96 protein-coding genes and 1 tRNA gene (1 of these 97 running past the window's edge) are annotated in these 115,343 nt (G+C 63.6%); 27 read left to right on the forward strand and 70 right to left on the reverse strand.

Annotated features, from left to right (window positions below):
* The 5 genes from HWE17_RS07530 to fabF all read left to right on the forward strand — a co-directional run.
* The coding region (locus HWE17_RS07530; protein WP_176388348.1) for an acyl carrier protein at positions 1-415 on the forward strand (415 nt) is incomplete at its 5' end.
* Between the two features lie 8 nt (positions 416-423).
* A complete protein-coding gene (locus HWE17_RS07535; protein WP_158299995.1) occupies positions 424-1,935 on the forward strand; it encodes an FAD-dependent oxidoreductase in 1,512 nt (503 codons plus the stop codon).
* On the forward strand, positions 1,922-11,485 hold the full coding sequence (locus HWE17_RS07540; protein ID WP_176388349.1) for a non-ribosomal peptide synthetase/type I polyketide synthase: 9,564 nt from the start codon (positions 1,922-1,924) through the stop codon (positions 11,483-11,485). Before HWE17_RS07535 ends, HWE17_RS07540 begins: the two co-directional genes overlap by 14 nt.
* Before the next feature lie 51 nt (positions 11,486-11,536).
* Complete coding sequence (locus HWE17_RS07545; RefSeq protein WP_081922513.1) at positions 11,537-12,754, forward strand: MFS transporter; 1,218 nt, start codon at positions 11,537-11,539, stop codon at positions 12,752-12,754.
* A 95-nt stretch (positions 12,755-12,849) separates the two neighbouring features.
* Positions 12,850-14,166, forward strand: coding sequence for a beta-ketoacyl-ACP synthase II (fabF, locus tag HWE17_RS07550; protein WP_217916721.1), 1,317 nt, complete (start codon positions 12,850-12,852; stop codon positions 14,164-14,166).
* 12 nt (positions 14,167-14,178) lie between these two features.
* Here fabF and HWE17_RS07555 read toward each other — a convergent pair whose 3' ends face one another.
* Positions 14,179-14,868: a LuxR family transcriptional regulator gene (locus tag HWE17_RS07555; protein WP_176388350.1), complete on the reverse strand. Its 690-nt coding sequence runs from the start codon at positions 14,866-14,868 to the stop codon at positions 14,179-14,181.
* A gap of 319 nt (positions 14,869-15,187) precedes the next feature.
* Between HWE17_RS07555 and HWE17_RS07560 the strand changes: the two genes are divergently transcribed.
* Positions 15,188-15,781 carry an acyl-homoserine-lactone synthase gene (locus tag HWE17_RS07560; protein ID WP_225241929.1) on the forward strand — a complete coding sequence of 198 codons (594 nt, stop codon included), beginning with the start codon at positions 15,188-15,190 and terminating at the stop codon, positions 15,779-15,781.
* 65 nt (positions 15,782-15,846) lie between these two features.
* Here HWE17_RS07560 and HWE17_RS07565 read toward each other — a convergent pair whose 3' ends face one another.
* From HWE17_RS07565 to HWE17_RS07640, 16 genes are all read right to left on the reverse strand, one after another.
* Positions 15,847-16,389: a DUF4303 domain-containing protein gene (locus HWE17_RS07565; protein WP_176388351.1), complete on the reverse strand. Its 543-nt coding sequence runs from the start codon at positions 16,387-16,389 to the stop codon at positions 15,847-15,849.
* 41 nt (positions 16,390-16,430) lie between these two features.
* Positions 16,431-18,092, reverse strand: a complete 1,662-nt coding sequence (locus HWE17_RS07570; protein ID WP_176388352.1) for a tetratricopeptide repeat protein — start codon at positions 18,090-18,092, stop codon at positions 16,431-16,433.
* Between the two features lie 2 nt (positions 18,093-18,094).
* Entirely contained in the window at positions 18,095-20,152 is a 2,058-nt protein-coding gene (locus HWE17_RS07575) for a phosphatidylserine/phosphatidylglycerophosphate/cardiolipin synthase family protein (RefSeq protein ID WP_176388353.1), read from the reverse strand.
* A 25-nt stretch (positions 20,153-20,177) separates the two neighbouring features.
* A complete protein-coding gene (locus tag HWE17_RS07580; RefSeq protein WP_176388354.1) occupies positions 20,178-22,955 on the reverse strand; it encodes a type VI secretion system Vgr family protein in 2,778 nt (925 codons plus the stop codon).
* Between the two features lie 143 nt (positions 22,956-23,098).
* A complete protein-coding gene (locus HWE17_RS07585) occupies positions 23,099-25,246 on the reverse strand; it encodes a S46 family peptidase (protein ID WP_369681714.1) in 2,148 nt (715 codons plus the stop codon).
* 87 nt (positions 25,247-25,333) lie between these two features.
* Positions 25,334-27,457, reverse strand: coding sequence for a PAS domain S-box protein (locus HWE17_RS07590; RefSeq protein WP_255206153.1), 2,124 nt, complete (start codon positions 27,455-27,457; stop codon positions 25,334-25,336).
* Positions 27,454-30,048: a chemotaxis protein CheB gene (locus HWE17_RS07595; RefSeq protein ID WP_176388356.1), complete on the reverse strand. Its 2,595-nt coding sequence runs from the start codon at positions 30,046-30,048 to the stop codon at positions 27,454-27,456. Before HWE17_RS07595 ends, HWE17_RS07590 begins: the two co-directional genes overlap by 4 nt.
* Positions 30,049-30,174: 126 nt before the next feature.
* Positions 30,175-31,605, reverse strand: coding sequence for an efflux transporter outer membrane subunit (locus HWE17_RS07600; protein WP_176388357.1), 1,431 nt, complete (start codon positions 31,603-31,605; stop codon positions 30,175-30,177).
* On the reverse strand, positions 31,602-34,847 hold the full coding sequence (locus HWE17_RS07605; RefSeq protein WP_176388358.1) for an efflux RND transporter permease subunit: 3,246 nt from the start codon (positions 34,845-34,847) through the stop codon (positions 31,602-31,604). Before HWE17_RS07605 ends, HWE17_RS07600 begins: the two co-directional genes overlap by 4 nt.
* Positions 34,844-37,963 carry an efflux RND transporter permease subunit gene (locus tag HWE17_RS07610; RefSeq protein WP_176388359.1) on the reverse strand — a complete coding sequence of 1,040 codons (3,120 nt, stop codon included), beginning with the start codon at positions 37,961-37,963 and terminating at the stop codon, positions 34,844-34,846. The genes HWE17_RS07605 and HWE17_RS07610 overlap by 4 nt, the downstream gene beginning before the upstream one ends.
* Complete coding sequence (locus HWE17_RS07615) at positions 37,960-39,321, reverse strand: efflux RND transporter periplasmic adaptor subunit (protein ID WP_176388360.1); 1,362 nt, start codon at positions 39,319-39,321, stop codon at positions 37,960-37,962. The genes HWE17_RS07610 and HWE17_RS07615 overlap by 4 nt, the downstream gene beginning before the upstream one ends.
* 407 nt (positions 39,322-39,728) lie before the next feature.
* Positions 39,729-40,268, reverse strand: a complete 540-nt coding sequence (locus tag HWE17_RS07620) for a GNAT family N-acetyltransferase (protein ID WP_176388361.1) — start codon at positions 40,266-40,268, stop codon at positions 39,729-39,731.
* Positions 40,269-40,342: 74 nt separating this feature from the next.
* Entirely contained in the window at positions 40,343-42,217 is a 1,875-nt protein-coding gene (gene sppA, locus HWE17_RS07625; RefSeq protein ID WP_176388362.1) for a signal peptide peptidase SppA, read from the reverse strand.
* A 75-nt stretch (positions 42,218-42,292) separates the two neighbouring features.
* On the reverse strand, positions 42,293-43,771 hold the full coding sequence (locus tag HWE17_RS07630; RefSeq protein WP_176388363.1) for a sodium:solute symporter: 1,479 nt from the start codon (positions 43,769-43,771) through the stop codon (positions 42,293-42,295).
* A gap of 69 nt (positions 43,772-43,840) precedes the next feature.
* Positions 43,841-45,058: a YeeE/YedE family protein gene (locus HWE17_RS07635; RefSeq protein ID WP_176388364.1), complete on the reverse strand. Its 1,218-nt coding sequence runs from the start codon at positions 45,056-45,058 to the stop codon at positions 43,841-43,843.
* A gap of 85 nt (positions 45,059-45,143) precedes the next feature.
* Complete coding sequence (locus tag HWE17_RS07640) at positions 45,144-46,355, reverse strand: MFS transporter (RefSeq protein ID WP_176388365.1); 1,212 nt, start codon at positions 46,353-46,355, stop codon at positions 45,144-45,146.
* 144 nt (positions 46,356-46,499) lie between these two features.
* On the opposite strand from HWE17_RS07640, the gene HWE17_RS07645 reads away from it, so the two are divergent.
* On the forward strand, positions 46,500-46,736 hold the full coding sequence (locus HWE17_RS07645) for a DUF3820 family protein (protein ID WP_034749909.1): 237 nt from the start codon (positions 46,500-46,502) through the stop codon (positions 46,734-46,736).
* Between the two features lie 19 nt (positions 46,737-46,755).
* On the opposite strand, the gene HWE17_RS07650 is transcribed toward HWE17_RS07645, so the two are convergent.
* Positions 46,756-47,139, reverse strand: coding sequence for a glutaredoxin (locus HWE17_RS07650; protein WP_035820452.1), 384 nt, complete (start codon positions 47,137-47,139; stop codon positions 46,756-46,758).
* A 124-nt stretch (positions 47,140-47,263) separates the two neighbouring features.
* Here HWE17_RS07650 and HWE17_RS07655 point away from each other — a divergent pair, with 124 nt between their 5' ends.
* Positions 47,264-47,785, forward strand: coding sequence for a hypothetical protein (locus HWE17_RS07655; RefSeq protein WP_176388366.1), 522 nt, complete (start codon positions 47,264-47,266; stop codon positions 47,783-47,785).
* A 3-nt stretch (positions 47,786-47,788) separates the two neighbouring features.
* On the opposite strand, the gene HWE17_RS07660 is transcribed toward HWE17_RS07655, so the two are convergent.
* A complete protein-coding gene (locus HWE17_RS07660; protein WP_176388367.1) occupies positions 47,789-48,277 on the reverse strand; it encodes an Lrp/AsnC family transcriptional regulator in 489 nt (162 codons plus the stop codon).
* A 77-nt stretch (positions 48,278-48,354) separates the two neighbouring features.
* On the opposite strand from HWE17_RS07660, the gene HWE17_RS07665 reads away from it, so the two are divergent.
* Complete coding sequence (locus HWE17_RS07665; protein WP_176388368.1) at positions 48,355-49,251, forward strand: DMT family transporter; 897 nt, start codon at positions 48,355-48,357, stop codon at positions 49,249-49,251.
* Here the strand turns inward: HWE17_RS07665 and HWE17_RS07670 are convergent.
* Both HWE17_RS07670 and HWE17_RS07675 read right to left on the reverse strand, forming a co-directional pair.
* The gene (locus HWE17_RS07670) at positions 49,229-50,530 is read right to left on the reverse strand and encodes an ATP-binding protein (protein ID WP_035820457.1); all 1,302 of its coding nucleotides are present in this window, start codon (positions 50,528-50,530) and stop codon (positions 49,229-49,231) included. The genes HWE17_RS07665 and HWE17_RS07670 overlap by 23 nt on opposite strands.
* Entirely contained in the window at positions 50,527-51,204 is a 678-nt protein-coding gene (locus HWE17_RS07675) for a response regulator transcription factor (protein WP_035820458.1), read from the reverse strand. The genes HWE17_RS07670 and HWE17_RS07675 overlap by 4 nt, the downstream gene beginning before the upstream one ends.
* Before the next feature lie 202 nt (positions 51,205-51,406).
* Between HWE17_RS07675 and HWE17_RS07680 the strand changes: the two genes are divergently transcribed.
* From HWE17_RS07680 to HWE17_RS07690, 3 genes are read left to right on the forward strand one after another with little or no spacing between them, the layout of a single operon-like run.
* On the forward strand, positions 51,407-51,985 hold the full coding sequence (locus HWE17_RS07680; protein ID WP_035820461.1) for a porin family protein: 579 nt from the start codon (positions 51,407-51,409) through the stop codon (positions 51,983-51,985).
* A 9-nt stretch (positions 51,986-51,994) separates the two neighbouring features.
* Entirely contained in the window at positions 51,995-52,795 is an 801-nt protein-coding gene (locus HWE17_RS07685; protein WP_099400394.1) for a MipA/OmpV family protein, read from the forward strand.
* A 5-nt stretch (positions 52,796-52,800) separates the two neighbouring features.
* Complete coding sequence (locus HWE17_RS07690; protein ID WP_035820463.1) at positions 52,801-53,481, forward strand: hypothetical protein; 681 nt, start codon at positions 52,801-52,803, stop codon at positions 53,479-53,481.
* 2 nt (positions 53,482-53,483) lie between these two features.
* Here HWE17_RS07690 and HWE17_RS07695 read toward each other — a convergent pair whose 3' ends face one another.
* Together HWE17_RS07695 and HWE17_RS07700 are read right to left on the reverse strand one after the other, a co-directional pair.
* Positions 53,484-54,656 carry an MFS transporter gene (locus tag HWE17_RS07695; RefSeq protein ID WP_035820465.1) on the reverse strand — a complete coding sequence of 391 codons (1,173 nt, stop codon included), beginning with the start codon at positions 54,654-54,656 and terminating at the stop codon, positions 53,484-53,486.
* Positions 54,653-55,759, reverse strand: a complete 1,107-nt coding sequence (locus HWE17_RS07700) for an alpha/beta hydrolase (protein ID WP_255206154.1) — start codon at positions 55,757-55,759, stop codon at positions 54,653-54,655. Before HWE17_RS07700 ends, HWE17_RS07695 begins: the two co-directional genes overlap by 4 nt.
* 98 nt (positions 55,760-55,857) lie before the next feature.
* On the opposite strand from HWE17_RS07700, the gene HWE17_RS07705 reads away from it, so the two are divergent.
* Positions 55,858-56,751, forward strand: coding sequence for a LysR family transcriptional regulator (locus HWE17_RS07705; protein WP_176388369.1), 894 nt, complete (start codon positions 55,858-55,860; stop codon positions 56,749-56,751).
* Here HWE17_RS07705 and HWE17_RS07710 read toward each other — a convergent pair.
* A complete protein-coding gene (locus HWE17_RS07710) occupies positions 56,716-57,948 on the reverse strand; it encodes an MFS transporter (protein WP_176388370.1) in 1,233 nt (410 codons plus the stop codon). The two genes, HWE17_RS07705 and HWE17_RS07710, sit on opposite strands and share 36 nt — an antisense overlap.
* Positions 57,949-58,046: 98 nt before the next feature.
* On the opposite strand from HWE17_RS07710, the gene HWE17_RS07715 reads away from it, so the two are divergent.
* Together HWE17_RS07715 and HWE17_RS07720 are read left to right on the forward strand one after the other, a co-directional pair.
* Entirely contained in the window at positions 58,047-58,955 is a 909-nt protein-coding gene (locus tag HWE17_RS07715; RefSeq protein ID WP_176388371.1) for a LysR family transcriptional regulator, read from the forward strand.
* A 64-nt stretch (positions 58,956-59,019) separates the two neighbouring features.
* Positions 59,020-59,553: a DUF4256 domain-containing protein gene (locus HWE17_RS07720; protein WP_176388372.1), complete on the forward strand. Its 534-nt coding sequence runs from the start codon at positions 59,020-59,022 to the stop codon at positions 59,551-59,553.
* A gap of 11 nt (positions 59,554-59,564) precedes the next feature.
* Here HWE17_RS07720 and HWE17_RS07725 read toward each other — a convergent pair whose 3' ends face one another.
* Both HWE17_RS07725 and HWE17_RS07730 read right to left on the reverse strand, forming a co-directional pair.
* Complete coding sequence (locus HWE17_RS07725; RefSeq protein ID WP_035820474.1) at positions 59,565-61,721, reverse strand: bifunctional diguanylate cyclase/phosphodiesterase; 2,157 nt, start codon at positions 61,719-61,721, stop codon at positions 59,565-59,567.
* Positions 61,722-61,886: 165 nt separating this feature from the next.
* Positions 61,887-62,813: a LysR family transcriptional regulator gene (locus HWE17_RS07730; RefSeq protein WP_035820476.1), complete on the reverse strand. Its 927-nt coding sequence runs from the start codon at positions 62,811-62,813 to the stop codon at positions 61,887-61,889.
* 168 nt (positions 62,814-62,981) lie between these two features.
* On the opposite strand from HWE17_RS07730, the gene HWE17_RS07735 reads away from it, so the two are divergent.
* The 6 genes from HWE17_RS07735 to HWE17_RS07760 all read left to right on the forward strand — a co-directional run bounded on the left by HWE17_RS07735 (position 62,982) and on the right by HWE17_RS07760 (position 69,832).
* A complete protein-coding gene (locus HWE17_RS07735; RefSeq protein ID WP_176388373.1) occupies positions 62,982-63,683 on the forward strand; it encodes a pirin family protein in 702 nt (233 codons plus the stop codon).
* Between the two features lie 29 nt (positions 63,684-63,712).
* Entirely contained in the window at positions 63,713-64,099 is a 387-nt protein-coding gene (locus HWE17_RS07740) for a DoxX family protein (RefSeq protein ID WP_176388374.1), read from the forward strand.
* Positions 64,100-64,255: 156 nt separating this feature from the next.
* Complete coding sequence (locus HWE17_RS07745; RefSeq protein ID WP_176388375.1) at positions 64,256-66,505, forward strand: PhoX family phosphatase; 2,250 nt, start codon at positions 64,256-64,258, stop codon at positions 66,503-66,505.
* A 220-nt stretch (positions 66,506-66,725) separates the two neighbouring features.
* Positions 66,726-67,379 carry a GTP cyclohydrolase II gene (gene ribA, locus HWE17_RS07750; protein ID WP_035820484.1) on the forward strand — a complete coding sequence of 218 codons (654 nt, stop codon included), beginning with the start codon at positions 66,726-66,728 and terminating at the stop codon, positions 67,377-67,379.
* Positions 67,380-67,451: 72 nt separating this feature from the next.
* Positions 67,452-68,855: a serine protease gene (locus HWE17_RS07755; protein ID WP_176388376.1), complete on the forward strand. Its 1,404-nt coding sequence runs from the start codon at positions 67,452-67,454 to the stop codon at positions 68,853-68,855.
* Positions 68,852-69,832: an FHA domain-containing protein gene (locus HWE17_RS07760; RefSeq protein ID WP_176388377.1), complete on the forward strand. Its 981-nt coding sequence runs from the start codon at positions 68,852-68,854 to the stop codon at positions 69,830-69,832. The genes HWE17_RS07755 and HWE17_RS07760 overlap by 4 nt, the downstream gene beginning before the upstream one ends.
* Before the next feature lie 98 nt (positions 69,833-69,930).
* On the opposite strand, the gene HWE17_RS07765 is transcribed toward HWE17_RS07760, so the two are convergent.
* Positions 69,931-70,314: a PEP-CTERM sorting domain-containing protein gene (locus HWE17_RS07765; RefSeq protein WP_176388378.1), complete on the reverse strand. Its 384-nt coding sequence runs from the start codon at positions 70,312-70,314 to the stop codon at positions 69,931-69,933.
* Positions 70,315-70,827: 513 nt separating this feature from the next.
* Here HWE17_RS07765 and HWE17_RS07770 point away from each other — a divergent pair.
* On the forward strand, positions 70,828-71,166 hold the full coding sequence (locus HWE17_RS07770) for an MmcQ/YjbR family DNA-binding protein (protein ID WP_034779482.1): 339 nt from the start codon (positions 70,828-70,830) through the stop codon (positions 71,164-71,166).
* Here HWE17_RS07770 and HWE17_RS07775 read toward each other — a convergent pair whose 3' ends face one another.
* On the reverse strand, positions 71,167-71,787 hold the full coding sequence (locus HWE17_RS07775) for a TetR/AcrR family transcriptional regulator (protein WP_035820491.1): 621 nt from the start codon (positions 71,785-71,787) through the stop codon (positions 71,167-71,169).
* Positions 71,788-71,879: 92 nt separating this feature from the next.
* Between HWE17_RS07775 and HWE17_RS07780 the strand changes: the two genes are divergently transcribed.
* Positions 71,880-73,094, forward strand: coding sequence for an MFS transporter (locus HWE17_RS07780; RefSeq protein ID WP_176388379.1), 1,215 nt, complete (start codon positions 71,880-71,882; stop codon positions 73,092-73,094).
* A gap of 3 nt (positions 73,095-73,097) precedes the next feature.
* Here the strand turns inward: HWE17_RS07780 and HWE17_RS07785 are convergent, their stop codons facing one another.
* From HWE17_RS07785 to rpsO, 33 genes are all read right to left on the reverse strand, one after another.
* A complete protein-coding gene (locus tag HWE17_RS07785) occupies positions 73,098-73,400 on the reverse strand; it encodes a hypothetical protein (protein WP_176388380.1) in 303 nt (100 codons plus the stop codon).
* A gap of 57 nt (positions 73,401-73,457) precedes the next feature.
* Positions 73,458-74,621 (reverse strand): PQQ-dependent sugar dehydrogenase, encoded by a 1,164-nt coding sequence (locus HWE17_RS07790; RefSeq protein ID WP_176388381.1) that lies wholly within the window; start codon positions 74,619-74,621, stop codon positions 73,458-73,460.
* Between the two features lie 36 nt (positions 74,622-74,657).
* Positions 74,658-75,161: a 2-C-methyl-D-erythritol 2,4-cyclodiphosphate synthase gene (ispF, locus tag HWE17_RS07795; RefSeq protein WP_035820499.1), complete on the reverse strand. Its 504-nt coding sequence runs from the start codon at positions 75,159-75,161 to the stop codon at positions 74,658-74,660.
* 20 nt (positions 75,162-75,181) lie between these two features.
* On the reverse strand, positions 75,182-75,883 hold the full coding sequence (gene ispD, locus HWE17_RS07800) for a 2-C-methyl-D-erythritol 4-phosphate cytidylyltransferase (protein WP_176388382.1): 702 nt from the start codon (positions 75,881-75,883) through the stop codon (positions 75,182-75,184).
* A gap of 12 nt (positions 75,884-75,895) precedes the next feature.
* Positions 75,896-76,591, reverse strand: a complete 696-nt coding sequence (locus tag HWE17_RS07805; RefSeq protein WP_176388383.1) for a hypothetical protein — start codon at positions 76,589-76,591, stop codon at positions 75,896-75,898.
* Positions 76,592-76,599: 8 nt separating this feature from the next.
* Complete coding sequence (locus HWE17_RS07810; RefSeq protein WP_035820504.1) at positions 76,600-77,172, reverse strand: NUDIX domain-containing protein; 573 nt, start codon at positions 77,170-77,172, stop codon at positions 76,600-76,602.
* Positions 77,173-77,346: 174 nt separating this feature from the next.
* A complete protein-coding gene (locus HWE17_RS07815; RefSeq protein ID WP_070288753.1) occupies positions 77,347-77,670 on the reverse strand; it encodes a DUF2818 family protein in 324 nt (107 codons plus the stop codon).
* Positions 77,671-77,673: 3 nt separating this feature from the next.
* Complete coding sequence (gene nuoN / locus HWE17_RS07820) at positions 77,674-79,176, reverse strand: NADH-quinone oxidoreductase subunit NuoN (protein ID WP_176388384.1); 1,503 nt, start codon at positions 79,174-79,176, stop codon at positions 77,674-77,676.
* Positions 79,177-79,192: 16 nt separating this feature from the next.
* Complete coding sequence (locus HWE17_RS07825; RefSeq protein ID WP_035820511.1) at positions 79,193-80,692, reverse strand: NADH-quinone oxidoreductase subunit M; 1,500 nt, start codon at positions 80,690-80,692, stop codon at positions 79,193-79,195.
* Between the two features lie 29 nt (positions 80,693-80,721).
* The gene (gene nuoL / locus HWE17_RS07830) at positions 80,722-82,815 is read right to left on the reverse strand and encodes an NADH-quinone oxidoreductase subunit L (RefSeq protein WP_176388385.1); all 2,094 of its coding nucleotides are present in this window, start codon (positions 82,813-82,815) and stop codon (positions 80,722-80,724) included.
* Positions 82,816-82,861: 46 nt separating this feature from the next.
* Entirely contained in the window at positions 82,862-83,170 is a 309-nt protein-coding gene (gene nuoK / locus HWE17_RS07835; protein ID WP_010399724.1) for an NADH-quinone oxidoreductase subunit NuoK, read from the reverse strand.
* Positions 83,167-83,799 (reverse strand): NADH-quinone oxidoreductase subunit J, encoded by a 633-nt coding sequence (locus tag HWE17_RS07840; RefSeq protein WP_034749981.1) that lies wholly within the window; start codon positions 83,797-83,799, stop codon positions 83,167-83,169. Before HWE17_RS07840 ends, nuoK begins: the two co-directional genes overlap by 4 nt.
* A gap of 65 nt (positions 83,800-83,864) precedes the next feature.
* Positions 83,865-84,353 carry an NADH-quinone oxidoreductase subunit NuoI gene (nuoI, locus tag HWE17_RS07845; RefSeq protein WP_010399726.1) on the reverse strand — a complete coding sequence of 163 codons (489 nt, stop codon included), beginning with the start codon at positions 84,351-84,353 and terminating at the stop codon, positions 83,865-83,867.
* A gap of 14 nt (positions 84,354-84,367) precedes the next feature.
* On the reverse strand, positions 84,368-85,450 hold the full coding sequence (nuoH, locus tag HWE17_RS07850; RefSeq protein WP_176388386.1) for an NADH-quinone oxidoreductase subunit NuoH: 1,083 nt from the start codon (positions 85,448-85,450) through the stop codon (positions 84,368-84,370).
* A complete protein-coding gene (nuoG, locus tag HWE17_RS07855; protein ID WP_176388387.1) occupies positions 85,450-87,783 on the reverse strand; it encodes an NADH-quinone oxidoreductase subunit NuoG in 2,334 nt (777 codons plus the stop codon). Before nuoG ends, nuoH begins: the two co-directional genes overlap by 1 nt.
* Before the next feature lie 22 nt (positions 87,784-87,805).
* Positions 87,806-89,101 (reverse strand): NADH-quinone oxidoreductase subunit NuoF, encoded by a 1,296-nt coding sequence (gene nuoF, locus HWE17_RS07860; RefSeq protein WP_010399729.1) that lies wholly within the window; start codon positions 89,099-89,101, stop codon positions 87,806-87,808.
* Positions 89,098-89,577, reverse strand: coding sequence for an NADH-quinone oxidoreductase subunit NuoE (gene nuoE, locus HWE17_RS07865; protein WP_035820520.1), 480 nt, complete (start codon positions 89,575-89,577; stop codon positions 89,098-89,100). The genes nuoF and nuoE overlap by 4 nt, the downstream gene beginning before the upstream one ends.
* 12 nt (positions 89,578-89,589) lie before the next feature.
* Positions 89,590-90,843: an NADH-quinone oxidoreductase subunit D gene (locus HWE17_RS07870; RefSeq protein ID WP_034749992.1), complete on the reverse strand. Its 1,254-nt coding sequence runs from the start codon at positions 90,841-90,843 to the stop codon at positions 89,590-89,592.
* The gene (locus HWE17_RS07875) at positions 90,843-91,436 is read right to left on the reverse strand and encodes an NADH-quinone oxidoreductase subunit C (protein WP_176388388.1); all 594 of its coding nucleotides are present in this window, start codon (positions 91,434-91,436) and stop codon (positions 90,843-90,845) included. Before HWE17_RS07875 ends, HWE17_RS07870 begins: the two co-directional genes overlap by 1 nt.
* A 17-nt stretch (positions 91,437-91,453) precedes the next feature.
* The gene (locus HWE17_RS07880; RefSeq protein ID WP_010399733.1) at positions 91,454-91,930 is read right to left on the reverse strand and encodes an NADH-quinone oxidoreductase subunit B family protein; all 477 of its coding nucleotides are present in this window, start codon (positions 91,928-91,930) and stop codon (positions 91,454-91,456) included.
* A 3-nt stretch (positions 91,931-91,933) separates the two neighbouring features.
* Positions 91,934-92,293 (reverse strand): NADH-quinone oxidoreductase subunit A, encoded by a 360-nt coding sequence (locus HWE17_RS07885; RefSeq protein WP_010399734.1) that lies wholly within the window; start codon positions 92,291-92,293, stop codon positions 91,934-91,936.
* A 177-nt stretch (positions 92,294-92,470) separates the two neighbouring features.
* Positions 92,471-92,555 (reverse strand) — tRNA-Leu (locus HWE17_RS07890).
* Positions 92,556-92,747: 192 nt separating this feature from the next.
* Positions 92,748-93,149, reverse strand: coding sequence for a preprotein translocase subunit SecG (gene secG / locus HWE17_RS07895; RefSeq protein ID WP_035820525.1), 402 nt, complete (start codon positions 93,147-93,149; stop codon positions 92,748-92,750).
* Between the two features lie 28 nt (positions 93,150-93,177).
* The gene (gene tpiA / locus HWE17_RS07900) at positions 93,178-93,927 is read right to left on the reverse strand and encodes a triose-phosphate isomerase (RefSeq protein ID WP_176388389.1); all 750 of its coding nucleotides are present in this window, start codon (positions 93,925-93,927) and stop codon (positions 93,178-93,180) included.
* Between the two features lie 72 nt (positions 93,928-93,999).
* The gene (locus HWE17_RS07905; protein ID WP_176388390.1) at positions 94,000-94,980 is read right to left on the reverse strand and encodes an NAD(P)H-quinone oxidoreductase; all 981 of its coding nucleotides are present in this window, start codon (positions 94,978-94,980) and stop codon (positions 94,000-94,002) included.
* A gap of 70 nt (positions 94,981-95,050) precedes the next feature.
* Positions 95,051-95,659, reverse strand: coding sequence for a tetratricopeptide repeat protein (locus tag HWE17_RS07910; RefSeq protein WP_035820533.1), 609 nt, complete (start codon positions 95,657-95,659; stop codon positions 95,051-95,053).
* 62 nt (positions 95,660-95,721) lie between these two features.
* A complete protein-coding gene (locus tag HWE17_RS07915; RefSeq protein ID WP_176388391.1) occupies positions 95,722-96,483 on the reverse strand; it encodes a DUF2807 domain-containing protein in 762 nt (253 codons plus the stop codon).
* 109 nt (positions 96,484-96,592) lie between these two features.
* A complete protein-coding gene (locus tag HWE17_RS07920; protein WP_176388392.1) occupies positions 96,593-96,802 on the reverse strand; it encodes a hypothetical protein in 210 nt (69 codons plus the stop codon).
* A 153-nt stretch (positions 96,803-96,955) separates the two neighbouring features.
* Positions 96,956-98,908, reverse strand: a complete 1,953-nt coding sequence (locus HWE17_RS07925; protein ID WP_176388393.1) for a methyl-accepting chemotaxis protein — start codon at positions 98,906-98,908, stop codon at positions 96,956-96,958.
* A gap of 122 nt (positions 98,909-99,030) precedes the next feature.
* Positions 99,031-99,327 carry a hypothetical protein gene (locus HWE17_RS07930; RefSeq protein ID WP_176388394.1) on the reverse strand — a complete coding sequence of 99 codons (297 nt, stop codon included), beginning with the start codon at positions 99,325-99,327 and terminating at the stop codon, positions 99,031-99,033.
* Positions 99,328-99,336: 9 nt separating this feature from the next.
* A complete protein-coding gene (locus HWE17_RS07935) occupies positions 99,337-100,032 on the reverse strand; it encodes a hypothetical protein (RefSeq protein ID WP_176388395.1) in 696 nt (231 codons plus the stop codon).
* A 214-nt stretch (positions 100,033-100,246) separates the two neighbouring features.
* A complete protein-coding gene (pnp, locus tag HWE17_RS07940; RefSeq protein WP_010399742.1) occupies positions 100,247-102,364 on the reverse strand; it encodes a polyribonucleotide nucleotidyltransferase in 2,118 nt (705 codons plus the stop codon).
* A gap of 219 nt (positions 102,365-102,583) precedes the next feature.
* Entirely contained in the window at positions 102,584-102,853 is a 270-nt protein-coding gene (gene rpsO, locus HWE17_RS07945; RefSeq protein WP_010399743.1) for a 30S ribosomal protein S15, read from the reverse strand.
* A gap of 185 nt (positions 102,854-103,038) precedes the next feature.
* Between rpsO and bamE the strand changes: the two genes are divergently transcribed.
* A complete protein-coding gene (bamE, locus tag HWE17_RS07950) occupies positions 103,039-103,536 on the forward strand; it encodes an outer membrane protein assembly factor BamE (RefSeq protein WP_035820545.1) in 498 nt (165 codons plus the stop codon).
* 11 nt (positions 103,537-103,547) lie between these two features.
* Here bamE and HWE17_RS07955 read toward each other — a convergent pair whose 3' ends face one another.
* The 9 genes from HWE17_RS07955 to HWE17_RS07995 all read right to left on the reverse strand — a co-directional run bounded on the left by HWE17_RS07955 (position 103,548) and on the right by HWE17_RS07995 (position 113,285).
* Positions 103,548-105,092 carry a 2-isopropylmalate synthase gene (locus HWE17_RS07955; RefSeq protein WP_176388396.1) on the reverse strand — a complete coding sequence of 515 codons (1,545 nt, stop codon included), beginning with the start codon at positions 105,090-105,092 and terminating at the stop codon, positions 103,548-103,550.
* 48 nt (positions 105,093-105,140) lie between these two features.
* Positions 105,141-105,992 (reverse strand): CDP-diacylglycerol--serine O-phosphatidyltransferase, encoded by an 852-nt coding sequence (gene pssA, locus HWE17_RS07960; RefSeq protein WP_176388397.1) that lies wholly within the window; start codon positions 105,990-105,992, stop codon positions 105,141-105,143.
* A gap of 157 nt (positions 105,993-106,149) precedes the next feature.
* Positions 106,150-106,905 (reverse strand): SIMPL domain-containing protein, encoded by a 756-nt coding sequence (locus HWE17_RS07965; protein ID WP_176388398.1) that lies wholly within the window; start codon positions 106,903-106,905, stop codon positions 106,150-106,152.
* Between the two features lie 101 nt (positions 106,906-107,006).
* Complete coding sequence (locus HWE17_RS07970) at positions 107,007-107,762, reverse strand: SIMPL domain-containing protein (protein WP_152249903.1); 756 nt, start codon at positions 107,760-107,762, stop codon at positions 107,007-107,009.
* 205 nt (positions 107,763-107,967) lie between these two features.
* Positions 107,968-109,206: an MFS transporter gene (locus tag HWE17_RS07975; protein WP_081922520.1), complete on the reverse strand. Its 1,239-nt coding sequence runs from the start codon at positions 109,204-109,206 to the stop codon at positions 107,968-107,970.
* A gap of 203 nt (positions 109,207-109,409) precedes the next feature.
* Positions 109,410-109,820 (reverse strand): hypothetical protein, encoded by a 411-nt coding sequence (locus HWE17_RS07980; protein ID WP_035820558.1) that lies wholly within the window; start codon positions 109,818-109,820, stop codon positions 109,410-109,412.
* A gap of 149 nt (positions 109,821-109,969) precedes the next feature.
* Positions 109,970-110,986, reverse strand: a complete 1,017-nt coding sequence (gene ilvC / locus HWE17_RS07985) for a ketol-acid reductoisomerase (RefSeq protein WP_034750044.1) — start codon at positions 110,984-110,986, stop codon at positions 109,970-109,972.
* A 74-nt stretch (positions 110,987-111,060) separates the two neighbouring features.
* Positions 111,061-111,552, reverse strand: coding sequence for an acetolactate synthase small subunit (gene ilvN / locus HWE17_RS07990; RefSeq protein ID WP_010399754.1), 492 nt, complete (start codon positions 111,550-111,552; stop codon positions 111,061-111,063).
* 2 nt (positions 111,553-111,554) lie between these two features.
* Positions 111,555-113,285, reverse strand: coding sequence for an acetolactate synthase 3 catalytic subunit (locus HWE17_RS07995; protein ID WP_051958867.1), 1,731 nt, complete (start codon positions 113,283-113,285; stop codon positions 111,555-111,557).
* A 495-nt stretch (positions 113,286-113,780) separates the two neighbouring features.
* On the opposite strand from HWE17_RS07995, the gene HWE17_RS08000 reads away from it, so the two are divergent.
* The 3 genes in view from HWE17_RS08000 to HWE17_RS08010 are tightly spaced (each overlapping or abutting the next) and all read left to right on the forward strand, a layout consistent with a single transcriptional unit that may run on beyond the window.
* Positions 113,781-114,350 carry an RNA polymerase sigma factor gene (locus HWE17_RS08000; RefSeq protein ID WP_034750048.1) on the forward strand — a complete coding sequence of 190 codons (570 nt, stop codon included), beginning with the start codon at positions 113,781-113,783 and terminating at the stop codon, positions 114,348-114,350.
* Positions 114,347-114,751, forward strand: coding sequence for a DUF3619 family protein (locus tag HWE17_RS08005; RefSeq protein WP_035820561.1), 405 nt, complete (start codon positions 114,347-114,349; stop codon positions 114,749-114,751). Before HWE17_RS08000 ends, HWE17_RS08005 begins: the two co-directional genes overlap by 4 nt.
* Positions 114,752-115,343 carry the 5' portion of a DUF3106 domain-containing protein gene (locus HWE17_RS08010; RefSeq protein ID WP_176388399.1) on the forward strand. The gene runs 176 nt beyond the window's last position, so 592 of the gene's 768 nt are visible here — the first part of the coding sequence; it begins with the start codon at positions 114,752-114,754; its stop codon lies off the right edge, out of view.

Below are 115,343 nucleotides of genomic sequence, written 5' to 3' on the forward strand. Positions count from 1 at the left end.
CGCCTGGTTGCCCAGGCAATACCTCCCGCTACGCGAAATCCCGCGCCAGGCACTGAGCGGCAAGGCGGACCGCAAAGCCTTGCAGGCGATGTTCGCCAGCGACAACGTGGCGGCGCCCCTGCCGCACGCCGCGCGCGACACCGCGCAGGCGGGCGCCTGCATAGAGCGGCTGGCGGCGGCCCTGGCCGACACCCTGGGCATGCCTGGCGCCGCGCTGGAGCACGACCTGCCGTTTGCCGAACTGGGACTCGATTCGCTCGGCGTGCAAGTGTATGCGCTGCGCGTGAGCACGGACTTCGGCGTGCGCCTGCGTGCCGAGGAGCTGTTTGAATTTTTCACGCTGGAACTGCTGGCGCAAGCCATCGCCGCGCGGCAGGACAGCAGCGCCGCCTCCCTGGCCCACGCCGGGGCATAAGGATGAGCATGCAAACCAGCAGCGATATCTGCATCATCGGCGGCGGCATCAGCGGCCTGTATCTGGCGCTGCGGCTCAAGCGCAGCGCGCCGCAATTGCGCATCCAGCTGTTCGAGGCGCTGGAGGCGGTCGGTGGCCGCGTGCAGACCGAACCCATGTTGAGCGGCCAGTTCCGCGCCGAATTCGGCGCCGTGCGCATCGAACCGGACCTGCAGCCCTTGATGGACCAGTTTGTGCAGCAACTGGGCATCGCCACCAGCGCCATCACCTCGCATGAAGCCTGCTCGGCGATCCGGCCCGACCTGACGCGCCTGACGCCGGCCGAACGGGCCGTGGCCGAGCAGGCCGCCGGCGGCGACGTCGCCTGGGCGCTGCTGTGGCATGGCATCGCGCAGGTCATCGGCGCACAATGGCCGCTCGCCAGCGACCATCTGGAACGTCCGGCCCGCGCTGAGGAAAAGGCCAGCTTCCGGCGCCTGGCGCAGTTTGGCGGACGCCCGCTGTACCAGCAGGGCATGTGGAACGTGCTGAGCGAGGTGCTGAGCCATGAAGCCGTCGAATTCACCCGCGAAAAAGGCGCGTTCTACAATTTCAAGAACCAGAATCCCAACGCCGCCGACTGGATCTGCCAGCTGCTCGACATGCGCCTGATGCAGCGCCCCTCGTACATTCCGCAGGGCGGCATGCAGGCGCTGATCGACGCCGCCGAACAGGCCGTGCGCGCGGCCGGCGTCGATATCCATGTGCGCCACCAGTTGCTGGCCTTTGGCGAACGCGCCGATGGCGCACTCGATCTGCAGTTGCTGCATGACGGCGAACGCGTGACGCTGCGCACGCGGCGCCTGATCCTGGCCCTGCCGCGCAGCGCCCTGGAAGCGCTGGCGCCGTCGCTGCCCGCGCCGGTGCAGGCCAGCCTGGACGCCGTGCTGTGCTTCCCCATCGTCTGGGCCTCGTGCGTGATGGCCGATCCCTGGTGGTCGCCCGGTACCCCGCCCGGCAGCGGCGAAGGCGCCACCACCCGCGCCGCCCATTTCGAATCGCATCCCGAGCAGCCCGAAGCCTACGGCCTGGCGATGTTCTACAACGACGACCCCTGGTGCCACTACTGGGCCAACCTGACCGATACGCCAGGCGCGCGCTTCCCGCACAAGGGCCGGCCGGTGCACAGCAGCGACGAACGCCTGCGGCAGGCCCTGGTGCGCACCTTGCAGCAGACCTTTGGCCGCGACGACGAGCCGCAGCTGCTCGAATGGGGCTTGTGCGACTGGAGCGCGGCGCCGTTCGGCGCCGGTGTGCATTTCTGGAAACCCGGACGCGATTCGGAACAGGTGATGCGCACCCTGGCCGCATTCGCCCTCGGCGACGACGGCCGCGCGCCGCAGGTGCATATCTGCGGCGAGGCCTATTCCGACTTCCAGGGCTTTTTCGAAGGCGCGCTGCGCTCGGCCCAGCGCGTGCTGCAGGCGCTGCCGGCATACGCGACTTCCTCCCATCAAGGATCAGACCATGAATGCCACTAATCTCCCCTCCCCGAGCGACATCGCCATCGTCGGCATGGCTTGCGAACTGCCCGGCCAGGCCGATACCCTGGCCGGTTTCGAACATGTGCTGATGCACGGCATCGACGCCACCAGCGCCTTGCCGGCCGAGCGCTTCGACAGCGCCACCCGCGACGGCCTGGCCGCCGCCGCCCGCCATGGCGGCTATCTGCAACGCTCGCCATGGATGTTCGACGCCGGCTGCTTCGGCATCGCGCCCAAGGAAGCCGCCTACATGGATCCGCAGCACCGCCTGCTGCTCGAATGCGCCTACCACGCGCTCGAGGATGCCGGCCTCGATCCGGCGGCGTTGCGCGGCAACCCGTGCGGGGTGTTTGTCGGCGTCAGCACCAGCGATTTCGGCCGGCGCATGGCTGCCAGCGGCGACTACAACGGCTACCTCAGCCGCGGTGCGCTGGGCAGCATGGCGGCCGGCCGGCTGTCCTACCATTTCGGCCTGGAAGGCCCCAGCCTGGTGGTCGACACGGCCTGCTCATCGTCGCTGGTGGCGCTGCACCAGGCCATTTCAGCGCTGCGCGAAGGGCGCTGCGGCATGGCCATCGTGGCGGGCGTGTCGCTGATCCTGGCGCACGACTACAGCGCCGACCTCGCCGCCGCCGGCATGCTGGCGGCAGACGGCCGCTGCAAGCCCTTCACCCGCCATGCCGACGGTTTCTCGCGCGGCGAAGGCGTCGGCGCCATCGTGCTGCTGCCGGCCGCCGACGCGGCGGCGCGCGGCATGCGCGCGTACGCCCACGTGCTCGGCAGCGCCATCAACAGCGATGGCCGCAGCAACGGCATCACCGCGCCATCGAAAAGCGCCCAGCGCCGCCTGATGGAACAGGCGCTGCACAGCGCCGGCCTGACGCCGGCACAGGTGTCGCACATTGAAACCCACGGCACCGGCACCGCGCTGGGCGACCGTATCGAACTGGACGCGCTGGGCGAGGTATTCGGCCGGCGCGACACGCCGCTGTTCCTCGGCGCCGCCAAGGCCAACATCGCCCACTGCGAGGGGGCCGCCGGCATTGCCGGCATCATCAAGATGGCGCTGAGCCTGCATCGGCGCCGCATCGCGCCGCACTGCTTTGCGCACGATATCGATGCGGCCGTCGCCAGCGCACTGCCGCAGGCGGTGCTGCCCGCGCAAGCGCTGGCCTGGCCCGGCGACAGCCGCCGCATCGGCGGCGTCAGCTCCTTCGGCATGAGCGGCAGCAATGCCCACGTGCTGCTGGGCGAAGCGGCCGACGCGCCGCTGGCGGCGCCGGAGGTCGCGGCCGACGGCCCGCAGCTGCTGCAGCTGTCGGCCCGCAGCACCGGGGCACTGCAGGCCCTGGCGCAAGACTATGCTGGCTGGCTGGCGCAGCCGGACGCTCCCGCCGCCGCGGCCGTCTGCCACGCTGCGCTGTTCCAGCGGCAACAGTGGAACCAGGCCCGGCTGTCAGTCGCGGGCAACAATGCATCCGAACTGGCAGCGCAACTGCTCCGGCGCCTGGACACGCCCTTGCGCCCCCGCCCGGCCTCGGCGCGGGTCGCACTGGTATTTACCGGCCAGGGCAGCCAGTACACCAACATGGCGCGCCAGCTGTACCAGCAAAATACCCTGTTCCGCTCACTGCTGGAGCCGCTGGCCGCCCGCCTCGACCATCTGGCGGGCGAGGATACGCACATCCTCGACGCACTGTTTGCCGGCGACGCCGAGCTGCGCCAGCCGAGCGGACGCGAGCGTCAACGCAGCGCCCAGCTGTCGCTCTTCCTGATCGAATATACGCTGGCCGAATTCTGGCGCGCGCTGGGCTTGCGGCCGGTGGCGGTGCTGGGCCACAGCGTTGGCGAATACGCCGCTGCCTGCGTGGCCGGCGTGATGGACTTCGACGTGGCCGTGCGCATGCTGCTGGCCAGGGCCGACGCCATGGAAGCGGCCTGCGCCGCCAGCGACTCGGCCATGCTGGCCGTGTCCGCCACGCCGCAGCAGCTGGCGCCGCTGCTGGCGCGCATCTGCGCCGACGAACCGGCGCTCTGGATCGCCGTGCGCAATAGCGCGCAATCGGTGGTGGTGGCGGGCCGCGCCACGGCGCTCGCGCAACTGTCCCAAGCCGCCGCGGACGCCGGCCTGGTTTGCACGCCGCTGGCCACGCGGGGCGCCTTCCACACGCCGCTGATGGCGCCGGCCGCCGCGCAATTCGCCGCCGCCTGCGCGGCGATCGCGCCGGCGCTGCGCGCGCCGGCCGCCGCCGTGCGCTTTTATAGCTCGGTCGACAGCGACGACCCGGCCGCGCTGGAGCAAGGCGTCGATCAGCTGCGCTACTGGAGCGAGCAGATTCAGACGCCCGTCAATTTTGCCGACGCCATTGCCCGCCTGCTGGCGGACGGGCCGGACCTGGTGCTGGAAATCGGCCCGCGCGCCGTGCTGACCCCATTGACGGCCAGCGCCGCGCGCCTGGCCGGCCGCGCCATCGTCTGCCTGCCCAGCCTGGACATGCGCCACGACGACGTGCCCACCGTGCTGCGCGCGCTGGGCAGCCTGAGCGAACATGGCGCGCTCGATCCACGCCAGGCGATGCGGCAATTCGCCGTCCAGGCAGAACGCCCCGTGCCAGCCGGACTGCCGCTGTACCCGTTCCAGCGCGAGCACGTCCAGCCGGCGTCGTGGCAAGCCAGCCTGCCGGCCCGGGGCGGCGCCGCCATGGCGCCAGTGCCGCCGGTCGCGGCGCTGGCGATACGCCATGAACTGAGCCTCGACCCGCAGGCCGGCGACAGCTGGCTGCAGCAGCACGTCATCGATGGCGCCGCCGTCCTGCCCGGCATGTACTACCTGTCCAGCGCCTTCAGCCTGGCGCAGCGCTGGCTGCCGCAGGCGGCGGATGCCGCTGCGCAGCAATTGACACTGCGGGACCTGCTGATCCATCAGCCGCTGGCGCTGGCGGCCGACGCTCCTGCCGCGCTGACGGTGGACATCGGCGGCCCGGATACACGGCAGTCGTATCAGCTGCGCTACAGCGCGCCCGGCCATGCGCGGGCGCTGCACGCCGAAGTGCGCGCCGGCTGGAACGCAATGCCACAGCCCGACAACGCGGACGCCCCGGGAACGGCGGCGCAGTGGGACGATGCCGCGCCCTTCTATGACCATTACCGTGCCCGCGGCGTCAGCTATGGCCCCCTGTTCCAGCGGGTGCAGGCCAGCCACCGGGTATCGGATAGCGAACTGTGGGGACGCATCCTGCCGCCGGAGGCGCCCACGGCCAGCCTGCCGCTGTGGCATGCGGCCCTGCTCGACAACTGCCTGCATACCCTGGGCATCTGCGCCGGCGACCCGCAGCAGGCCTACGTGCCGGTGTCGGTGGGCAGCGCCTGGTTCGACGCCAGCGCCGCCTGGAACGCCAGCATCCTTTGCCAGGCCGTGCTGCGGCCGGCGCCCGCCGGTTTCCTTGATGGCGAACTGCGGCTGTATTCCGGACAGGGGCGCTGCATCGGCGTCTTGAGCGAAGTGAGCTGCGCGGCCCTGGGCGCCGCGGCCATGCCTGCCGCCCTGCCGCTGCACGCGGTCGACTGGGTGGCGTACACGGCGCCCGCAGGCTTGCCGGCCCGGCCCGCCGCCGGCGAGCAATGGCTGCTGGCAGCGGCCGCCAACAGCAGCTTGCCGGCGGCATGCGTGCAATGGCTGGCGGAGGCCGACGTGCATACCCGCCACGCGCAGTGGGACGCCGACGGCAAGCTGCATGGCGCGGAATCGGCCACGGCACCGCTGCGCACCATCCTGGTATTGCTCGACCCGGCCCACCCGCAGCCGGCGGATGCGGCTGCACTGGCGCACTGGGTACGCGGCTGGCGCGAAACGCTGCAAGTGCTGCTGGACCGGCAGCCCGGCCAGCCTTTGCAGCTATGCCTGGCCGACGTGGCCGCGCACGCCGATGGCGAGGCCGCGCACACCCGCCGCGCCCTGGCGCAAGCGCTGGCAACGAATTTGCGCAGCGAACTGCCGGCGCTCGACGTGAGTTGGCTGGACAGCGACGCCGATGGCGCAGCCATCGCCGCCGCGGCCTGCGCCGTGCGGGCGCAGCCGGCGGGACTGGCCGACGGCGGCATCGCCGCCAGCCTGTGGCGGCTGCGCGCCGGCATCCTGGCGCAACGGCGCACGCTGCGCGTGGCACAGCCCACGGCGCCGGATCAGCCTTGCTGCCGCGCCGACGGCACCTACTGGATCAGCGGCGTTTTCGGCGGCATAGGCCGCCACCTGGCCGAGCACCTGGTGCGCCATGCAGGCTGCCGCAGCCTCGTCCTCATTACCCGCGCGGCGCCAACGGAAGAACAACAGGCCTGGCTCGCGCAACTGGCCACGCAGGGCGTGGCGCTGCAACTGCTGCTGGCGGACCTGAACGATACGGCGTCGGCCAGCGCCGCGCTGGACGCGTGCGGCGCGCCCATGCACGGCCTGTTCCACCTGGCCGGCAGCCTGGATGACCGCCCCATCGGCGACATCGACGCGGCGCAATTGCAGCAGGTACTCGGCGCCAAGCTGGGCGGCGCATGGCTGCTGCACCGGCACGCCGCGCGGCATGCGGAACTCGACTATTTTGTCCTGTTCTCGTCGCTGGCCGCGCTGCTGGAATCGCCAGGCCAGCTCGCTTATACGGCCGCGAATGCGGGATTGCAGCTGCTGGCGGCGCAACGCCGGCACGATGGCCTGCCCGCCACCGTGATCGACTGGGGACCGTGGGACGGCGCGGGCATGATGCGCGGCCTGGCGCAGGGCAAACGTTCGCGCGCGCTGCGCCAGCTGGCACCGATGGCGCCGGCACGCGGCTGCGCCACGCTCGCCGCGCTGCTGGCCGGCCCGGAACGCGACGGCCATTACGCCGTGTACGCGCTGGCGCCCGCCGCCGCGGCAGGCCAGGAGCAGCCATGCGCCAGCGCCGGCGCGAACGCGGACGGCGACCTGCTGGCCCAGCTGATCGCCAGCGAAACAGGACATGCCGCCAGCACGCTCGACGAGCAGGCGACGCTGGAACAGCTGGGCCTTGATTCGGTGGGCCTGATCCGCATTCGCAGCGAACTGCAAAGCCAGCTGGGCCACAGCATCCCCGTGGCGCTGCTGCTGGCGGGCGGCACGCTGGCGGAACTGCGGCAACGCCTGGCCGGCCTGCAGCCGGCGGCAGCCGCGCAGGCCCCCGAGACCGTCCCGGACGCCGGGCCGGCCACGCCGCGCATTCCCCTGTCGCCCGGGCAGTTTTCGCTGTGGTACGAACAGCAGCGCCAGGATGCGGGCAACGCCTATCAATGCGCCATCGGCTGGCGCATCGACGGCACCGGCCTGGACATGGCGGCCCTGCAGGCCCGCTGGGAGGCACTGATCGCCGCGCACGAATTGCTGCGCGCGACCGTCGATGGCGACGACCAGGAGACGGGTCCCGCCTATGTGGTGCATGCGCCCGCCACGGTCCAGGCGGCCAACGCCATCCGGCAGCAGCCGGTGCAGGATGAGGCGGCGGCGCTGGCGCACATCGCCGACATGCTGGCCATGGCCCCTTCGCTGCACGACAGCTTTGCCACGCGCGTGACGCTACTGCGCGCGCACGACGGCACCGGCTACCTGGTACTGAGTTCCAACCATGTGCTGATGGACGCCAGCGCCATGTTTTACGTCGGCCAGCAACTCGCCGGCGCCTTGTGCGGACTGGCGCCGGCCGACAGCCCCGGACCGGTGGCGCAGTACCGCGACTTTGCCGCCAGCCAGCGCCAGCTCGGCGCCGACGCCGTGGCACGGGCGGCAGACCACATCGCGCCACAGCTGCTGGCGCAAGACGGCAGCCTGCTGCGTCTCGATTTGCCGTATGAGCGCACGCCGGCGCCGTCCGCCGCCGGCGACAGCGTGGCGATCCCCCTGTCCGCCGAAGCGATGCAGCGGCTGCGCGCCCTGCCCGCCAGCCGCCGCGCCAGCGTCTGCCTGGCGGCCTGGCTGCTGCTGCTGGCGCGCTACAGCGGCCAACAGCGCGTGCTCACCGGCGTGGCGTTCAACGGCCGCACCCAGCAACGCTGGCGCCACACGGTCGGCCACTTCGTCAATGTGCTGCCGCTGGTGCTCGACATCGACGAAAACGGCAACAGCACGGCGCTGGAACGCAGCGTCTCGGGCGCCCTGTTCGACCTGCTCGACTTCCAGGATATCCCGCTGGCCCAGCTGATGCGCGACGAGCGGCTGAAGGCGGCCGTGCAGGGCCACGATCCCCTGCAAAGCTATTTCAATTTCTTCGACGCCACGGAAATGCATCTGGAGGCAGGCGCCGCCAGACTGACGCCGCTGACGATCCCGCAACAGCTGGCGCAGTTCGACCTGAGCCTCTGGATCACGCAATACCAGGGGCATTGGGACATGCTGCTGAAGTTCCGCTGCAGCGCCTTCAGCCAGCCCGCCATGGCGCGCATGGCGGCACACTATGCGGCGCTGCTGGCGCAGCTGGCGGCCGGCAGCGACGACGCCGTGGCGCACCTGTCGATGCTGTCGGCTGCCGAGCAGCACTGCCTGCTGGGCGGCCAGGGCCCAGGCACGGCGCCGCTCGCCGCCGCCACGCCGGCCGGTGCGCAAGCATTGCCGGTATACCAGCAATTCCTGCTGCAGGCCGAACGCCATCCCACGGCCGTGGCGCTGGAATGGGACGCGCATAGCCTCAGCTATGCGCAATTGCGGCACCATGTCCAGCAGCTGGCCTCGCAACTGGCGGCGCTGGGCATCGGCAAGGAGCACACGGTCGGCCTGATGATGCCGCGCGCGGCCTGCCCGGAATCGGTGATCGCGATTCTGGCGCTGTGGCAATGCGGTGCCGCCTATGTCGCGCTGGACCTGCAGCATCCGCCGCAACGCTCGCTGTACATGCTGCAGACGGCGCGCTGCGCCTTGCTGCTAACGGCTGGCGAACGCCCCGGCACGGAGATGCAGGCGCTGCTGCGGGCGCAGGCGCAACTGGGCGTGCTGGAAATCGTCCTCGGGCAAGCGCTGTCGGTGCAGGTGCGGCAGGCGGTCGTGGTGCCGCCGGCCGAACGGCTGGAGCCGAACAGCCCGTATGCGGACGGCGGCGGCGACCTGGCGTATGTGCTGTACACCTCCGGCAGTACCGGCATGCCCAAGGGCGTGCTGGTCGAGCATGCGGGCCTGAGCGAGCGCCTGGCGTGGATGGCGGAATATTTCAGCTTTGGCCCCGGCGACAAGTTCCTGCAAGGCACGGTGCTGACGTTCGACATTTCCGTCCCGGAGTACTGCCTGCCGCTGATCTGCGGCGGCACCGTGGTGCTGCTGCCGCATGGCGCCGCTGGCAGCGCGCACGTGGCCGCCTGCCAGGCGCACGGCGTGACGATGATGAGCACGGTACCGTCGCTGCTCAACCTGCTGGTCACCGAGCTGGCCGCCTGCCACAGCCTGCGCCACGTCATCTCCGTGGGCGAGGCGCTGATGCGGCCCGTGGTGCAACAATGGCTGGCCTCGGGCACGGCAACGGTGCTGCACAACCTGTATGGCCCGACCGAAGCCACCATCTACGCCACCTTCCATGCCTGCCGCGCCTTGCCGCACGGCAGCGGCGCACTCATCGGCAAACCCTGTCCCGGTGTCAATTGCTGGGTGCTGGACAAGCTGGGACGGCCGGTGCCGGCTGGCGTGGCAGGTGAACTGTACCTGGGCGACAGCGGGGTCGCGCGCGGCTACATCGGCACGGTGCGCCAGCCCGATCCGTTCTACGGCAATCCGCAGCAGACGCCGCAGCGGCGCATCTACCGCACGGGCGACATCGTCAGATGGACCGCCGAGGGAGAACTGGACTACATCGGCCGCAATGATTTCCGCGTCAAGCTGCGCGGCCAGCTGATCGAACTGGGCGAGATCGAGCACGCGCTGCTAGCGCAGCCCGGCGTCCAGCATGCGTGCGCGCTGGTGATGGAAATCGGCCAGCCCGGTGCGACGACACGCCAGATCATGGCGGCCGTGATCGCCCGCACGCAAGCCGATGCGGCGCTGCTGCAACGGCTGCGCCAGCGGCTGCCCGAGTACATGCTGCCATCGCAGCTGTTCCAGTTCGACGCCTTCCCGCTCAACAGCAGCGGCAAGGTCGACCGCGCGGCACTGAGCGCCCTGTTGACGCAGCGGCTGGCACAGCAGCGCGAGCAGCGCCTGCCCGCCACGGCGGCGGCCCTGACGCCGCTGCAGCAGCGCATCTGTGCGCTGTGGCAGGAATTGCTGCAAGTGCCGGTGGTGGACGTCGACGAGAACTTTTTCCAGCTGGGCGGCGATTCGCTGGTGCTCACGCGCATGGTGCTGGCCGTGGAACGCACGCTGGGACTGCGCATCCAGTTCGGCCGTTTCGTCAGCAATCCCACCATCAACGGCTTGCTGGCGGCCGATGCGGCCGAGGGCACGGCACCGCCCCGGCGCGCCTACGAGGCCGACCTGGAACGCATGGGCGATCTGCCGCCGTTCCCCGCCGGCGCGACGCCGGGCAAGGCCGTGATGCTGACCGGCGCCAGCGGCCACCTCGGCATGCATCTGCTGCACGCGCTGCTGAACGAAAGTTCGGCCAGCATCGTCCTGCCGCTGCGTGGTGACGACGGCATGGCGCGCCTGGCGGCCCGCTATCGCCGCCTGTTCCATGCGGACTTGCCGTCGCAACGGCTGAGCGTTCTGCAGGCCGACCTGGCCTTGCCGTCCCTGGGCATGTCGGCCGCCGACTATGCCGCCTGCCGCGCCAGCGTCGGCCAGGTGATCCACGCGGCGGCGCACGTGAATCACGCCGCCGACTATGGTTCCATGCGCGACGGCAACGTCGGCGCCACCCGCAATGTGCTGCTGTTCGCGGCGCAGGTCGGCGCCGCGCACGTGCATCATATGTCGACCCAGTTCACCGAGCTGGCCGACTTGCCGGAAGCGCCGCTGGCCGCCTCCAGCCTGGAAGCAATCGCTTCCGGCTACGAGCAGTCCAAGCTGGCGGCCGAGCTGCAAGTGACGCAGGCGATGGCACTGGGCTATCCGGCCACGGTGTACCGCCTGCCCCTGATGTTCGACGACAGCGACACGCGCCTGTACACGCAAAACCACTTTGTCGCGCTGGCCGTCAAATGCCTGCAGATGGACGCCTACCCGGATCTGCCGATGCCCGTCACGCTGCTGCCCACGGCGCTGGTGGCCAGTTACGTGGCAAGGCGCAGCAAGTTGTGCACGGCGTCGGGGGTACGCAACCTCAGCCTCGGGCCCTTGGCGTTCGACGCGCTCGCCGCGGCCCTGCGCCCCACGCTGCAGGCCACGCCTGCCGCGCGCTGGGTCGAGCGCAGCAGGCAGGAGACGGCGGAAGACGATCCCTTCTTCCGCTTGCTGCCGCTGTATGCCGACCTGGGCGAGCCGCAGCCCGCGCAGGCGCCTTCGCGGCAGGTCGCCAATGACGAGTTCCTGCGCGAACTGGCGCAACTCGAACTGCGCGAGGTACGCGACGCCGCCACGCTGCACAACTTTGCCGTCAGCAGCCTGCGCCGCCTGGCCCAGGCAACCGATTAACGCCTTGCCGGCCGGGGTGCAGCCGCGCCCCGGCCCATTTTTGATGAGTTCATGATGAAATCCAGACTGGTTTATCTCGCCCTGTTCAGTACCATTTTCGCCGATGCCGCCGGCATCGGCATCGTCTATCCGACCCTGACCCCGCTGCTGCTGGGCGATGCGTCGCCGCTGTTCGACGCCAGCCAGGGGCCGGCCTTCCGCTCGGCCGTCTACGGCCTGCTGCTGGCCATCTATCCGCTGATGATGTGCCTCGGCTCGCCGTGGCTGGGCGCCCTGTCGGACCGCAAGGGCCGCAAGCCCGTACTTCTGCTGTGCTTGCTCGGCAATGCCGGCGGCATGGCGCTGACCGCCTTTGGCGTCTGGCAAGGCAGCCTGGTACTGATCTGCTGCGGGCGGGCGCTGGCCGGCATCACGGCCGCCAGCCTGCCGGTGGCGCAAGCGGCCATCATCGACCTGAGCACGACCGACAGCAAGGCCGCCAACCTCGCGCTGGTGACGGCCGCCAACGGCATCGGCTTCGTTGCCGGCCCGCTGCTGGGCGGCATCATGCACCAGCAGGGCGCGGCGCTCTGGCTGCCCTATCTCTGGGCGGCGCTGCTGCCGCTGGCCAGCGCCGTGCTTGTCCTGCTGTGCTACACGGATACCCGCGCATTGTCGACCGACAACACCCATCCGTGGCGCAATCTGTGGCAGATGCTGTGCCGTCCCGAGCTGCGCCATCCCTTGCTGCTGCTGGCCATCTTTCTACTCGGCTACTACATGTATTTCAACTACATGGCCGCGTTTGCGCTGCTGCATTACAGCTTTGATGCCTGGCAGGAAGCCCAGCTGCTGGCGTATTACTCCACCTGCTTTGCCCTTGCCATGCTGTTTATCGTGCCCTGGGCCACCCGCCGCTTTGCGCTGGAGCGCATCCTGCCCATCAGCCTGTCCATCCAGCCGCCGCTGGTCGCTGCCGTGGCCCTAGGCGATGCGCCTGCCGTGCTATGGCTGCTGACCGGCCCGCTGGCGATCGCCGTCGCCACGACCTATGTCTGCCTGCTCAGCATTGCTTCCAACCGCACGCTGACGGAACGCCAGGGACAGCTGATGGGCTTGATCTCTTCGATCAATGCCCTGGCCTGGGGTGTCGCGCCGCTGATCACGGCGGCCCTGCAGCCCCTGTCGACCTTGCTGCCGATCATGGTGGCCGCGCTGGTCTTGCTCGCTGGCGTGGCGTGCATGCTGCTCGCGCGCCAGCGCCAGCTGCAAGCGGGCGGCGCCAAGTGAACGGCGCGCCACCTGTCATTTCCTACAGGGGTGGCGGGCTGGCGATTGCTGATACATTGCGGCTTTGTCCGAATTAACCTGCTGAAAGGACTGCGATGTCTTCGTCCCCCTACGTCCTCCCCCATCCACTCGGCCTGCGCCGCGTGGTCGTTACAGGCATCGGCATGCTGACCCCGCTGGCGGTGGGCGCCGAGCGCACCTGGCAACGGCTGCTGGCCGGCCACAGCGGCATCGGCGTGCTGGACCGCTTTCCCGCCGCCCACCTGCCGGCGCGCATCGCGGGCCAGCTGCCGGCGGCCGGGGAAGAAGGCGGTTTTCGGCCCGAGGACTGGGTCGAACGCAAGGAACTGAAGAAAATGGATCCGTTCATCGTCTACGCCATCGCCGCGGCCACCGAAGCGCTGCGCGATGCCGGCTGGGCGCCGGCCGAGCTGGCGGAACAGGAACGCAGCGGCGTCATGATCGGTTCCGGCATCGGCGGCCTGCCCGGCATCGAAGGCGCGGCCAGGGCGCTGGAAAATGGCAGCCAGCGGCGCCTGTCGCCATTTTTCATCCCGTCCAACCTGATCAACCTGGCAACTGGACACATCGCCATCCAGCACCATCTGCGCGGCCCGGCGCACGCCACCGTCACCGCCTGCGCCTCGGGCGCGCACGCCATCGGCGATGCGGCGCGCATGATTGCGCTCGACGATGCCGATGTCATGGTTGCCGGCGGCACCGAAGGCACGATCTGCGAACTCGGCGTGGCGGGTTTTTGCGCCGCCCGTGCCCTTTCCACGGCGTTCAACGATGCACCGGAGCGCGCCTCCCGGCCCTGGGACCGTGACCGCGACGGCTTCGTGATGGGCGAAGGCAGCGGCGTCATGGTGCTGGAAGAGTACGAACACGCGCGTGCGCGCGGCGCGCGGATGTACGCCGAAGTGATCGGTTACGGCATGTCGGGCGACGCCTACCATGCCGTGGCTCCGCCGGAAGACGGCAACGGCGCGGCACGCGCCATGCAGGCGGCGCTGCGGCGCGCCCGCCTGGCGCCCGAGTCCATCGATTACATCAATGCGCACGCGACGTCGACCCCTGCCGGCGACCTGGCGGAAATCGCCGCCTTGCGGCACGTGTTCGGCGCCCATCTGCACGGCGGCGTCTCGGTATCCTCGACCAAGTCGGCCATGGGCCACCTGCTGGGCGCTTCCGGCAGCGTGGAAGCCATCCTGTCGGTGCTGGCCTTGCGCGACCAGATCGTGCCGCCCACCTTGAATCTGGACAACCGCGCCGCCGAATGCGAAGGCATCGATCTGGTGGCCGGCAAGGCATACGCCAGGCCGATCCGCCATGTACTGTCGAATTCATTCGGTTTTGGCGGCACCAATGCCGCGCTGATTTTTGCCGCGCCGCCGGATGCCGCCCGGTGAAGCCAGCGTCAGCTACAGCAGGCGCAAGGCCATCGCCTTGATGACGGCGGCCGTCTTGTTGACGGTATCGAGCTTCTGCAGGGAGTTGCTGATGTGAAAGGTCACGGTGCGTTCGGTAATGTTCAGGATTTCGCTGATGTCGGCCGAGGTCTTGCCATCGGCGCACCAGCGCAGCACTTCCGCCTCGCGCTCGGTCAGCTGGATTTTGGGCGCATCCTTGGCCGGCACGGCGATGGCGTCGGCAAAATGTTCATGCACGACATTGGCAAGCCAGGCCACGCGCAAGGAGAGCACGTCGATTTCCCGCTCCGTCAAGGGTTTGCAGGAGCGGGAAAAACTCAGCAGGCCAACCTGGCCGCTCATGTCGCAGGACGATTGCCCCCAGCCGTAGCGCAAGCCGTGGGCGTGGGCGTCCTCCCAGAACTCGCGATTCTCGTCCAGCATTTCGCCGCCCCACAGGATGGGCATCAAGGAGCGGTTGGCGCGGCTGACCGTCGGGTCGGAACGCATGTACGACTGCTCGGAATAACGGCGCTGCCACGAACTCGGGTAATTATTCACCGTAAACACCTTGGGCCTGGACATCGGCAGACGGCCTTGCAGGCCATAGGCGCAATAATCGAATCCCAGGTCGCCGGCCACACCCACCAGCACTTCGAATATGTCATCCGGCGTGCGGGTAGCAGCCAGATTTTCGATCACACCTTGTTTCCATTCTGCTGCCGGAAGACGCGTTTTTGGGGCGTTGTAAGCGAACATAGAAGTCCTTAGTCAGGGGGGAGAATTTGCCGCGGACTCATCGCGCATGATAAAAAGGCACGTCGGCAAGTCGGCGTATGGTATAGCAAAGTCTGCTTCAAATTCTCACCAAAACGCACTGCCAGCAACATAAATCAGCCCCGCTACCTGTGGTTCCCTACAGTTTTGTATCGGCCGCAATTACACTGTAATAGCCATCCCGTCACAGCCGTCAATAATCATGAAACTCCTTTCAGCCAAATCCGATACGCTTTGCAGTATTTTGAAGTCCGAATTGGAGCACTACCGCTACAAAGTGTTTGTGGAAACCCTGGGATGGGATTTGCCATCGCAGGATGGCAGGGAGACGGACCAGTTCGACCATGACGATACCTACTATGTCATCGCGCGCGATGGCGAGGGCCGCATTAACGGCTGCGCCCGGCTCTTGCCCACCGACCGCCAATATTTGCTGGGGGAAATATTTCCCCAGCTAATGGCCGGCCAGGCACCGCCGCGCCATCACGAGATCTGGGAATTGTCCCGCTTCACGTCGATGGACCTGCACGACAACCGCAATACCCTCGAAGACACCTTCCGCCTGCTGCGCAAGGCCATCGCCACGGCGGCGACCTTGGGCGCGCGCCGGATTATTTCCGTCTCCCCAGTCGGCATCGAGCGCCTGCTGCGGCAAGGCGGCTTTTCAACGGAGCGCGCCGGACCGCCGATGCGCGTGAACGGCCACCTGCTGTACGCGTGCTGGATCGATGTGCCGGCCCAGCTCGAGCCGATCAGCGCACTGCCGGCGCGCCTGTGGCGCATGCTCGGCGTGCGCGGCACGGCAGCGCTGCGGGGACAAATCGCCGGCGCCGCTTAGCCGGCTGGCCAGCAGGGTGCGGGACGGAGGCTACCCTGCCTTTGTCCCTGTCCGCAATTGCCGCGTCATGCCGGATTCGTCACGGCCGCCAGCCGCACCTGCTCAAGCAGCCGCTCCTCTTCATCGGTATCGGCGTCGACTTGCGTGACCACGGTCCAGAATCGCGCGCAGGTCCTGATCTGCCCGAAAGCGCCGTGCGTTTCAAGACGCACCATGGTTTTCCTGAGGCTGTGCAGATAGCCTTCCTCGATGGCATCGAGCTGCCCGTCATCGGCCGCGTCGACCAGTTCGAGCAGCGCAGCTTCGATCCTTGCATGCCCCTCCTCCCATAATCGCCCGATTTCCGGCACGTCGACTTCCATGCACTCGTTCGACCAGTCCGGCGGGTAATCACCACGCTTTCTGTTATCGGGATCGGTGTCAAAGCTCAGCGAAAGGGACGGGAACGATACGGCGTTGAAGGCAAAGGCTGAAAATGCCTGATCCTTGAAAGCAGAGGCGCCAAGCACTGCCAGCGAGGCGCTGGCCAGCTTGAACCAGGTTGCTTCGACGTCGTAGGTAGTTTCAAACGTTTGCCAATCCGGCTGCAAATCGGGAGTCTGGGGCATGGGGGCCTGTCGAAAAGAATAGCGGTGGATAGTGCGAGGAATTATACGTGCTTAGCCTGGCCTACCGGCTGATGTTCGAGCACCAGGAGGTGCGCCAGTTCCCCGCCCCGCAGGACACGGGGGAACGCATCCATCAAATGCCACGTCACATCGTCGTCTGGCAAATCGAGCAGCCAGTCGCGGCGCGGTCGCGGGAACGGTGCGCCCTGGGTCAGCCACGCCTGGCGCCAGTACTGGTTGACGATGGCCTGCAGCGGATGGTCGGCCGCTACCCACGGTTGCCAGACGCCGCTGACCGGACAGGCCTGGTCGCAAGCACAGCTCAACCATGGCTCGGGCCGCGCCACCTCGCGCAGCAAGCCGCGCACCGCGCGCGGCTCCACTGCCCCATGGTTGTGCCGTATCGTCAGGCACTGTTCCCATGTCACTGGGCCGTAACGGCTCTTGCCAGCGGCATCGAGCACGCTGAAATGGCGGAACTCTTCACCTTTACGCAGCAACCGGGCCGGCTCCGTCAAACCCTGCTCTTGGGCCGGTTGCCAGTATGCGGAAAATGGCGCGGTCGGCGCGTCGCTGTGCAAGCCGGTGGGATGCAGCGCATAGTCGGCTGCCAGGAAATACGGTTCTTTTGAAAGCGAGGCGGCGCTTGGCTTCGGGATGGCTGGCGGTGGGCGCACACCCATGGCGGCGTCGAGCAGGCTCTTTCGTTGACCATCCCACGGCGGCAGATCGGCCGGCGGCAATGGCAAGATTTTATCGAGGTTGGGGAAGCGGCGATTGGGGTTGAAACCGAGGGCGTTACTAAGCATACGATATCGCGCTCCACGGGCTTTGTCCACATATGGCGCCAGCATATCGGCAAGATCAAAAGGAGCACCAAATTCAATTGCCAAGGCATTTGCACAATCCTCACAACCAAACTTTACACCTTCATGCAATACCTTTAATGCACGATTTTTTGTTTCAGCGTTACGCGAGCCATTTATTTTCCCATTGGAAGCCCGTGGAGACACATACAAATAATGCAAATCAAATGCTGCGGGACCATATCCTTGCCCAAATGCACATTCCAGCATTTTTGTCGCTACCGGAATATTGGACCAATAGCCTGCCCCTTCACTGGCGGGTCCAACATTTAACTTTTCCGCCAAAAATGCCATCGCCTGAGGATTTCCCATGACAGCAGCCTTTTGCCAGAATGCATAGGCGCGAGTGATGTCGCCGTCAACGCCAGTGCTATTAGCATAAAACGTCCCCATCCGGTCATAAGCTGCGGGTATGCCGAGCCGCATCCCCTTTTCCACCAGTTGCACCGCTTCCTCCTCCCCATGCAAGGGATCGCGCCCTTCCACATACAAGCTGGCCAGATTGAGCATCGCCTTCCAGTGCAATCGCTCTGCCGCTTGACGCGTCAGATCGACGATTTTTTTGTAATCGCGGTCTTCCACGAAAATTTCAGGGTCTTCCATGGCGCGCGCTTCGAGGAACCAGTCCTCGGCTTGCGCATCGATGGGTGGCACTTTGCTCGCCTCGGCTTCACAGATAAAATCCGCGACATGCGGATTGAAAAGTGGCAGGCTTTGGTTGCGCGGCAGGACTTCTTTCGTGTCGTTTGACATTTTGCAGGCGCCTAAAGTGAAAAACAGGAAAACTGCCAAGATAAAAAAAGGCAGGGGAAGTGGGAAATTTTTATACTTTGTCATGCTCATCCCAAACGTATCGTGGAGCTGCGTTTATCTTCCAATGGCAGCAAAAAGCCAGTCATTTTTTTATCTGCAGAATTTTCAGAATACGAATTTTTTTTCCCGCGATTATCTTTCATTAATTTCACCCAGTTCCCGTAAGCATCCACAATCTCCGCCTTCGTCCCGCCCCCGCCATCGACCAATCCCCCGCTATGCATGCGCCACACCCGCTTGCGCAAATCGCGGGCCACGCGGCGGTCGATGGTGGCGATATTGATTTCGCTGTCGACGGCCATGCTGCGCTGGTTCAGGTTGGCGCTGCCCAAGGTCATGAACACATCGTCGACCAGCATCAATTTGGAATGGATGTAGATTTCACGGTAGCGCCAGCGGTCGTTGTCGAACGCGCTGACATTGAGCATCGCCACCGATACCTTCAGTCCGAATTCGCTTTCGAGCGTCATCACGCCGGGTTTGTTGATACCGTTGGAATGCCGCACCACATCGGGCAACTTGACTTCCACCTCGGTGGAGATGCCGAATCCGCCTCTGACACGCCGGGTTTTCGGCTGCTTGTTGTAGTCGTCGATCATGGTGTTTTGCCCCGTCATGCCAGCGTGCTGCCCCAGCGCCGCCAGCGTATCGTGGGTGCGCGGCACCATCTGCGCGCGTTCTGGCACGGGGATGACGATGAACACGTGCATGACCGGCATATCTTCAAGACTCTTGCCCGCCTTGACACTGCCGGCCTTCCAGGCGGCGACCACCTTCTTGCGCTCGGCCAGCAAGTGCCGGGCCCATTCTTCATACTGAAAATACTGATTTTTCACATACAGGTAGCCGGCCGCCAGGCTGGCCTGGGTCACGGCGCGAAAGTAGGTTTCCTTGATCGTCTTGTCCTGCTCCTCGGGCTGGGTCAGGACGATCTGCACGATGGAGTCGTCCGGCCCGGCCTCGCGCAACAGCTGGGCCGGCGGGTTTTTACATGACGAATACCAACTCACGCATTCCCCGGCGGCCTGATGCGTGCGGTCGTCGATCGCGCGGTCCCATGCCTTCACGAAATTGTTGTACAGCGCGATCAATGCCTTGCCACCGTCGATGCGGCAGGCATAATCCTGATACGGTTTCAGCGTGGCGAACCCGCCGTCCGCGGCCATTCCCTGCAAACACTCGCGCCGCTCGTTGGCACCGCCCTGTTCGCGGCGCGTGTCGTCGAGCAGATGGGCCGTCGTATCCCAATAATCGGTCACCGAGTTCAGGCCCATCACGTAACCGACGGCCTTCGCCCCCTCTTCGTGGGAGAAATCGATCAGGATCGTCTTCTGGTGATGCGTGCCCAAGTAGCTCATGCCAGGCTTTTCAATTTCCCCCATCGTCAAGCCGCGCGGCTGGTTGATTTCGGTCGCGATACTCTTGCCTATCGCGGCGCTGTTGCCGTGCCGCAGGTGAATCGTCAGGCGCCCCAACAAGCCATGGAACGCGGCCGCATACCAGCTGTGGCAATATTCTTCACGCGCCAGCATCGGGATATCCTCAGGCCGGACGATATCGCCCCTGAAAGCACTGCTTAAAACAAGTTTTTTTCTGACTGCCTCCTGCAACATCGCCAGGCTGGCTCTGGCGCTGATGTCGTCGGCGCGCTGTCCGCCGGTTTTCCACGGCGAGGTGCCGTGCGAATACCCCGGCATATTGTGCACCATCGGTGAACCGATCCGGTCATGCCAGATCAGCAGGCGCACCCTGAGGTGACGCCGCGTGGTGGCGTCGATCAGCAAGTCGCCAAACGTGTCGCCACGCGGCCAGGTGACGCTGTTGCCGCGCACCAGCTCCATCCCCGGGTCGAAGCCCCAGCAGCACAGGTCGATGGAATTTTTAGCCCTGGCGATCTCGGCGGCGATGTCGGCGAACCCCTCCTGTCCGCAAATGAACAGCGTCAGCTTGTTGTTGTGCGTGATCGGGTGGCTGGCCTTGCCCTTCAGGTTGCGGTTTTCCAGCAGCCACTGGAGCGAACTCGTCGCAGTGCGTCCGACTTCGTCGATATGGGTGGTTTCGATGCGGCTGGTCGATTCCGGCATGGTGCTCTCCCGTCAGTGTCGTGAATCATTGAACCCCGCGGCCATCGGCGGTGTCGTCGAACGCGCGCAAGCCGCGGTTCGACAGCTTGTGTTCGCCGTCGGGCGCCGCATTCGGGTCGAAGCGTGCGCTCGCCTGCAATGAAAACTCTTCGCCATTGCCAAGGACGACACGGTAGCGCGGCGTGCCGTCCTGGTGCGCGATCAGGATGCGGCCGTATTCGTCGGTCAGGCCTTGCTCGACTTCGGCTTCCCCGTTGTACAGCGTGTACGGCACATTGGCGTACTGACCGCCATCCGCATGGGCCTGTATCGTATGCTGCAATTGCCCCGCTACCGGCGCGATGGGCGGTTCCAGCTCCGGTTGCGGCCGGTTCTTGGGCGCCAGCGTTTCCAGGTTTCCATGGAACAGCGTCGGCGACGCGGTAAAAAACTGTACCTTGTCGCTAATTTCAAGCATGCAATCGGCGCCATGCAGGCGCACGCCTTTGCGGCCGCGAATATTCACCCAATCGGCCTGGCTGATCAATTCCAGCACCTTGTTGGCGACGATATCGACCGCATCGGTTTGCGCCGCGATCTGCACCGGGCCAGCTGCGGCGATCAGTTTCATGCCCGCCTTGTGGACGAACAGGCGCAGCGCTGCGCCGATGCTGGCGAACAGGCCGCCGCCGGCCGCCAGCGACAGGTCGCACCCGGCCGTCAGCGCGGTGTGCTCGGCGCTGGCGATGTGCGTCGATTGCGCGGTCGTCGTTTCGATACCGGCCGGACTGGCCAGCACCAGATGCGGCTTTGACAATTCGGGAAATGCGCTTTCGCCACTGCCGCCACCGCCCTTGATCCCGGCATGCTGGGCTTTCAGCACATCGGCGGCGGCGCCCTGCTGGGCGGCGCTTTCTTGCGCGCCGTAATGCTGCGCCAGGGCGGCAAGCGCCTTGTGCCGCTCAGCAGCCTCGGCCAACCGGCGCAAGGTTTCATCCATGCTCTTGATATGCGAGGCGGCGCCAGGGCGCGCTTCGGTGGTCAGCAACATGCCGCGGCCGGCGCGCGCCACGCCCCAGGCGTCTGACGCCAGTTCCCAGCCCTCGCCACGACCATCCTTGCGCCCGCTGGCGTCTTCGATGCGGCTGATGCAGCCGAGCGACAATTGGCTGTGCTGGTGATCGCTTTTCAGTTGCGCCTGGATGCGCTGGTGCGTGTCGTCGAGCACCAGCTGGTTGCCGCGCACGCCGTAGCCGCCGCCAGGCATCAGCTCGGCGCTGCGCCAGCCGCCCAGTACGCATTGCCCCGGCAAATTCCACGGCGGCGCATGGTTGCCGTTGTACACCGCGCCGACAATGACGGGACGGTCGATATTGCCGTCGAGAAACTGGATCAGTACTTCCTGGCCGATGCGCGGCAACGCGATCTGGCCGAACGCCTGGCCCGCCCATGGCGTCATGACCCTGATCCATGGCGAACTGCCCGCGTCGAACTTGCCCAGCCGGTCCCAGTGGAATTGCACCTTCACCCGGCCCAGCGCGTCGGTATGGATGGTTTCGCCTGCCGGCCCGGTGACGATCGCCGTCTGCACGCCGGGCAAGGCACAAGGCGTGCTGTTGAACTGCCGCCCCGGATACCAGCGGATGCTCTTGCGGATGCAGCTAAAACGGTTTTCATACTGCGACTTCGCGCCCGTCCCAGTCTGGTAATTGTTGCTGGCGATATGATCGACCGACAGGATCAGGTATTCGCGCGAGCGGACGTCCGGGCGCGCCGCTTCCCCTCTGGCGGCCATGGCTTGCTCGCCGCTGAAGTGTCCGCCCAGCGTGAAACTGCGCCCGGCCTGGGCGCAGCGGTGATTGCCGCCCGCTTCGAAGTATTGCGCCTGGCAGTTATGCTCCTCCAGGCGGCGTTGCGCCAGCGCTTCGCCGTCACCCATGTCGGCATAGCCATAGCCGGTATTTTGATACAGTTCATGCGCAAACACGTCGCCCTGCTGGTGCAGCGCATGGCCGCTGGCGCGGCTGGCATACGGCTGCTTGTAGTTGAAGCTGGCCAGCGTGAGCGAGCCTGAAGCGATCTTCCGTATTGCCTGCCAATCGCGTATGCCGTCGCCCTCCAGCGAGCCCGTGCCGCTGCGAAACACCATCTCATCGGCGACACTGGCATCGCCGTCGCCTGGATCGATGCTGTCGCTGAGCCAGGTATTGTCGCCCAGACACAGCGTATGACCGTCGGCGCGATGTTCATACCAGTAATGAAGTCCCTGGTCTTCCCAGCGCCGGTGCAGATGGTTGTAATCGGTTTCATTATGCTGGTTGGCGCAGCTTAATATCGCTTTTTCCTCATGCAGCCGGTTTTGCCAGTCGCGCTGCACATAATGATCGAAGGTCGTTTCGCTGATGTCGATGACCGTACGTTCGTGGAACGAAACGTTGTCCATGCGCAGCCTGGACAACGCCAGCCAGGGTTGCAGCACCATCTGGTAGAACGCGAAACCGCCATCGCTGCGCAACAAGCGAAATTCGCCGACATAACCATTAAAATGGCGCAAGCTGCCGTCATCGCGCACCATCGAAATCGTGACCATGCGTCCCATCATCGCTGTCAGGGGAACGTGGAGATTGTCGGACAGCAGTTCGACGTCGAAGCGAAAGTCGCGTGACATTTCCTCGTGTGCGCGCAAACTGTTGACCAGCAACGCGGTATCGGGCGGACCATCGTCGCGCGGAAAATCCATGCGCAGCAAGCGGCTGTCCTGGTCTCGCCAGTTCGCTCCGAAAAGGCGCGCCAGATCGGCTGCCAGCCCGCCATCATCCTCCATATCGCCTCCTTCGGATAGTTCCCCTGAGCCATGCTAACCATGGTGAACGCTGGCATCTTGATGGAACTCAAACTAGTTGCCCAAACGTAAAAAAGCCGCATCGGCCCTGCGGCGGATGCGGCTTTTATCCCAGCTGGGAAAAATTACTTCTTGGAAGCTTTCGGATACTTGATCGTCATTTCCTTGAGCAAGTTATCGGCATGGTCCACTTCCTTCATCACCCACAGCATGTAGCGGATGTCGAGGTGGATGGCGCGCGTGATGGCGGTGTCGAAGTACCAGTCCTTGGTGATCGATTCATACGTCGAATCGAAATTCAGGCCGATCAGCTCGCCGCGCTTGTTCATCACGGCCGAGCCGGAATTGCCGCCCGTGGTGTCGGCGCTGGTGAGGAAGTTGACGGGAACCGTACCCAAGGCCGGGTCGCGGAACTGGCCGTAGCGTTTTTGCTTGACGGCGTCGATCAGCGCTTGCGGGGCTTCGAACGGGGCCTTGCCCGTGACTTTCTCGACGATGCCTTCCACGGTCGTGAACGGACCCTTGCTCAGGCCGTCGCGCGGCGAGTACGGCGAGACCGTACCGTAGGTCACACGCAGGGTCGAGTTCGCGTCAGGATACACAGGCTTGCCTTGCGACTTCTTCCACGCGATCACGGCTTGCATGTATTGCGGAATCACACGCTCGAGGTTGCCGTCGATTTCCTTGCGGCGCTCTTCCAGCGCCGCTTCGACCGGCTGCAGCTTGATGGCCAGCGCCATGAAAGCGTCGTCGGACTGGGCAACGGCGGCCTGGTCCTTTTCCAGCCAGGCCAGGCGCTTGGCCGTGTCAGCCAGTTGCGTCTGCTGGTACAGGGCCGCCACGGCGCCTGGGGCCGGCAGCAGCGCGTCCAGGCCTTGCGGATGGCTCTTCGCCGCCAGTTGCGCGTAACGCTTCAGGCCGGCTTCAAAACGCGCCTGGTCGACCTTGTTGACGTACGACTGTTCCAGGCGGGTCAGGCGGGCCTTGATGAAGGCCAGGTCGCGCTGCTGGAAGCCCGATTCGCGCTCGGCGTCCGCTTTCTGGCGCTCCAGCGACAAACGGTAGAGGGTGCGCGCGCTTTTCAGCAAGTCGCTGTTGGTGGCCACGCTCCAGGCGAACTCTTCTTCGCTCAAGGCCATGTCGCTGGCGATGGCCGCGTCCAGTTCCGCCAGCAGGGTAGTCGACACGTTCGGCTGTTTCGCGTACCAGGCGCGGAACTCGGCATCCTGCACGTCCTTGATGGCGGCGATGTCCTTGCGCGCAAAACCGTCGAGCAAGCCCTGGGTTTTCTTCAGCACGTTGTTGATGCTTTTCACCACGCTCGCATAGCGCACGGCAGCGGCCGCGTCGCCATTCGTGGCGTCGGCCATCACGGCCAGGTCGGCTTGCAGTTCGGACACTTTCAGAGGGAAAGCCGTATCGCGTGCAAAACGGATTTCCGCCGGCAGCTTATAGCGGCTGGTGCGGCCGGGGTAGCCCGCCAGCAAGATGCCGTCACCGGCTTTCAAGCCTTCGGCCGAAACCACCAGGAAATCCTTCGATTTGTACGGCACGTTGTCGGGCGACGGATCGGCCGGACGGCCATCCTTGCCCACGTAGGCGCGCAGGAACGAGTAATCGCCCGTGTGGCGCGGCCATTCGTAGTTGTCGATGTCGCCGCCGAAGTTGCCGATCTTGTCCGATGGCGCGTAGACCAGGCGCACGTCGCGTATCATCATCTGGCGAATGCGGTAGTACTCGAGGCCGCGGTGGAAGGCGGGCACGGAGCAGCGGTACATCTTGTCCGTTTCGCATTCGGCGATCAGGTCCTTGACGCGCTTTTCCACGGCTTCGTGGCGCGCGCGGCCGCTCATGTCGGCCGTCAAGCCTTTCAGCACGCGGTCGCTGACGTTTTCCACCTTGTCCGTCACATACACGAGGCTGTTCGGACCGCCCGGCAGCTCGCTAGCGCGCGTCTTGGCCAGGAAGCCGTTGGTGATGTAATTGTGTTCCGGCGTGGAATTGCGCTGCACGGCGCCATACGCGCAGTGGTGGTTCGTCACCACCAGGCCGGCGTCGGAAACGAAAGCAGCCGAGCAGCCGCCCAGCGACACGATGGCGCTCATCGGGTGTTTGCTCAGGTCGGCCAGTTTTTCCGCAGGAATTTCAATGCCGACCCGTTTCAGTTCGGCTTTCAGCTGTGGCAGCTGGTGTGGTTGCCACTGCCCTTCGTCAGCGTGTGCGCCGGCGAACGCGCCCATCAAGGCGACTGGTAATACGATTGTCTTGAACAAGATTTGCTCCTCCATAAAAAGCAGGCGAAAGTATAGCCTGTCCAGGCGGCATGAGCCGGCAAAAATTATCCCGATGCAATTTCTGTATCAGCCGGCCGGCCGCCCCGTGCCCTGCAAGGGGATCTGCAGGGACAGCCGGCAACCGGCGCCCGAGGCCGGCAAGCCCACCTCGAACTGGCCGCCCAGCGCCGTCACCCGCTCGGCGATGCCGATCAGGCCAAAGCACTGTTTTTTACGCTGCTGCTGCGGCGTGATGCCGATGCCGTTGTCGCTGATGGCCACGTACACGGCGCAGGCATCCGAACTGAGCTCGATCTCGACCAGGCTGGCCTGGGCATGGCGCATGACGTTGCTGAGCGCTTCTTGCACGATGCGGAACAGCACGATCTCGACCTGGCTGCCGATGGCGGAAAACAGCGCCTCGTCGCGTATCAGCAACTGGCAAGCGACGCCGCTGCGCTTGCGGAAGTCGCCCACCTGCCACTCGATGGCGGCCTGCAAGCCCAGGTCCAGCGCCATCGGGCGCAGCTCGTTCATGATGCCGCGCACGCTCTTGATGGTGGTGTCGACGTTGCTGAGCACGGCGCCGACCCGGCGGTGCAGGCGCGGATGGGAACCTTCCGTGCGGGCGCTGAGCATGGAAATATCGATGCGCAGCGCCAACAGGTTTTGCCCCAGTTCATCGTGGATATCGCGCGAGATGCGCTTGCGCTCGTCTTCCTTGGCCGTTTCCAGGTGCAGCGCCAGCTGGCGCAGCTGCGCATGCGACTGGCGCAGGGCGCCGTCCATCAGCTTGCGTTCGGTAATGTCCGTGTGCGCCACCACCACGCGCAGCGGCCCTTCGCCAAGAAAACGGCTGACCCTGGCCTGCGACCAGCGGGGGCCTGAGCGCGTGGCAAACTCATACTCGAGCGCAAACGCGTCCGCATTGCCGGCAATCACGGCGCGGATGCCGGCGGCCAGCTCGCGCCCGGCACTGCGCTGCCAGCGCGGATCCGTCTCGCAAAATTCCAGGTACTGCAGCGGCTGCGGCGTTTGCCCGACGAAGGCCAGGCAAGCCTGGTTGGCATGCACGACGCGCCCCGCCCGGTCCAGCACCAGCACCCGGTCCGTCAAGGAATCGATGGTGGCGTGAAAGAAGCGCTCGGCGTCGCGCAAGGCTTCCTGCGCCCGCTCGCGCTGGTGCACTTCCAGCTGCAGGTGCTGGTTGGCGCGCAGCAATTCGGCCGTGCGGTCGACCACCCGCTGGTCCAGCTCGCGATGCAGCTCGCGCAAGTCCGCCTCGGCCAGCTTGCGCTCGGTGATGTCGGAAAACACGCCGACAAAATGGCTGATCGCCCCATCCGGGCTGCGCATGGGCGTGATCGACAGCGATTCGACGAAGCGCTCGCCATTCTTGCGCCGGTTCACCAGTTCGCCATACCAGCTGCCATCCTGGTGCAGGCTGCGCCACATGGCCTCATAAAAATGCGGCAAATGCGTGCCGCCGCCGAGGAAGGACGGATCGCGCCCGATGGCTTCCTCCGCCTGGTAGCCGGTGATGGTGGTGAAAGCGGGGTTGACGGAAATGATGCGGTTGGCGCTGTCCGTCACGAGCACGCCTTCGCGGATGCTGTCGAGTATCACAAACGCGCGCCGCAAGGCCGATTCGCGCACGTGCTCGTCGCCCAGGTCCGTCACCAGCATGCGCGCCGTGGCGCTGTCCGCATCGTAATTGGCTTCGATGCGCACCATGCCGCGCATGCCGCCCGCTTCGCCTTCGAACAGCGGCGCTTCGAGCACCTGGCGCGCGCCACCCGTGAAGACGGCGTCGAGGAAGAGCCGGAAGCCGCCCTGCGCCTGGGGCGCGACGAATTGTTCGAAACGCCGCCCCAGCAGCCGGTTCTTGTCACGTTGCAACAAGCCGCAGGCCGCCACGTTGACACGCGTGATGACGCCTTCGCGCGCCAGCGAGAAATAGCTGACGGGCGCCTGCTCATACAGCTGCGCATAACGGTCGCGGCTGCTTTCATATTCATTCTTCAGCTGCTCCAGTTCGGCCAGGGCCGCGCTCTGCATTTCCAGCTCGATCTGGCTGACCTGCAACTCATGCAGCTGGCGCATCACCTCTTCATTCGACTGCGGCACGGGCTGGCGCTGCTGCGCCGCCAATTGCTCGGCCTGCTCTCGCAATCTGGCCGGCACGCTCTCCTCGTCGAATGGTTCGTTCATGACACGTTCTCGCCGCTATTGCCTGCCGCCGCGGCGCCGGACTGGATCTGGCGCAGCTGGGCTTCCAGCAGTTTCGATTCGGTAATGTTGATAAAAGTCACCACCACGCCATCGATCACATTTTCGATCGTACGGTACGGCATGATGCGCACGTTGTACCAGCGCCCCGTCTTGGTTTCCACTTGCCGTTCGCAAAATACGAGACTGCGGATCACTTCCAGCGCATCGTCTTCCAGGCCCGGATAATCGAGGTCGTTGACGATGTCGCTGAGCGGACGGCGCAAGTCCGTCTGGATCAGCTTGTAGATTTGCGTGGCCGGCGCCGTGAAGCGGCGGATGCGCAGGTCGCTGTCGAGGAAAATGGTGGCGATGTCGGTACTGTTGAGCAGGTTCTTCATGTCGCTGTTGACCAGCGACAAGTCATCGACCTTCGATTGCAGCTCCGCATTGACCGTGTACAGCTCCTCATTGAGCGACTGCATCTCTTCCTTCGAGGTGGTCAGCTCCTCGTTCGTCGATTGCAGCTCTTCATTGGTTGACTGCAATTCCTCGTTGGCCGATTTGAGTTCCTCACGCGAGGTCTGCATCTCGTCGCGCACGGCCTGGATTTCGTTGCGCGCCTGCGCCAGTTGCTGTTCCAGTTCCAGCACCTTAGGGTTCGGCGAGCGCCCGCGGCGCGCCTCGGCCACTAGCGGCACGCTGGAAAACGTGACGAAGACCATGCCGCGCAAGGATTCAGGCTGGCTCAGCGCTTCCGCGCTCAAGTCCACGCCCAGCGACTGCCCCAGATGGTCCTTGACCACCAGCCCCTTCAGGCGCACCACGCTTTCGCTTTGCAGCGCTTGCTTGATGAGACCGGCCAGCTCGTAGCGCAAGCCTTCGCGCGCCATCGCATGGATGTTCCAGTTGGCCTTGCCGGCAGCCGGTTCGAGGAAGGCGCCCGTGCGGCCGTTGATGTACAGGATGTCGCCATCCTGGTTCAGCAGCGCGGCGGCAGGCGAATATTTCTGGAGCAATAATTGCTCGACATGGGATTGAATCTTTCCAGTCATGCTGACTTCTCTCGTGTCGCTAGGTGTAGGGGGGGATGCCAACGATACCTTGGTAGGAAAATACGTGGGCAGGCGCTGGCGCGCCAGGTTGTCGAGACGGCGGTACAGCCGGGTCGACGTGGTCAGCGGCGAAAACAGGTCGGAAAAATGACCGGGCGTGTCGGCGCTGCCCAGGAGCAAAATCCCGTCGCGGTTCAAGGCGTAATGAAACAAGGGTATCAAACGCTGCTGCAGCTTGGCATTGAGATAAATCAACAAGTTGCGGCAGCACAGGATATCGAGCTTGGTGAACGGCGGATCCGAAATGATGTTTTGCTGGGCAAAGATGATGGTGTTGCGGATCTCTTTTTTGACGTGGTAGTCATTCTTGTCGCGCAAGAAGAAACGTCCGAGGCGCTCGGCCGACACATCGCTGCTGATGCTGTGCGGAAAACGTCCCTGGCGCGCGCGGTCGATGGCGTCGGCCGACAGGTCGGTGGCAAAGATCTGCAGGCTGTACTTCGACGGCGGATTGATGCTGGCCACCACTTCATGGAAGACCATGGCCAGCGAATACGCTTCCTCGCCCGTGGAACAGGCGGGCACCCAGGCCTTGAAGGCGCGTCCGTCCGGATGGGCCGCCAGCATTTGCGGCAAGGCCACCATCTTCAGGTATTCCCATACCTTGGGGTCGCGGAAGAAACTCGTCACGCCGATCAGTAATTCCTTGAACAGCAAGTCGATCTCGGCCGGATTGGCGCGCAAATACGGCACGTAATCTTCCATCGACGTCATTTGATACAAGCTCATGCGCCGCTCGATGCGCCGCAGCACCGTGTTGATCTTGTAATCGGTAAAACTGTTGCCCGTATGTTCGGACAGCAAGGCGACAATTTCTTGCAGTGAATTGCGCCCGTTCGGCTCATGGCCCGGCAGGCTGAGGAAGCTGCTGCGGAACAGATAGGTGATGATCTTGTCCGGCATCTTGTCGGGAAAATCGACCAGGTCGACCACTTCGGCCGATATCGCGCTCTGCGGCATCATGTCGAACTTGGCCGTATCGGGGTGCTGGGCCAGGGTCAGGCCGCCTGCCTGCTTGATCGCCAGCAAGCCGCGCGTGCCGTCGTTGCCCATGCCGGAAAAGATCACGCCGACAGCCAGTTCGCCCAGTTCACTGGCAAGGTTTTCGAAAAAGGTGTTGATGGGCAAGCGGTGCCCGCGCAGCTGCACCGGCTCGCTGAGCACGAAACGCCCCTTCGACAGGCCCAGGTCGGCATTTGACGGGATCACATAGATATGATTCGGCCGCAATTCCGCCTGGTGCGTGATTTCCGTGACGGGAATGCTGGTGGCGCGCTGCAGCAGTTCCGGCAGCATGGCCTTTTGCGTGGGATCGAGATGCTGAATCACCACATAGGCAATCCCGCTTTCCTGCGGCACGTTCGCCAGGAAAGCGACGATGGGATCGAGCCCGCCGGCGGATGCGCCAATGGCCACCACAGGACAAACGATGGTGGCCACTTCGGGGACGGAGGCATTGCTGTGTTTACTGCGTGTCATCGTCGGCAAGAATCCAGCCACGGCCAAAGCGTCAGGCTGGGAATTGATAATCTTGCATTCTAGCACTCAAGATGCGCGGCAAAACGCGAATTTGGCGCAGGGAGTTTCCTGCGCCTGCCGACTCCCTTACTGTGCCTGCGGCGCATGCCAGCCGCCGCCCAGCGACTGAATCAGGGCCACGGCCGTCGTCTGGCGGTCCGCCTGCGCCTGCACCAGCGAACGGCGCGCCGACAGGGCCGTCACTTGCGCCGTCACCACGTCCGTATAGCCGACCTGGCCCGCGTTGTAGCGGTTCAGCATCTGCTGCTCGACCTGGTCGGCGGCGGACGACGCCTGCTGGCGCAAGGCCAGTTGTTCGGCCAGCGCGCGCGTGGCCGACAACTGGTCTTCCACGGCGCCAAAGGCACTCAATACCGTCTGGCGGTAGCGCGCCACGGCCGCTTCATGCCCCGCCTTGGCCGCATCCACGCTGGCCGTGGTGGCGCCCGCATTGAACAGGGTTTGCGCGGCCGACACGCCCAAGGACCACAGGCTCGACGATGCATTGAACAGGTCGCCCACACGGCTGGCGCCGGAACCGTACGATCCCGTCAGGTTCAGGCTCGGGTAATAGGCGGAACGGGCGATGCCTATCTGCTCGTTGGCCACGGCCACGCGGCGCTCGGCGGCCGCGATGTCGGGACGGCGCTGCAGCAGGGTCGACGGCACGCCCAGCGGCACCTCGGGCACGGTCAGGGTCCACGGCGCCACGGCCAGGCTGAAGTCGGACGGCGCGCGGCCCAGCAGGATGGCGATCGCGTGTTCGAGCTGCTGGCGCGCACGCGTCTGGCTGGACAAATCGATCTGCGCATTGGCCAGCTGCGTCTGCGCCTGCAGCAGGTCGGACTTGGCGGCGATGCCGGAGTTGAAGCGGTTGCTGGTGATCTCGAGCACGCGCTTGTAGCCGTCGATCGTGGCAGTGAGCAGCGCGATCTGCGCATCGCTCTGGCGCAGCGAAAAGTAATTGGTGGCCAGTTCGCCCTGCGCCGACAGGCGCGCCGCGGCCAGGTCCGCCGCGCTGGCGCTGGCACTGGCGTCCGCCCCCGTCACGCCGGCGCGCAGCTTGCCCCACACGTCCGGTTCCCACGAGGCGCCGATGGCCGCCTTGAAATTATTGTTCGTCTGCTGCTCGCCCCCGCCGCCGGAGCGGGCGCCGCTGCCCGTCAGGTTCACCGTCGGGAACAGCGAGGCGCGCTGTTCGCGCACCAGCGCGCGCGCCTGCTCGTACGAGGCGATGGCGGCGGCCACGTTCTGGTTCGATATGTCGATGCCTTCGGCCAGCTGGTTCAGCTGCGCGTCGCCGAACAGGGTCCACCACGGCCCCCGCTCCAGGGTATCGGCCGGCACGGCCGGTTGCCAGCCGGCCGCCTCCTTGAACGTTTGCGGCGCGGCGGCCGCCGGCGTTTCATACGCGGGGCTGACGGCGCAGCCGGCCAGCAGCAGGAAAGCGGTGGCAGCGGCCAGCGCCAGCAGGTGGCGTGCGGGGACGGCGGATGGAATAGGTTTTACTTGCTTCATGATTGTGTGCTCGGGTTATCTGGCCCAGGAATGCGGCTCAATTGCTGCTCGTCGGCGCTGCGCGTGCGCAGCTTGTCGAGCAGGATGTAGACCACCGGGGTGGTCAGCAATGTGAGTAACTGGCTGGCAATCAGGCCGCCGATGATGGCGACCCCCAAGGGCTGGCGTAGCTCCGACCCCTCGCCGAAACCGATCGCCAGCGGCAAGGCGCCAAGCGCCGCCGCCAGGGTGGTCATCAGAATGGGGCGGAAACGCAGCAAACATGCCTCGCGTACCGCCTCCACCGCAGTCAAGCCGCGCGAACGCTCGGCCTCCAGCGCGAAGTCGATGATCAATATAGCATTTTTCTTGACGATACCGATCAACAGGAACACGCCGATCAGGGCGATGATGGAAAACTCCATGCGGAACAGCAGCAAGGCCAGCACGGCGCCCACGCCTGCCGACGGCAAGGTCGACAGCACGGTGACGGGGTGGATCAGGCTTTCGTACAGGATGCCCAGCACGATGTAGATCACCACGATGGCCGCCAGAATCAACAGCGGCTGCTCCTTGTTGCTGTCCTGCGCGCTCTTCGCCGAACCCTGGAAGCTGCCGCGCACATTGACGGGCATGCCGATTTCCGACTCCGCCTGGGCCACGGCAGCCTGCCCGTCGCTGAGCGGATAGCCGTCGGCCAGGTTGAACGACACGGTGGTCGCCAGCTCCCCGCCCTGGTGATTGATCGAGGTGGCCGTCGAGCTTTCCGCGAAGGTGCTGAACGACGACAGCGGCACCATGTGCGCCAGGGTCGTGGACAGGGCCGAGCCGCTGGACGGGTCGCGCGCCGCCGTCGTATTGGACGTCGTCGCAGTGACGGTGCTGGTGGTGGTTGTCGTGGCCGTGGCCGTGGCTGCGACGGCGGCCGCATTCGACGCCGGCACGTACACGGAGCGCAGCGCTTCCGGACTTTGCGCATAGCGCGGCGCCACTTCCATGATCACGTGGTACTGGTTCAGCTCATCGTAGATGGTCGCCACCTGGCGCTGGCCGAAGCTGTTGTACAGCGCATTGTCGATATCCTTGACTTGCACGCCCAGCTGCGTGGCGCGGTCCTTGTCGATGCTGACAAAGGTTTCCACGCCGTTTTCCGCCTGGTCCGTGTCGACGTCGATCAGGGCCGGCTGCAGCTTCATCTGGTCGGCCAGTTTCGCCGCCCATTTCTTCAGGTCCGCCTGGTTGTCGCTGATCAGGGTGTACTGGTAGGTCGAATTGCTCGAACGCCCGCCCATGCGCAAATCCTGCACGGGGTTGAGGAACAGCGAGATGCCCGTCACCTTGGCCAGCTGCGGACGCAAGCGGGCGATCACGGCCTGCCCCTTGTCCGTGCGCTGCGACGCCGGTTTCAAGTCGATGAACATGAAGCCGCCCCCCGCCCTGCCGCCGCCCGTGAATCCAACGACGGTGGCGACGGCCGGATCGTCCTTGATGATGTCGACCAGCTGGCGCAATTTGCCCTGCATGGCCTGGAACGAGATGCTCTGGTCGGCGCGCATGCCGCCATTGATCTGGCCCGTATCCTGCTGCGGGAAGAAGCCCTTGGGCGCGGCGGCGAACAAATACACGTTCAGGCCGACGACGAACACGAGGATGGTCATCACGAGCGCGGCGCTGGACAAGGCCCAGTCCAGGCAGTGCTCGTAGACTTTCAGCATGCGCTCGAAGCCGCGTTCGAACCAGCGCGCGACAAGACCTGGCGGCTTGTGCTGCTCGCCGCTTTTCAGCAGCCAGGCGCACATCATCGGCGTGGTCGTGAGCGAAATGACGAGCGAAATCATCACGGCGGCCGACAGGGTCACGGCAAATTCGCGGAACAGCCGCCCCACCTGCCCGCCCATGAACAGCAGCGGGATAAAGACGGCCACCAGCGACAGACTGATCGACAGCACCGTAAAGCCTACCTCGCGCGCGCCCAGCAAGGCCGCCTTGAAACGGTCCATGCCCGCCTCGATGTGGCGCTGCGTGTTTTCCAGCACCACGATGGCGTCGTCGACGACAAAGCCCGTGGCCACCGTCAGCGCCATCAGCGACAGGTTGTTCAGGGAAAAGCCCAGCACGTACATGACGCCAAAGGTGCCCAACAGCGAGACGATGGTGGCGACAGCCGGGATGATGGTGGCGCGCACACTGCGCAAAAAGGCGCTGACCACCAGCACGACGAGCACGATGGACAGGATCAGGGTGAACTCGATCTCGTGCAGCGAGGAGCGGATGGAATTGGTGCTGTCGGACGCCACTTGCAGCTTGATGTCGCCCGGCAGCTGCGCCTGCAGTTGCGGCAGCAGCGCGCGCACGCCGTCCACCGTGGCGATGACGTTGGCGCCGGGCTGGCGCGTGATCAGCACGATGACGGCCGGGTCGCCATTGAACAGGCCCAGGGTATTGTTGTTCTCTACGCCGTCGACCACGTCGGCCACGTCGTCGAGGCGGATGGCGGCGCCGTCGCGCCAGGCCACCACCAGGCTGCGGTAATCACTTGCTGAGCGCCCGCCCGACGCGGTGGTCGCACCCGAATAGATCTGCAGGCTGCGCTCATCGCCGGAAATCGCCCCTTTCGGGCGGTTGGCGTTGCTGGCCTGGATGGCCGCGCGCACGTCTTCCATCGACACGCTGTAGTGATTGAGCTGATATGGCAGCAGTTCCACGCGTACGGCAGGCAGCGAGCCGCCGCCCAGTTCCACGTCGCCCACGCCCTTGACCTGCGCCACCTTCTGCTGCACCAGGTTTGACACGGCGTCGTAGATCTGGCCCGGCGTGCGCGTTTTCGACGTCAGCGCCAGGATGATCACGGGCGCGTCGGACGGATTGGCCTTGCGGTAGGTGGGATTGCTGCGCAAGGTGGCCGGCAAGTCCACGCGCGCGGCGGCAATCGCGGCCTGCACTTCGCGCGCGGCCGAATCGATCTTGCGGTTCAAGTCGAACTGCAAATTGATGCGCGCCGAGCCCGTGCCCGACGACGACGTCATCTCGTTCACGCCCGAGATCACACCGAGGCGCCGTTCCAGCGGCGTGGCCACCGAGGTGGCCATGGTCGCGGGGCTGGCGCCGGGCAAGCTGGCGCTGACGGAAATGGTCGGATAATCGACCTGCGGCAGCGGCGAGACGGGCAGCACGAAGAAGGCGCCGATACCGGCCAGCGCGATGCCGATGGTCAGCAGCACGGTGGCGATGGGACGCTTGACGAACGGTTCGGACAGGTTCACGCGGCGCTCCCCGCATTATCGGCCGGCTTGTCCAGCTTGACGCCCCGCGTTCTGGAGGCGAAGCGCTGGCCCAGGCGGTCGAAGCCCAGGTAGATGACGGGCGTGGTAAACAGGGTCAGCACCTGGCTGACGATCAGGCCGCCGAAGATGGCCAGGCCCAGCGGACGGCGCAGCTCGGCGCCCTCGCCCCAGCCCAGCATCAGCGGCACGGCCGCGAACAGGGCAGCCAGGGTCGTCATCAGGATGGGACGAAAGCGCAGCAGCGCCGCCTGGTGGATGGCTTCCTGCGGGCTCTTGCCTTCATCGCGTTCGGCCTCGATGGCGAAGTCGATCATCATGATGGCGTTCTTCTTGACGATGCCGATCAGCAGGATGATGCCGATGATGCCGATCACGCCCAGGTCCTGCCCCGAGATCATCAGCGCCAGCAAGGCGCCCACGCCGGCCGACGGCAGCGTCGACAAAATCGTCAGCGGGTGGATGTAGCTTTCGTACAGCACGCCCAGCACGATGTAGACGCAAACGACGGCGGCGAGAATCAGCCACAGCTGGTTCGACAGCGAGTTTTCATACGCGCCGGCCGCGCCGAGGAAGGTCAGGGTCACCGATGGGGGCAAGGCGATGTCTTTCGCCGCCTGGCGGATGGCGTCGACGGCGCTGCCCAGCGCCACGCCCTGCGTCGTGTCGAAACCCAGGGTGGTGGCCGGGTACTGCGCCACGTGCGTGATTTGCAGCGGCGCCTGTTTTTCGCTGACGCTGGCAAACGCGGACAGCGGCGTCGACTTGCCGGACCCCGTGCGCACCTGCAGGTCCGACAGGTCGGTCGGCGTGGTGACGATGCCCGGTTGCGCTTCGAGGATGACGCGGTACTGGTTGGTTTCCGTGAAAATCGTCGAAATGATGCGCTGACCGAAGGCGTTATATAACGCGTCGTCGACGGTGGCCGTGGTGACGGACATGCGCGCGGCGCTGTCACGGTCGATCGCCACCGTGACGGCGGCGCCCGTGGCGCCCGCATCCGTGACGACGTTGCGCAGCTGCGATTTTTCACGCATGCGCGCGGCCAGCTTGCCGGCCCACTCGGTGACGGTGGCCGTATCGGCCCCTTCCAGCGAGACGCGGTACTGCGTCGGACCCGATTCCGCATCGATGGTGAGGTCCTGCGTCGGCTGCAGATACAGGGTCACGCCGGCCACCTTGGCCACGCGGTTTCGCAGGCGCTCCATGACCTCGTCCTGGCTGCCGCTGCGCGGACGCTTCAGGTTGATCAGCATGCTGCCCGTGTGCAGCATGGTGTTGTTGGCCGCATCGACGCCGACGAGGGAACTCAGGGTATCGACGGCGGGGTCTTCCAGCAGCGCGCTGGCGGCGGCCTGCTGCAAGGTCGCCATGCGCTCGTACGAGACGGCTTGCGAGGTTTCGATGCGCGCCTTCAGCTGCCCCGTGTCCTGCGTGGGGAACAGGCCTTTCGGAATGGTGACATACAGGATGACGGTCAGCAGCAACGTGGCCAGGGCCACGAGCAGGGTCAGTCCCTGGCGTTTCAATACCCACACCAGCGCATGGTCGTACTGCACGATGACGCGGTCGAGGAAAGCCTGGATGCGCTGGCCCGTGGCGCTGACTTTTTCGTCGGCGTGGCTTTTCAGCCAGCGCGCCGACATCATCGGCACCAGGGTCAAGGACACCACGGCGGAAATCAGAATCGTGATGGCCAGGGTCATGGCAAATTCGCGGAACAGCCGGCCCACCACGTCGCCCATGAACAGCAGGGGAATCAGCACGGCGATCAGTGACACGGTCAGCGAGATGATGGTAAAGCCGATCTGCGACGCGCCTTTCAGGGCGGCGGCCATCGGCGTTTCGCCCTCTTCGATGTAGCGGGCGATGTTTTCGATCATGACGATGGCGTCATCGACGACAAAGCCCGTGGCGATGGTCAGCGCCATCAAGGAGAGGTTGTTCAGGCTGTAGCCGAGCAAATACATGACGCCGCAGGCGCCGATCAGCGAGATCGGCACGGACAGGCTGGCGATCACGGTGGCGCGCACGCTGTGCAAAAAGGCGAAGATCACCAGCACCACCAGCAGCACGGACAACAGCAGTTCCAGTTCCACGTGTTCGACGGAGGCGCGGATGCCCGTCGTGCGGTCGCTCAGCACGTCGAGCTTCATGGCCGCCGGCAGGCTGGCCTGCAGGTCGGGCAGCAGGGCCTTGATGGCGTCGACCGTCTTGATGACGTTGGCGCCGGGCTGGCGCTGCACGTTCAGGATGATGGCCGGCTGCTTGCCCGACCAGGCGCCAAGGCGCGTGTTTTCCGCGCTGTCGACGACGTTGGCCACGTCGGACAGGCGCACGGGTGCGCCGTTTTTATAGGTGATGATCAGGCGCTTGTAGTCTTCCGCCGTGACCAGCTGGTCGTTGGCGTTGATGGTAAACGAGCGCGTGGGGCCGTCGAAACTGCCCTTGGCGCTGTTGACGTTGGCCGCCGCGATGGCCGTGCGCAGGCTGTCGAGGCCCAGGCCATACGACGCCAGCAATTTGGTGTCGCCCTGGATGCGCACGGCCGGACGCTGGCCGCCCGACAGCGAGACGAGGCCCACGCCATTGACCTGGCTGATTTTCAGCGCCAGACGCGTGTTGACGATATTTTGCACCTGCGTCAGCGGCATCGTGTCCGACGTGATGGCCAGGGTCAGCACGGGCGCGTCGGCCGGGTTGATCTTCGCGTACACGGGCGGCGCCGGCAAGTCGGTGGGCAGCAGGGAGCCGCCCGCGTTGATGGCCGCCTGCACTTCCTGCTCGGCCACGTCCAGGGTCTGGCCCAAGGTAAATTGCAGGGTGATGAGGGAGACGCCGGCCGCGCTGGTGGAACTCATGCGCTGCAAACCCGACATCTGCCCGAACTGGCGCTCCAGCGGCGCCGTGACGGTCTGCCCCATGACTTCGGGACTGGCGCCCGGGTACAGGGTCTGCACCTGGATGGTGGGGAAGTCCACCTGCGGCAAGGCGGCCAGCGGCAGGAACTTGAAGCCGACCAGCCCCGCCAGCACGATGGCCAGCATCAGCAGCGCCGTGGCGACGGGGCGCTGGATGAATGGCGTCGATGGACTCATTGCGCTGCGCCCTTCGCTGGCGCCGCGGCTGGCGCACTGGCCGGTGCCGATGCGGCAGCCGATGCGGCCGGCGCGCTGGCCGCGCCCTCAGCGTGCTGGCGGCGGTGGCGGCGTTCGCCATTCGCTCCGGCGCCACCTGCGCCGCCCATGGCCGGCTTGTCGCCCGCCAAGGTGACTTTCGCGCCTTCCTTCAGGCGGTCGGCGCCTTCCGTAATGACCTGTTCTCCCGCTTCCAGGCCGGCGCGGATTTCCACCATGTCGGTGGTGGCCTGGCCACGCGTGACCATGCGCACGGTGACGGTTTTATCCGCTTTCAGCACGTAGACGAAATCGCCGTTGTTACTGTGGCGCAGGGCCGTCACTGGCACCAGCACGGCGCCCGTGATGTTGCCCAGCTCCAGGCGCACGTTGACGAACTGGCTGGGGAACAGCGCCATCTTGTCGTTCGCGTAGCGGGCCTTGGCGCGCACGGTGCCCGTCTGCACGTCGACCTGGTTGTCCAGCGCGCTCAAGCCGCCCTTGTCCAGCGTATGCGTGCGCGTGCGGTCCAGCGCCAGCGCAGCCAGGGCCGAACCCGCGTTCAGGCGTTCCTGGATGGTTTGCACTTTATCCTGCGGCACGGAGAATTCCACGTCGATGGGCGAGAGCTGCGTCACCACCACCACGCCGCCCGTGTCGCTGGTGCTCACCAGATTGCCGATATCGACCACCTTCAGGCCCGCGCGCCCGCTGATCGGCGAGACCACCTTGGTGTAGCCCAGATTGAGTTTGGCCGTGCCTTCGGCGGCGCGGTCCGTCATGACCGTGCCTTCCAGCTGCTTCACCAGGGCGGCCTGCGTGTCGACATCCTGGCGCGCGATGGAATCCTGGCCCAGCAAAGTCTGATAGCGTTTCAGGGTCAGGCGCGCGTTTTCCAGCTGCGCTTCATCGCGCTGGCGCTGGCCCGTGGCCTGCATCAGCGCCATCTCGAACTGGGCCGGGTCGATCTGCGCCACCACCTGGCCCGCCTTGACCATGCCGCCTTCCTTGAATTTCAGCTCTTTCAAAATGCCCGACACTTGCGGGCGCACCGTCACGGTGGACGCCGCCGTCACCGTGCCCAGCGCATCGAGCACCACGGGCAGGTCGGACTTGACGGCCGTGGCCACGCCGACGGTGGTCGAAGGGCCGCCGCGGCGCCCGCCGGGGCCTCCCGGTCCTCCAGGGCCACCGGCGCCAGGCTGCGCGCTGACGCCCGAGTGGGTCAGGTACCAGGCACCGCCCCCCAGCGCCGCCATCACGGCAAGCGCGATGACCGTGCCGACGATTTTCGAACGGCGGCTGCGCCGCGGGGTGTTGGGTGTAGTCTGCGAATCCATCGCTTATCCTTGTCTAGGCCGCTGGCACGGCGAGTCTGTGGCGCCGGCCGAGGTGGGACACACTCAGGCCGGACGACCGTTTTTCGGGGTTGTTTCGGTACAAAGCCGGGGGAGTCAAGAGCTGAAAATCAGCTGAAAAAACATCGCTCCCTAGCGTCAAACGACTCTAGCATAGTCATGTAACTGTTTCATTTCTACTTGAAACAATTACACACAGCCAGGCAGACCTGGGAGGATCGGGCGGGCCGGCAGGTGGGCCGCCACTGTGGGGGAACGGTGGAAAAATCAGGCTTGGCGGGCGTCGCGCCCCGGCGCCAGCGGCGCGCGGGCGACTCGCATGCAGATACAAACTCGCTACAAATCTCCCGCCAGCCGGCTTGACCTGGCGCCACGCGGGCCGATTGCGCTTACAGCGTCATGCCGAGGATGACATCCTGGTAGTCGGTGCGGCCCACACGGAAGGTGCGCCGGCCCAGCTGCGCAAAGCCGCAGCGCGCATAGAACGCCAGCGCATCGTGGTTTTCCGCGTACACGCCCAGCAGCACGCGCCCTGCCCCGCTGGCGCGCGCTTGGCTCAGCGCCGCCTGCATCAAACGCTGCCCCACGCGCTGGCCCTGGAAACGGTGCAGCAGGTAGATGCGCTTGATTTCCAGGTCATTCGGCCGCGGGTCTGCCACCGGCAGGCTGGCGGGGCTGAGCACCAGATAGCCGACGGGCGCGCCGCCCGGCGTGGCCTCGGCCAGCCACAAGCGCATGGCCGGCAGCGCCAGCCAGTCGCGGTACAGCTGCGCGTCGTGCTGGCGCTGGCAATGGGCGATGACGTCGGCGCCATCGAGGATGCCGGCAAACGCCTCGAGAAAAGTGGCCTGCCCCACCAGCGCCAGCGCTGCTTCATCGCCCTTGGCGCAAGGGCGGATGGTGATCGCGTTGTCGGTGTCTGCATTCATATCGCTTGGCATAGTCTGCTCCTCAAGGAAAACAAGCCGGGCGAAGCCGGCTTGAGGTCATATCACTACTGCGATTACTTGCCGCCTAAAGGCACCTCGCACAGGCAGTGCGTGAGGGCCATGAACGGTTTGTGTTCACGCGTGATGCCCGACAGCCAGGAGAGGTCCTGCGCCATGCCCAGCGCCGCGTCGGCCGGCAAGCCGGTCGTGGCCAGGCCCAGCTTCACGTGTTCGCCCAGTCCCAGCGAGGCCATGGCCTTGGAGCCGAACATGCCGATCAAGCGGTCCACGTTCGACGTTTCCTGCTCCAGGTACGTCACGCGGTAGTCGGCGCCCAGATTGGCGCGCTTGGCGGCCGAGGCCAGCGCATCGCCATAGCTGCCGATGCGGTCGACCAGGTTGCGCTCTTTCGCCTGCAAGCCCGTCCAGACGCGGCCCTGCGCCACTTCATTGATCTTTTCCGGCGTCGTCTTGCGCGCCTTCGCGGCCAGGTTCAGGAAGTCGCCATACACGTGGTTGATCGAGCCCTGGATCACTTGCGCAAAGCGCGGGTCGAGCGGACGCAATGGGTTGCCCGCGTCGGCCAGCCAGGTGGTCGGCGAACCGGCAGTGTGGATGCCCAGCTTTTCCACCACCTTGTCGGCCGTCGGCAGAATCGCGAACACGCCGATGGAACCGGTGATGGTGGCCGCGTCGGCGATGACTTCATCGGACGAGGTGCTGATCCAGTAGCCGCCCGAAGCGGCCACGTTGCCCATCGAGACGACCACCGGCTTGCCGGCGGCGCGCGTCAATTCCAGTTCGCGGCGGATCAATTCCGAGCCGAAGGCGCTGCCGCCCGGCGAATCGACGCGCAGCACGATGGCCTTGATCGATTTGTCTTCGCGTGCCTGGCGGATCAGGCGCGAGGTGGACAGGCCGCCGATGGAACCCGGTGCCGCGATGCCGTCGCCGATTTCGCCCGAGGCGATGACCACGCCGACGGCATCGCCGATGTGCACGGGACGCAAACGCGCCAGGTAATCGGTGTAGTTCACCTGGCGGAAATTCGTGCCTTCCGTGTTCTTCGCGCCGCGCGCCATCATGAACTGGCGCAGTTCGTCGCGCGTTTTCAGGCCGTCGACCAGCTTGGCGTCCAGCGACAGCTTGCCCAGATCGCCGCCGGCGGCCGTCATCAGCGCTGGCAACGCATCGATCGATTGCATGATGGCGCCGGCCGGCAGCTTGCGTGCCTTTTCCACGTCGGTCGTGTAGGTGGTCCACAGGCCGTTGTTCAGGTAGCGGTCCGCTTCGGCCGCCGCTTCGGACGGGCCGTTGGCGATGAAAGGCTCGGCCGCGCTTTTATACGTGCCCACTTTCAGCAGGTTGACCGTCACGCCCACTTTGTCGAGCGCGTCGCGGTAGTAATTGCGGTAGCGGCCAAAGCCTTCCAGCATGACGCCGCCCATCGGGTGCAGGAATACCTCGTCGGCCTTGGCCGCCACCAGGTACTGGCGCTGGTTGTAGCTCGAACCCCAGGCCGTGACTTTCTTGCCCGTGGCGCGGAAGCGTTCCACGCCGGCCGCCACTTCGCGCAGCGAAGCGAGGCCGCCGCCCTGCAATTCGTCGAGCAGGATCACCATGGAACCGATGTTCTTGTCCTTGGCCGCCGTGTCGAGCACGGCCAGCACGTCACGCAGCTGCACGTTTTTCTTGACTTCGCCGCTGACATTGGCAAGCACGGCCTCGCGCACGCCGCCCGGGGTTTCCTCGACCAGCGGGCCTTGCAAGTCCAGCACCAGGGTGGTCTTTTCCGCCAGGGGCTTGGCGCCGCCGCCGAAAATGGCGATCAGGATGGCGATGACGATCAGCAGGAAAAGCAGATTGATGACCGCGCGGCGGGTGGCGTCCAGCGCGCGCCAGAATGCGCCAAAACCGCGGCGCAGCGGCGGGAAGGGGTTGAGTGACATTGATGCTCCGTGAGGTTATATACCTAAAGGAAATCAATATAGCTGAAAATGGCCGCGATCGTCTTCGGATTCGTCTTATTTTGACAAGTATTCCACGCCTTGGCCGCCCTGCCCTGGCGGCGTGGAAATGAGGAACAGGCCGCCCAGCACCAGGGCGCCATTCAGGATCAGCAACTCCAGCCCGATGCGGTAATGCTCGAACAGCCGCATCTGCTCCTGCTCGATCAGCGCGCACAGCAGCGGCCCGGCCACGGCCACCAGCGGTACCCAGCGGTCGCGCACGCCGCGCTGGCTCAGCAAGCCGAAGGCAAACAAGCCCAGCAGCGGACCATAGGTATAGCTGGCCAGCTTGAGGATCACGCCGATCATGCTGGGATCGTCCAGCCATTTGAAGGCCATGATGAGGACCAGGAACAGCGCCGCAAAACCCAGGTGCACGCGGCGGCGCCAGCGCATCTGCTGCGCCGCGGTCAAATCCTGCCGGCGCTGCACGCCGAGGATGTCGATGCAGAAGGTGGACGTCAAGGCCGTGAGCGCCCCATCCACGCTGGGGAACAGGGCGGAAATGAGGGCGATGAAGAAAATCAGCTGCACCACGGCCGGAAAGTGCCCGAGCACCACGGCGGGGAACAATTTGTCGCCCGTGGCCGTCACGCCGGCCAGCGGCGCGTACAGGTGCAGCAAACCGCCGAGGAAGAGGAACAGCAGCAGCACGCCGGTCAGCACGACGGTCAGGCTGAGCATATTCTTTTGCGAGTCGCGCAAGGTCCGCACGGAAATGTTCTTTTGCATCATTTCCTGGTCCATGCCCGTCATGGCGATCGTGATGAACATGCCGGCAAGAATGTGCTTCCACACATAGGCTGGGCTGTCCGGGTCGACGGTGAAGATGCGCGTAAGGCCTTGCGCGCGCATGCGCTCGAGGCTGTCGATCAGGGACAGATCCATCTCGCGCAATAAAAACACGCTGCAGATGACGAGACCGGCCAGCATGCACGCCGTTTGCAGGGTATCGGTCCAGACGATGGTTTTGACGCCACCCTCATACGTGTACAGCAGGATCAGCAGCAGCACAACGCACGAGGTCAGCCAGAATGGCACGCCCAGGCTGTCGAGTATGGTGGCTTGCAGGATATTGACCACCAGATACAGCCGCGCCGTAGCGCCCAGCAAGCGCGAGACGATGAAAAACGCCGCTCCGCTCTGGTAGGAACGCCGTCCCAGGCGCAATTCCAGATAACGGTAAATCGAGGTCAGCTGCAGCCGGTAGTACAGCGGCAGCAGGATGAAGGTGATGGCCAGGTAGCCGAGCACATAGCCGATCATCAGCTGGATATAACCGAAACCGTTGCTGCCCACGGCGCCGGGCACGCTGATGAAAGTCACGCCGGTGAGCGTCGTGCCCACCATGCCGAAGGCCACCAGCATCCAGTTGCTGTCCTTGTTACCGATGAAAAAACTGTCGTTGGTGGCATGGCGCGAGGTGCGCCCTGCCACGCCCAGCAGGATCAGGAAATACGCGAGGACGACGGCAAACAGGATGAGGGGGGACATGGGCGTTGCGCTGGCGGCAAAGGGGAACAGGGGCCGAAATATACAGCAAAGCCCCTATTCACGCCGGCATCAGCAGCCGCTCGGTTTGACTTTCTCCACCTCCAGGCCGAACCACGGACGCAAACGCGTGCCGACGACGTTGCCGAGGAAAGCGCAGACCAGCCACAGCCAGCCGTGCAAGCTGCCCGAGACGATGCCGCTGAAATAAGCGCCGATGTTGCAGCCGTAGGCCAGGCGCGCGCCGTAGCCGAGGAGCAAGCCGCCGACGATGGCGGCGATCACCGAACGGCGCGGGATGCGCCACACGGGCGCATAGCGGCCGGCCAGCGCCGCCGCCAGCATGGCGCCGAGCACGATGCCGATGTCCATCACGGACGTCTTGTCTTGCGTCAACGGCGCGGCCAGGGCGGCCGCGTTGGCCTTGGTCGACCAGTAGGCCCAGCTGGCCGTATCGATGCCGACCACGGACGCGGCCTTGGCGCCCCACAGGGCAAACGCGGACGTCACGCCCCATGGCTTGCCCGACAGCGCCAGGGTGGCGAAGTTCAGCACGACGAGGGCAAAGGCGCCCGCCACCAGCGGCCACGGGCCATACAGCCAGGGCGACGCTTGCGCGGGCCGCAGCGGCGTGGCGACGAGCTTGCCATGGCGGCGCTTTTCCACCAGCACCGTGATGCCGGCGATCAACGCGAAGACGATCCAGTTCAGCGCCAGTGCGGGCACCAGGCCCAGAGTCGTGACGAGGGAAATGGGCTGGAGCTGCGGCAGCGCCGTCCAGAACGGCATGTGCGCCGTGCCGATCACGGAGCCGACGATGAAGGCGGCCAGGGTGATGAGCATGCGCGTGCTGCCCCCGCCCACCGTGTACAGGGTGCCGGAGGCGCAACCGCCGCCCAGCTGCATGCCGATGCCGAAGATGAAGGCGCCAAAGATCACCGAGGTACCGGCCGGAGAAACGAGGCCCGCGACGGGCGTGCCGAACAGGGTGCCAGCCGACAGCGCAGGGAAGAACAGCGCCACGCCAACGGCCAGCATCAGCATTTGTGCGCGCAAGCCGTCGCCGCGGCCGTCGGCGATGAAGACGCGCCAGGCGGACGTAAAACCGAAGGCCGCGTGATACAGGGTGACGCCGAGCAAGGCGCCCACCACGTACAGCGCGGACAGCGTGGCGCCGACGGTTTGCGCCAAATACCAGGCGCCGAGCACGATAAGCACAAGCGCGACGCCCAGCGGTTTCGGATTGATGGCGGCGCGCAGGCGCAGCGGTGACGTTGCTGTATCGGACATGGGGAGTATGGGGGAGAGGAAGGTAAGCCCTATTCTAAACCCTACGCTCGCCCGTGCCAGCAACTTGCTTGCAGATCAAGCTGGCTTAGTGCCCCACCGCATGGATCGACTTTTCGCCGCCAGTGCGCACGGGGATGGGATTCAAGCGATCCAGCCGGCCGCTCAAGGCCGTCAAGCCGAACGCCCCGAGCACGACGAGCGCGCCGATCCAGCCCGTGTGCACTAGGCCCAGGTGTTCCACGATCAGACCGCCACCCCAGGCGCCGCCGGCGATGCCCAGATTAAAAGCGGCGATGTTCAGCCCCGAAGCCACGTCGACGGCGCGGGGCGTGAAGTGCTCCGCTTGCTGCACGACATATACTTGCAAGCCAGCCACGTTACCGAAAGCCACGGCGCCCCACAGCAGCACGGTGATGACGACGAGCACGGGATGCGGCGCCGTGAAGGTCAACAGCAGCAAAACCAACGCCAGCAGCAGGAAGATCAGTTTCAGAGCGCTGACAGGACCTTTCTTGTCGGCCAGCTTGCCGCCCCAGATATTGCCGAACGCCACGGACACGCCATACACCAGCATCACCACGCCCACGGCGCCGGCGCTGAAACCCGACACGTCTTGCAGGATCGGTGCCAGATACGTAAAGGCGATGAAGGAGCCGCCATAGCCGACGGCCGTCATGGCGTACACCAGCAACAGGCGCGGCTGGCCCAGCACCTGCACTTGCTGCAGCAGGGATGCAGGCTTGCTGTGCTTGATGGTCGACGGCACATACAGCAGGCTGCCGACAAAGGCGACCAGGCCCAACGCCGAGACGGCGAGGAAGGTTTCGCGCCAGCCGAAATGCTGGCCGATGAAGGTACCCAGCGGCACGCCCGTCACCAGGGCCACGGTCAAGCCCGTAAACATGATCGCAATCGCGCTGGCAGCCTTGTCCTTCGGAACCAGCGAGGTGGCGATGGTCGAGCCGATGGAAAAGAATACGCCATGCGCCAGCCCCGTCAGGATGCGGGCAACGACGAGGGTTTCATAACCCGGTGATTTCCACGCCAGCAAGTTACCCAAGGTGAACAAGACCATCAGGGACAACAGCAAGGTCTTGCGGGGAATCTTGCCCGTCAGGGCAGTCAGCACGGGTGCGCCGACGGCGACGCCCAGCGCATACAGGCTGACGAGCAGGCCGGCCGAGGGCAGGTTGACGCCCAGGTCGGCGGCGATGGTGGGCAACAGCCCGACGATGACAAACTCGGTGGTTCCGATGGCAAATGCGCTGAGGGTCAGCGCGAGCAAGGCAATGGGCATGGCAAACTCCGATAAATGATGTTGGCATGCAGTATCGGGGTTTTCTTTGTTTCGAAAAATACCTCCACAGGAAGAAGATACTTGCGCGCAAATCAATAATTGTATGGTCTGCTACACTGACCGCATCAACACGGGATCACCACCATGAATTCAGAAAAACTGGCGCTGCTGGTCACGCGCGAAATGCCATATGGGAAATATCAGGGACGGTTGCTGGCGGACTTGCCAGGCCACTACCTGGGCTGGTTCGCGCGCGAGGGCTTTCCCTCGGGCGAACTGGGCAGTTTAATCGCGCTGATGTACGAACTCGATCACAACGACTTGCGCAGCTTGCTCGACCCGCTGCGCACGCGCAAGTCACCGTGGCGGCCGGGCGAGTAAGGAGAATAGAAGGCGTGTCTTAAAACTCGCGCACCTTCTTGGCCAGCATGGCGCTGAACTCGCCATTTTCCACGAGCTTGTGCAGCTCGCTGGCGCCACCGATCAGCACCCCGTTGACAAAGACCATGGGGAACGTCGGCCAGCCAGTCCACATTTTCAGGGCATTGCGGCGGTGCCACTGGTTCAAATAGCTGCCGTATTGCAGGTACTGGTAGGGCGTGCCCAGCACGTCGAGGATCTTGCGCGCCTTGCGGGGAAACGGATTGAGCGCCATGCCGACCACCACGACCTGGTGCGCGGCGATGGCCGCCTGCACTTCGCGCACGATGTCCTTGTGCTTGCTGCCGATCAAGGGGCGGGCGGCGGGATGGATCTGGGCTTGGTCAAGGAGGGCGCGGGTCATGAAAGTCCTGGGGTGAGTGGCACGTGGCGTGCGGATCACGCATTGTGCCACGCACACGGGCCGGCGTGGGCTACACTGCGCGCCCTACTCCCCTTCGTTTGAATATATGCAAGAAATCATTCTCATGCCTGCATGCCGCCCCCGCCGCCTGCTCTGCGCTCTTCTGCTGGCCGCCAGCTGCGCCAGCGTCCACGCCGCCGATGCCGGCCTGGAAAGCGGCTTGACGCATGCGCTGCAGCTGAAAAAGGGCACGACAGCAAGAGTGGGCACCTCGGGCAAGGCCATCGCCGCCTACATGCGCGAAGGTTTGATCAGCCAGCGCCCCCAGCAGCGCTTCGACTACACCGATTACTACCTGCTGAAGAAACCGGCCAGCTTCATGGGACATGAACTGGTGCTCATCGAAGAGGAATACATCACGCAATACATAGGCTGCTGCGTCAGCCCCGGCGCCGGCGTGACGGTGAAAGTGCGCGGCAGCACGCAAAACCTGCAAGCGTTCGCCAGCGCCCAGCGCTGCACCCTGACGGACCCCGTCGATATTCAACATGCTCTGAACGAGGTGGCCATCAAGACCCGGCTGCCGCAAGGCCACTACGCATCCTTGAGCTGCCGCGAACGCGATGCGGAGCGCGAGGAGCAGTAAGCCCTAGCCCAGCGGCACGTGCAAGCCCATCTTGAGGCAAGTCAAGGCCACCGAGGTGCGGTAGCGGCGGATATTGTCGTCGTCGCCGAACAGGCGTTCTGTCAGCGCCTCATACTCGGCCATGCTGCTGGCCGTGATCACCAGCAGGTAATCGGCCTCGCCCGTAATCCCATAGCACTGCTGTATGGCAGGCTCGGCCATGATGCGCGCGCGCATGGCGGCCGTGCGTTGCGGATGCTCGTCGTGCAAATGCACTTCCACCGTCAGGATCAGGGGTCGGCCCACGCGGCTCGCGTCGAGCACGGCCACCTCGTTGCGGATCACGCCGCTCTCGCGCAGGCGGCGGATGCGCCGCTGCACGGCCGGCGCCGACAAATGCACGGCCTGGGCGATTTCGCGCTGCGAGGTGGTGTTATCGCGCTGCAGGATGTCGAGGATCGCCAGGTCGAAAGCATCGAGCGTGAGGGAAGGCGTGAGCGAAAGTTGCGTCATGAAGGTCAAATTGCAGTGCAAAACTCGGAGCAGACACAATAAACTTTCACTATTCCGATATCAAGCCTTTTATCACCATGCCATTACGCCGCTATTCCTCGCTGATTCCCTTGCTGGCCATCCTCGGCTCCGTCACCTGCCTGGGACTGGGCACCTCATGGGCCAAGCACAGCCTGTTTCCGCTCGTCGGCGCCCAGGGCACGACGGCCGTGCGCGTGGGCTTTTCCGCCCTGCTGCTGTTGCTGTTCTGGCGCCCGTGGCGTTGGCAGCTGAGCCGCGCCGACCTGCGCACGGTGGCCCTGTATGGCGCCGCGCTGGGCTTGACCAACCTGTGCTTCTACATGGCCTTGCGCACGATCCCGTTCGGCATCGCCGTGGCGATCGAATTCTCCGGCCCGCTGGCCGTGGCCCTGCTGGCCTCGCGCCGCCCGCTCGACTTCGTCTGGGTGGCCCTGGCCGTGGCGGGACTGGCGCTGCTGCTGCCGCTCGGCCACGACGTCAGCAACCTCGATCCCACGGGCGTGCTGTTCGCCCTGGGCGCGGCCGTCTGCTGGGCCTCGTACATCGTCTTCGGCAAGCGCGCCAGCCATTTGCATGCGGGTCACTCCGTGTCGCTGGGCCTGACCATGGCCGCGCTGGTGGTCGTGCCCGTGGGCGTGATGCACAGCGGAGCCGCCCTGCTCTCGCCCGTCGTGCTGGGCGTGGGCCTGGGCGTGGCCCTCATTTCCAGCGCCATCCCGATCTCGCTGGAAATGGTGGCCCTGAAGCGGCTGACGCCGCAGGCGTTCGGCATCATGAGCAGCATGGAACCGGCCGTGGCCGCCATGTTGGCGTACATCCTGCTCGACGAGCGCCTCGGTGCCGGGCAATGGCTGGCGATTGCCATGATCATGGCCGCGTCGATGGGCAGTTCGTACATGGCGCAGCGCCAGAGACGCGCTGCGCCGGTGCTCAGACCCGAATATAAATCGTGAAGCGGGCGCCGCCCAGCGGTGAGTCGTCGATGGCGATGGCGCCGCCGTGCAGCGCGACGGCCCTGGCGGCAATCGCCAGTCCCAGGCCGTGGCCGGCGGTCGCATGGTCCTGTTCGCGGGCCAGCCGATAGAACGGGGCAAACACCTGTTCGCGCTGGCCGGCGGGAATGCCGGGGCCATCATCCTCGATCACAATACGCAGCGCATCGCCTTCGCGCACGGCCGACAGCGCGATGCGCGCGGTGGCATATTTGGCCGCGTTGCCAAGCAGGTTGCCGATGGCGCGCGCCAGCAGGCGGGGATCGCCGCGCAATTCGCCCAGGTCATCGGCGATGCCCGCTTCCACTTGCCGCGGCAGGACGGCCGCCATGCAATCGCGCAGCAAGGGCGCCACGGCAAACGGCTGGCGCGGCAAGGCTTGCGCGTGATCGAGCTGCATCAGGCCCAGCAATTCGTTGACCAGCGTTTTCAATTCCTCGACATCGGCGCCCATGGCGTCGACGCGTCGACGCAGGGCAGGGTCAAGTCCCCCATGCCGTTCGTCCAGCAGCGCCAGGCCGAATTCCAGCCGCGCGATCGGCGTGCGCAATTCGTGCGACACCGACAGCAGCAAATGCCGGCGCGCTTCCAGCAGCGAGCCGATGCGCTCGGCCATCTCGTTGATGCGGCCAGCCAGCGGCGCGATGCTCGACGCGGGCTTGACCTGCGCCCGCGCCGCCAGGTCGCCCTGTCCGAAATCGTCGGCCATGCGCGACAGCGCGGCCAGGCTGCGCCCGTGCGCGCGCGTCCACCAGCCCAGCGGCAGCAGCAGGCACAGCGCGATGACCGCAAAGCGGATCGCCTCCATGCGCAGCGCCTGGCCAACGTCGATGGGCAGGTTTTGCGCGTGGAGCACATCGTCCTCGCTGCCGGCATAGCGTGCACCCGTGGCGTCCACGCGGCGATAGAAAGCCTTGCCGCCCACGTCCATCACGACGGCGCCCCGCAGCAGCTGCGCGCGCGCCTCGGTCGGCAGCGCCGGCAGCACGATGGACAGGGGCTGCAATTCCAGCGCGACGTCCGATACTTCGCGCACCTTGTTCAGGCGCGGCAGCCAGTCATCGGCGGGCGCCTGGTCGATGTACTGCTCCAGCAGGAATATCTGGCCGGCGGCCTGGTCGCGCGCGATGTGTTCGAGCGGATCGCCGAACAGGCGGCTGAAGGTGAAGTAAATGACGCAGCTGGCCAGCGCGATGGCCAGCACCACCAGCAGCGCGAAACGCCAGAAAAGACGGGTCATTCCCAGGCGGAGGGCGTGAGCAGATAGCCTTCGCCCCATACCGTCTTGATGCGTTCCGCGCCGCCGTCATCGAACTTGCGGCGCAAGCGCGAGATGCAGTTGTCGATGCTGCGATCGAGGCCATCGAACTCGATGCCGCGCATGCGCACGAGGATCTCGTTGCGCGACATGACCTTGCCAGCGGCGTCGGCCAGGATTGCGAACAACTTGAATTCAGCGCTGTTCATGGCGATTTCCTGCCCGCGCCAGTGCACGGCGCGGTTTTCGCGCGACACGCGCAACTGGCCGATGACGATGTCGCTGCCGCCCGCCGCGCTGCCGCGCCGCTGCAGCGCGCGCAGGCGGGCCAGCAGCACGCGGGGCTGCACCGGCTTGCTCACGTAGTCGTCGGCGCCCTGCTCCAGGCCCGATACTTCGTCGAAGGTGTCTTCGCGCGCGGTGAGTATCAGGATGGGCACGGCGCTGAGCTGGCGCAGCTGGCGGCACACCACCAGGCCATCGACGCCGGGCAAGGTCAAGTCGAGTATGACCAGGTCGGGCTGCAGGTCGCGAAAGCGCGCCACGGCCTGGTCGCCGCGCATCACCACGTCGACCGCATAGTCGTATTCATCGAGGTATTCCTTGACCAGCGCGGCAAGCCGCGCATCGTCCTCCACCAGCATTACACGTTGCATCGCCCCTCCGCGCCGCCATTTTGTCGCGTATTGTAGTGGAGCGCGGCGCACAAGTGGCATATTCGACAATCAGGTACACATTTGTACACTTTCTATACAAATGCGGCCTACAAATTAAGGACAATTCAAGGACAAACCTGGGCGGATTCCGGCACGAGGTTTGCCTAACATGGATAGCTCTTACCTCAACCGGAATCCGAACATGAAAAAAATTGTCTACAGCACCCTGTTTGCCATCGCCGCCACGTCGACGGTCCATGCCGAAGGCCTGTACTTGGGCGCCAACGTCAGCCCTTCCAGCGATGGCAAGATCGAGCGTGCCGAGGGCGGCGCGACGGCGCGGCGCGGCCCCAGCAGCAAGGCGGTGCCCTTCGGCGTCTTTGCCGGCTACGAACTGACGCCGGCCTGGGCGCTGGAAGGCGGCTATCGCGCCAGCGGCGGCGCGACCAGCTTCGACCTCGATCCCGGCTACCAGCTCAAGGTACGCAATAGTGCCGCCTACATGGCGGCGCGCGGCACGTGGCGGCTGAACGACGACTGGTCGCTGTTCGGCAAGGCTGGCGTGGCGCGCAGCCATGCCGAATTCTCCATCGCAGGCAAGAACGCGCCGCCGGGCGAGTCGGCCAGCAAGACCGGCTTGTACCTGAGCGTGGGAGCCGCCTACCAGATCGGCAAGGACGTGGCGCTGCAGCTCGAATGGGAGCACGCCCCGAAAGTCAGATACGAAGGACTCAATAGCACGATGAACCGCCTGGCGCTCGGCGTGCGCTTCGGCTTTTAAAAGGATGGCATGAACAAGTTCGCTCCCCGTTTTTTTCCCTGTTTTTCTCCCCTGCTGTTGCTGCTGGCCGCCTGCGGCCCGGCGCTGGCCGAGGAAGCGAGCACCGGCACCAGCGCGCTGATGATGCCCGATGGGAGCAGGGATATGTACGTGGGAGCGGCGCTCACGGGCAGCTCGGCGGCGGACGATGGCGCATCGCGCGGCGCCGTCCTGCGCCCGCTGCTGCAGGTCCAGTGGAGCAACGGCCTGTTCGTTTCGGCCAGCGGCGTGGCGGGCATGCACCTGTCGGCCACGCCGGGCGTGGAATACGGCCCGTTGCTGGCCGCCAGCAATGCGCGCGCTCCGGAAGACAGCCGGCGCCTGCGCGGCACGCGGCGGATCAAGGGCTCGCCCGACGTGGGCGGCTTCTACGGCTATTACCTGGGCGACCAGGCGCGCGTCACGGCTAACCTGATGCACGACACGAGCGCGCACGGCTGGCGCGGCCAGCTCGGCCTGCAAAAGACCCTGCCCTCGCTGGCGGCCCATCACACTGTGACCTTGTCGGCCGGCGTGTCCCTGGCCAGCGGCGCCGTGATGGACGAGCTGTACGCCGTCAGCGCGGCAGCCGGCGGCGCGCGCGACTACCGCCCGACCGGCGGTGTCGCGTCCGTCGACATGGGCGTCAACTGGAACTGGGCCCTGAGCAGCAAGTGGCTGCTCAACAGCGCCGTGACGGGCACGCGGCTGGGCAACGGACCGGCCCACAGTCCCTTCATCGAACGCCGTAACGTCATCACCTGGTCGAGCGGCCTCGGTTACCGGTTTTAAGCTCCATGCTCAGATCCCTGCTTCTCGCCCTGGCACTGCTGCCCGCGTTCGCCTGCGCGCAGGAAGCGGGCGACTGGATCGCCTACCGCGACGCCTACCGCCACATGATCTGGTTCGAAAAATACGGCAAGCCCAAGCAATTCCTGCAAAACCATCTGCGCCTGCGCCCGCGCGACGCCGGCGTGTCCACCGATGGCTTGCGCCTGACCTTGCACGGCAAGGGCGCGCAGCTGGCGCTGCCGCTCGATGCGCTGGGCCGGGCCGTCTTCCCGTTTTCCCGGGCCGCGTATGACGACAACGCGGAGCTGGCCTGGAACCGCAAGCCGGGCCAGATCACGTCAATCGCCTGGGTCTCCATCGTCACGCGGCCCGATGGCGTGTATGCGGCGGCCGACTTGCGCGCCGCCTGCGAACAGCTGCTCGCCTACCTGCGCTCGACGGGCGGAGCGAACGGCAAGCGCTGCGCCGGCGTGCAGTTTTCGTATGCGAGGATGGAAGCGGCGCAAGTGCGCTACCAGGGCGGCGATGGCGCGCCGGTCCCGCTGGCGGCGCAGGAAGGCCCCGCGTTTCCCGGCGACGCCGTGGCCGGTTTCCGCGTCTTCGCCTACCGTTTCAGCGCGCATCCGGACGCGGGGCAAGTCCTCACCAGCGCCACACCACTGGCCATTGCCGCGCTGCTGGAATAAGCTCACCTCAGCCGCGCCGTGCGCCAGGCCAGCAGCGCCGCCAGCACGAGCAGCGCGGCGCTGGCCGTGAAGGTAGCGCGAAAGCCGTAGCCGTCGAGCAGGATGCCGCCCACGGTGGAACCGAAGCCGATGCACAGCTGGACGACGGCCACCATCAGGCCGCCACCGGCTTCGGCGTCATCAGGCAAGGTCTGCGCCAGCCACGACCACCAGCCCGTGGGCGCGGCCGTCGCCAGCAATCCCCATAGCCCCAGCAGCACGAAGACGGGCGCCAGCTCGTCGCCGAACGCCAGCAGGGCCAGCGCGATGGCGGCCATCAGCAAGGGGATGGCGACCAGCGTGCGGTACAGGCCACGCCGCAGCGCGACGCCGATCAGCGCCGTGCCGATGAAGCCGGCCACGCCGATCGCCAGCAGCAGCATCGACAAGGTGGGCACGCCGACGCGCGTGACGTTTTCCAGGAACGGTCGCACATAGGTAAACAGCACGAACTGCCCCATGAAGAACGCGCCGACGGCCAGCATGCCCAGGGCGACCTGGCGGCGTTCGAGCAGGCGCAAGACCTGGCCGGAACGGGCCGAACGCGGCGCCGCCGGCATCGATGGCAGGCTGCACCACTGCCAGGCCAGCGCCAGCAGCGCCACCGGCGCCAGGCACAGGAAGGCGCCGCGCCAGCCGATGCTGGCGCCCAGATAGCTGCCCAGCGGCGCGGCCACCACAGTCGCCAGCGCATTGCCGCCGTTGAAGATGGCCAGCGCCCTGGGCACGCTGTGGCTGGGCACGAGGCGCATCGCCACGGCCACCGACATCGACCAGAATCCCCCCACCACAACGCCGATCAGCGCGCGCCCCGCCATGTACATCGCGTAGCTGGTGGCCAGCCCCACCACCAGCGCCGACACGCACATCAGGCCCGTCAACAGCAGCAGCAAGGTCTTGCGGTTCATCGATGCCGCCAGGGTAGCGATGGACAGGCTGGCCAGCACGGCGAAGGCGCCCGAGATGGCGATGCCATAGCCGGCCAGGCCTTCGCTGACGTGCAAGTCCGCCGCCAAGGGCGTGAGCAGGCTGACCGGCATGAATTCGGAGGCGATCAGGGTGAACACGCACAGGGTTATGGCAAAGATGCCGCCCCAGAACGCGGGCGCTGCCGCCTCGCTGCGGACCGCGCTCATGCCGCCAGGGCGCGCTGGAAGAACGACGTCAGCTTGTCCCACGGGATCAGGGTCACGCGGTCATACAGGTCGACGTGGCCGGCGCCGGCAACGTAATGGAGTTCCTTCGGCTCGGCGGCGCGCCGGTAGGCATCCTCGCTGAATTCCTTCGAGTGCGCCTGGTCGCCCGTGATGAACAGCAGCGGACGGGGCGAGATCGTCTCGATATCGATGAAGGGATAGAAATTCATGAACTTGACGTTGCTGCTCAAAGTGGGACGGGTGGCGCGCTCGGGCAACTGGCCGGCCGGGATGTAGGCGCCGCGCGGCGTGCGGTAGAAGTCGTGGAATTCGCGTTCGATAGCACTTGGGTTGGCGCTCAGCTCGGGCAAGGTACCGCTCGTGTAGGCGGTGGCGCCGCCGGCAAATTCCACCTGGCGCTGGCGCGCGGCCGCGGCGATATAAGCCTGGCGCTGCGCCAGCGTTTGCGAGCGGCGCAAGCCATGGCGGCTGGCGCTGCCCATGTCGTACATGCTCACCGTGGCGACGGCCTTGATGCGCGGGTCGATCTTGGCCGCGCTGATGACAAAGCTGCCGCTGCCGCAAATGCCGATGGCGGCGATGCGTTCGCTGTCGACAAGCGCTTGTGCGCCGAGAAAATCGACGGCCGCGCTGAAATCCTCGGCGTAGATATCGGGCGAGACGGCGTTGCGCGGCCGCCCTTCGCTCTCGCCCCAGAACGACAGGTCCAGCGACAGGGCGACGAAGCCCTGCTCGGCCATTTTGGTCGCATACAGGTTCGCGCTTTGCTCCTTGACGGCGCCCATCGGGTGGCCAACGATGATGGCGGCGTGCCGGCGAGCGGGGTCCAGCTGCGTCGGCAGGAACAGATTGCCGGCAACCGTCATCTGGTACTGGTTCCGGAAGCGCACCGGCTGCACCTTCACCTTGCTGCTCTGGTAGAAATTGTCGGCGCCATCGGGCATGGCCGGCAAGGCCGGCGCGGCGGCGGCGAAAATGGGTGCGCCCAGGACGGACAGGACGCCCAGTGCCGCCATGCCCGTGCCGGCGGCCTTGACGAATTCGCGGCGGCCAGCGGTCGTTTTCATGCGTGTTGTCTTCATGCCCATGCTCCTTTAAAAGTCAGGGCACCATCTTGACGCAGGCAAGCTCTTTTGATTAGCGGGTACAATCTTGATGTAGTTATGAAAAAAATTCAGTAATGAGCCAAAACAAAATCAACGATCTGCAAGCCTTCCTCGCCGTGGCGCGGGAGCGCAGCTTTACCAGGGCCGCCGCCAGGCTGGGCATCACCGCGTCCGCGCTCAGCCATACCATCCGCACCCTGGAAGAACGGCTGGGCGTGCGACTGCTGGCGCGCACCACGCGCAACGTGGCGCCCACCGATGCGGGCGAAAAGCTCATGCTGGCCATCGCGCCCCTGTTCGAGCAGATCGCCGCCGAGGTCGAGGCGCTGGGCGCGCTGCGCGACAAGCCCAGGGGCACCATCCGCGTCACCTGCACCGACGACCATATCGAATTGCTGCTGCGGCCCATGCTGGCCGGCTTCCTGCGCGACTATCCCGACATCAGCCTGGAACTGGTGGTCGACTACGGCTTTACGAATGTCGTCGAGCAGCGTTTCGACGCCGGCATCCGCCTGGGCGAAGCCATCAGCAAGGACATGATCGCCGTGCGCATCGGCCCCGACTGGCGCCTGGCCGTGGTGGGCTCGCCCGCGTTTTTTGCGCGCCATGGTGCGCCCGCGACGCCGCATGCGCTGACGGAATACGCCTGCGTGAATATCCGCCACCGGCCCGCTGGCGCCATCTACGCGTGGGAATTCGAAAAGGATGGGCAAGCCTTTGCCGTCAAGGCCGAAGGCCAGCTGGTCTTCAACAGCATCATGCACGTGCTCAATGCGGCGCTCGACGGCATCGGCCTGGCCTACGTGCCCGAGCCGCTGCTGGCGCCCTACCTGGCCGATGGCCGCCTGGTCGAAATCCTCGCCGACTGGTGCCCCACTTTCCAGGGCTACCATCTGTACTACCCGAACCGGCGCCAGGCCACACCCGCGTTTTCAGCCTTCGTGGAGGCGCTGCGCTACCGGGCCTGATTTCGCCACGTTCCTGCGCACCAGCCAGGCCAGCGGCAGCAAGGCGAGCAAGGCTGCCGCCACGCCGGCCCATGGCGACAAGGCCATCATGTGGCGCGAGACCATCAGCGCACCGAGCATGGAACCGAAGGAAATGCCGAGATTAAACGCGGAAATGTTCAGGCCCGAGGCGAAATCGACGGCTTGCGGCGTGTAGCGCTCTGCCGTGGCCAGCATGCCGGCCTGCAGGGCGGGCGACAGGCCGAAGGCGAACACGCCCCAGACGAACAGCATTACCGTCATCATCCAGGGCGAAGCGATGCTCAGCGCCACGCCCGCTTGCGTGACGGCCAGCAACAGCAGCATCACACGCAAGGCCTTTTGCCAGCCCAGGTGGCTGGTCAGGTAGCCGCCCGCCAGGTTGCCGGCAAAGGTGGCGATGCCGAACACGATCAGCAAGGCGCTGGCCATGGTGGCGGAAAAACCCGTCACATCCGTCAGGATGGGCGTGATGAACGTGAAGGCGGCAAAGCTGCTGCCAAAGCCGAACGTCGTAATTGCCATCATCGTCAGGATGGGGCCGCTGCCCAGGGCCGCCAGCTGCGTCATGGCCTTGCCGCCCTTGCCCTGCTGCAAGCCGGCCGGCAGCCAGCGCGCCATGGCGCCCAGGCCCACGGCTGCCAGCACGACGACGGCAAAGAAGGGCAAGCGCCAGCCCATCAGGTTGCCCAGAAAACTGCCGAAGGGTACGCCGATCACCATGGCCAGGGTCAATCCCGCAAACATGACGGAAATCGCCCTGCCCGCCTGTTCCTTGCTGACCAGGCTGGCCGCCACGGTGGCGCCGATGGCAAAGTAGGTGCCGTGCGCCACGGCCGTGATGACCCGCCCCAGCAGCAACAGTTCAAACGTATGCGAAAAGGCGGCCAGCAGATTACCTGCCAGGAACACGCTCATCAACCCCAGCAAAGCCGCCTTGCGCGGCAGGCGCGACATCAGCAGCACCAGCAGCGGCGTGCCGATGGCCAGCGCCAGCGCATACAGGCTGACCAGCGAGCCGGCCGATTCGATGGAAATCCGCAAATCTTTCGCAATGGTGGGCAGGATGCCGACGACGATGAATTCAGTGACGCCGATGGCAAAGGCGCCGACGGCCAGCGCCAGCACGCCGGGCGGCATCTTGCTGGAATGAGGTGAAACAGGGCTTGCGGTGGTCATGGTATTTCTCCGGCAGAGTTCAAGTCAGCCAGTGTATCGATGCAAACGCTTTTGATATAGACTCCCATAATGGAATCACCTGTGAAATGGATTCAATAATGGCCAGGCAAGATATCAACCGCGCGTTCGAGATGGCCGTGTTTGTGGCCGTAGTGGAAACGGGCGCCTTTTCCGCCGCCGCGCGCCGCCTGGCCTTGACGCCGTCGGCCGTCAGCAAGCTCGTCAACCGCCTGGAAGCGCGGCTCGGCGCCCGCTTGCTCCAGCGCAGCACGCGCCAGTTGCACACGACGCCCGAAGGCGACGCCTTCTTCGTGCAGTGCAAGCGCATCCTCGACGATATCGATGGTGCCGAGCGCGAAGCGGCGCAGGGCGCGGCGCCGCGCGGACGCTTGCGCATCAACTGTTTCGTGCCGTTCGGCGTGCGCCATCTGCTGCCCATCCTGCCCGAGTTCGCGCAGCGCTATCCCGACATCGTGCTTGACGTCGTCGTCAGCGACGCCATCGTCGACTTGCTGGAAGACCGCACCGACATCGCCATCCGCACGGGCAAGCTGAAGGAATCGAACCTGGTGGCGCGCAAACTCGGCGAAGACGCGATGGTCGTGGTGGCGTCGCCCGCCTACGCGGCACGACACGGCCTGCCGCGCACGCCGCAGGATTTGTCCGAACACAATCTGCTGGCGTTCAATTTCCGCTGCCAGAACGAAACTTGGCCCTTCCTCGATGGCGCGGGCGGCACGCTGCAGGTGGCGCCGCAGGGCAATACCTGTGTCAGCGATGGCGAAAGCATGCGCCAGCTGGTGCTGGCCGGCATGGGACTGGGACGCTTTTCACGCCAGCACGTGCTGCGCGATATCGAGCAAGGCGAGCTGATCCCCGTGCTGCAGGACTACAATCCCGGCGACAGGGAACTCGTGCACGCCGTCTTCGTGGGACCGGGCCTGCAAGTGCCAGCCAGGGTGCGCGTGATGCTTGATTACCTGCTGGAAAAAGTGCAGCTGGGGTGAGCGCCGCCGACACACATCGCGTCTTATAATCGACCCTATCGTTGAAACTTCAGGGAGCCACGTCATGCATGAGGCCTTGATCCACACCTTGCAAACCCGCTTCAGCCAGCACAGGCACCGCCATCCGCAATGGACGTGGGACAAGGTGCTGGCGCGGCTGAACGCCGCTCCCGCCAGCCTGGCGGTCTTGCAGCAAATGGAAGACACGGGCGGTGAACCGGATGTCATCGGGCACGCCGGCGACACGGGCGCCGTCACGTTTTGCGATTGTTCGGCAGAAAGTCCGCTCGGCCGGCGCAGCCTGTGTTTCGATGCTGATGCCCTGGCCGCGCGCAAGGCCAACAAGCCGGCCGGCAGCGCCATGGCCATGGCGCAGGCGATGGGGGTCACACTGCTGACGGAAACGCAGTACCGCCAGTTGCAGGAACTGGAACCATTCGACCGGAAAACGTCAAGCTGGATCGCGACGCCGGACAGCATCCGCGCGCTGGGCGGCGCCCTGTTTTGCGACCGCCGCTATGAACAGGTCTTCGTCTACCACAATGGCGCCGAATCGTATTATGCGAGCCGGGGTTTCCGTGGACGACTAACCGTCTGACAATCGCTGGCTCAGGCCAGCTCTTCCAGCCGCAACTGCCGGCCTTCGTCGAGCATCAGCTCGAACTCGGCCGCCGTCACGGCCGGGCTGAACAGATAACCTTGCAACTGGTCGCAGCCGAGTTCGCGCAGAAAGCGCATCTGCTCGGCCGTTTCCACCCCTTCGGCGACGATTTCCTGGCGCAGCTGCTGCGCCATGGTGACGATGGCGCGGGCGATGGCGCAATCGTTTTCCTCGAACGGCAAGCCGATGACAAACGAGCGGTCGATTTTCAAGGTACTGATGGGGAATTTCTTCAGGTACGCCAGGCTGGAATAGCCGGTGCCGAAGTCGTCCAGCGCCAGCGCCAGGCCCATGGCCACGAGCTGGTTCATGATGTCGATCACCTTGTCGGCGCCGCGCATCAGCAGGCTTTCCGTGATTTCCAGCATGATCTGGTCGGGCCGCACGCCGTAGCGTTCCAGCACGGCCGCTATGCGCGCCGGCAACTGTTCATCGAACTGGCGCGCCGACAGGTTGACGGCGATGGCCGGCATGTGCAGGCCACGGTCTTCCCAGTTGCGGATCTGGCGGCAGGCCTCGTCCAGCACCCAGGTACCCAGTTCCAGGATCAAACTGGTTTCCTCGGCAACGGGAATGAAAAGGCCGGGCGAGACCATGCCGCGCATCGGATGCTTCCAGCGCAACAAGGCTTCCGCACCGACGATGCGCCCGCTGGCCAGGCTCACTTTCGGCTGGTAATGCAACTCCAGCTCCTTGTCGCCCAGGGCCAGCCGCATTTCGCTTTCCAGGCGCAAATGCTCCTTGGCCCGGCGGTTCATGTCTTCGCGGTAAAACAGGAAGGTCGATTCGATCGTCTGCCCCGCCTTGGCCACGGCCACGTCGGCAAAGCGGAACAGGGCCGGCGCTTCCAGGCCGTCTTCCGGATACACGGTGATGCCGATGCTGGCACCCACGTGCAGCGCGTGGGCATCGATATTGATCGGCGCCTCGAGCAGGTTGAGCAGCTTTTGCGCCACATTCGCCGCGTGTTCGCGCTTTTCGATATGCAGCAGGGCCACGACGAATTTGCTGTTGTCGACGCGCGCCAGGATGTCGGCGTCGCGCAGGGCGCCACGGAACAGCTGGCCGATGGCGATCACCAGCTGGTCGCCCACTTCATGGCCCAGGGTGTCGCTGATGGAACCGATGCGGCTGATGTCGATGACCATCAGCGCGCCATGCGTGCCCTGGCGTTTCGCTTCGGCCAGACCCTGGTCGACCAATTGATTGAGCAAGCAGCGGTTGGGCAAGCCCGTCAGGCTGTCGTAGTTGGCCATGCGCTGCATGCGCGCCTCGGCATCCTTGTGCACCGAAATATCGGAAAACAGGGAAAACACGTGGCTGATTTCGCCGAATTCATCGCGCACGACGCTGATGGTGACGTCTTGCGGGAACAGTTCGCCATTCTTGCGCTTGCCGATGATTTCGCCGCGCCAGGAGCCGTGCCCGCGCATGGCGGCGCGCACCTTGGCGCGGAAATCCGGGTCGTGCACGCCCGAGCGCAGCAAGTCCGGCGTGCGGCCGATGGCTTCGGCCGGCGAGTAGCCGGTGATGCGGCTGAAAGAGCTGTTGATCGAGACGATGCGCTCTTCCGCATCCGTGATCAGCACGGCTTGCTCGCTGTCTTCGATGATGCGCGCGTGCAACCTCACCTTGTCCACGTCGGACAGCGGCTCGCTCATGGCCGACAGGCGCACGGCCATGCCGCAGGCCTTGCCCGCCTGGTCGTGGATCACGTGGCGGTGCATGCGCAGCCACGTCACCATGCCCGACTTCTTGCGCCGGCGCACATCGGTGGCCACGTCGCCCTGGGTGAAATGCAACTCCAGCACGCTCGCTTCCGCGTCGTCTTCCGGATACAAAAACAGGATGTGCTGGCCCAGCGCTTCCAGTTCGGAATAGCCGAACATCTGTTCGGCGCCATGGTTCCAGCCGATCAAAAAGCCGTCGGGATCGATTTCCAGCAAGGCGTCGGGGGGCGCCACGCGCACCACGGGGCGGCTGGCGCCACGCAGCCGCTCCAGTTCCTCCTCCAGCCGCGCCAGGGTGGCGGCCTGCTGCGGCCCCGCCTGTTCACGGGCATCCTGGGCCAGGCGCAGGCACAGCGCAACCTTCGCCTCAAGCATGGCAACCCCACTCGTGGGCCAGGTCAGGGGAAGATATCAGGGGCGCTGCGGTGTGTGTAATCATCAAAATCCCACTGTGGGGCATGGAGGTCGGGCAAGAAATACGATTGCAATACTGCGAATATGGTAACTTAAAAATGTTGGCGTATGTCAACATTTTAAGACCTACGCCGAATGGCCCGGCAGATGCTGCGCCAGACGTGCAAACACATCCGGTTCGCGCATGCGCGCCATCCACCAGCGCAATGCGGCGCCGTCCTCGCCCACTCGCCAGGCCAGGTAAAACGTTTCCGACGGTTTCGGTTCTTCCACGGCCTTTTCCACCAGCAAGCCGCGCGCGATGGCGGCCCGCGCGCATGGCCCCGGCAGGAAACCAAAGCCCAGCCCCAGCACCTGGTAATCGAACTTGACCTGCATGTTCGGCACGCTCAAGGCGTCCTGCCCCAGCAGCAAACCCACCGTGCGCGGCGCCATCTGGCGCGCCGAATCGGCCACCACCACGGCCCGGTATTGCTGCAGGTGGCCGCGCGACAACGGTTCCTGCACCTGGGCCAGCGGGTGCGTGGGCGCCACGGTGAAGACGAAGTCGAGCATGCCGATCGGCTGCGCGATATAGCCGCCGCCGGCCGGCCCGTCACCGGGCGCGCCCACCAGCAAGTCGGCGCGCCGGTCCAGCAGCGCTTCCCACGTGCCCGACAGCGTGTCTTGCGACAGGCGCAGGCGCGTCTGCTGCGCCACGTCGTAAAAGGCGCGCACGTCGTCGGCCAGGGCCACGGCGGAAAACATGGAATCGATGCCGATGGACAATTCCGTTTCCCAGCCGGAGGCCACCCTGCGCACGCGGTGCTCGAGGTCCTGCGCCGCCTTCAACAGATAACGGCCCTCTTTCAGCAATTCCTGGCCGGCCGCCGTCAGCATGACTTTCGGGCCATTACGCTGGAACACCTGCACGCCCAGGTCGTCTTCCAGCTTGGCCACCGTATAGGAAATGGTGGACGGGACTTTATGCAATTCCTTGCCGGCCGACGAGAACGATCCGCGGCGGTCGATGGCGTCAACGATTTGCAGGGCTTCCAGGCTCAGTCTTAACATTCGATTTTTTCGATCATAGGTCGCAAGATTTTCCGTTTTTCTTTCTCTGCTGGGGGGGCCTATACTTTGTTCATCGTACAGCGAAGGGCAGAAAAGATGCCACGGCACAGCGCCAGGCAACGGCCCTTCGAAATTATCGCACATTAACTTATAGAAACGGAGTCCACCATGTTACAGATTCGTCATAGCGAAGAACGCGGCGCAGCCAACCACGGCTGGCTCAATTCCCACCACAGCTTTTCCTTCGGCAGCTACCATGATCCGCTGCACATGGGCTTTGGCCCCCTGCTGGTGATCAATGAAGACCGGGTCACGCCTGGCCAGGGTTTCGGCACGCACGGCCACCGCGACATGGAAATCATTTCGTATGTGCTCGACGGCGCGCTGGAACACAAGGACAGCATGGGCACCGGTTCCGTCCTGCACTACGGCGATGTGCAGCGCATGAGCGCCGGCAGCGGCGTGCGCCACAGCGAGTTCAACCACTCGGCAACGGATGGCTTGCACTTCCTGCAGATCTGGATCCAGCCAAACGTGACGGGCATTCCCCCCAGCTATGAAGAGAAACACTTCACGCCGGACAGCAAACGGGGCAAGCTGCGCCTGATCGCCTCCTCCGACGGCCGCCAGGGTTCGGTGCTGATCCACCAGGATGCGGCCATCTACGCCAGCATCCTGCAGGAAGGCGAACAGGCCGAACATGCGCTCGACGAAGGCCGCCTCGCCTATGTGCACCTGATCCGCGGCAGCCTGGTCGTCAACGGCACGCCCTTGAAAGCGGGCGATGCGCTGAAACTGACGCAGGAAGCGGCCGTGATCATCACTCAGCCGGAAGATGCGGAATTCCTGCTCTTCGACCTGCCTAAATAATTGATAAATATATTAAGAAAGAGAAAATCATGGAAAACAGAAGCAACGTATTGCTGCCCCTCGGCCGTGCCGCCCTTGGCGTGCTGTTCTTTGTCTCGGGCTTGCTGAAAATCGGCGGCTTTGCCGGTGTGGCCGGCTACATGGCCAGCCAGGGCTTGCCAATCGCCAATATCTTGCTGGTCGGCGTGATCGTGCTGGAAGTGGGCGGCGGCTTGCTCTTGATCACGGGCTGGCAGGCGCGCTGGGCGGCGCTGGCCCTGGCGCTGTTCCTGATCCCGACGACGCTCATCTTCCACGCCTTCTGGAGCGCCGATGCGGCCCACTTCCAGGACCAGCTGACGAACTTCCTGAAGAACCTGTCCATCTTCGGCGGCATGCTCTTGCTGGTGGAGCGCGGTTTTCGCCAGGCCAGGTAAGACCAAGGCTGCCTGACCGGACGGGCCCGTCATCGACGCGGCCCGCCCGGCCGGCGGCCTGTCATTGTTTTGTCATCAGGCTGACATGGCGCTGTCACATTAACTGATTATCATCCGGTTGCCCTTAAATCACGCAACCACAGGACATCGCAGCCCATGAACAAGCCCAACGATCTGGCCATCAGCGCCACCGATCTGAACGACATTGACAGCCAAGCGTCCCACGACAACCATTTCAACAGCATCCTGAACGCCCGCCTGAGCCGCCGTAACTGGCTGCGCGGCAGCGCCGTCACGGCCGCGACCGCCGTCATGGGTTCGATGGGCCTGTCCGCCTGCGGTGGCGGCAGCGACGCCATCGCCGTCACGCCGACGCCAACGCCAACCCCAACACCCGAAAAACTGCTGGCCTTCACGGCCGTGCCGAAAAGCCTGGCCGACGTCGTGTCGGTACCGGCCGGCTACACGGCCACGGCCCTGTATGCGCTGGGCGACTCGCTGCGCGCAGCCACGCCAGCGTACAAGAACGACGGCAGCGACACCGATTTCGACAACCGCGCCGGCGACCACCACGACGGCATGGAATACTACGGCCTGTCCGCCGCCGGCGCGCCGCTGGCATCCGGCGCCGAACGGGGCTTGCTGGCCATGAACCACGAAGCGACCACGGACGAAACACTGTCCTCGCACTTCCTGCACGTCAATGGCGGCACCACCTCGCTGCCCCGCCCTGCCGCCGAAGTCGACAAGGAAGTGGCCGTCCACGGCCTGAGCGTGGTGGAAGTCAAGAAGACGGGCAGCGCCTGGGCCACCGTCAACGATTCCGCCTTCAACCGCCGCGTCACGCCGCTGACGGACATCGAGCTTGCCGGCCCCGTGCGCGGCAACGCCCTTGTGGTGACCAAGTATTCGCCGACCGGCACCAAGACGCGCGGCACCATCAACAATTGCGGCACGGGCAAGTCGCCTTGGGGCAGCTACCTGTCCGGCGAAGAAAACTGGGCCGGCTACTTCACCCGCTCGTCCACCGACAATGCGGCGCGCGGCGACAAATCCGTCGTGTCGCTGAACCGCTATGGCCGCAGACAGGGCGGCGCCTCGCGCCACGGCTGGGAAACGGGCGGCAGCGACGACAAGTACGCGCGCTGGAACCTGAGCAAGATCGGCGCCTCGACCAACGGCAGCGACGACTACCGCAATGAACTGAACGGCATGGGCTACATCGTCGAGATGGACCCGTACGACAAGACCAAAGCCATCCGCAAACGCACGGCCCTGGGCCGCTACGCGCACGAAAGCGCCGCCTTCAGCGTGCCGGCCGTAGGCCAGCAGCTGGCCGTCTACATGGGCGACGATTCGCGCAACGAATACATCTACAAATTCGTCACGACGGCCGTCTGGGCCGCCGCCGATGCCAACCCGGCCGACCGCATCGCCACCGGCGACAAATACCTCGATTCGGGCAAGCTGTACGTGGCCAAGCTGGCCGCCGACGGCACCGGCCAGTGGATCGAGCTGGCCATGTCAAACGCGCTGATCCAGGCCTACAGCGCCTACAAGTTCGCCGACCTGGCCGACGTGCTGGTCAATGCCCGCCTGGCGGCCGACGCCGTGGGCGCGACAAAAATGGATCGCCCGGAATGGTGCTCGGTCAACCCGGCGAATGGCGAGATCTATTACACGCTGACCAACAACTCGAACCGCACCGTCAATCCGAGCGGCTCGTCGCAACTGGCGCCGGACAGCGCCAACCCGCGCGCCTATACGGACATGAAGGGCCGCAGCGCGCAAAACGGCAATCCGAACGGCCACATCATCCGCTTCAAGGAAGGCACGGGCGCGGCCGCGGCCACCAGCTTTACGTGGGATGTCTACCTGTTTGGCGCCGAGAGCGGCGCCGACGCCAGCAAGATCAACCTGTCGAACCTGACGGCCGACCAGGATTTCTCCAGCCCTGACGGCCTGGCCTTCAGCCCCTACACGGGCATCTGCTGGATCCAGACGGACGATGGCGCGTACACGGACGTGACCAACTGCATGATGCTGGCCGCCATTCCAGGCAAGGTCGGCGACGGCGCCAAATCGACCCTGAACTACGCGACGGCGGCCGGCGGCAACCTGGCCGTCGACACCTTCATCGGCGAGAAACCCACGGCCGACACGCTTAAGCGCTTCCTGGTGGGGCCGGTCGGCTCGGAAATCACGGGCATCAGCGAAACGCCCGATGGCAAGACCATGTTCATCAACATCCAGCATCCGGGCGAAAACACCTCGCTGGCGAATATCGGCGACCCATCCAAATACACGAGCCAATGGCCGGCCAACGCCGGTTATGGCGCCGGCAAGCGTCCGCGCTCGGCCACCATCGTGATCACCAAGAACGACGGCGGACGCATCGGCAGCTGATGGACCGTGCCTGGCGGAGGCATCCGCCAGGCAAAGCCAGCAATGCACCTTGTAAAAGGAGGAAGTGCCCCTAAGTAAGGTTTATCACCAGACATTGCAACGACCGAATGGCAGCCAGGGAAAACGTTTCCCTGCTTTTTGGTATGATGGCAAGGCGCGCCGGCACCGGAGTGGTGTCGCGCGCCTTTTATTTTTGATAATTACTTATATGAGCACAACCATGCAAAGCGGCGCAGACCTCCTGGCGACAGGCGAATTGGATTACACGACTTCCTGCGCACTGCCGACGCCGTGGGCCCAGTTCACCTTGCACGCCTTTGTCGAGCACGCGACGGGCAAGGAACACCTGGCCATGGTGCTGGGCGATGTCGGCAACGGCGAACCGGTGCTGGCGCGCGTGCATTCCGAGTGCCTGACGGGCGACGTGCTGTTTTCGCAGCGCTGCGACTGCGGCGCGCAGCTCGAGGGCGCCCTGAAACGCATCGCCGAGGAAGGCCGCGGCATCTTGCTGTACCTGCGCCAGGAAGGACGCGGCATCGGCCTGATCAACAAGATCCGCGCCTACCGCCTGCAGGAAGCGGGCGCCGACACGGTGCAGGCGAATGAACAGCTGGGCTTCAAGGCCGACGCGCGCAACTACACCTTGTGCAAACCCATGTTCGCGCAATTCGGCATCCACAGCCTGCGCTTGATGACGAACAATCCGCGCAAGATCGCCGCCATGGAAGCGCTGGGCATCACGGTGGCCGAACGGGTGCCGCTGCTGGTCAACCGCAACGCCTTCAACCAGCACTACCTGAATACCAAGCAAAGCAAGCTCGGTCACATGATGACGCCGGAAACGGCGCCGGCACTGGAAGACGGCGCCCTGTAGTTCCCCGGGCTGGCGCGGAACGGCGTGTCACCCGGGCGCCGCCCTCACTCCGGCTTCACGCACAAAGGATGCATGAAATTATCTGACTACGCCTTCCTGCTGGCCAGCCTGTGCGCTGCAGCGGGCGCACACGCGGCCCCGGCACCAGCGCCAGCCGCTGCGCCAGCCACTGCGCCCACCGCCTCGACTCCCCCCATCAAGCCGCCGCCGGCCACCGCCGCGCCCGCCGCCACCGAACATGCGGCCCTGCCGCCGCCCTCGTCCGCCGCGCAAAAGCTGTACACTGCCGCGCGCGCCGACATCCTGCAAGTGCGCGTGCTGCTGAAGAACGGCCGCACGCAGTCGTCCGTCGGCTCGGGCTTTTTGATCGGCACGGGCGACCTGGTGGTCAGCAACTATCACGTGGTGTCCCAGTTCGCGCTCGACCCCGATACCTACGTGGGCGAGTGGGTCGACACGAGCGGCCAGCGCGGCAATGTGGAATTGCTGGCCGTCGACGTGCTGCACGACCTGGCCGTGCTGCGCGTGAACCGCCACGGCACGGGTTTCTTCAAGATGCCGGAAACGCTGGCGCCGCTGACGCAAGGCCAGTACCTGTATTCGATGGGCAATCCGCTGGACCTGGGCTTCGCCATTTCGGAAGGCTCGTACAACGGCGTCGTCACGCGCAGCTTCTACGACCAGCTGATGTTTACAGGGCCGATCAATTCCGGCATGAGCGGCGGCCCCAGCGTCACGGCGAATGGCGACGTGGCCGGCATCAATGTCTCGAAACGCCTCGATGGCGAACTCGTCAGTTTCCTCGTGCCCGCCCGCTATGCCCAGCAATTGCTGGCCAAGGTGGCGCAGCAAGGCAAGCCGCCGAAAGACTTCAAGCCCCTGGTGACGGCGCAACTGCTGGCGCACCAGGAAGTCATGCTGGCGCGCCTGCTCGACACGCCCTTGAGCCTGAAAGCCATGGGCCCGTACCGCGTGCCCGTGCGCGAGTCCGACCAGATGCGCTGCTGGGGCCGCTCCAACGTGAAGTCCGACAAGCCCTATATGCTCGACAACACCAGCTGCGCCATGGAGTCGGCCATCTTCATTTCCGGCGCCCTGCAGACGGGGCAAGTGTCGATGCGCCATGAATTTTTGCGCAGCAGCGAACTGGGCGCCCTGCGCTTTTCCGAGCTGGCCAGCGCGTCGTTCAAGAATGAAAGTTTCGGCAGCTACAAGAGCGTGAACCTGACCGGCCCGCAATGCACCGAACAGTTCGTCAAGAACAAAACCCTGCCCCTGCGCGCCGTGCTGTGCGTGCGCGCCTACCGCAAATTTACGGGACTGTACGACTTTGCCCTGCTGGCCGCCAGCACCGATGAGCCACTCATGAGCCTGCAAAGCCGCATCGACGCGCGCGGCGTGTCGTACGCCAACGGCATGCGCGTCACGCGCACCTTCCTCGAAGCGCTGTCGCGGGAAAGTGGCCGCAAGCCATGAAGCCGCCCTATTACCTTGAAATCCTCGCCGAGAATGGCGAAGTGCGGCAACGCCAGCGGATCGAGTCCCTGCCGATCCGCATCGGCCGTGGCTATGACAACGACTTCATCCTCGACGACGCGCATACGGCGGCCCAGCACGCCATCGTCGAGGACGACGGCGCAGGTGGCCTGCTGCTGCGCGACCTGGGCAGCCAGAATGGCGTGATCCACCGGGGACAGCGGCAATTGCAAGTGGCCATGAGCGGCAACAGCATCGTGCGCCTCGGCCACACGCGCCTGCGCGTGCGCGCCAGCGATCATCCGGTGGCGCCCGAACTGGGCGACACGACCCGGCACGACTGGGAAGGCTTGCGCCCGGCCGTCGCCGGCCTGGCCATGATCGGCGCCTCGGCCGCCTTCAGCAACTGGCTCAGCGATGCGGACGCCTTCGAGCCGATTTCCTACCTGATGATCATCGCCTACGCGCTGGCCGGCGGCCTCGTGTGGGCGTCGGTCTGGGCCGTGGCAAACCGGCTGTTCGGCCATGTGGCGCGCTTCGGCCGTCACCTGTTCATCATCGGCTGCGGCTTGCTGGCCATGGAAGTGTGGGAACTGGGCAGCAACGTGGCGGCGTATGCGCTGTCGCTGGAAGCGCTGACGCGCTACGGACGGCACATGTTCATCGTCATCATCTGCGTCATGATCTACTACCATTTGTGCACGATCAAGCCGCAGCATCCGCGCCGCTTCGGCCTCGTCGCCGTCGTGCTGGCGATCATTGGCTCGACCCTGATCCTGCTGAGCAACCTGCAGATCAGCGGCCGCCTGGCCGACGAGACATACATGTCGGTCATTTACCCTCCGGTCCTGCGTGTGAGCCCGGATCACACGACGGACGCCTTCTTCCGCGACGCAGCCGGCCTGCAGCGCGCCGTCGACGCCGAGCGCGGCAAGGCGGCCAAGGGCGCCGACGAAGACGAAGACAGCGGCGATTAAGCCGCCGCCATGCAAAAAGCCCGCCGTGTCCTGGCAGACCGGCGGGCTTTTTTACGTGCGCCGCGAGGCGCGCAGAGTAGCGCTGTTAAAACGTGCGCTTAGAATTTGTCATCCTGCTTGCGGCGCGCCGTAAAACCCAGCAAGCCCAGGCCGATCAGCAGCATGGCGTAGATGGTCGGTTCCGGCACTTCCGACACCAGGCTGTCGCCGCCGGCAACGCTGGCGGGATGGTTGCCGGCCGCCTTGACCGGTACTTGCTCGCCGGCATCGCAACAGTTTTCCAGGCCTAAGAGGCTCAAGGTATGGCTATCGACCAGCAAGGACTTCGAACCGCCGAGGTACTCGCTCGTTGCGCCATATGCGGCGGAAGCGTGTGCGCCAGCGTCCGAGTAGCCGGAGGACAAGGGGACGGTGCTGGCGTTCGCCTGGGCAAACACACCGGCAACGATCAAGGACAAGGCAAATTTGGGCAAGTTTTTCATGATGGTCTCCAATCAGTATTCAACGGGCGCAACAGGCGTGAAGGCGCTTGAGCTGAATACACGCTGCATTGAGGCGTGTCGGCGTAGCGCGGAAAGTGCAAGGATGAGCGGTCGGGGACGTGGCTTCCGCAAAACAGCGCGGACTTGCGGCGTGCCATGGCGGCACTGCAAGCGTCCTGGAAAGGGTTCGGGTTCCCGGGACAAAACCAGACAATTGACGGGTCAGGTGAAACGTTGAATCTATTCTATCTTAAATTCCCTGGAGGAAAAGTATTTTTCTTTTAGTCATGCAAGATACTTTTATGGCAAGCACGTCAAAACAGGCTGGGCAATCCTGCCTGCAAGGGCATTGCGCCCCTCGCGCGCCAGCCGGACCTGTCGCGCTAGCGCCACAAACGCGCGCGCCAGTGTCGCATCTTGCGCATTTCTTTTCGCATGCCGCTGCACCACGGGGCGAAACAGCATGGCAAAATGTAGTCACGCTGCTATCTATCCGAACAGGGGGAAAGAGGAATGGTCGACCTGGAAGAACTACGCTATCTGGCACTGTCGTTTCCCGACACCACCGAGGAAGAACACCACGACCGTCCGGCCTTCCGCGTGGGCGGGAAGATCTTCGCCACCCTGCCCGATGACGAGCACATCAACGTACTGCTCGATGCGGAAGCGGCGCACATCGCCACCGTCATCACGCCATCGGGCTGCGAGAAACTCTGGTGGGGCGAACGCCTGGCCGGCATCACGGTGCGCCTGGCGGACGCCGAACTGGACATGCTGGCCGCCGCCCTGACGGCCGCCTGGCGGCGCAAGGCGCCCAGCGACCTGGCCAAGACCATCGCCCCGACAGGGTAGTTACAAGGGCCAATTGCGCAGAAGCAAACCCACCATCTGCTGCAACTGTTCGCGCGAGACGCCAGCCGCCGCCTGGATGGCCATGCCCTGCGACAGGGTCACGACAAAGCGCGCCTGCTGCTCGGGGCAGGAATCGGGCGGCAAATCCCCCTCTTCCCTGGCGCGCCGCAAGCGGTCGCGCAGTTTGATTTCACCGCGCAGCCGGCGCGCGAACAATTCATCGCGGATCGGCAAGGCATCGTCGCTGCACGCCAGCGCCGCATTCACGCCCATGCAGCCGTGCGGCCCGTCGGGCATGGTTTGCGCGTCGACATATTGCGTCAGCAAGGCTTCCACCACCTGGCGCGCCGTCGGCTGTTCCAGCGCCGCATCGAAAAACCGCATGCGCGTGTCGCTGTAGCGCTCGAGCGCCTTGTGGAACAATTGTTCCTTGTTGCCAAAGACGGCATACAGGCTGGGCCGGTTCATGCCCATGGCTTTCGTCAATTCCGGCAAGGAACTGCCTTCATAGCTCTTTTCCCAGAATACTTTCATGGCGCAATCGAGCGCCGCGTCCTCGTCGAAGGTGCGTGGCCGTCCCGTTTTTGCCTTGCCTACCGCCTCTTTTTTATCTTGTTTCATACCGTTCGGTAAAAAATTATTGACAACGATGTCTGCCTGCCCTGATTATATACCGACCGGTTAAAAACCTTCCGGCTTTTCAGGAACCTCACATGCAAACACCTTCCCACGCTACTGGCGACGATACCACCGTGGCGCCATGGCTGGCCGTCCTGTCGGTCGGCATCGGCGCCTTCGCCCTCGTTACCTCCGAATTCCTGCCCGTCGGCCTGTTGCCGGCCATGGCCGCCGAACTGTCCATCAGCAAGGGCCAGGCGGGCTTGATGATCACCACGCCCGGCATCGTTGCCGCGTTTGCCGCCATCTTCGTCACCGTCGGCTCGGGCCGCCTGGACCGCCGTATCGTGCTGCTGGCCCTCACGGCCCTGCTGGTCGCCTCGAACCTGCTGGTGGCGCTGGCTCCCTCGTATGCGTGGATACTGCTGGGCCGCGCCATGCTGGGCGTCGGTGTCGGCGGCTTCTGGGCCATCGGCAGCGCCATCGGACCGCGCCTGGTGGCGCCACAGCATGCGTCGCGCGCCATGTCCATCATCTTCGCCGGCGTCTCGCTGGGCACGGTGGCGGGCGTGCCGGCCGGTGCGCTGGTGGGCGAGCTGGTGGGATGGCGGGTCGCTTTCGGCGCGGCCAGCGCCATCGCCGTGCTGGTCTTCCTCGGCCAGTTGCTGCTCTTGCCCAAGCTGCCGCCGACACAGGCCATCCGCTTGCGCCAGTTGCCGATGATTTTCGGCATCCGCAAGGCACGCCTGGGCCTGATCGCCACGGCCATGCTTTTCACGGGCCAGTTCGCCGCCTACACGTATATCGCGCCCTTCCTCACGCAAATCTCGCACCTGGCGGCCGGCACAGTCAGCGCCATGCTGCTCGTCTACGGCGCTTCCGGCTTCATCGGCAACCTCGCGGGCGGCTGGGCCGCCGGCCGCTACGAACGCGCCGCGCTGATGGTGACGGGTGCCGTGCTGGGCTTGTCCACCCTGGCCCTGGCCGCGTTCGGCAGCCATTCGGTGACAGCCATGCTGCTGGTGGCCGTGTGGGGTTTCGGTTTCGGCGCCATGCCGATCGCCGTGCAGACGTGGATGTTCAAGGCGGCGCCGGAACTGATGGAAGGCAGCAGCGCGCTGTTTGTCGCCATCGTGCAAGTGTCGCTGGCGTCAGGCGCCTTGCTGGGAGGCATGGCCGTCGACCGGCTCGGTGTATCGAGCGCGATGGTCATCGGTGGCCTGTTCGCCCTCGGCTGCGCGCTGACGATCGCCATTTTCGGCAAGCCGCGCGCCAGCGTCAAGACCGCCGCGGCCTGCATGGCCTCGTAGATGTCAAATGCGGCCGCGACGGAATTCGCCAAGGAATTTCGTCACTTCGGCCGGCGTCATGAGCACGTCCGCATCGCCGTGATACGCATACAGGAAAGGCGTGCCGCCCAGGCGGTCCGTCAGCTTGGCAAAGAGCAGAAAGCGGCTGCCCAGCGGATAGCGCTGAAGATCGGCCAGGCGGCGCGAGCACTGCACCGCCAGTTCGGGAGAGAAGGCCTGGCCCGGCACGGGGCGGATTTCCACCTTGCCATGAATCGCGCGCGATTCGACGGCGACGTGCCGGTATGCATAAGTATCACGGGCCATGCCGCCACCTTGAAGGAAGTAAAGGCGCCATCTTAAGCGAAGATGGCGCCTGCCGTGTTACTGGGGCACGATGCGCAACAGGCGACCGTTGTCTTCATCCGTCAGCGCATACAGGTAGCCGTCCGGCCCCTGGCGCACGTCGCGCACGCGCGCGCCGATGGCCAGGCGGTCCTGCCCCGTCACCTTGCCGTTGGCATCGACGGCGATGCGGCGGATATCCTTGGCCGCCAGGCCGCCGCTGAAAATGCTGCCACGCCAGGCGGCAATCTTGTCGCCCGTGTAGACGGCCAGCCCCGACGGCGCCGGCGACGGCACCCAGGCCACGCTCGGATTGAGCATGCCCGCCACTTCATGCTTGCCGATAGGCTCGTGCGTCGTGTAGTCGGCGCCATAGCTTTGCAGGGGCCAGCCGTAGTTGCCGCCCGCTACCACCAGGTTCAGCTCATCGCCGCCGTACGGGCCGTGTTCCGTGGCCCACACACGGCCGGAAACGGGATCGAGCGCCAGCCCCTGCACGTTGCGATGCCCATACGACCAGATTTCCGGCAAGGCGCCCTTGGCCGCCAGCGGATTGCCGGGCGCCGGTTTGCCGTCTTCCGTCAGGCGCAGGATGGAACCCTGGTGTGTGGCCAGGTTTTGCGCCTGCTCGCGCGCCAACCGGTCTTTGATGCGCAACGGCGGATTGCCGCCATCGGCCACGCTCATCAGCAAAGTACCGTCCGGCAGCCACAGCAGGCGCGAACCGAAGTGCTGGCCGCCGCTCTTGTCCGTGGCCACCTTGAACAGGGTCTGGATGCCCGTCACCTTCTTGCCGTCGAACACGCCGCGCACGAGGGTCGTGCGGTTGGCGTCATTCGTGCCCGTCGACACCGTCATGTAGACACGTGGATTCGGCTTGCTGGCATCCTGCGGGTGAATGACGATATCGAGCAAGCCGCCCTGCCCGCCCGTGAAGACTTTGGGCATGCCTTCCAGCGCCACGTCCTCGAATTTCTTGCCGTTCAGCAGGTGCAAAGTGCCCTGCTTGCTGGTGACGAGCGCGCGCCCCTCGCCCAGCCAGGCGATGCCCCACGGCTGGCGCACGCCCTGCGCGACGGTCTCGGCCTTCCAGCCCTGTTTCGCGGCGGGCGGCTCGCCCGTGGCTTGCAGTTCGGCGTGGGCCGATGGCGCGGCGGTCAGTGCGAATGCAAGCACAATGCTGATACGGCGTCGCTGGAACATGCTCTCTCCTGTCAGTGGTCGATGGTCGGTGGCGTATCAGGCCCGCAGCAGCAAGGCCACGGCTTCGGCCGCGATGCCTTCTTCCCGGCCCAGGTAGCCCAGTTTTTCATTCGTCTTGGCCTTGATGTTGACTTGCCCCACACTTACGCCCAGGTCTTCCGCCACATTGGCGCACATGGCGGCGATATGCGGCGCCATTTTCGGACGCTGGGCGATGATGGTGGCGTCGATATTGCCGATGATATAACCGGTCGCCTGCACGCGGCGCACGGCTTCGCGCAGCAGGGTGCGCGAATCGGCGCCCTTGAATTGCACGTCCGTGTCGGGGAAATGACGGCCGATGTCGCCCAGGGCGGCGGCGCCGAAAATGGCGTCCGTGATCGCGTGCAGCAGCACGTCGGCGTCGGAGTGGCCGAGCAAGCCCAGGTGATGGGGGATGTTCACGCCGCCGATGATCAGGTCGCGGTTTTCCACCAGCGCGTGGCAGTCATAGCCTTGGCCAATGCGAAATGGCAATACGGGAGTGGTGATGGTCGTCATGCGGTCTTTCGATTCAGGATTCAAGGATGGGCCAAATACAGCTCGGCCGTGTGTATGTCGCGCGGCAAGGTCACCTTCAGGTTGCGCGGATGACCCTCGACCAGCCTGGGCGCCAGGCCCAGCGCTTCGACGGCGCTGGCATCATCGGTGATCGCTTGCGGGTCGGGCGCTTCGGACAAGGCTTGGTGCAGCAGCGCATAGCTGAACATTTGCGGCGTCTGCGCCAGCCACAGGCCGTCGCGCGGCACCGTCTGCGCCGACAGGCCGCCCGGTCCCGCCTTCTTGACGGTATCGACCACGGGCAAGGCCAGCAAGCCGCCGGCCGGGTGGTCGCCCACCTCCGTGATGAGTTTTGCGATCAGCGCCGGTGTCAGGCCGGGCCGCGCCGCGTCGTGCACCAGCACCTGGTCGTCGGCAGCGATGCTGCCGTGCAAGGCATGCAAGCCATTCAGGATGCTGTCCATGCGCGTGGCGCCGCCGCAGCGCAGTACAGTCACGCCATGCGCCGGCACGACCGTGTCGATCACGCCATCGTCGGCGCTGACGACGACATAGGTGTGCGCGATCAGAGGACTGGCAAGAAAAGCGTCGAGCGCGTGGCGCAGCATGGGCTTGCCCGCGATGGGCAGGTATTGCTTGGGACTGCCCGCTTCCATGCGCGCGCCCACGCCGGCGGCGGGGATCAGCGCAAAGTAGCGGATGGTGTTCGGTGCTGCTGTCATGCCATTCCTTGTCTAGTTGGCGGACGCTGTCTTGCCCGTCAGGATGTTCTGGATCTCGCCCTTGCAGGCCTTGCCCAGGCGCGCATATTCTTGCGGAGAATCGATGGCCGCCTGCAAGGCTTCCACCTTGCGCATTTCGGCCTTGACGTATGGCAACCAGCCCGTGTCGATCTCGCGCGCCAGCGCCGCCTTGGCCGTGCCGCTGGGCGCATACAGGGGCCGCGCCTCGAAGCGCTTGGCCAGCGCCGCGCGCACGGTCTTTTCCACGCGCGGCAAGTGTTCCATATAGGTCTTCATGTGCCGCAGTTCGTGCGCGAGTATCTCATCATACGCGCAAGTGCCGGGCGCAAACTCGCGGCCGATATAGATCACCACGGGCGCATACGTGAGGGTCACGGTGATCTGCGGCGCCACGCATTCATAGCCGCTGGCCGGGTCCTGCAGCATGGGACCGGCCAGGGCGATGGCGACGCGCGAATCCGTCTTCGTCAAGCCCAGCACCCAGGTGTTGGCGCGCGCCATGCCCTTCATCACCGTCAGCGCCTTGTATGGCAGATGCGTGTCGATGCTGTAGCCGTTCTGCTGCGCCGTCAGCACGGACACCGTCTTGCTGATCGTGTCCTCGCAGCGCACCTGGAACGGCGTGCGCGCGGCCCCGTGCGCACCCAGGCTGGCCGACGCCAGCAGCAGGAAGATTGCCGTGCGCATGCGCTGTATCAAGCCGCTTGCCAGGCGCCGCTGGTGATCTTGTCGAGCCAGAAGATGCCGATGACGGTTTTCACGTCCGTGATCGTGCCATCCTTGACCCAGTCCAGCAGCTGCGGCACGGTGGCCGTGAATGTTTCCAGGAATTCGCCCTCGTCGAGCTGGCGTTCGCCGGCGACCAGGCCGCGCGCGAGGAACAATTCCAGGTGTTCGTCGGAATACGCGATGGCGTTGTGGATGGTGGAGACGAATTGCCAGTCGCTGGCCGTGTAGCCCGTCTCTTCCAGCAACTCGCGCTGGGCGCACGCCAGGTGCGATTCGCCCGCGTCGATCTTGCCGGCCGGGAATTCAATGAAGATCCGGTCCAGCGGATAGCGGTACTGGCGCTCCATCAGCACCGTGCCATCGTCGAGCAGCGGCAGGATGACGACGGCGCCCGGATGCAGGACGAATTCGCGCGCCGTGATCTTGCCGTCAGGCAGGGCGACACGGTCGCGCTGCACGCGCAGGAAGCCGCCTTGGTAGACGAGCTCGCCATCGACCTTGGTTTCAATCAATTGCGTATCAGTGGCTTGCGTATCCATGGAATTCCTTTATTCAATAAAAAACGGCGCCAGAGGCGCCGCTTTCGGAGGGGGAGAACACTGACAAAACCGTCGCGAGCGGCAGTGATTTGTGGCTGAGAAGCGGAACTGTGCTGTAGCACAGTGAGCATCGCAGGCCGCAAAGCGCGACGCGCAGCAGGTTTGGTCAGCGTTCTAGCGCCGCTTGCGCAGGTAGCGTGTGACAAAGCCCGGGAAAGCCAGCACCAGGAACAGACAGCCGGTGATGGCATAGAACTCCCATGTCTGCGGGAAACCGTTGCCGATGCGCGCTTCGAGCGCGAATGCCACGGCGCCGACGATGAAGTACAGAATCACCATCTCCAGCAGGCGCAGCGCCAGCGGCTTGCGCCAGCCCTGCTCCGCCTGCGCCGCCTTTTTCAGCGGCACGGCGGCAAACAGCTTCTCGTTCAGGAAAGGCAGGTTGGCGCCCAGGATGCCCAAGGCGATCACCAGCCAGCTCGAAGCGGTGACATCCATCGGTCAGGACGCCAGGGTCTTGGTGATGGCGGTCGCGCAGGCAGCCAGGATGCCTTCAGGCATCGCACCGAGGGCCAGAACCAACACGCCGTTCAGGGCCAGCACGACGCGCATGTCGCCATGCACGACCAGCGCATTGCTGTCCGTCGGCTCGTCGAACCACATCATTTTCACGACGCGCAGGTAGTAGAAGGCGCCGATCAGCGAGAACAGCACGGCGGCGATGGTCAGCCACAGCTGGCCCGTGGCCAGCACGGAGGCCAGCACCGAGTACTTGGCCATGAAGCCCATCAGTGGCGGCACGCCGGCCAGCGAGAACATGAACAAGGTCATCACCAGGGCGAAGATCGGGCTGCGTTTGCCCAGGCCCTTGAAGTCGGCCAGTTCTTCTGCTTCGAAACCACTGCGTGCCAGCAACATGATCACGCCAAAGGTACCCAGCGTGGTGAACACGTAGGTGATGACGTAATACATCGACGCGCCGTAGGCGGTGGCTGCGCCAGCCGCGTTCAGGGTGTTGTTCGGTGCGTCAACGGTACCGGACAGCAAGCCCAGCAGAACGAAGCCCATTTGCGCGATGGTCGAGTACGCCAGCATGCGCTTCAGATTCGTTTGCGCGATGGCGGTGAAGTTACCGATGGCCAGCGACATCACGGCCAGCACCAGCAGCATTTGCTGCCAGTCATGCGCCATCGGCAGCAAGCCCTCGCCCAGCAAACGCAGGGTGATGGCAAACGCGGCCAGTTTCGGCGCGCCGCCCAGCAGCAAGGTCACGGCCGTTGGCGAACCTTGATACACGTCAGGCACCCACATGTGGAATGGCACGACGCCCAGTTTGAAGGCCAGGCCGGCAACGAGGAACACCAGGCCAAAGACCATGATGGTGCCGTTGGTCTTGCCGTTTTCCAGCGCCACGCGCAGTTCGCCCAGGTCCAGGGTGCCGGACGCGCCGTACAGCATCGAGATACCGTACAACATGAAACCGGAGGCCAGTGCGCCCAGGATGAAGTATTTCATGGCCGCTTCCGTGGCCTTGGCATTGTCACGGCGCAAAGCGATCAGTGCGTACAGCGACAGCGACATCAGTTCCAGACCCAGGTAGATGATCAGGAAGTTGTTGGCCGAGATCATGATCATCTGACCCAGCAGTGCAAACAGGGCCAGCACGTAGAACTCGCCGCCCAGGTTACCCGACAGCATGTTGCGGTCGGTGGCATAGGCACGCGAGTAGATCAGGGTCAGCGCCACGGCGCCGTACGAGAACAGTTTCAGCAGCTGCGACATCGGGTCCGACACGAACATGTTGTGGAACGTGTAGACGGTGGTGCCCGCGTTGAAGTCGCCCACGGTCAGCAAGGCGCAGCCGGCCAGGGTCAGCAAGGACAGCGCATAGGTGATCGAACGCTTCGCCGCAGGCAAGAACATATCGATCAGCAAGAGCGCCGACGTGGCGATCAGCAGAAAGATTTCCGCGTACAGCGGTACCAGATTAGGTGCATTAGTCATGTTATCGGTCTTCTATTTAAGGCAACTTGCTGGTGGCGACATGCTGCAGCAGGTCAGCAACCGAAGTTTGCATCGTGTCGGTGAACGGGGCTGGGTACAGACCCATCACGAGCACGGCGATGGCCAGCACGGCAAGCATGAAGAATTCACGTTTGTTGATGTCGGTCAGTTCGGCCACATGCTTGTTCTTGATCTTGCCGAACACCACGCGCTTGGCCATCCACAGCGAGTACGCCGCACCCCAGATCAGTGCCGTTGCAGCCAGCAGACCGATCCAGAAGTTGTATTTCACCGCGCCCAGGATCACCATGAATTCGCCGACGAAACCGGACGTGGCTGGCAAGCCGCAGTTGGCCATCGAGAACAGGACGAAGAAGGCGGCAAATTTCGGCATGCGATTCACCACGCCGCCGTAGTCGGCGATGTTGCGGGTATGCATGCGGTCATACAGCACGCCGATGCACAGGAACATCGCGCCGGAGATAAAGCCGTGCGAGACCATCTGCACGATACCGCCCTGCACCGAGATGTCGTTGAACATGAAGAAGCCCAGGGTCACAAAGCCCATGTGCGCGATCGACGAATAGGCGACCAGTTTTTTCATGTCGGTTTGCACCAGGGCAACCAGGCCGATGTAGATCACGGCGATCAGCGACAGGGTGATCATGAAGCCCGACAGGTAGTGGCTGGCGTCCGGCGTGATCGGCAGCGAAAAACGCAGGAAGCCGTAGGCGCCCAGTTTCAGCATGATGGCGGCCAGCACGGCGGAACCGCCAGTAGGCGCTTCCACGTGGACGTCGGGCAACCACGTGTGGACCGGGAACATCGGCACCTTGACGGCAAACGCCATCAGGAAGGCCAGGAAGATGAAGATCTGCTCGTTCATCGTCAGCTTGAACGCATGCCAGGCCAGGATGTCGAAGGTGCCCGACACATTGCGCAGGTAGATGATGGCAACCAGGGTCAGCAGCGAACCGAAGAAGGTGTACAGGAAGAACTTGAACGACGCGTACACGCGGTTCGAGCCGCCCCAGATACCGATGATGATGAACATCGGGATCAGGGTTGCTTCAAAGAAGAAGTAGAACAGCAAGCCGTCCAGCGCGCAGAACACGCCGATCATCAGGCCCGACAGGATCAGGAACGATCCCATGTACTGGGCGATGCGCTTCTCGATCACTTGCCAGGCCGAAATGACGACGATGACGGTGATGAAGGCCGTCAGTGGCACGAACCACAGGGACAGGCCGTCGATACCCAGCGAGTACCAGATATTGAAGGTTGCTATCCACGGTGCTTTTTCGACGAATTGCATGCCGTGTGCGGCGTTGTCGAAATGCTGGATCAGCGGCAAGGTGCACAGCATGCTGAGCACGGCGCCAGCCAGCGACAGCCAGCGGGTAAAGCCCGCTTTGCTGTCACGGCCGAGAGCCAGGATCAGGACGCCGCAAATGATCGGCACCCAGATCGACAGACTCAGGTAAGGAGGTAATGTAGAAATCGTAGACTGCATCATGGTTCTCAGTATTCTTTTATCAGGTCAGCTTACTTAGCGGGCCAGAATGGCAGGAAATAGATCAGGAAGCCCAGCACGCCCAGGATCATCACGAATGCATAGTGATAGATGTAGCCGGTCTGCAACACTCGCGACAGCGAGGACAGCCAGGCGACAACCTTGGCGCTGCCATTGACGACGAAACCGTCGATCAGCTTCTTGTCACCGAAGTTCCACAGGCCATTACCCAGCAAGCGGGCACCGCCGGCGAACACGACTTCATTGAACTTGTCCATGTAGTACTTGTTGTCCAGCAGGGTGTGGATCGCGTGGAACTTGGCAAAGAACCAGGCCGGTACACGCGGGTTGACCATGTAGCAGTAGTAGGCTGCCACCACGCCGGACAATGCCAGCCAGAACGGTGCCGTCGACAGGCCGTGGATCGCCATCGCCATTGCGCCGTGGAATTCATGCGACAACTCTTCCATTGCTGGATGGTTTTCGCCCACAAAAATCACGCCCTTGAAGAAATCGCCATGCAGCATCGGGCCGATCGTCAGGTAACCGATGATCAGCGACGGAATCGCCAGCATCACCAGCGGGAACCAGACGACGAATGGAGACTCGTGCGGCTTCTGGCCAGGTTCCAGACCGTGGTGCGCGTGGTCGTCCTCTTCCTCTTCGTGATGGTCGTCATGCGCGTGGGCATCATGCTTGGCCGCAGGCGCGTGATGGTCGTCATGGCCGTGCGCGTGTGGCTGGCCGAAACGTTCCTTGCCATGGAAGACGAGGAAGTACATGCGGAACGAGTAGAAGGCGGTGACGAACACGCCAGCCAGCACGGCGAACTGGGCAAAGCCAGCGCCCCAGATGTGCGTTGCTTCGACGGCTTCGATGATGCTGTCTTTCGAGTAGAAACCGGAGAACAGCGGCGTGCCGATCAGGGCCAGCGAACCGATCAGGGAAGTGATCCACGTGATCGGCATGTACTTGCGCAGGCCACCCATGTTGCGGATATCTTGATCGTGGTGCATGCCGATGATGACGGAACCGGCGCCCAGGAACAGCAGTGCCTTGAAGAATGCGTGCGTCATCAGGTGGAACACGGCCACCGAGTACGCGGACGAACCCAGCGCCACGGTCATGTAGCCCAGTTGCGACAGGGTCGAGTAAGCGACGACGCGCTTGATGTCGTTCTGGATGATGCCCAGGAAACCCATGAACAGCGCCGTGATGGAGCCGATCACCAGGATGAAGGACAGTGCCGTGTCGGACAGTTCGAACAGCGGCGACATGCGCGAGACCATGAAGATACCGGCCGTCACCATCGTCGCGGCGTGAATCAGTGCCGAGATCGGGGTAGGACCTTCCATCGAGTCAGGCAGCCACACGTGCAGCGGGAACTGCGCCGATTTGCCCATCGCGCCGATGAACAGGCAGATGCAGGCCACGGTCAGCAGGGCCCAGTCGGTACCCGGCATCGTCAACAGCGCCAGTTCGTCTTTCTTGGCGAACACTTCCTGGTAGTTCATGGTGCCGGCGTAGGCCAGCAGCAGGCCGATGCCCAGGATGAAGCCGAAGTCGCCAACACGGTTGACCAGGAAAGCCTTCATGTTGGCCACGATGGCCGTCGGACGCTGGTACCAGAAACCGATCAAGAGGTAAGAGACCAGGCCCACTGCTTCCCAACCGAAGAACAGTTGCAGGAAGTTGTTGGCCATGACCAGCATCAGCATCGAGAACGTGAACAGCGAGATGTAGGCGAAGAAGCGGTTGTAGCCTTCGTCGTCCTTCATGTAGCCGATCGTGTAGATGTGCACCATCAGGGAAACGAAGGTGACCACGCACATCATCATCGCCGACAGCGAATCGATCTGGAAGCCCACTTCCATCTTCAGGGTGCCGATCGTCATCCAGTTATAGATCGTGCCGTTGAATGTCGCGCCATCCATCACTGCCAGCAGTGTCTGCACGGACAGGATGAACGCAATCAGTACGCCCAGGATCGTCGCGGTATGCGACGTCTTGCGTCCGACCAAATTACCCAGGAACTGGGTGCCAAGCAAACCTGCAATCGCGGCACCGGCCAGCGGCGCCAGCGGTACGGCAAGAAGGAGGTTAGGGTTGAGGAGTTGCCCCGCCATGATGAACCTTAATCGTTATTATTCGAGAGATCGAGTCTGAAAAACATCAGCCTTTGAGGCTGTCCAGGTCTTCGACGTTGATGGTATCCAGATTACGGAACATCACCACCAGAATAGCCAGACCGATAGCCGACTCAGCGGCGGCAACCGTCAGGATGAAGAAAACGAAGATCTGACCGGCCGCGTCGCCCATGAAATGAGAGAACGCGATGAAATTCATATTCACCGCCAGCAGCATCAATTCGATTGCCATCAGCAATACGATGATGTTCTTGCGGTTCAGGAAAATACCGACGATCGAGATTGCGAACAGGATCGCGCCCAGGACCAAAAAATGTGTGAGCGATAATGTCATGGTGCCTCCTTAACTTCCGGCTCAGCCGCAGGACGCTCGACGACCGCGTCCATCTTGATGATCTTCAGGCGGTCGTTGCGCTTGACGCGCACGGCGTCGCCTGGAGCGAAATGCTTGGTGTCCTTGCGTTTGCGCAGGGTCAGTGCGACCGCGGCAACGATGGCCACCAGCAGCACGACGGCGGCGATCTCGAAGGCGAACACATATTCCGTGTAGATCAGCAGGCCCAGTTCCTTGGTGCCGCCCAGGTTGACGTTGACCGGAGCGATGCTAGGCGCAAAGTTGCGGAAACCGTGCCACAGGACAGCGGCCATTTCCAGCACGATGATCACGCCCACCGTCACCGACAAAGGCAGATAGCCCCAGAAGCCTTCGCGCATGCGGTCGATATTGATATCGAGCATCATGACCACGAAGAGGAACAGCACCATCACGGCGCCGACATACACCAATACCAGCACGATGGCCAGGAATTCAGCTTGCAGCAGCATCCAGATGCCCGCTGCGGAAAAGAACGACAGTACCAGGAACAGTACTGCGTGGACCGGATTACGGGCCGTGATGACGCGCGTCGCTGCCAGAATCAAGATCAGCGCGAAGGCGTAAAACAAAATTGTTTTAAAGTCCATAAAAAACCCAATAGACGTACAGATGAACGAGGGGCGCGCCGCAGCCAGTGGCTACGGCGCATCCATCAGCGATAAGGTGCGTCGGCGGCGCGCGCAGCGGCGATGTCATTTTCATAACGATCACCCACGGCCAGCAACATCTCTTTCGTGTAATACAAATCCCCGCGTTTCTCGCCGTGGTATTCCAGGATTTGCGTCTCGACGATCGAATCGACCGGGCAGGACTCTTCGCAGAAACCGCAGAAGATGCACTTGGTCAAATCAATATCGTAACGCGTGGTGCGGCGCGAGCCGTCGTCACGCTGTTCCGATTCGATCGTGATGGCCATCGCCGGGCAAACCGCTTCGCACAGTTTGCAGGCGATGCAACGTTCCTCGCCGTTCGGGTAGCGGCGCAGCGCGTGCAAGCCACGGAAACGCGGCGAGATCGGTGTCTTCTCTTCCGGGAATTGCACCGTGATCTTGCGCGAAAACATGTACTTGCCTGTCAACGCCATGCCCTTGATCAGCTCGCCTAACAAGAGGCTGCTGAAGAAATCTTTTACCTTATCCATTCGTATGCACTCTCTTACTTCCAAATATTCCAGGATGTCTGCATCCAGGCAGCGACGAAGACCAGGTAGACCAGCGTCAACGGGATAAACACTTTCCAGCCGAGGCGCATGATCTGGTCATAACGGTAGCGTGGGAACGTACCGCGTACCCAGATGAACACCGAGACGATGAAGAAGGTTTTCGCGAACAGCCAGAAGAAGCCGCCGAAACCACCCCAGAACTCCAGGAAAGCAAATGGTGCGGACCAGCCACCGAGGAACATGATCGAAGCGAGGGCGCCGATCAGGATCATGTTGGCGTATTCGGCCAGCATGAACATGGCGTAGGCCATGCCCGAGTACTCGACCATGTGGCCGGCAACGATTTCCGACTCACCTTCGACGACGTCGAACGGGTGACGGTTGGCTTCAGCCAGGCCCGACACCAGGTAGATGACGAACATCGGCAGCAGCGGCAGCCAGTTCCACGACATGAAGTTCACGCCTTTTTCGGCGAAGTAGCCGATTTGCTGGCCGCCGACGATGTCGATGAAGTTCAGGCTGCCCGAGACCATCAGCACGATGACCATCACGAAGCCCATCGGGATTTCATACGAAATCATCTGTGCCGAAGCACGCATGGCGCCCATGAACGAGTACTTCGAGTTCGAAGCCCAGCCAGCGATGATGATGCCGTAGACTTCCATCGAGGTAATCGCCAGCAGCATCAGCAAGCCCGCGTTGACGTTGGCCAGCACGGCTTCCGGACCGAACGGCACGACCGACCAGGCGGCCAGGGCCGGCATGATGGTCATGATCGGACCGATGACGAACAGGCCTTTGGCGGCCTTGGACGGGATGATGATCTCTTTGAACAAGAGTTTCAGCGCATCGGCGATCGGCTGCAGCAAGCCCAACGGTCCCACGCGGTTCGGGCCGACGCGGATCTGGATCCATCCGATCAGCTTGCGTTCCCACAAGGTCAGGTAGGCAACCAGGCCCATCAGCGGCAGCAGCACGCAGAGGATCTTGATCAGGGTCCAGAAGAACGGCCACGAGCCGCCCAGCAAATCCTGGCCACTGCTGTTGATGACGTTTACAAATTCAGGCAGAGCCATCAGATTTTCCCCTCTGCTGTTTCAACTGTGATGTCACCGAACATGCCGCCCAGGCTAGCCGTCGAGGCATGCGCCGCCGACACTTTGACCACATTGGCTGGCAGGCCGGCGTGAATGGCCGCCACCAGGATGGCGCTGCCGGAGCCTTGCGCCACTTTGACCTTGTCGCCCGCCTTGATGCCCAGCTTGCCAGCCAGTTCGGCGGACAGGTGGGCTTGCGGCGCGGCGCCATCGACCGTGCGTTGCAACGGTTCGGAGCGGCGTACCAGCGCGTCGGCGAAGTAGATCGGCACGTCGGCGATGCGTTGCAGCGCAGGCGAAGCCGGTGCGTACGTTGCCGCTTCCGGCGCGTTCCTGGCGATGTTGTTCAGCTGTGCCGACAGGTCGGTCACGCCGGCACCAAACGCTTCGTCGCGGATCGCTTCGGAGGTGTCGTAGTCGAAACCGGCCAGGCCCAGGATGTTGCCCAGGACGCGCAGCACTTTCCAGGCTGGACGGGTTTCCGCCAGCGGTTTCACGGTGCCGTTGAAGCTTTGCGCGCGGCCTTCGCAGTTGACGAAGGTGCCCGAGGTTTCAGCGAACGGGGCGATCGGCAGCAAGACATCGGCGTACTCCATGCCGTGTTTGAAGGCGGACATGGCCACGACCATGTCGGCGCCATCCAGGGCGGCGCGGGCCGCTTGTGGATTGGCGGCATCGAGTTCCGGCTCGGCGTGCAGCAGCACGTAGGCTTTTTTCGGCACGGCAAAGGCAGCTTGTACATTCGCGCGCGGTTTGGCGACCAGGTGCGCGCCAACCGTGTTGGCCGCTTCCGTCAGGTAACCGAGCTTGGCGCCCGTCTGTTCGGCGATCCATTGCGCGGCAGCATGCAGTTGCGACGCTTGCGGGTGTTGCGTTGCCGCGTTACCCAGCAGCACGGCGCCGTTGTCGCCAGCCATCAGGCTGGCAGCGATGGCGACAGCCACGTCCGAAGCGTTGACGGCTTCGAAGCCTGCAGGCGCTGTAATTTCTTTCGCTTTAGCAACAGCGACGACCACTTCCGACAAGGCCGCCAGCCAGTCACTTGGCGCAACGATCATCTTGTTGGCGATGGTGATCAGTTGATCATCGTCGGAGGCGTGCAGGATCGACAGCTTGGCGCCGCCCTTGACGGACGCGCGCAAACGCGTGGCCAGCAATGGGTGATCCTTGCGCAGGAACGAGCCGATGACGAAGGCGCGCTTGATCTGGCCAAATTCATTGATCGGCATGCCCAGCCATGGCTTGACGCCAGCGTCCAGCGCGAAATCGGTCTGGCGCAGGTGGAAGTCGACGTTCTCGGAACCGAGACCGTTGGCCACTTTTTGCAGCAGTACCAGCTCTTCGACGGTCGAATGCGGCGTTGCCAGCGCGGCGATGGCGTCAGCGCCATGCTCGTGCTTGATGTTTTTCAAACCGTGCGCCACGTATTCCAGCGCGGTCTGCCAATCGACTTCTTTCCACTCGTTGCCTTGTTTCAGCATCGGGGACGTCAGGCGTTCGGCGCTGTCCAGCGCTTCGTACGAGAAACGATCCTTGTCCGAGATCCAGCACTCGTTGACGGCTTCGTTTTCCAGCGGCAATACGCGCTTGACCTTGCCAGCTTTCACTTGCACGATCAGGTTCGTACCGAGGCCGTCATGCGGGCTGACCGATTTGCGGCGCGACAGTTCCCACGTACGGGCGCTGTAGCGGAAAGGCTTCGAGGTCAGTGCGCCAACCGGGCACAGGTCGATCATGTTGCCCGACAGTTCGGAGTCGACCGACTGGCCGACGAAGGACACGATTTCCGAGTGTTCGCCGCGGCCGATCATGCCCAGCTCCATCACGCCGGCCACTTCCTGGCCAAAGCGCACGCAGCGGGTGCACTGGATGCAGCGCGACATTTCTTGCATGGAAACCAGCGGACCGGCTTCCTTCGGCGTGACGACGCGCTTGTCTTCCTTGTAGCGCGATTCGCTCTTGCCGTAACCCACTGCCAGGTCTTGCAACTGGCATTCGCCGCCCTGATCGCAGATAGGGCAATCGAGCGGGTGGTTAATCAGCAAGAATTCCATGACCGACTTTTGCGCCTGCACAGCTTTATCGCTGGCGGAGCGCACGATCATGCCGGCACTGACCGGGGTCGCACAAGCGGGCAAAGGCTTGGGCGCCTTTTCCACTTCGACCAGGCACATGCGGCAGTTCGCTGCGATCGACAATTTCTTGTGATAGCAGAAGTGCGGAATGTAGGTTCCCAATTTGTTGGCGGCGTCCATCACCATGCTACCAGCAGGGACTTCGACTTTTTTGCCGTCTATTTCGATTTCAACCATGGTGATCGTTACCTGACGCAGCTTAGATATATGCGGGCACTAAGCAATGCTTGTGCTCGATATGATATTCAAATTCTTCACGGAAATTCTTAATGAAGGCCCGTACCGGCATGGCAGCCGCATCGCCCAGCGCGCAAATGGTGCGGCCCTGGATGTTGTCGGCGATCGAGTTGAGCATGTCCAGGTCGTCTGGACGACCCTGCCCCTGCTCGATGCGGTGCACCATGCGGTACATCCAGCCTGTGCCTTCACGGCAAGGCGTACACTGGCCGCACGATTCTTCAAAGTAGAAGTAGGACAGGCGTTCCAGCGCCTTTACCATGCAGCGTGTTTCGTCCATCACGATGACGGCGCCCGAACCCAACATCGAACCGGCTTTCGCGATCGAGTCGTAGTCCAGGTCGGTCTGCATCATGATGTCGCCGCGGATCACCGGAGCGGACGAACCGCCAGGGATCACGGCCTTGATCTTTTTGCCACCGCGCATGCCGCCTGCCAGTTCCAGCAGGGTCGCAAACGGGGTGCCGAGCGGCACTTCGTAGTTGCCCGGTTTTTCCACGTCGCCCGAGATCGAGAAGATCTTCGAACCGCCGTTGTTCGGCTTGCCCATCGCCAGGTATTTCTCTGGACCGATGTTCAGCACGAATGGCACGGCGGCGAAGGTTTCCGTGTTGTTGATCGTCGTCGGCTTGCCGTACAGGCCAAACGAGGCAGGGAAAGGCGGCTTGAAGCGCGGCTGGCCTTTCTTGCCTTCCAGCGATTCGAGCAGGGCCGTTTCTTCGCCGCAGATGTAAGCGCCATAACCATGGTGCGCATGCAACTGGAACGAGAACTCGCTGCCCATGATCTTGTCGCCCAGGAAACCGGCGGCGCGCGCCTCTTCCAGCGCTTCTTCGAAACGCAGGTATTCCTGGAAGATTTCACCGTGGATATAGTTGTAGCCCACGGTGATGCCCATCGCATAAGCGCCAATGGCCATGCCTTCGATCAGCGCATGGGGATTGTAACGAATGATGTCGCGGTCCTTGAAAGTGCCCGGTTCGCCTTCATCTGTATTGCAGACGAGGTATTTCTGGCCCGGGAACTGGCGCGGCATGAAGCTCCACTTCAGGCCGGTAGGGAAACCCGCGCCGCCACGGCCGCGCAAGGACGACGCCTTGAGGTCGGCGATGATCTGTTCCGGCGTGATTTTCTCTTCCAGGATACGCCGCAGGGCGCTATAGCCGCCGCGGTTCACATAATCTTGCAAATGCCAGTTCTTGCCATCCAGATCCTTCAGGATCAATGGATCGATATGGCGGTTGTGGAGTGACGTCATTTCTTGAGTTCCTCCAGCATGGCGTCGATCTTCTCGTTCGACATCCAGCTGCACATGGTTTTATTACTGACCAGCAAGACAGGCGCATCGCCGCAAGCACCCATGCACTCGCCTTCAACCAGGGTGAACTGGCCGTCAGCGGTGGTTTCGCGGAAATCGATGCCCAGTTTCTGCTTCAGGTACTCTGCAGCGCGCACGCCGCCCGACAGGGCGCATGGCAGGTTGGTGCACACGGTGATCTTGTGCTTGCCCACGGGTTTCACGTTGTACATATTGTAGAACGTGGCCACTTCCTGCACGGCAATCGCCGGCATGCCGATGTAATCGGCCAGTTCCTTCATGGTTTCCGGCGCCAGCCAGCCCAGTTCATCCTGGGCATGGGCCAGCGCGGCCATGACGGCCGACTGACGCTGGTCGGCCGGGTACTTGGCCAGCTCGCGGTCAATTTTCTTATAGCATTGCTCTGATAACAACATACTTTTTGCCTCTTAGCGGTCAATACTGCCGAACACGATGTCTTGCGTCCCGATGATGGTCACGGCGTCGGCAAGCATGTGCCCACGCGCCATTTCGTCGAGCGACTGCAAGTGGGCGTAGTCTGGCGCGCGCAGTTTCATGCGGTACGGCTTGTTGGCGCCATCGGACACCAGGTACACGCCGAACTCGCCCTTCGGATGCTCCACGGCGCTGTAGGCCTCGCCTGGCGGCACGTGGAAACCTTCCGTGAACAGCTTGAAGTGGTGAATCAAGGACTCCATGTTGGTCTTCATGTCGACGCGGCCCGGAGGCGCCACCTTGCGGTTGCTGGTCATGACAGGACCTTCATTGTTGCGCAGCCACTCCACGCATTGCTTGATGATGCGGTTCGACTGGCGCAACTCTTCCACGCGGACCAGGTAGCGGTCGTAGCAATCGCCGTTGGTGCCGATAGGAATGTCGAAGTCCATCAGGTCGTACACTTCGTACGGCTGTTTCTTGCGCAAGTCCCACTGCACGCCCGAGCCGCGCAGCATGGCGCCCGTAAAGCCCATGGCCAGCGCATCTTCCGGCGATACCACGCCGATGCCGACGGTCCGTTGCTTCCAGATTCGATTATCGGTCAACAGCGTTTCGTACTCGTCGACCGAATTCGGGAAACGGCGCGCGAAGTCTTCGATGAAGTCCAGCAGGGAACCCTGGCGGTTTTCATTGAGTTTGCCGATGGCCTTGGCGTTGCGGATGATCGACGCCTTGTGCTGCGGCATCGCGTCCGGCAAGTCGCGGTACACGCCGCCCGGACGGTAGTAGGCCGCGTGCATGCGCGCGCCCGACACTGCCTCGTAGGCGTCGAACAAGTCTTCGCGGTCGCGGAAGCAATACAGGAACGGACCCATGGCGCCAACGTCCAGCGCGTGGGTGCCGAGCCACATCAGGTGGTTCAGGATACGCGTCATCTCGTCGAACATGACGCGGATGTATTGCGCGCGCAGCGGCACTTCCAGGCCCAGCATCTTTTCGATGGCCATCACGTACGCGTGTTCATTGCACATCATCGACACATAGTCGAGACGGTCCATGTACGGCACGGATTGCAGATAGGTCTTCTGTTCGGCCAGCTTTTCGGTGGCGCGGTGCAGCAGGCCGATATGCGGGTCGGCGCGCTGGATGACTTCGCCATCCATCTCCAGCACCAGGCGCAGCACACCGTGCGCGGCCGGATGCTGTGGCCCAAAGTTCAGGGTGTAGTTCTTAATCTCAGCCATTATTTCATCCCGTAATGTTCTTCGCGGATCACGCGCGGCACGTTTTCCCGCGGCTCGATCGTCACGGGCTGGTAAATCACGCGCTTTTGTTCCGGATCGTAACGCATCTCGACATAGCCGGAGACGGGGAAATCCTTGCGGAACGGATGGCCGATGAAACCGTAGTCGGTCAGCAGGCGGCGCAAGTCGTTGTGGCCTTCGAAGAGGATGCCCAGCAGGTCGAACGCTTCGCGCTCGTACCAGTTGACGGCGCGCCAGATGCTCACCACGGAGGGCAGCAGCGGCATGTCGTCGTCCGGTGCGAACACGCGCACGCGCACGCGCCAGTTGTGCTTGACCGACAGCAAGTGCGAGACGGCCGCGAAACGCAGACCATCCCAGCTACCGTCGCCATAGGTCGAGTAGTCGACGCCGCACAGGTCGAGCAGCTGCTCGAAATGCAGGGCTGGATCGTCGCGCAAGGTCAGCATCACGGCCAGGTAGTCCTCGGCCTTGACGACCAGAGTGACTTCGCCCAGCGCAACCGTCGTGCTAACGCGATCACCCAAGGCAGTGCCGAGGGCGTTTTGCAATACTTCTAAATGTGTTGTCATAATCTGAAGCGGCCCGGTTAGCGTGCGATCGTGCTGGTACGCTTGATCTTGTTCTGCAACTGCATGATGCCGTACAGCAAGGCTTCAGCGGTCGGAGGACAGCCAGGCACATACACGTCGACGGGCACGATGCGGTCGCAACCGCGCACCACGGAATAGGAGTAATGGTAGTACCCGCCGCCATTGGCGCAGGAACCCATCGAGATGACCCAGCGTGGCTCCGCCATCTGGTCGTAGACCTTGCGCAGGGCCGGCGCCATCTTGTTGCACAGGGTGCCGGCAACGATCATGACGTCGGACTGACGCGGCGACGGACGAAACACGACGCCGAAACGGTCCATATCGTAGCGGGCTGCGCCCACATGCATCATTTCGACCGCACAGCAGGCCAGACCGAACGTCATCGGGAACATAGACCCGGTGCGCGCCCAGTTGATCAGCTTGTCGGCCGAGGTGGTGATGAAACCTTCGCTTAATACGCCTTCAATAGCCATGGCTTATTCCCAGTCAAGGGCACCTTTCTTCCAAATGTACCAAAATCCGACCACGAATTCAGCGATGAACACCATCATCGTGACGAAACCGGCCCAGCCCAGGTCGCGCATTGCAACGCCCCATGGGAAAAAGAATGCCGTTTCCAGATCGAACAAAATAAACAGGATTGCGACCAGATAGTAGCGCACATCAAATTTCATGCGCGCGTCTTCGAATGCTTCAAAGCCACATTCGTACGGGGAGAGTTTTGCTGCGTCAGGCTTGTTAGGGCCTAACAGGCGCCCCAGGAGCTGGGGAGCGATACCGACACCAAGGCCGATAATAATGAACAGCAGGACGGGGAAGTAATTTTCGAGGTTCACGATTGATGAGCTTATATTGAACGATCGGTTAAATGAGGACGCTGCGATCATTTGCAGCGTATCTAACGCACGACCCCAATCAAAGCTAAGACCAGGATCGAACGACACATCCTCGTAAAAAAAGCCAGCAACTTTGTACGAGCCATGGCTCGTGCGCCGTTGCTGGCTTCTGATTTCTGGTGCCGACGACGAGACTCGAACTCGTACAGCTTGCGCCACTACCCCCTCAAGATAGCGTGTCTACCAATTTCACCACGTCGGCGGTAAGGCCCGTATTCTACTCTGCTTTGCCGCTAAAGTTAATGCACAAATGCATCAAAACACAGATAAAAACGATAAATTTTTACATCTTCCAGCGCGTCACGATTTTTTCCTGCCGCGCTGCTGAAACATTGAGCAATAATCTGCCCGTAATGAGAATTACTCTCGATGAGGTATCGAGCTCTTACAAAAATTACTTCGGAATCGCGCCGGCCGGGGTGCTGGCAACCGGTGCCGCCGCTGCCGGAGCGCTGGCGGCCGGAGCCGCAGGCACCGTCGTCGGGATCGCGCCCGCGCCGGTGACCGGCACTGGCTTGACGACTTTATCCATCACGCCGCCGCCGACCGTCGTGGCGCGCTGATTCGCCATCAGCGACAGGGCCAGCGTGGCGCCGAAGAAGATCGCGGCGGCAACGCCCGTCGATTTCGACATGAAGTTCGACGAACCCGTCGCACCGAACAGGCTGCCCGAGGCGCCCGAACCGAAGGCGGCGCCCATGTCGGCGCCCTTACCGTGCTGCAACAACACCAGCGCGATAATCGACAATGCCGAAATAACCTGTACTACCACTACCAGATTGAACATCATGTTCATTGCAATTCCATTCTTAGTTTAAAGTAATTCAATCAGCGGCGTGAATAATCGCCAGGAAATCCGCCGCCTTCAATGCCGCTCCACCGATCAGACCGCCATCGATATCCGGCATCGCCATCAATTCTTTTGCGTTCTCCGGCTTCATGCTGCCGCCGTACAGGATTTGCACGCCGGTCGCCGCTACCGCATTCTTTGCCGCCAGCTGGGCGCGCAATACCTGATGCACGTCCTGCGCCATTTGCGGCGTGGCCGTCTTGCCCGTGCCGATGGCCCAGACCGGCTCGTAGGCCAGCACCAGTTTCGCCACGTCGTCGGCGGAAATCGCCGCCAGCACGGCGCCCAGCTGCTGCGCCACGACGGCGTCCGTCTGGCCCGCTTCGCGCTGCGCCAGCGTTTCGCCGATGCAGACGATAGGCGTGATGCCCGCCGCCAGCGCCTCAACCGTCTTGGCCGCCACCTGCGCATCGCTCTCGCCATGGTAGGCGCGGCGCTCGGAATGCCCGATCACCACATAGCCGCAGCCAAAATCCTGCAGCATGGCGGTCGAGATTTCGCCCGTGTAGGCGCCACTGGCATGCGCGGACACATCCTGCGCGCCCCAGCCAAGGGCCGTGCCTGCCAATTGCGCCTGGCACTGCGCCAGATACGGCGCAGGCACACAGACGGCGCTGGCGGCGCCAGAGGCAGCCAGGCCAGCAACTATTTCAGACAATAACACCGCGTTCGAGGTGCGACTGCCGTTCATTTTCCAATTTCCGACGACGAGTTTGCGACGCATAGTAGCCTAAATTCTAATAACCCGTCATTCTAACTCCGGCACCGATGCCGGTCAAACAGGCAGTGCCCCGTTTCAAACAACTTGCAACATGATCTTGCCCACGTGCGTGCTCGCTTCCATCAGGGCATGCGCCTCGTTGGCTTTTTCCAGCGGGAAAGTTTTATAGATCACGGGCTTGATCTTGCCCGCCTCGATCAGCGGCCAGACGGTCGTGCGCAAATGGTTCGCGATGGCCGCCTTGAAGGCCACGGAACGGGGACGCAGGGTGGAACCCGTCACCGTCAGGCGGCGGCGCAGCAAGGTGCCCAGGTCCAGCTCCGCCCTGGTGCCGCCCTGCACGGCGATCAGGCCGATGCGGCCGTCGTCGGCCAGGCAGCTGATCTCGCGCGGCAAGTAGTCGCCGCCCACCATATCAAGGATGACGTCGACGCCCTTGCCACCGGTCAATTCCTTGACGACGGCAACGAAATCTTCCGTGCGGTAATTGATGCCCCGTTCGGCGCCCAGCGCCTCGCAGGCGCGCGCCTTTTCGTCGCTGCCCGCCGTGGCGAAGACGCGATGCCCCAGAGCGGCGGCCAATTGAATGGCCGTCACGCCGATGCCGGACGTGCCGCCCTGCACCAATAACGTTTCGCCGTCCGCCAGCGCGCAGCGGTCGAAAACATTGCTCCAGACGGTAAAGAAGTTTTCCGGCAGCGACGCGCTTTCCAGCGCCGTCAAGCCTTGCGGCAGCGGCAGGCACTGGCCGGCGGGTGCGGCGCAGTATTCGGCATAGCCGCCGCCCTGCACCAGCGCGCAGACGAGGTCGCCTTTTTTGAATTCAGTGTTGCTGAAATCGCCATCGACGACTTCGCCCGCCACTTCCAGGCCCGGCAAGTCGGAGGCGCCCGGTGGCGGCGCATATTTGCCCAGGCGCTGCAGCACGTCGGGACGGTTGATGCCGGCCGCGTGCACCTTGATCAGCAGCTCTCCGGCTTTGAAGGCGGGAACGGGAGACTCGACGATCTGTAAAACGTCGGCGGGACCTGGCTGGCTGATGGCAACTGCACGCATGGCGGGACTCTTTCAAGGGAAAACGGCGATTGTACGCCAAGCCGTCCACCCTTGCAGGGAGCCTCCCGCCCTAGGCGCCGCCCGTCTTCGACTGGCGCGGCAGCGGCGTGCCGGGCTTCCATTTCGCCGACAGGGCCTGCCCTTCCTCGACTTGCTCATGCGTCATCTTGCGCACCACGGCGGCGCGCTGGTCGGCCGCATTCGCGTTGCCATTCGCCGCCGCCAGGTTCCACAGCATGTAGGCGATGACGTTGTCCTGCTGCACGCCGCCCATGTGGTAGCGGTACATCAGGCCCAGCACCTGCTGCGCCTCGGCATGGTTCTGCTCGGCCGCCTTGCGGAACCAGCCGACGGCCTGTTTATGGTCCTGCAGCACGGCGTTGCCCGTGTAATACATGGCGCCCACGACATACTGGGCATCGGCCTTGCCCTGCTCGGCCGCCTTGCGGTGCCAGAACATGGCTTGCTTGTAGTCCTGCGGCAAGCCCCGTCCCATGTAATACATCAAGCCCAGCAAATGCTGGGCATCGGCGTTGCCGGTCTTGGCCAGCGGCAATATTTCCTTGTAGGCTAGCGCGTAATTCTTGTTGTTGTAGGCGCTGGCGCCTTCGGCGAAGCCAGCCCGCGCGGGTAGCTGTATCGTCAACAGCATGAGTAATGTAATGATCAGTTTTTTCATCGGAATGGGATGTGGTCTGACTACTTATTCTTGTCCTGCCAAAGGCCTGCGGCAGGATGCTTTTACTTCCAGCTGACTTTGCCCAGGCCCTCGACGCTGACATCGCGGTTGACCGGCTTGCCATACACCACCACCGAACCGAGTCCGCTCAAGTTCAGCTTGGCATTCGTATGGGCGTTCACCGTGGCGTTGCCCAGGCCGCTCAATTCCAGGTTGACGGCATCGGCTTCGAATTGCTGCGCATTCAGGCTGCCCAGGCCGCCAAGGCTGGCTTTCAGGATGCGCCCGCGTCCGCCCAGCACCACCGAGCCGGCGCCCTGCAAGTCCAGTTCGGCCCGCTCATTGTTGCCTATCCATATTTGCATGCTGCCCACGCCGCCCAGGCTGGCATTCAGCTTGCGGTAGTCGCCCACCAGCTTGATGCTGCCCGCCCCTTCCAGCGACAGGGTCAGTTCCTCGCCCTTGAAACCCGTGATGTCCGTGCTGCCGAAGCCTTCCGAACTGAGTTCGCGCAAGTTCGGCAGGACCAGGTCGGCGCGGATCGACGAGGGGCCGATCTTGAAGCCACGCACTTCCGTTTCGATGTGCAGGGTATCGCCGCTTTGCGCCGTGCTGACATCGGCGATGTAGCGTTTGTCGGCCGTGATGCTCAGCGAAGGCACGTTGCCCTGGCGAATGCGCACTTCCATCACGCCATCAAGCTTGACGCGCACCACGCGGGCGTCGACGTTGCGCATTTCCAGCAGGCGGGTCTCGGCGGCCGCGCCGCGCACCAGGCCCAACGTCGCCAGGAACAGCAGCGCCAGTTGCAGTGTCTTTTTCATGTAGAGCATCCTCGGTATCTTGTTTTTATGTGTCGCGGCACCCTCGTGGGGCTTGCGCGCATTGCCATTGGCTGCCACTGTAGCAGCAGCAAAAATTGCTGACAATCAATTATGCGAAACGGGCTTTTTCGGTAGCGCTCAGGCGCTTGGCCTTGACCACCACCACGTGCATGGCAGCCTTGTCCGCTGGCGCGGCCAGGGTGACGGTGGAACTGGCCACTTGCAGGGCCGGAGCGGCCGGGGCGGTGGCGTAGCAGCTGGCGCCGAGCAGGATGGCGGCGGCAACGGCGATGACTTCCATATTTTTAGCGACGTTCATGTGAATCTCCTCGGGTGTCTGGCAGTGGGCTTGCGGTATGGTGTGACTATAGCCATACCGCCCCCGGCAGACACGCCGATTGCGACGAACTGCGCTTTTGGCAGGCTGGCCTGACAAAAACGCGGATGAACGCGCAGATCGCTAAGCGTCTTCTTAAAACTCTTCCCACTCGTCGGCGCCGGACTTGGCCGCCTTGACAGGCTTGCTCGGCGACGGCGCGCGGACCGGCGCACGCGGCGCAAGGGCACGAACGGCTGGCGTCGCCTTGAGGCGCGTCACGGGCGCGGGCGCCACGGCGGGACCCGCATCGCCCAGGCGGAACATGCCGACGGCTTGCGCCAGGTCCACGGCCTGCTCCTGCAGGCTTTCCGCGGCGGCGGCCGCTTGCTCGACGAGGGCCGCGTTTTGCTGTGTCATGGTATCCATGTGCGTGACGGCCGTATTGATCTCGCCGATGCCGGCGCTCTGTTCGCGGCTGGCCACCGTGATCTCGCTCATGATGGTCGTCAATTGCTGCACCGACGCCACCACCTGATCCATGGTCTGGCCCGCTTCATCGACAAGGCGCCCGCCGGCATCCACTTTTTCCACCGAATCGCCGATCAGCTCCTTGATTTCCTTCGCCGCACCAGCGGAGCGTTGCGCCAGGTTGCGCACTTCGGACGCCACCACGGCAAAGCCCCTGCCCTGCTCGCCTGCGCGCGCCGCCTCGACGGCCGCGTTCAAGGCCAGGATATTCGTCTGGAAAGCGATGCCGTCGATCACGCCGATGATGTCGACGATCTTGCGCGAGCTTTCCTGGATACCGGCCATGGTGCCCACCACTTGCTGCACCACCCGGCCGCCCTTGGCCGCCACTTCCGAGGCGGACACAGCCAGCTCATTGGCCGCGTGCGCGTTTTCCGCATTCTGCTTGACGGTCGACGTCAGCTCGTCCATCGAGCTGGCCGTTTCTTCCAGCGCGCCCGCCTGCGCTTCCGTGCGCGAAGACAGGTCGGCATTACCGGCGGCAATATCGGCCGACTCGCTGCGCACCAGGGTGCTGATGCTGCGGATCTGCACCAGTACGGTGGCGATCTTTTCGACAAACAAGTTAAACGCCTTGGCGATCTGCGCCAGTTCGTCCGAGCCTTCCGCGTCGAGGCGGCTGGTCAGATCGCCGTCGCCCGTGGCGATCGCTTCCATCGCATCGCGCACCACGCCCAGGCGGCGCAGGGCGCGCGCCACCAGCACGCTCAATACCGTGGCGGCCAGGGCCAGCACCAGCAAGGCCGTCAAGGCCGAGGCGCGCAGCATGGAGCTCAGGGCTTGCGTCGCTTCTGCGCGGTCGAGCACGGTAGCCAGCAGCCAGTCGCTGCCCGGCACTTTACTTACATGCAAGATGCCGTTACGGTCGCCGAGGCGAATGGCGGCGCCATCGCCGCTCTTTTCGATATCGGCCAGCGCCTGCGCGCTCAGGCCAGGGTCCAGTTCGGCCAGGGGCTTCAGGGTCAGCTTGCCGTCCGGGTGGGCGATGATCTTGCCGCCGCCATCGACGAGGAAGGCATAGCTGGACGCCGTCGGCTTGATCGAGGCGACGTTTTGCACCACCGCATCCATCATCACGTCGGCCGCCATCACGCCCGTCACGCTGCCCTTGCCGCCCAGCGGCTCGGCAAACGTCACCACCAGCTTGCCCGTGCTGGCGCCGATATACGGCGCCGTGATGATGGGGCCGCCCACTTCGGACGCCAGCTTGTACCAGGGGCGCGCCGTGGGATCGTAGTCGGCGGCGCGCTTGCGTTCTTGCGAAAAGACGGCGTGCTTGTCGGCAAAGCCGATATACGCCATGTCGAAGGTGCCGGCCTGCTCGGCCGCCTTCAGGGCCGGCAGCGGGTCGGCCGCCGTGGCGCCCTGCTTGAGCGAGCCCACGACGGCTTGCTTGGAGCGCAGCCATTCGGCGATGGCTTGCGCGTGGCTGTGCGACAACTGCAGCATCTGCGTGTCGAGCGCGGCCAGGGTGCTGGAGCGCGTGGTGAAGAAATTGGCGATGGCGACGGCCAGCATGGCCAGCACGACGATGGAAACGGCGATGGCGATCAGCCGCGCCTTAAGGGAGGACAACATGGTGCATCCAATAAAAAAAGGGGAAATCGGGAGGGATGCACCATGGTCGGGGAATAAGATTTTGTCGTCAAGCAATACTGACAGTCAATTACCCATAAACAACAATTGATACCATATATAAATCAAGTCTCGCCGCGCAGCTTGCGCAGGGCCGGCGAGTCGCCACCCGTCGCCTCGATGCGGAAGCGGGCAAATGCCTGCTCCAGCTCGGGATAGCGGCGCAGACTGCCTTCGTTAAAGTAGCGCCCGCCGGGGATATCGCCCCACGGCAGCGGCGCGCTCAAGGCCCCGCTGCCTGCCAGGGCCAGCAGCGGCTCGAGCGCGCTGCGCAGGTCGGCCACTTCCGTATCGGCGCCCGCCAGGCGCCCCAGCACTTGCTCCAGCTCGGCGGCGCGGGCTTGCAGGCTCTGTTGATCCATCATCGCTCCTCAATTCTTGATCGTACCGATCAGCACAGGGGCCGACCACAGGCTGCGGTTGGGTAATAAATACTGCTGCGCCCCACCCTTGCGCCGCACCAGCCCGCCCAGCTCTTGCGTCGGCGCCACCTGGCTGACAAACACGTTGACAGTACCCTTGGGCATGATCTGATACACATCATACAGCGGCGCCTCGCTCTTCATGGGCAAGCCGAAACAGTCGGCCAGGGTGGCGCAGCGGCTGGATGCCTGCTGCAATTGCGCGCTGGTGGTGAAATACGGCGAGTACGGCGACACATTCTGGCCATGCGGCACGATTTTTACCAGCGCGGCCGACATGGCCTGCAAAGCGGGCAAGGTGCTGCCGGAAGCGAGCTGCTCGACCGCGCGCGCATAGATGGTGTCGGCCGGGGCGGTGGGATCGGCGGCGCGCAGCTCGCGCAGGAATTGCTGCCCTGGCCCACTATCGAGATAGGGATCGATGGCTGCGCGCTGCAATCCGGCCGTCCTGAACGTGCTGAGGTCATTGATTTCGCGCGCATGCACGGCGCGCAAGGCGTCGAGGTCTTGCGCCGGCATGGCTGCGGACGCGGCGGCGATGGGGATGGGCAGCGGCACCGGCGTCGGTGCCTTGTCCAGCTGTGCCCAGGCGCCGGGCGAAATGGCAAGCAGAAAGGCGGCGCCCAGCCCGCGGAATGTGCGCATGCTGCATCTCCTTGGAAGACTCGTTCAGGGGAATATCCCCTCCTGAATCTACAAGGCGCGCCGGCGGCCGATACGCGCTGGATCAAGCTCGATGCACAATCCGGCATCCACCTTCGATACAGCGCAAACAAGGCGCAAAAAAAACCGCCAGGGCTTGCGCGCTGGCGGTTTTGATCATGCGGCCGAAGCCGCAGTCAGGCGAATCTGAAGGAAATTAAGCGGCTGGCGCTTCGTTGCCTTCAGCAGCTTTCATCGACAGTTTCAGACGGCCGCGGTCGTCCGTTTCCAGAACTTTTACACGCACCAGCTGGCCTTCTTTCAGGTAGTCGGCCACGGCGTTGACGCGCTCGTTGGCGATCTGCGAGATGTGCAGCAAGCCGTCTTTGCCTGGCATGACTTGCACGATGGCGCCGAAGTCCAGCAGTTTCAGCACGGTGCCTTCGTAGGTCTTGCCCACTTCGACGGAAGCGGTCAGTTCTTCGATGCGGCGCTTGGCTTCCTGGCCGGCAGCAGCGTCAACGGAAGCGATGGTGACCACGCCTTCGTCGCTGATGTCGATCTGGGTGCCCGTCTCTTCGGTCAGCGCGCGAATCACGGCGCCGCCCTTGCCGATCACGTCACGGATTTTTTCCGGGTTGATCTTGATGGTGATCAGACGCGGTGCGAAATCGGACAGTTCGGTTTTGACGTGCGGCATGGCTTTTTGCATTTCGCCCAGGATGTGCTCGCGACCTTCTTTGGCTTGCGCCAGTGCCACTTGCATGATTTCCTTGGTGATGCCCATGATCTTGATGTCCATCTGCAGCGCCGTGATACCGTTGCGGGTACCGGCTACCTTGAAGTCCATGTCGCCCAGGTGATCTTCGTCGCCCAGGATGTCGGACAGCACGGCAAACTTGCCGCCTTCCTTGATCAGGCCCATGGCGATACCTGCCACGTGTTCTTTCATCGGCACGCCGGCGTCCATCAGTGCCAGGCAGCCGCCGCACACCGATGCCATCGACGAGGAACCGTTCGATTCCGTGATTTCCGATACCAGACGCACCGAGTAGCTGAACTCTTCAGCTGCTGGCAGGGCGGCGATCAGCGCGCGCTTGGCCAGGCGGCCGTGGCCGATTTCGCGGCGTTTAGGCGTACCGACACGGCCCGTTTCGCCGGTGGCGAACGGAGGCATGTTGTAATGCAGCATGAACGAATCGGTAAACTCGCCCATCAGCGCATCGATCTTCTGGCTGTCGCGGGCGGTGCCCAACGTTGCCACGACCAGCGCTTGCGTTTCGCCGCGCGTGAACAGGGCCGAACCGTGGGTGCGTGGCAGCACGCTGGTGCGGATCGAGATCGGACGCACGGTGCGCGTGTCGCGGCCGTCGATGCGTGGCTCGCCGTCCAGGATTTGCGTACGCACGATTTTCGCTTCGATATCGAACAGGATGTTGTTCACTTCAGCGCTGTCAATCGACGCGCCGCCAGCGGCAGCCGCTTCGGCCGACAGGTCGGCGATCACTTCCGACGTCGCTGCTTTCAGCTTCGCCGTACGCTCTTGCTTGTCCTTGGTTTGATACGCGTCATTGATCTTGGCGTTGGCGAAATGCGCGACGCGGGCGATCAGTGCTTCGTTTTTCGGCGCAGGCGCCCATTCCACTTCCGGCTTGCCGCCGTCACGCACCAGGTCGTGAATCGCGTCGATGACGACTTTCATCTGGTCGTGGCCGAAGACCACGGCGCCCAGCATGATTTCTTCGGACAGCTGTTTCGCTTCCGATTCGACCATCAGCACGGCCGTTTCGGTACCGGCGACAACCAGGTCCATTTCCGACGTTTTCAGTTGCTGAACGGTCGGGTTCAGGATGTACTGGCCATTCGCGTAACCGACGCGCGCGGCGCCGATAGGACCGTTGAAAGGCACGCCCGATACGCACAGGGCGGCCGATGCGCCGATCATGGCGGCGATGTCCGGATCGATTTCAGGGTTGACCGACAGCACGTGAATGATGACTTGCACTTCATTCAGGTAGCCTTCCGGGAACAGCGGACGGATAGGACGGTCGATCAGACGGGAGGTCAGTGTTTCTTTTTCGGAAGGACGGCCTTCGCGCTTGAAAAAACCGCCCGGGATTTTACCGGCAGCATAGGTTTTTTCGACATAATCAACCGTCAAAGGGAAGAAATCCTGGCCTGGCTTGGCATCTTTGCGTGCCACCACCGTTGCCAGAACGACGGTATCTTCGATCGACACCAGCACTGCGCCGGATGCCTGACGTGCGATTTCGCCGGTTTCCAGGGTCACTTGGTGTTGACCGTACTGGAAGGTTTTCGTAACTTTGTTAAACATGGGGTATCCCTTTTCTAATTGCCGACAGATTTTCAGGGGCTGTCGTTCACCTCACCACAGGCGGCGGAACATCGTTGCCGCCTTTACTACTTTACTTTTAAAACATGATATCGGTAGAGAATACTGCACTTACCGATAAAAATCCGGAATTCAAATGACAAAATGCCCGCGTCAGCGAACTGGCGCAGGCATTTCTGTATAAACCTTGTACGGCAAAAATTACTTGCGCAGACCAAGTTTAGCGATCAGGTCGCGATAACGGGTAGCGTCTTTAGCCTTCAGGTAGGACAACAGGCTCTTACGACGGTTGACCATCATGATCAGGCCGCGGCGGGAGTGGTGATCTTTCGAGTGGGCTTTGAAGTGGCCGTTCAGTTCGTTGATGCGAGCTGTCAGCAGTGCAACTTGCACTTCAGGGGAGCCGGTGTCGTTTTGACCACGTGCGTTGTCCGCGATGATAGCGGCTTTGTTGATGTTTTCTACTGTCATGATAAACCTTTCACATGCGGTGCACAGAGTCTGAACCCTATCCACCGTGAACTACGATTATTAAAATACTGGCCTATGCTGCCAACCAGACGCGCAAGTATATCGGAAAAATGCCCGCCTGTATCCTGCCGTGCGCGCTTTTCTCGGTGCATGATAGAGTTTTCCTGCATTTCAGGAGGTCAACCATGAAAAAACTGCTCAAATCAGCAACACCGCTGCTGTTTGCCGCGCTGGCCGGCTGCGCCAGCTGGAACGTCCCGCCACCCCAGCCGGGTGAAGCGCGCGCCGCCGTGGAAGCGCGCCTGGGCCGGCCAAGCAATATCTATCAACTGCCCACCGGTCCCGAGCTTGAATACGCCACGGGGCCATATGGCCAGTACACCTACATGGCCCGCTTCGGCCCCGACGACAAGTTGATTTCCTACGAGCAGGTGCTCGACACGCCAGGCTTTGCCCGCATCAAGGTGGGCGTATCGACGCAGCAAGACGTGCTGCACACCCTGGGCCGCCCGACGGAAACCTCCTACCTGTCGCTGCCGAAACTGCACGTCTGGTCTTACCGCTACAAGGAATCGGGCGTGTGGGATTCCATGATGCACGTGCACTTCGACCATGACGGCATCGTGCGCATGATGATGAACGGACCCGATCCGGCCAAGGAAGAGCGGCGCTTCTTCTGGTAGTTAGCGCCCCCTCACGGCTGGGGATCGATCCGCTCATCCTTGGCGTGTAATTTGTTCAATGCCGAGAAATACGCCTTGGCCGACGCGACGATGATGTCCGGGTCGGCGCCCACGCCGTTGACGATGCGCCCGTCGCGCGACAGCCGCATCGTCACTTCGCCCTGCGACTGCGTGCCCGTGCTGATGGCGTTGACGGAGAACAAGACCAGCTCGGCACCGCTGGCGGCCGCGCTTTCGATGGCGTTGACCGTCGCGTCGACGGGGCCGTCGCCCTGCCCTTCGCAACTGCGCTGCACGCCGCCGACGAGAAACTCCACGCGCGCATGCGGTACGGCGCCCGTCGTCGATTGCTGTGTCAGGGAAATGAAACGGTAGTGCTCACTCTCCTGCGCCTGCTGTTCCTCGCTGACGAGGGCCATGATGTCTTCGTCGAAAATCTCGGATTTCCGGTCGGCCAGCTCCTTGAAGCGCAGGAAGGCCGCGTTGACTTCCGCCTCGGATTCGAGCGCAATGCCCAGCTCGTGCAGGCGCTGTTTGAAGGCATTGCGCCCCGACAATTTGCCAAGGACGATCTTGTTGGCGGTCCAGCCCACGTCTTCGGCGCGCATGATTTCATACGTTTCACGCGCTTTTAAAATGCCATCCTGGTGGATGCCGGACGCGTGCGCGAAGGCGTTCGCGCCGACGACGGCCTTGTTCGGCTGCACGGCAAAGCCCGTGATCTGCGACACCATTTTCGAGGCCGCCACGATCTGCGTCGTGTCGATCCCCACCGTCAGGTTGTAATAGGCGGCGCGCGTGCGCAGCGCCATCACCACCTCTTCCAGCGCCGTGTTGCCGGCCCGCTCGCCGAGGCCATTGACGGTACACTCGATCTGCCGCGCGCCGCCGATCATGACCCCGGCCAGCGAATTGGCCACCGCCAGGCCCAGGTCATTATGACAATGGACAGACCAGATGGCTTTATCGGAGTTCGGTATGCGTTCGCGCAAGCGCTTGATGGTGGCGCCAAAGATTTCCGGCACGGCATAGCCCACGGTATCGGGGAAATTGATGGTGGTGGCGCCCTCGGCGATCACGCCTTCCAGCACGCGGCACAGAAAATCCTCGTCGGAGCGGCTGCCGTCTTCGGGGCTGAATTCGATGTCGTCCGTGAACTGGCGCGCGTAGCGCACGGCGTTTTGCGCCTGCGTCAGCACTTGCTCTGGCGTCATGCGCAGCTTGATCTGCATGTGCAGGGGCGAGGTGGCGATAAACGTGTGGATGCGCTTGCGCTCGGCAGGTGCCAGCGCTTCGGCGGCGCGGGCGATGTCGCGGTCGTTGGCGCGCGACAGCGAGCAGATGGTGGACTCGCGCACGGCGCCGGCAATCGCCCGTATCGACTCGAAGTCGCCTTGCGAGGCGGCGGCGAAGCCCGCTTCGATCACGTCGACCTTCAGGCGTTCAAGCTGCTTGGCGATGCGCAGCTTTTCCTCGCGCGTCATGGAAGCGCCCGGCGATTGCTCGCCGTCGCGCAAGGTGGTGTCAAAAATGATGAGTCGGTTGCTGGTGTTCATGGCTGCTCCTGGCTGGCTGAAGACTGGCGACGCTACCGACTCAGCGCATCAATGCTCGGGGTCGGTCTGGATGATGCTGACGGGCTTGCCCTTCGCCATGCGCCAGAAAAACACGGCGTAGCCGGACAGGCCATAGGCGACGAAAATCGGGAACAGCACTTTCGGCGGGTCGATGGAAATGAGCGCGAAGAACAATGCCAGCAGGAATACCACGATGAAGGGCACGGACTTGCGGAAATTCACATCCTTGAAGCTGTAGAACGGCACGTTGGTGACCATGGTCAGGCCGGAGAACAGGGCGATCGTCCACGACACCCAGGCCAGCTGGTTGCCGGCAAATTCCAGGTCGTTCATCAGCAGGATGAAGCCGGCCACCATGGCCGCTGCCGCCGGGCTGGGCAAGCCCTGGAAGAAACGCTTGTCGACCACGGCGATATTCGTGTTGAAGCGGGCCAGGCGCAAGGCGGCGCCGGCGCAATACACGAAGGCGGCCAGCCAGCCCAGCTTGCCCATGCCGCGCAGCGACCATTCATAGATCACCAGCGCCGGCGCGGCGCCGAACGAGACCATATCGGACAGGCTGTCGTACTGGGCGCCAAATTCGCTCTGCGTATTCGTCAGGCGCGCGATGCGGCCGTCCAGGCCGTCGAGGATCATGGCGATGAAGATGGCCCAGGCCGCGTGTTCGAATTTCTGGTTCATGGCCATGACGATGGCGTAGAAGCCGCAAAACAGGGCTGCCGTCGTGAAGGCATTCGGCAACAGATAGATGCCGCGGCGGCGCAAGGTTTTCTTGCCACTGCCATCGCTCACCGGCTGGCGCACGAATTTGCTGAAGCGGGACGCTTTGGATGTTGCGGGAGTGCCGTTCTTGCCTCTACGACGGGGGAAGTTTGCCATGTTGTTCCATATCTTGTGTACTGCGGGGGAATCGGTGCCAGATGGCGGGTGCATGACTGTCATGGCATGCGCCCGCCGATATTGCCATTATAGAGGAGCCACCGCCAAAGAAAAGCGCGGCGGCGTCAAGCCGGCAATATTGACGCCTGTTCAAGCATTATTTGAACTTGACCTTCGCCACCAGGCCCATGTTCAGGGTCGTTTCGCCCGGCTCGAAGCTCGGTTCGGCCACCTGGCTGCCGCCATAGCTTGCAACGTCGGCGCTCATGTTGCGCGCGCCGGTCACATTGACGCGCTGCGCGTAATTGCCCGAACCTTCGAAATCGATGGTGTCGATCACGGCGTCACTGACGTTGCGCCCCATGGCGCCGGCGATGGCGGCCACGCGCTCGTTGAGGTTTTTGTAGGCGGCGGCGATGCGCTGATCGTCGAGCTTGCGGATGGTGGCGGGCGCCAGGCCGAAGTTCAAACGGTTCAGGGTCAGCACGCCTTGCGCCGCGGAAACAGTTTTCGGCAAGGCGGCCAGGTTGGTCGTCGTTACCTGCAGGTACTGGCCCACTCGCCAGCCGGTCGGCACTCTGGGCTTGGCGGCGACGCCAGGCGGCAGCGGCGCCGTTTCCGGGTACACGGCATACGTGTAATAGCCCTGGGTTTTCAGCACGGCTTGCGGATCGGCCTTCTTGACGATGGCCGCGCCCTGGTTCATCTTCTGGTTCACGCGCGAGGCGGCGGCGGCCTTGTCCTTGTCCTGCTCTTCGATGGCCAGGGTGACGGTCACCTGGTCGTTCGCATGCACCACTTCGCCGTTCGCGGGCACCACCACGAGGGTGCCGGAGGTGGGCAAGGTCTGGGCTTGGGCGCTCAGGGCAACGGTAGCGGCGGCTGCGGCCAGCAGTGATTTCATGACGGTCATGGTGTTCTCCTGGAAAATAATGGGGCAAAAACAAGCATGGGGCCAACAGCCCCATGATTTTTAAAACATGCTAAGGTGGAAATACTTCCACACTATTGAACTTACTTGAACTTGACCTTGCCGACGACACGCATGTCGAGCGTCGTTTCGCCCGGCTCGAAGCTCGGTTCGGCGACGGTGCTGTCTTCAGCCATCTTGGCGCTGCGCATCATCATCGGTGCGGCGGCGGCACGGTTTTCGGTGACATAGTTGCCCGAACCTTCGAAGTCCACCGTATCGAGCACGGCGTCGGAGACGTTGCGGCCCATGGCCTTGGCGATGGCGGCCACGCGCTCGTTCAGGTTTTTGTACGTGGCGGCGATGCGCTGGTCATCGAGCAGGCGGATGGTTTCCGGCTTCAGGCCGAAATTCAAGCCATTCAGGGTCAGCACGCCTTGCGCCGCCGACACGGTTTTTGGCAGCGACGCCAAGTTGGCCGTCGTCACTTCCAGGTACTGGCCGACACGCCAGGCCGTAGGCAAACGCGGCTTGGCCACGGCGCCAGCCGGCAATGGGCGCTCTTCCGGATACACGGGATAGGTGTAGTAGCCGTACGATTTCAGCGCTGCCGACGGGTCGGCCTGCTTGACGATGGCGATGCCCTTGTTCATCTTCTGGTTGACACGCGACGCGGCCGCGGCTTTGTCCTTGTCCTGTTCTTCGACGGCCAGGGTAGCGACCACCTGGTCATTGACATGCTTGACTTCGCCAAACGCGGGTACGACCACCAGGGTGCCGGAAGTCGGCAAGGATTGAGCTTGTGCGCTCAGGGCAACGGTGGCTGCGGCGGCAACAAGGACGGATTTCATCACGGTCATGGGGTACTCCTAGGTAGTTAATGTGGCTGACAGCCAGCGAACGGGGCGCTTTTGGCACCCCTTTCACCTGAGAAACTTGTCAAACTGTGTAGATTCTAACGCCTCATTCATTCCCGTGGCGCAAATTAACAAATCGTCACAAAATGCGCTTGCCAGTCACATCTGCTCACATTTCAACACGCTGTCATCATAAATAACAATGTTATTAGTGGCCTACGACTGCGCCACCGCTGCGCCGGCCCGGCTTGAAACTGTGGCGGTGGGCGCACCAGGCGATGGTCAACGCCACCAGCAGCAAGGCCAGCATGGCCCACGGGAACGATGCCGCGCCATAGCCGTCGAGCAGCATTCCGCCCGCCAGGCCGCCACCGGCGATGGCCACGTTCCAGATGGTCGCCACCATGGCTTGCGCCACGTCCATGCCGTCGCCGGCCGCATCCGCCGACGCCGTCTGCAGCAAGGTGCCGGCGCCGCCAAAGGTGATGCCCCAGATGGCCATGCTGACATAGATCACGGCAGGCGAGTCCATCGCCAGGCCCAGCGCCACCATCACGAGGGCCAAGGCGGCGATGCAGCCCAGTACGAGCGGACGCAGCCAGCGGTCGATCAGCTGGCTGACCAGCCAGATACCGGCCAGGGAACCCACGCCATACACGAGCAGCACCAGGTCGACGCGCGGGCGCAGGCCGGATGGCGCCAGGAACGGCGCGATGTAGGTATACAGAATGTTATGCGCCAGCATCCAGGCGACGATGACGGCCAGAATCGGCCGCACGCCCGGCGTCAGGAACACCTGGCGGATCGACAGGCGCTCGCCATTCTTTTGCCCCGGATAATCGGGTACGACCAGCAGCACCCACGCGACCAGCACCACAGCCAGGCCCGACATGATGCCGAAGATGCTGCGCCAGCCCAGCACGCCGCCCATCAGGGTGCCCAGCGGCACGCCCAGCGACAGAGCCAGCGGCGTGCCGATCATGGCAATGGCCATCGCCCTGCCCTGTTGTTCGACGCTCACCATGCGGCGCGCGTAGCCGGCCATCAAGCCCCAGGCCAAGCCAGCGGCCATGCCAGTGACGAAGCGCGAGGCCAGGGCAACCATATAGTTGGGCGACAGGGCCGTCGCCGTATTGAAGATCAAGAAACCGATGATGGCCAGCAGCAAGACATTGCGCCGGCGCCAGCCGCTCGTCAGGGCCGTCAGCGGGATCGCCGTCAGGATGGAGCCGATGGCGTAGACGGTCACCAGCTGGCCCGTCATGACTTCGGAAATATTGAGATCATGGGCAATCTGCGGCAGCAAGCCGGCCGGCAAGGTTTCGGACAGGAGGGCGAGAAACGCCGTCATGGCCAGGGCCAGCAAGGCCAGGACGGGAAGCCGTTCGGAAATGGAAGATTCTGCAGTGCCCGGCATGGGTACTGTGGCGGTAATGCGGTCAGTCATAGGGGTCCTTCAGGTTGCCAAGCGGCTGATCATTTAGCGCCTGGCGTGCTACAAAAGCGGTGATGCGCGTTGCGGTCGGCAGATACCGAAACAGATGCAGTCCATGTGAAACTGCAAAGGAAGGGCGGGATTATATAGGAATATAAAAAACAGGAGGCGGGCGAAAAGCGTGCGCGCCAACGTGCGCGCCAAGACAGCCGTGCTTACGCTGGCGTCATGCAGGCATCATTGGCCGCCTTGCGTGGCGAAAACCAGGCATTCGATTTCGGACTGTACAGCAAGGCACAGATGACGGCGAACAGGAGCGCGCCAGGCAAGACGTGCATCTTGACCGGCAAGGTCGCCAGGCAGAACGCAATGTCGATCACGCCCCACACCAGATACACAGTGCGCGCGCCACGCTGCCTTTGCAGCATGGCCAGCGCCGCCACCAGGTTAATGCTCATGCTGAAAAGCAAAATCGCGTATTGCGCCTCGGCGGAAATCACGCTGTGCGCCATCCCGGCCAGCATGGCGGGATCGTTGCGGCCGAGGTAGGACGAGACCAGCGCTGACAGCGAGCCGAAAATCAGAAACCAGCAGCTGATGGTCACCAGGAAGGGGCGCTTGAGCACATGAAGATTCCCGACAAAAACTTTAGAAAAAACAAGCATGGTGCGCACGGTAGGATTGAATGGGCCTGATTGTAACGGATGTTGCCTGCCAAACGATGCGCATAAAAAAAGCCGGCTTGCGCCGGCTTCTTGTGATGCACTACAACTGCTTAGTTCTTCGACTGGTCAACCATCTTGTTCTTGGCGATCCAAGGCATCATGGCGCGCAGTTTCGCGCCCACTTCTTCGATCTGGTGCTCGGACGTCAGACGGCGGCGCGAGATCAGGGTCGGTGCGCCTGCCTTGTTTTCCAGGATGAAGCTCTTCGCGTATTCGCCCGTTTGAATGTCTTTCAGGCATTGACGCATCGCATCCTTGGTGGCCGACGTCACAACCTTAGGACCGGTCACGTATTCGCCGTATTCGGCGTTGTTCGAGATCGAGTAGTTCATGTTGGCGATGCCGCCTTCATAGATCAGGTCGACGATCAGTTTCAGTTCGTGCAAGCACTCGAAATACGCCATTTCAGGCGCGTAGCCCGCTTCCGTCAGGGTTTCGAAGCCGGCCTTGATCAGTTCCACGGCGCCGCCGCACAGCACGGCCTGTTCGCCGAACAGATCCGTTTCGGTTTCTTCACGGAAGTTCGTTTCGATGATGCCGGCACGGCCGCCGCCGTTGGCCGAGGCGTACGACAGGGCGATATCGCGGGCGATGCCCGATTTATCCTGGTACACGGCGATCAGGTGGGGCACGCCGCCGCCCTGGGTGTAGGTGGCGCGTACGGTGTGGCCTGGCGCCTTCGGCGCGACCATGATCACGTCCAGATCGGCGCGTGGCACGACTTGGCCGTAATGCACGTTGAAGCCGTGGGCGAAGGCCAGGACGGCGCCTTGCTTGGCGAACGGGGCGATGTTTTCGTTGTAGACCTGGGCGATGTTTTCATCTGGCAGCAAGATCATGATGACGTCGGCCGCTTTCACGGCGTCGTTGACTTCCGCTACTTTCAGACCGGCTTGCTCGACCTTGGTCCATGAAGCGCCGCCCTTGCGCAGGCCGACGGTGACGTTGACGCCCGAATCGTTCAGGTTTTGTGCGTGTGCATGGCCTTGCGAACCGTAGCCGATGATGGCAACGTTTTTGCCTTTGATCAAGGAGAGGTCAGCGTCTTTGTCGTAAAAAACTTTCATGGTATTTCCTATAATTTGATGATGCGTTGTTGTTTTAAATGCGGCGCCAGGGCCGCTTAGTACTACTAGTCTTTTTATACTTTGAGGATGCGTTCGCCGCGGCCGATGCCGGAACCACCCGTACGGACGGTTTCCAGGATGGCGGCGCGGTCGATCGAATCGATGAACGCGTCGAGCTTGACCTTGTTGCCGGTCAGCTCAATCGTGTACGTCTTTTCGGTGACATCGATGATGCGGCCACGGAAGATATCGGCGGTGCGCTTCATTTCCTCGCGCTCCTTGCCCACGGCACGAACCTTGATCAGCATCAACTCGCGTTCGATATGCTGGCCTTCGGTCAGGTCCACCACTTTCACCACTTCGATGAGGCGGTTCAAGTGCTTGGTGATCTGCTCGATGATGTCGTCCGAGCCGCTGGTGACGATGGTCATGCGCGACAGGGTCGAGTCTTCCGTCGGCGCCACGGTCAACGTTTCGATGTTGTAACCGCGTGCCGAGAACAGGCCCACCACGCGCGACAGGGCGCCCGCTTCGTTTTCCAGCAAGACAGAAATAATATGGCGCATGATTAGAGGTCCTCCGAGCCGAGCATCATTTCGGACAGGCCTTTGCCGGCTTTCACCATGGGCCACACGTTTTCGGACTGGTCGGTAATGAAGTTCATGAATACCAGCCTGTCTTTCATGCCAAACGCCTCTTTCAGGGCGCCGTCGACGTCGCCCGGTTTTTCAATTTTCATGCCCACGTGGCCGTACGCTTCCGCCAGCTTCTCGAAGTCGGGCAGCGAATCCATGTATGACTCGGAATAGCGCGAACCGTAATCGATTTCCTGCCACTGGCGCACCATGCCGAGGAAACGGTTGTTGAGCATGATGATCTTCGGCGTCAGGTGATACTGCTTGCACGTTGCTAATTCCTGGATGCACATCTGGATCGAACCTTCGCCCGTGATGCAGGCAACGGTGGCGTCCGGATTGGCCATCTGCACACCCATGGCGTATGGCAAGCCGACACCCATGGTGCCCAGGCCGCCGGAATTGATCCAGCGGCGCGGCTTGTCGAAGCCATAGTATTGCGCGGCCCACATCTGGTGCTGGCCCACGTCGGACGTGATGAAAGCATCGCCCTTGGTGATCTGGAATACCTTTTCCACCACCGATTGCGGCTTGATGACCAGGTCGGAAGTCGGGTATTTCAGGCATTCGCGGCCACGCCATTCGGCGATCTGCTTCCACCAGTTGCTCAGGGCATTGACGTTCGGCTTGGCTTCGGCCGCGTCGAGTTGCGCGAGGAACTCGATCAGCACGTCCTTGACGTTGCCGACGATGGGGATATCGACCTTGACGCGCTTGGAAATCGACGATGGATCGATATCCACGTGGATGATCTTGCGCGGATGCGAGGCGAAATGTTTCGGGTTGCCGATCACGCGGTCATCGAAACGGGCGCCGATGGCGATCAGCACGTCGCAGTTCTGCATCGCCATGTTCGCTTCATAGGTGCCATGCATGCCGGGCATGCCGACATACTGCTCGCTCGAGGCGCGGTAGCCGCCCAGGCCCATCAAGGTGTTGGTGCACGGGAAACCCAGGCGGTCAACCAGCTTGTTCAGCTCGGGAGCCGCATGCGCGAGAATCACGCCGCCGCCCGTGTAGATCATCGGGCGTTCGGCTTGCAGCAACAGTTGCACGGCCTTGCGGATCTGGCCCGAGTGGCCCTTGTCGACGGGACGGTAGGAACGCATCTCGACTTCCTTCGGATAGTCGAAATGGCATTTGTGCATGCTGATATCCTTGGGGATATCGACCAGCACGGGTCCCGGACGGCCGGTACGGGCGATGAAGAAGGCTTTCTTGATCGTCGATGCCAGGTCCTTGACGTCCTTGACGAGGAAGTTGTGCTTGACGACGGGGCGCGTGATGCCGACCGTGTCGCATTCCTGGAACGCATCCTGTCCGATGGCGTGGCTCGGCACCTGGCCGGAGATCACCACCATGGGAATCGAGTCCATGTACGCGGTGGACAGGCCCGTGACGGCATTCGTGACGCCCGGACCGGACGTGACGATGGCGACACCGACTTTGTTCGAGCTGCGCGAATAGGCATCGGCGGCGTGGATCGCGGCCTGCTCGTGGCGTACCAGGATATGCTGGAATTTGTTTTGCTGGAAGATGGCGTCGTAGATGTAGAGTACGGCTCCGCCCGGGTATCCAAAGACGTGCTCGACGCCCTCTTCAGCCAGACAGCGCACGACAATTTCTGCGCCGGTAATGGGTCCTGCTGCTGCTTCGGTATTCATGAAACATTCCTTTCAAGGTCCATTGGAGATTGATCGGATGTTCTTTCCTGACGAAGTTCGCCGTGCGCGACAGTGCTCCTGCTTCCCTTTTCATGCGGTCACGACATTTCTTTGGGCACCCATAGATACCTTACAAAACAACGCTTAACGCAACTCGTTTGGCCGGAGTTTCTGTGGCGCCTGCACGAACCGCTCGCGCTTGTGGCGCGGGTTAGAACAAACTGCCTACAAATGAAAGCGCGTCTTGCCGCGGATGGCCTTGTGTGCCGGTCGCGACCTGACCATAGGGCTTTGGGGTGTTCAAAGCGTCCCATACGTTATCGCGTTGCACCATTATGGTCAAGGAAAATGTCAGTCGAAAGGCCAATTCGCCCGCACGCCGTGCAAAAACCCTGCGGAAACGCACATTTTTTGCTAGCATGCACGGGGTTGCAAAAAGCATACCCGCCCCAATTCGCCCACCGCCCCCGCAGCCGCTAAGATCCCCAATACCGCATGGCAACAGACAAAGAATTATCCGACTTTCTAGAAAATGTCGAGCGGCGCGCTTTCAAGCAGGCCGCCTACGCGGTCCGCAAGGAAGAATCGGCACTCGACATCGTGCAGGACGCCATGATCAAGCTGGCCGAAAAGTACGGCGACAAGCCGGCCGCCGAGCTGCCGATGCTGTTCCAGCGCATCTTGCAGAACACCATACTCGACTATTTCCGCCGAGAAAAAGTTCGCAACACCTGGGTCAGCCTGTTTTCCGGCATGAAGCCCTCGGGCGACGAGCATGAAGATTTTGATATACTTGATACTTATGAATCGGAACAGGGCTCCAGCGCCGCCGAATCGTCGGCCGACCAGGTCGAACGCGCGCAAATGCTTGATTTGATTGATGCAGAGGTACAAAAACTGCCTTCACGTCAACGCGAAGCCTTCCTCATGCGTTACTGGCAGGACATGGATGTGGCTGAAACAGCGGAAGCGATGGGTTGCTCCGAAGGTAGCGTGAAAACACATTGCTCTAGAGCTACCCACACGCTCGCCGAATCGCTGAAAGCCAAGGGAATTAAATTATGAACACCGACGATCTCAATTTCGCTTACAAAGTGCGCCATGCACTGAACGAAAAACTCGACGACCTGCCCGCATCGGCCACCGATCGCCTGGCGGCGGCACGCAAGCTGGCCCTGTCGCGCAAGAAGGCGGACGCGCCCGCCGCCGTCGCCGTACGCAAGGATGTCTTCGCCGGCATCGCCAGCAGCCTGTTCGTCGAGCCGCTGTCGTGGCTGGGCCGCATGAGCGTCATCATCCCCCTGCTGCTGCTGGTCGGCGGCCTGGTGGGCATCTATCAGTTTGAGCAGGAACAACATATTGCCGAACTGGCAGAAATCGACGCCGCCGTGCTGTCGGACGAATTGCCGCTCTCCGCCTATATGGACCATGGCTTCAACGCCTACCTGACGAAACGCGAGCAATAAATGGCACGCACGAGCGTACGCAAAGGCTGGCTGGCTGGCGGCATCGGCCTGGGTGCCTGCGCCCTGGCGGGCGCCGCCTGGGTAGGCGCGCAGCAACATGCCGCCCCCGCCGCCCCTCCCGTGGCCGCCGCGCCCGTGGTGGCGCCGGCCCCGGCCGTCAAGCCCGGCTCGCCCCGCACAGCCGGCAAAGGCGGTACGCCCAAGGCGGGCGAGAATCCATCGTGGAACAAGCTGTCGCGCGCGCAGCAGGAAGCCCTGCAGCCGCTGGCGGGCGAATGGAACAAGCTGGAAGCCTTGCGCAAGCAGAAATGGCTCGATATCGCCAACCGTTTTGCCTCCATGACGGCGGACGAGCAAACCCGCGTGCATGACCGCATGCGCGAATGGGTCAAGCTGACGCCGGAACAGCGCCGCCTCGTGCGCGAAAACTATACGCGCACGAAAAAGATTGATCCGGGTCAAAAAACCGCGCAATGGGAGCAATACCAGCAATTGCCGGAAGATCAAAAGAAAAAGCTGGCGACGGAACTCGTGCCGAAAAAACCGCTGGGTAAAGTGCCCGCGATCAATTCGAATACGAGCAAGCCGCCCG

This window comes from Janthinobacterium sp. BJB401 (assembly GCF_013372745.1).
Lineage (GTDB): Bacteria > Pseudomonadota > Gammaproteobacteria > Burkholderiales > Burkholderiaceae_D > Janthinobacterium > Janthinobacterium rivuli.

Coding starts and splice junctions, on each gene's coding strand:
- HWE17_RS07920 (WP_176388392.1), bottom strand. CDS start 96,802: ATGAACGTCGCTAAAAATATGGAAGTCATCGCCGTTGCCGCCGCCATC.
- HWE17_RS07635 (WP_176388364.1), bottom strand. CDS start 45,058: ATGTCCGATACAGCAACGTCACCGCTGCGCCTGCGCGCCGCCATCAAT.
- sppA (WP_176388362.1), bottom strand. CDS start 42,217: ATGTCACTCAACCCCTTCCCGCCGCTGCGCCGCGGTTTTGGCGCATTC.
- HWE17_RS07880 (WP_010399733.1), bottom strand. CDS start 91,930: ATGGCTATTGAAGGCGTATTAAGCGAAGGTTTCATCACCACCTCGGCC.
- ispF (WP_035820499.1), bottom strand. CDS start 75,161: ATGACGACCATCACCACTCCCGTATTGCCATTTCGCATTGGCCAAGGC.
- HWE17_RS07825 (WP_035820511.1), bottom strand. CDS start 80,692: ATGATGCAGTCTACGATTTCTACATTACCTCCTTACCTGAGTCTGTCG.
- nuoK (WP_010399724.1), bottom strand. CDS start 83,170: ATGACATTATCGCTCACACATTTTTTGGTCCTGGGCGCGATCCTGTTC.
- HWE17_RS07685 (WP_099400394.1), top strand. CDS start 51,995: ATGAACAAGTTCGCTCCCCGTTTTTTTCCCTGTTTTTCTCCCCTGCTG.
- HWE17_RS07650 (WP_035820452.1), bottom strand. CDS start 47,139: ATGACCCGCGCCCTCCTTGACCAAGCCCAGATCCATCCCGCCGCCCGC.
- HWE17_RS07615 (WP_176388360.1), bottom strand. CDS start 39,321: ATGGATTCGCAGACTACACCCAACACCCCGCGGCGCAGCCGCCGTTCG.
- HWE17_RS07705 (WP_176388369.1), top strand. CDS start 55,858: ATGAGCCAAAACAAAATCAACGATCTGCAAGCCTTCCTCGCCGTGGCG.
- HWE17_RS07995 (WP_051958867.1), bottom strand. CDS start 113,285: ATGAATACCGAAGCAGCAGCAGGACCCATTACCGGCGCAGAAATTGTC.
- HWE17_RS07805 (WP_176388383.1), bottom strand. CDS start 76,591: ATGCGCACGGCAATCTTCCTGCTGCTGGCGTCGGCCAGCCTGGGTGCG.
- nuoI (WP_010399726.1), bottom strand. CDS start 84,353: ATGGATAAGGTAAAAGATTTCTTCAGCAGCCTCTTGTTAGGCGAGCTG.
- fabF (WP_217916721.1), top strand. CDS start 12,850: ATGTCTTCGTCCCCCTACGTCCTCCCCCATCCACTCGGCCTGCGCCGC.
- HWE17_RS07810 (WP_035820504.1), bottom strand. CDS start 77,172: ATGGATACGCAAGCCACTGATACGCAATTGATTGAAACCAAGGTCGAT.
- HWE17_RS07910 (WP_035820533.1), bottom strand. CDS start 95,659: ATGAAAAAACTGATCATTACATTACTCATGCTGTTGACGATACAGCTA.
- HWE17_RS07660 (WP_176388367.1), bottom strand. CDS start 48,277: ATGACGCAACTTTCGCTCACGCCTTCCCTCACGCTCGATGCTTTCGAC.
- HWE17_RS07640 (WP_176388365.1), bottom strand. CDS start 46,355: ATGCCCATTGCCTTGCTCGCGCTGACCCTCAGCGCATTTGCCATCGGA.
- HWE17_RS07970 (WP_152249903.1), bottom strand. CDS start 107,762: ATGACCGTGATGAAATCCGTCCTTGTTGCCGCCGCAGCCACCGTTGCC.
- nuoG (WP_176388387.1), bottom strand. CDS start 87,783: ATGGTTGAAATCGAAATAGACGGCAAAAAAGTCGAAGTCCCTGCTGGT.
- HWE17_RS07565 (WP_176388351.1), bottom strand. CDS start 16,389: ATGCCCCAGACTCCCGATTTGCAGCCGGATTGGCAAACGTTTGAAACT.
- ispD (WP_176388382.1), bottom strand. CDS start 75,883: ATGACAGCAGCACCGAACACCATCCGCTACTTTGCGCTGATCCCCGCC.
- HWE17_RS07535 (WP_158299995.1), top strand. CDS start 424: ATGCAAACCAGCAGCGATATCTGCATCATCGGCGGCGGCATCAGCGGC.
- HWE17_RS07680 (WP_035820461.1), top strand. CDS start 51,407: ATGAAAAAAATTGTCTACAGCACCCTGTTTGCCATCGCCGCCACGTCG.
- HWE17_RS07765 (WP_176388378.1), bottom strand. CDS start 70,314: ATGAAAAACTTGCCCAAATTTGCCTTGTCCTTGATCGTTGCCGGTGTG.
- HWE17_RS07870 (WP_034749992.1), bottom strand. CDS start 90,843: ATGGCTGAGATTAAGAACTACACCCTGAACTTTGGGCCACAGCATCCG.
- HWE17_RS07540 (WP_176388349.1), top strand. CDS start 1,922: ATGAATGCCACTAATCTCCCCTCCCCGAGCGACATCGCCATCGTCGGC.
- HWE17_RS07580 (WP_176388354.1), bottom strand. CDS start 22,955: ATGGAGGATGATGGCGGGCTGGCAGCCGATCTGGCGCGCCTTTTCGGA.
- HWE17_RS07675 (WP_035820458.1), bottom strand. CDS start 51,204: ATGCAACGTGTAATGCTGGTGGAGGACGATGCGCGGCTTGCCGCGCTG.
- HWE17_RS07700 (WP_255206154.1), bottom strand. CDS start 55,759: ATGAAGACAACACGCATGAAAACGACCGCTGGCCGCCGCGAATTCGTC.
- HWE17_RS07715 (WP_176388371.1), top strand. CDS start 58,047: ATGGCCAGGCAAGATATCAACCGCGCGTTCGAGATGGCCGTGTTTGTG.
- HWE17_RS07925 (WP_176388393.1), bottom strand. CDS start 98,908: ATGTTGTCCTCCCTTAAGGCGCGGCTGATCGCCATCGCCGTTTCCATC.
- HWE17_RS07740 (WP_176388374.1), top strand. CDS start 63,713: ATGGAAAACAGAAGCAACGTATTGCTGCCCCTCGGCCGTGCCGCCCTT.
- HWE17_RS07545 (WP_081922513.1), top strand. CDS start 11,537: ATGATGAAATCCAGACTGGTTTATCTCGCCCTGTTCAGTACCATTTTC.
- HWE17_RS07575 (WP_176388353.1), bottom strand. CDS start 20,152: ATGCCGGAATCGACCAGCCGCATCGAAACCACCCATATCGACGAAGTC.
- HWE17_RS07590 (WP_255206153.1), bottom strand. CDS start 27,457: ATGAACGAACCATTCGACGAGGAGAGCGTGCCGGCCAGATTGCGAGAG.
- pnp (WP_010399742.1), bottom strand. CDS start 102,364: ATGTTTAACAAAGTTACGAAAACCTTCCAGTACGGTCAACACCAAGTG.
- HWE17_RS07915 (WP_176388391.1), bottom strand. CDS start 96,483: ATGAAAAAGACACTGCAACTGGCGCTGCTGTTCCTGGCGACGTTGGGC.
- pssA (WP_176388397.1), bottom strand. CDS start 105,992: ATGGCAAACTTCCCCCGTCGTAGAGGCAAGAACGGCACTCCCGCAACA.
- nuoE (WP_035820520.1), bottom strand. CDS start 89,577: ATGTTGTTATCAGAGCAATGCTATAAGAAAATTGACCGCGAGCTGGCC.
- nuoL (WP_176388385.1), bottom strand. CDS start 82,815: ATGGCGGGGCAACTCCTCAACCCTAACCTCCTTCTTGCCGTACCGCTG.
- HWE17_RS07570 (WP_176388352.1), bottom strand. CDS start 18,092: ATGACAAAGTATAAAAATTTCCCACTTCCCCTGCCTTTTTTTATCTTG.
- HWE17_RS07595 (WP_176388356.1), bottom strand. CDS start 30,048: ATGACACGCAGTAAACACAGCAATGCCTCCGTCCCCGAAGTGGCCACC.
- HWE17_RS07815 (WP_070288753.1), bottom strand. CDS start 77,670: ATGGATGTCACCGCTTCGAGCTGGCTGGTGATCGCCTTGGGCATCCTG.
- HWE17_RS07670 (WP_035820457.1), bottom strand. CDS start 50,530: ATGACCCGTCTTTTCTGGCGTTTCGCGCTGCTGGTGGTGCTGGCCATC.
- HWE17_RS07665 (WP_176388368.1), top strand. CDS start 48,355: ATGCCATTACGCCGCTATTCCTCGCTGATTCCCTTGCTGGCCATCCTC.
- bamE (WP_035820545.1), top strand. CDS start 103,039: ATGAAAAAACTGCTCAAATCAGCAACACCGCTGCTGTTTGCCGCGCTG.
- HWE17_RS07730 (WP_035820476.1), bottom strand. CDS start 62,813: ATGTTAAGACTGAGCCTGGAAGCCCTGCAAATCGTTGACGCCATCGAC.
- HWE17_RS07760 (WP_176388377.1), top strand. CDS start 68,852: ATGAAGCCGCCCTATTACCTTGAAATCCTCGCCGAGAATGGCGAAGTG.
- HWE17_RS07930 (WP_176388394.1), bottom strand. CDS start 99,327: ATGGATCAACAGAGCCTGCAAGCCCGCGCCGCCGAGCTGGAGCAAGTG.
- rpsO (WP_010399743.1), bottom strand. CDS start 102,853: ATGACAGTAGAAAACATCAACAAAGCCGCTATCATCGCGGACAACGCA.
- HWE17_RS07770 (WP_034779482.1), top strand. CDS start 70,828: ATGGTCGACCTGGAAGAACTACGCTATCTGGCACTGTCGTTTCCCGAC.
- HWE17_RS07975 (WP_081922520.1), bottom strand. CDS start 109,206: ATGACTGACCGCATTACCGCCACAGTACCCATGCCGGGCACTGCAGAA.
- HWE17_RS08005 (WP_035820561.1), top strand. CDS start 114,347: ATGAACACCGACGATCTCAATTTCGCTTACAAAGTGCGCCATGCACTG.
- HWE17_RS07690 (WP_035820463.1), top strand. CDS start 52,801: ATGCTCAGATCCCTGCTTCTCGCCCTGGCACTGCTGCCCGCGTTCGCC.
- nuoH (WP_176388386.1), bottom strand. CDS start 85,450: ATGGCTCTGCCTGAATTTGTAAACGTCATCAACAGCAGTGGCCAGGAT.
- ribA (WP_035820484.1), top strand. CDS start 66,726: ATGCAAAGCGGCGCAGACCTCCTGGCGACAGGCGAATTGGATTACACG.
- nuoN (WP_176388384.1), bottom strand. CDS start 79,176: ATGACTAATGCACCTAATCTGGTACCGCTGTACGCGGAAATCTTTCTG.
- HWE17_RS07785 (WP_176388380.1), bottom strand. CDS start 73,400: ATGGCCCGTGATACTTATGCATACCGGCACGTCGCCGTCGAATCGCGC.
- HWE17_RS07695 (WP_035820465.1), bottom strand. CDS start 54,656: ATGAGCGCGGTCCGCAGCGAGGCGGCAGCGCCCGCGTTCTGGGGCGGC.
- HWE17_RS07720 (WP_176388372.1), top strand. CDS start 59,020: ATGCATGAGGCCTTGATCCACACCTTGCAAACCCGCTTCAGCCAGCAC.
- HWE17_RS07645 (WP_034749909.1), top strand. CDS start 46,500: ATGAATTCAGAAAAACTGGCGCTGCTGGTCACGCGCGAAATGCCATAT.
- HWE17_RS07710 (WP_176388370.1), bottom strand. CDS start 57,948: ATGACCACCGCAAGCCCTGTTTCACCTCATTCCAGCAAGATGCCGCCC.
- HWE17_RS07875 (WP_176388388.1), bottom strand. CDS start 91,436: ATGACAACACATTTAGAAGTATTGCAAAACGCCCTCGGCACTGCCTTG.
- ilvC (WP_034750044.1), bottom strand. CDS start 110,986: ATGAAAGTTTTTTACGACAAAGACGCTGACCTCTCCTTGATCAAAGGC.
- ilvN (WP_010399754.1), bottom strand. CDS start 111,552: ATGCGCCATATTATTTCTGTCTTGCTGGAAAACGAAGCGGGCGCCCTG.
- HWE17_RS07745 (WP_176388375.1), top strand. CDS start 64,256: ATGAACAAGCCCAACGATCTGGCCATCAGCGCCACCGATCTGAACGAC.
- HWE17_RS08000 (WP_034750048.1), top strand. CDS start 113,781: ATGGCAACAGACAAAGAATTATCCGACTTTCTAGAAAATGTCGAGCGG.
- HWE17_RS07725 (WP_035820474.1), bottom strand. CDS start 61,721: ATGCTTGAGGCGAAGGTTGCGCTGTGCCTGCGCCTGGCCCAGGATGCC.
- HWE17_RS07935 (WP_176388395.1), bottom strand. CDS start 100,032: ATGCGCACATTCCGCGGGCTGGGCGCCGCCTTTCTGCTTGCCATTTCG.
- HWE17_RS07755 (WP_176388376.1), top strand. CDS start 67,452: ATGAAATTATCTGACTACGCCTTCCTGCTGGCCAGCCTGTGCGCTGCA.
- HWE17_RS07620 (WP_176388361.1), bottom strand. CDS start 40,268: ATGAATGCAGACACCGACAACGCGATCACCATCCGCCCTTGCGCCAAG.
- tpiA (WP_176388389.1), bottom strand. CDS start 93,927: ATGCGTCGCAAACTCGTCGTCGGAAATTGGAAAATGAACGGCAGTCGC.
- HWE17_RS07735 (WP_176388373.1), top strand. CDS start 62,982: ATGTTACAGATTCGTCATAGCGAAGAACGCGGCGCAGCCAACCACGGC.
- HWE17_RS07905 (WP_176388390.1), bottom strand. CDS start 94,980: ATGCGTGCAGTTGCCATCAGCCAGCCAGGTCCCGCCGACGTTTTACAG.
- nuoF (WP_010399729.1), bottom strand. CDS start 89,101: ATGACGTCACTCCACAACCGCCATATCGATCCATTGATCCTGAAGGAT.
- HWE17_RS07630 (WP_176388363.1), bottom strand. CDS start 43,771: ATGTCCCCCCTCATCCTGTTTGCCGTCGTCCTCGCGTATTTCCTGATC.
- HWE17_RS07955 (WP_176388396.1), bottom strand. CDS start 105,092: ATGAACACCAGCAACCGACTCATCATTTTTGACACCACCTTGCGCGAC.
- HWE17_RS07600 (WP_176388357.1), bottom strand. CDS start 31,605: ATGAAGCAAGTAAAACCTATTCCATCCGCCGTCCCCGCACGCCACCTG.
- HWE17_RS07790 (WP_176388381.1), bottom strand. CDS start 74,621: ATGTTCCAGCGACGCCGTATCAGCATTGTGCTTGCATTCGCACTGACC.
- HWE17_RS07655 (WP_176388366.1), top strand. CDS start 47,264: ATGCCTGCATGCCGCCCCCGCCGCCTGCTCTGCGCTCTTCTGCTGGCC.
- secG (WP_035820525.1), bottom strand. CDS start 93,149: ATGAACATGATGTTCAATCTGGTAGTGGTAGTACAGGTTATTTCGGCA.
- HWE17_RS07965 (WP_176388398.1), bottom strand. CDS start 106,905: ATGACCGTCATGAAATCACTGCTGGCCGCAGCCGCCGCTACCGTTGCC.
- HWE17_RS07610 (WP_176388359.1), bottom strand. CDS start 37,963: ATGAGTCCATCGACGCCATTCATCCAGCGCCCCGTCGCCACGGCGCTG.
- HWE17_RS07780 (WP_176388379.1), top strand. CDS start 71,880: ATGCAAACACCTTCCCACGCTACTGGCGACGATACCACCGTGGCGCCA.
- HWE17_RS07840 (WP_034749981.1), bottom strand. CDS start 83,799: ATGGACTTTAAAACAATTTTGTTTTACGCCTTCGCGCTGATCTTGATT.
- HWE17_RS07775 (WP_035820491.1), bottom strand. CDS start 71,787: ATGAAACAAGATAAAAAAGAGGCGGTAGGCAAGGCAAAAACGGGACGG.